Annotated in this window: 117 protein-coding genes, 3 tRNA genes, 1 other RNA gene and 1 other annotated feature (2 of these 122 running past the window's edge); of the genes, 38 read left to right on the top strand and 83 right to left on the bottom strand. The window is 41.8% G+C overall.

Going from position 1 to position 115,343, the window contains the following annotated elements; all coding sequences use genetic code 11:
- The 3 genes from GQY27_RS08215 to GQY27_RS08205 form a co-directional block, all read right to left on the bottom strand.
- A protein-coding gene (locus tag GQY27_RS08215) for a response regulator (RefSeq protein WP_160033104.1) crosses the window boundary here: on the bottom strand, nucleotides 1-1,533 show its 5' portion. The gene continues 102 nt to the left of window position 1, outside the view; 1,533 of the gene's 1,635 nt are visible here — the first part of the coding sequence; the start codon lies at nucleotides 1,531-1,533; the stop codon falls past the left edge of the window.
- Nucleotides 1,534-1,539: 6 nt separating this feature from the next.
- Nucleotides 1,540-3,273, bottom strand: coding sequence for a sensor histidine kinase (locus GQY27_RS08210; protein WP_160033102.1), 1,734 nt, complete (start codon nucleotides 3,271-3,273; stop codon nucleotides 1,540-1,542).
- A 337-nt stretch (nucleotides 3,274-3,610) separates the two neighbouring features.
- On the bottom strand, nucleotides 3,611-4,801 hold the full coding sequence (locus GQY27_RS08205) for an ornithine--oxo-acid transaminase (RefSeq protein ID WP_160033100.1): 1,191 nt from the start codon (nucleotides 4,799-4,801) through the stop codon (nucleotides 3,611-3,613).
- A gap of 175 nt (nucleotides 4,802-4,976) precedes the next feature.
- On the opposite strand from GQY27_RS08205, the gene GQY27_RS08200 reads away from it, so the two are divergent.
- Nucleotides 4,977-6,398 carry a hypothetical protein gene (locus tag GQY27_RS08200; protein WP_160033098.1) on the top strand — a complete coding sequence of 474 codons (1,422 nt, stop codon included), beginning with the start codon at nucleotides 4,977-4,979 and terminating at the stop codon, nucleotides 6,396-6,398.
- A gap of 164 nt (nucleotides 6,399-6,562) precedes the next feature.
- On the opposite strand, the gene GQY27_RS08195 is transcribed toward GQY27_RS08200, so the two are convergent.
- From GQY27_RS08195 to GQY27_RS08180, 4 genes are all read right to left on the bottom strand, one after another.
- Nucleotides 6,563-10,315 (bottom strand): alpha-L-arabinofuranosidase family protein, encoded by a 3,753-nt coding sequence (locus GQY27_RS08195; protein ID WP_160033096.1) that lies wholly within the window; start codon nucleotides 10,313-10,315, stop codon nucleotides 6,563-6,565.
- A gap of 233 nt (nucleotides 10,316-10,548) precedes the next feature.
- On the bottom strand, nucleotides 10,549-10,746 hold the full coding sequence (locus tag GQY27_RS08190; protein ID WP_160033094.1) for a YwbE family protein: 198 nt from the start codon (nucleotides 10,744-10,746) through the stop codon (nucleotides 10,549-10,551).
- A gap of 39 nt (nucleotides 10,747-10,785) precedes the next feature.
- Nucleotides 10,786-11,490 carry a polysaccharide deacetylase family protein gene (locus GQY27_RS08185; RefSeq protein ID WP_442950892.1) on the bottom strand — a complete coding sequence of 235 codons (705 nt, stop codon included), beginning with the start codon at nucleotides 11,488-11,490 and terminating at the stop codon, nucleotides 10,786-10,788.
- A 236-nt stretch (nucleotides 11,491-11,726) separates the two neighbouring features.
- Nucleotides 11,727-13,733, bottom strand: coding sequence for a Na+/H+ antiporter (locus GQY27_RS08180; RefSeq protein ID WP_160033090.1), 2,007 nt, complete (start codon nucleotides 13,731-13,733; stop codon nucleotides 11,727-11,729).
- Nucleotides 13,734-13,890: 157 nt separating this feature from the next.
- On the opposite strand from GQY27_RS08180, the gene GQY27_RS08175 reads away from it, so the two are divergent.
- Nucleotides 13,891-14,190, top strand: a complete 300-nt coding sequence (locus GQY27_RS08175; protein WP_160033088.1) for a hypothetical protein — start codon at nucleotides 13,891-13,893, stop codon at nucleotides 14,188-14,190.
- A 48-nt stretch (nucleotides 14,191-14,238) separates the two neighbouring features.
- Here the strand turns inward: GQY27_RS08175 and GQY27_RS08170 are convergent, their stop codons facing one another.
- Together GQY27_RS08170 and GQY27_RS08165 are read right to left on the bottom strand one after the other, a co-directional pair.
- Entirely contained in the window at nucleotides 14,239-14,697 is a 459-nt protein-coding gene (locus GQY27_RS08170) for a MarR family winged helix-turn-helix transcriptional regulator (protein WP_160033086.1), read from the bottom strand.
- 299 nt (nucleotides 14,698-14,996) lie between these two features.
- On the bottom strand, nucleotides 14,997-16,013 hold the full coding sequence (locus tag GQY27_RS08165; protein WP_160033084.1) for a UDP-N-acetylmuramate dehydrogenase: 1,017 nt from the start codon (nucleotides 16,011-16,013) through the stop codon (nucleotides 14,997-14,999).
- Between the two features lie 230 nt (nucleotides 16,014-16,243).
- On the opposite strand from GQY27_RS08165, the gene GQY27_RS08160 reads away from it, so the two are divergent.
- The 3 genes from GQY27_RS08160 (at nucleotide 16,244) to GQY27_RS08150 (ending at nucleotide 20,138) form a co-directional block, all read left to right on the top strand.
- Nucleotides 16,244-18,067, top strand: coding sequence for a DEAD/DEAH box helicase (locus tag GQY27_RS08160; RefSeq protein WP_160033082.1), 1,824 nt, complete (start codon nucleotides 16,244-16,246; stop codon nucleotides 18,065-18,067).
- Nucleotides 18,064-19,023: a YqhG family protein gene (locus tag GQY27_RS08155; RefSeq protein WP_160033080.1), complete on the top strand. Its 960-nt coding sequence runs from the start codon at nucleotides 18,064-18,066 to the stop codon at nucleotides 19,021-19,023. Before GQY27_RS08160 ends, GQY27_RS08155 begins: the two co-directional genes overlap by 4 nt.
- A 188-nt stretch (nucleotides 19,024-19,211) precedes the next feature.
- Nucleotides 19,212-20,138, top strand: coding sequence for a hypothetical protein (locus GQY27_RS08150; RefSeq protein ID WP_160033078.1), 927 nt, complete (start codon nucleotides 19,212-19,214; stop codon nucleotides 20,136-20,138).
- A 39-nt stretch (nucleotides 20,139-20,177) separates the two neighbouring features.
- Here the strand turns inward: GQY27_RS08150 and GQY27_RS08145 are convergent, their stop codons facing one another.
- On the bottom strand, nucleotides 20,178-20,390 hold the full coding sequence (locus GQY27_RS08145) for a YqzE family protein (RefSeq protein ID WP_160033076.1): 213 nt from the start codon (nucleotides 20,388-20,390) through the stop codon (nucleotides 20,178-20,180).
- A gap of 166 nt (nucleotides 20,391-20,556) precedes the next feature.
- On the opposite strand from GQY27_RS08145, the gene GQY27_RS08140 reads away from it, so the two are divergent.
- A complete protein-coding gene (locus GQY27_RS08140; protein ID WP_160033074.1) occupies nucleotides 20,557-21,261 on the top strand; it encodes an N-acetylmuramoyl-L-alanine amidase family protein in 705 nt (234 codons plus the stop codon).
- Here the strand turns inward: GQY27_RS08140 and GQY27_RS08135 are convergent.
- The gene (locus tag GQY27_RS08135; RefSeq protein ID WP_160033072.1) at nucleotides 21,236-22,102 is read right to left on the bottom strand and encodes a divergent polysaccharide deacetylase family protein; all 867 of its coding nucleotides are present in this window, start codon (nucleotides 22,100-22,102) and stop codon (nucleotides 21,236-21,238) included. The genes GQY27_RS08140 and GQY27_RS08135 overlap by 26 nt on opposite strands.
- Nucleotides 22,103-22,295: 193 nt before the next feature.
- Here GQY27_RS08135 and GQY27_RS08130 point away from each other — a divergent pair, with 193 nt between their 5' ends.
- Nucleotides 22,296-22,661 carry a YhjD family protein gene (locus GQY27_RS08130; protein ID WP_160033070.1) on the top strand — a complete coding sequence of 122 codons (366 nt, stop codon included), beginning with the start codon at nucleotides 22,296-22,298 and terminating at the stop codon, nucleotides 22,659-22,661.
- Nucleotides 22,662-22,740: 79 nt separating this feature from the next.
- On the opposite strand, the gene GQY27_RS08125 is transcribed toward GQY27_RS08130, so the two are convergent.
- The 3 genes from GQY27_RS08125 to GQY27_RS08115 all read right to left on the bottom strand — a co-directional run bounded on the left by GQY27_RS08125 (nucleotide 22,741) and on the right by GQY27_RS08115 (nucleotide 24,092).
- Nucleotides 22,741-22,959, bottom strand: coding sequence for a hypothetical protein (locus tag GQY27_RS08125; RefSeq protein WP_160033068.1), 219 nt, complete (start codon nucleotides 22,957-22,959; stop codon nucleotides 22,741-22,743).
- A 112-nt stretch (nucleotides 22,960-23,071) separates the two neighbouring features.
- Complete coding sequence (locus GQY27_RS08120; RefSeq protein ID WP_160033066.1) at nucleotides 23,072-23,398, bottom strand: hypothetical protein; 327 nt, start codon at nucleotides 23,396-23,398, stop codon at nucleotides 23,072-23,074.
- 124 nt (nucleotides 23,399-23,522) lie between these two features.
- Nucleotides 23,523-24,092 carry a xanthine phosphoribosyltransferase gene (locus GQY27_RS08115; protein WP_160033064.1) on the bottom strand — a complete coding sequence of 190 codons (570 nt, stop codon included), beginning with the start codon at nucleotides 24,090-24,092 and terminating at the stop codon, nucleotides 23,523-23,525.
- A gap of 227 nt (nucleotides 24,093-24,319) precedes the next feature.
- On the opposite strand from GQY27_RS08115, the gene GQY27_RS08110 reads away from it, so the two are divergent.
- Nucleotides 24,320-25,369 carry a YkvI family membrane protein gene (locus GQY27_RS08110; RefSeq protein ID WP_160033062.1) on the top strand — a complete coding sequence of 350 codons (1,050 nt, stop codon included), beginning with the start codon at nucleotides 24,320-24,322 and terminating at the stop codon, nucleotides 25,367-25,369.
- Nucleotides 25,370-25,372: 3 nt separating this feature from the next.
- Here GQY27_RS08110 and GQY27_RS08105 read toward each other — a convergent pair whose 3' ends face one another.
- From GQY27_RS08105 to GQY27_RS08090, 4 genes are all read right to left on the bottom strand, one after another.
- Complete coding sequence (locus tag GQY27_RS08105; protein WP_160033060.1) at nucleotides 25,373-26,503, bottom strand: glycosyltransferase family 4 protein; 1,131 nt, start codon at nucleotides 26,501-26,503, stop codon at nucleotides 25,373-25,375.
- 197 nt (nucleotides 26,504-26,700) lie between these two features.
- Nucleotides 26,701-27,750 carry a hypothetical protein gene (locus GQY27_RS08100; RefSeq protein ID WP_160033058.1) on the bottom strand — a complete coding sequence of 350 codons (1,050 nt, stop codon included), beginning with the start codon at nucleotides 27,748-27,750 and terminating at the stop codon, nucleotides 26,701-26,703.
- A gap of 85 nt (nucleotides 27,751-27,835) precedes the next feature.
- A complete protein-coding gene (locus GQY27_RS08095) occupies nucleotides 27,836-28,642 on the bottom strand; it encodes a Cof-type HAD-IIB family hydrolase (protein WP_160033056.1) in 807 nt (268 codons plus the stop codon).
- A 24-nt stretch (nucleotides 28,643-28,666) separates the two neighbouring features.
- Complete coding sequence (locus tag GQY27_RS08090) at nucleotides 28,667-29,443, bottom strand: pseudouridine synthase (protein ID WP_160033054.1); 777 nt, start codon at nucleotides 29,441-29,443, stop codon at nucleotides 28,667-28,669.
- Nucleotides 29,444-29,730: 287 nt separating this feature from the next.
- Here GQY27_RS08090 and GQY27_RS08085 point away from each other — a divergent pair, with 287 nt between their 5' ends.
- The gene (locus GQY27_RS08085; RefSeq protein ID WP_160033052.1) at nucleotides 29,731-30,300 is read left to right on the top strand and encodes a thioredoxin family protein; all 570 of its coding nucleotides are present in this window, start codon (nucleotides 29,731-29,733) and stop codon (nucleotides 30,298-30,300) included.
- Nucleotides 30,297-30,785, top strand: a complete 489-nt coding sequence (locus GQY27_RS08080; RefSeq protein WP_160033050.1) for a PCYCGC motif-containing (lipo)protein — start codon at nucleotides 30,297-30,299, stop codon at nucleotides 30,783-30,785. Before GQY27_RS08085 ends, GQY27_RS08080 begins: the two co-directional genes overlap by 4 nt.
- A gap of 80 nt (nucleotides 30,786-30,865) precedes the next feature.
- Here the strand turns inward: GQY27_RS08080 and GQY27_RS08075 are convergent, their stop codons facing one another.
- The 3 genes from GQY27_RS08075 to GQY27_RS08065 are packed head-to-tail and all read right to left on the bottom strand — an operon-like array spanning nucleotide 30,866 to nucleotide 33,314.
- Nucleotides 30,866-31,357 (bottom strand): DUF309 domain-containing protein, encoded by a 492-nt coding sequence (locus GQY27_RS08075; protein WP_160033048.1) that lies wholly within the window; start codon nucleotides 31,355-31,357, stop codon nucleotides 30,866-30,868.
- A complete protein-coding gene (yjbM, locus tag GQY27_RS08070) occupies nucleotides 31,347-32,159 on the bottom strand; it encodes a GTP diphosphokinase (protein WP_160033046.1) in 813 nt (270 codons plus the stop codon). Before yjbM ends, GQY27_RS08075 begins: the two co-directional genes overlap by 11 nt.
- Before the next feature lie 60 nt (nucleotides 32,160-32,219).
- Nucleotides 32,220-33,314, bottom strand: a complete 1,095-nt coding sequence (locus GQY27_RS08065) for a quinone-dependent dihydroorotate dehydrogenase (protein WP_160033044.1) — start codon at nucleotides 33,312-33,314, stop codon at nucleotides 32,220-32,222.
- 314 nt (nucleotides 33,315-33,628) lie between these two features.
- Between GQY27_RS08065 and GQY27_RS21485 the strand changes: the two genes are divergently transcribed.
- Nucleotides 33,629-33,775, top strand: a complete 147-nt coding sequence (locus tag GQY27_RS21485; RefSeq protein ID WP_191798136.1) for a hypothetical protein — start codon at nucleotides 33,629-33,631, stop codon at nucleotides 33,773-33,775.
- Between the two features lie 159 nt (nucleotides 33,776-33,934).
- Here the strand turns inward: GQY27_RS21485 and GQY27_RS08060 are convergent, their stop codons facing one another.
- Both GQY27_RS08060 and GQY27_RS08055 read right to left on the bottom strand, forming a co-directional pair.
- Nucleotides 33,935-34,177, bottom strand: coding sequence for a ferredoxin (locus tag GQY27_RS08060; protein WP_160033042.1), 243 nt, complete (start codon nucleotides 34,175-34,177; stop codon nucleotides 33,935-33,937).
- A gap of 126 nt (nucleotides 34,178-34,303) precedes the next feature.
- Nucleotides 34,304-35,584 (bottom strand): DNA polymerase IV, encoded by a 1,281-nt coding sequence (locus tag GQY27_RS08055; protein WP_160033040.1) that lies wholly within the window; start codon nucleotides 35,582-35,584, stop codon nucleotides 34,304-34,306.
- Between the two features lie 225 nt (nucleotides 35,585-35,809).
- Between GQY27_RS08055 and cimA the strand changes: the two genes are divergently transcribed.
- Nucleotides 35,810-37,429, top strand: coding sequence for a citramalate synthase (cimA, locus tag GQY27_RS08050; RefSeq protein ID WP_160033038.1), 1,620 nt, complete (start codon nucleotides 35,810-35,812; stop codon nucleotides 37,427-37,429).
- Between the two features lie 56 nt (nucleotides 37,430-37,485).
- Here cimA and GQY27_RS08045 read toward each other — a convergent pair whose 3' ends face one another.
- Nucleotides 37,486-38,055 (bottom strand): TlpA family protein disulfide reductase, encoded by a 570-nt coding sequence (locus GQY27_RS08045; protein ID WP_160033036.1) that lies wholly within the window; start codon nucleotides 38,053-38,055, stop codon nucleotides 37,486-37,488.
- 174 nt (nucleotides 38,056-38,229) lie between these two features.
- Here GQY27_RS08045 and GQY27_RS08040 point away from each other — a divergent pair, with 174 nt between their 5' ends.
- The gene (locus tag GQY27_RS08040; RefSeq protein ID WP_160033034.1) at nucleotides 38,230-38,661 is read left to right on the top strand and encodes a M67 family metallopeptidase; all 432 of its coding nucleotides are present in this window, start codon (nucleotides 38,230-38,232) and stop codon (nucleotides 38,659-38,661) included.
- Here the strand turns inward: GQY27_RS08040 and GQY27_RS08035 are convergent.
- Together GQY27_RS08035 and GQY27_RS08030 are read right to left on the bottom strand one after the other, a co-directional pair.
- Entirely contained in the window at nucleotides 38,647-39,384 is a 738-nt protein-coding gene (locus GQY27_RS08035; protein WP_160033032.1) for an exonuclease domain-containing protein, read from the bottom strand. The two genes, GQY27_RS08040 and GQY27_RS08035, sit on opposite strands and share 15 nt — an antisense overlap.
- Complete coding sequence (locus GQY27_RS08030; RefSeq protein WP_236570530.1) at nucleotides 39,381-40,427, bottom strand: DUF294 nucleotidyltransferase-like domain-containing protein; 1,047 nt, start codon at nucleotides 40,425-40,427, stop codon at nucleotides 39,381-39,383. The genes GQY27_RS08035 and GQY27_RS08030 overlap by 4 nt, the downstream gene beginning before the upstream one ends.
- A gap of 298 nt (nucleotides 40,428-40,725) precedes the next feature.
- Between GQY27_RS08030 and GQY27_RS08025 the strand changes: the two genes are divergently transcribed.
- Nucleotides 40,726-41,154, top strand: a complete 429-nt coding sequence (locus GQY27_RS08025; protein WP_160033028.1) for a MerR family transcriptional regulator — start codon at nucleotides 40,726-40,728, stop codon at nucleotides 41,152-41,154.
- Between the two features lie 28 nt (nucleotides 41,155-41,182).
- The gene (locus GQY27_RS08020; protein ID WP_160033026.1) at nucleotides 41,183-41,857 is read left to right on the top strand and encodes a zinc metallopeptidase; all 675 of its coding nucleotides are present in this window, start codon (nucleotides 41,183-41,185) and stop codon (nucleotides 41,855-41,857) included.
- 22 nt (nucleotides 41,858-41,879) lie between these two features.
- Here GQY27_RS08020 and gltC read toward each other — a convergent pair whose 3' ends face one another.
- Nucleotides 41,880-42,791: a glutamate biosynthesis transcriptional regulator GltC gene (gene gltC, locus GQY27_RS08015; RefSeq protein WP_160033024.1), complete on the bottom strand. Its 912-nt coding sequence runs from the start codon at nucleotides 42,789-42,791 to the stop codon at nucleotides 41,880-41,882.
- 88 nt (nucleotides 42,792-42,879) lie between these two features.
- Entirely contained in the window at nucleotides 42,880-43,500 is a 621-nt protein-coding gene (locus GQY27_RS08010) for a rhomboid family intramembrane serine protease (protein WP_160033022.1), read from the bottom strand.
- 101 nt (nucleotides 43,501-43,601) lie between these two features.
- Between GQY27_RS08010 and tpx the strand changes: the two genes are divergently transcribed.
- The gene (tpx, locus tag GQY27_RS08005; RefSeq protein ID WP_160033020.1) at nucleotides 43,602-44,120 is read left to right on the top strand and encodes a thiol peroxidase; all 519 of its coding nucleotides are present in this window, start codon (nucleotides 43,602-43,604) and stop codon (nucleotides 44,118-44,120) included.
- A 53-nt stretch (nucleotides 44,121-44,173) separates the two neighbouring features.
- On the opposite strand, the gene GQY27_RS08000 is transcribed toward tpx, so the two are convergent.
- The 3 genes from GQY27_RS08000 to GQY27_RS07990 form a co-directional block, all read right to left on the bottom strand.
- Nucleotides 44,174-44,569, bottom strand: coding sequence for a DUF1499 domain-containing protein (locus GQY27_RS08000; protein WP_160033018.1), 396 nt, complete (start codon nucleotides 44,567-44,569; stop codon nucleotides 44,174-44,176).
- A 232-nt stretch (nucleotides 44,570-44,801) separates the two neighbouring features.
- Nucleotides 44,802-44,992: non-coding RNA, 6S RNA (gene ssrS / locus GQY27_RS07995), on the bottom strand.
- Between the two features lie 71 nt (nucleotides 44,993-45,063).
- Nucleotides 45,064-45,840, bottom strand: a complete 777-nt coding sequence (locus GQY27_RS07990; RefSeq protein ID WP_160033016.1) for a YesL family protein — start codon at nucleotides 45,838-45,840, stop codon at nucleotides 45,064-45,066.
- Nucleotides 45,841-46,262: 422 nt separating this feature from the next.
- Between GQY27_RS07990 and GQY27_RS21910 the strand changes: the two genes are divergently transcribed.
- Nucleotides 46,263-46,388 (top strand): hypothetical protein, encoded by a 126-nt coding sequence (locus GQY27_RS21910; RefSeq protein ID WP_268893023.1) that lies wholly within the window; start codon nucleotides 46,263-46,265, stop codon nucleotides 46,386-46,388.
- 47 nt (nucleotides 46,389-46,435) lie between these two features.
- On the opposite strand, the gene cshA is transcribed toward GQY27_RS21910, so the two are convergent.
- Nucleotides 46,436-48,037, bottom strand: a complete 1,602-nt coding sequence (cshA, locus tag GQY27_RS07985) for a degradosome RNA helicase CshA (RefSeq protein WP_160033015.1) — start codon at nucleotides 48,035-48,037, stop codon at nucleotides 46,436-46,438.
- Nucleotides 48,038-48,360: 323 nt separating this feature from the next.
- Between cshA and GQY27_RS07980 the strand changes: the two genes are divergently transcribed.
- From GQY27_RS07980 to GQY27_RS07970, 3 genes are all read left to right on the top strand, one after another.
- Nucleotides 48,361-49,182, top strand: a complete 822-nt coding sequence (locus tag GQY27_RS07980; protein WP_160033014.1) for a YitT family protein — start codon at nucleotides 48,361-48,363, stop codon at nucleotides 49,180-49,182.
- A 187-nt stretch (nucleotides 49,183-49,369) separates the two neighbouring features.
- Nucleotides 49,370-49,558: a hypothetical protein gene (locus GQY27_RS07975; RefSeq protein ID WP_201450707.1), complete on the top strand. Its 189-nt coding sequence runs from the start codon at nucleotides 49,370-49,372 to the stop codon at nucleotides 49,556-49,558.
- Nucleotides 49,559-49,705: 147 nt separating this feature from the next.
- Entirely contained in the window at nucleotides 49,706-51,067 is a 1,362-nt protein-coding gene (locus tag GQY27_RS07970) for an MATE family efflux transporter (RefSeq protein ID WP_160033012.1), read from the top strand.
- Between the two features lie 80 nt (nucleotides 51,068-51,147).
- Here the strand turns inward: GQY27_RS07970 and pfkA are convergent, their stop codons facing one another.
- The 3 genes from pfkA to GQY27_RS07955 form a co-directional block, all read right to left on the bottom strand.
- Complete coding sequence (gene pfkA, locus GQY27_RS07965) at nucleotides 51,148-52,119, bottom strand: 6-phosphofructokinase (RefSeq protein ID WP_160033011.1); 972 nt, start codon at nucleotides 52,117-52,119, stop codon at nucleotides 51,148-51,150.
- Between the two features lie 15 nt (nucleotides 52,120-52,134).
- Nucleotides 52,135-53,169, bottom strand: coding sequence for a tetraprenyl-beta-curcumene synthase family protein (locus GQY27_RS07960; protein ID WP_160033175.1), 1,035 nt, complete (start codon nucleotides 53,167-53,169; stop codon nucleotides 52,135-52,137).
- A gap of 335 nt (nucleotides 53,170-53,504) precedes the next feature.
- Complete coding sequence (locus tag GQY27_RS07955) at nucleotides 53,505-53,702, bottom strand: cold shock domain-containing protein (RefSeq protein WP_160033010.1); 198 nt, start codon at nucleotides 53,700-53,702, stop codon at nucleotides 53,505-53,507.
- Between the two features lie 163 nt (nucleotides 53,703-53,865).
- Between GQY27_RS07955 and GQY27_RS07950 the strand changes: the two genes are divergently transcribed.
- The 4 genes from GQY27_RS07950 to GQY27_RS07935 all read left to right on the top strand — a co-directional run bounded on the left by GQY27_RS07950 (nucleotide 53,866) and on the right by GQY27_RS07935 (nucleotide 57,446).
- On the top strand, nucleotides 53,866-54,099 hold the full coding sequence (locus GQY27_RS07950) for a hypothetical protein (RefSeq protein ID WP_160033009.1): 234 nt from the start codon (nucleotides 53,866-53,868) through the stop codon (nucleotides 54,097-54,099).
- A gap of 5 nt (nucleotides 54,100-54,104) precedes the next feature.
- Entirely contained in the window at nucleotides 54,105-54,287 is a 183-nt protein-coding gene (locus GQY27_RS07945) for a hypothetical protein (protein ID WP_160033008.1), read from the top strand.
- 225 nt (nucleotides 54,288-54,512) lie between these two features.
- Nucleotides 54,513-56,303: an oligoendopeptidase F gene (pepF, locus tag GQY27_RS07940; RefSeq protein ID WP_160033173.1), complete on the top strand. Its 1,791-nt coding sequence runs from the start codon at nucleotides 54,513-54,515 to the stop codon at nucleotides 56,301-56,303.
- Nucleotides 56,304-56,408: 105 nt separating this feature from the next.
- A complete protein-coding gene (locus GQY27_RS07935) occupies nucleotides 56,409-57,446 on the top strand; it encodes a M42 family metallopeptidase (protein WP_160033007.1) in 1,038 nt (345 codons plus the stop codon).
- A 252-nt stretch (nucleotides 57,447-57,698) separates the two neighbouring features.
- Here GQY27_RS07935 and GQY27_RS07930 read toward each other — a convergent pair whose 3' ends face one another.
- The 10 genes from GQY27_RS07930 to hemE all read right to left on the bottom strand — a co-directional run bounded on the left by GQY27_RS07930 (nucleotide 57,699) and on the right by hemE (nucleotide 67,421).
- A complete protein-coding gene (locus tag GQY27_RS07930) occupies nucleotides 57,699-58,046 on the bottom strand; it encodes a hypothetical protein (RefSeq protein WP_160033006.1) in 348 nt (115 codons plus the stop codon).
- On the bottom strand, nucleotides 58,027-58,635 hold the full coding sequence (locus tag GQY27_RS07925) for a hypothetical protein (RefSeq protein WP_160033005.1): 609 nt from the start codon (nucleotides 58,633-58,635) through the stop codon (nucleotides 58,027-58,029). The genes GQY27_RS07930 and GQY27_RS07925 overlap by 20 nt, the downstream gene beginning before the upstream one ends.
- Nucleotides 58,636-58,680: 45 nt before the next feature.
- On the bottom strand, nucleotides 58,681-60,618 hold the full coding sequence (locus GQY27_RS07920; RefSeq protein WP_160033003.1) for an ABC-F family ATP-binding cassette domain-containing protein: 1,938 nt from the start codon (nucleotides 60,616-60,618) through the stop codon (nucleotides 58,681-58,683).
- Nucleotides 60,619-60,672: 54 nt separating this feature from the next.
- Nucleotides 60,673-61,260 carry a TetR/AcrR family transcriptional regulator gene (locus tag GQY27_RS07915; protein WP_160033001.1) on the bottom strand — a complete coding sequence of 196 codons (588 nt, stop codon included), beginning with the start codon at nucleotides 61,258-61,260 and terminating at the stop codon, nucleotides 60,673-60,675.
- 29 nt (nucleotides 61,261-61,289) lie between these two features.
- Complete coding sequence (locus GQY27_RS07910; protein WP_160032999.1) at nucleotides 61,290-62,099, bottom strand: DUF92 domain-containing protein; 810 nt, start codon at nucleotides 62,097-62,099, stop codon at nucleotides 61,290-61,292.
- 183 nt (nucleotides 62,100-62,282) lie between these two features.
- Nucleotides 62,283-62,906, bottom strand: coding sequence for a fumarylacetoacetate hydrolase family protein (locus GQY27_RS07905; RefSeq protein WP_160032997.1), 624 nt, complete (start codon nucleotides 62,904-62,906; stop codon nucleotides 62,283-62,285).
- A 24-nt stretch (nucleotides 62,907-62,930) separates the two neighbouring features.
- Complete coding sequence (locus GQY27_RS07900; protein ID WP_160032995.1) at nucleotides 62,931-63,695, bottom strand: glycerophosphodiester phosphodiesterase; 765 nt, start codon at nucleotides 63,693-63,695, stop codon at nucleotides 62,931-62,933.
- A 29-nt stretch (nucleotides 63,696-63,724) separates the two neighbouring features.
- Nucleotides 63,725-65,173, bottom strand: a complete 1,449-nt coding sequence (locus GQY27_RS07895; protein ID WP_160032993.1) for a CapA family protein — start codon at nucleotides 65,171-65,173, stop codon at nucleotides 63,725-63,727.
- A gap of 211 nt (nucleotides 65,174-65,384) precedes the next feature.
- Nucleotides 65,385-66,332, bottom strand: a complete 948-nt coding sequence (gene hemH / locus GQY27_RS07890; protein WP_442950888.1) for a ferrochelatase — start codon at nucleotides 66,330-66,332, stop codon at nucleotides 65,385-65,387.
- 27 nt (nucleotides 66,333-66,359) lie between these two features.
- A complete protein-coding gene (hemE, locus tag GQY27_RS07885; RefSeq protein ID WP_160032992.1) occupies nucleotides 66,360-67,421 on the bottom strand; it encodes a uroporphyrinogen decarboxylase in 1,062 nt (353 codons plus the stop codon).
- Nucleotides 67,422-67,672: 251 nt separating this feature from the next.
- Between hemE and GQY27_RS07880 the strand changes: the two genes are divergently transcribed.
- Nucleotides 67,673-68,881: an MFS transporter gene (locus tag GQY27_RS07880; protein ID WP_160032991.1), complete on the top strand. Its 1,209-nt coding sequence runs from the start codon at nucleotides 67,673-67,675 to the stop codon at nucleotides 68,879-68,881.
- A gap of 244 nt (nucleotides 68,882-69,125) precedes the next feature.
- Nucleotides 69,126-70,040, top strand: a complete 915-nt coding sequence (locus GQY27_RS07875; protein WP_160032990.1) for an ArsR/SmtB family transcription factor — start codon at nucleotides 69,126-69,128, stop codon at nucleotides 70,038-70,040.
- A 74-nt stretch (nucleotides 70,041-70,114) separates the two neighbouring features.
- Here the strand turns inward: GQY27_RS07875 and GQY27_RS07870 are convergent, their stop codons facing one another.
- Nucleotides 70,115-70,768, bottom strand: coding sequence for an O-methyltransferase (locus GQY27_RS07870; RefSeq protein WP_201450703.1), 654 nt, complete (start codon nucleotides 70,766-70,768; stop codon nucleotides 70,115-70,117).
- A gap of 221 nt (nucleotides 70,769-70,989) precedes the next feature.
- Between GQY27_RS07870 and GQY27_RS07865 the strand changes: the two genes are divergently transcribed.
- Both GQY27_RS07865 and GQY27_RS07860 read left to right on the top strand, forming a co-directional pair.
- Entirely contained in the window at nucleotides 70,990-72,135 is a 1,146-nt protein-coding gene (locus tag GQY27_RS07865; RefSeq protein WP_160032988.1) for a THUMP domain-containing class I SAM-dependent RNA methyltransferase, read from the top strand.
- A gap of 186 nt (nucleotides 72,136-72,321) precedes the next feature.
- Nucleotides 72,322-74,319: an LTA synthase family protein gene (locus tag GQY27_RS07860; protein ID WP_236570529.1), complete on the top strand. Its 1,998-nt coding sequence runs from the start codon at nucleotides 72,322-72,324 to the stop codon at nucleotides 74,317-74,319.
- A 90-nt stretch (nucleotides 74,320-74,409) separates the two neighbouring features.
- On the opposite strand, the gene GQY27_RS07855 is transcribed toward GQY27_RS07860, so the two are convergent.
- The 13 genes from GQY27_RS07855 to GQY27_RS07800 all read right to left on the bottom strand — a co-directional run bounded on the left by GQY27_RS07855 (nucleotide 74,410) and on the right by GQY27_RS07800 (nucleotide 81,454).
- On the bottom strand, nucleotides 74,410-74,676 hold the full coding sequence (locus tag GQY27_RS07855) for a hypothetical protein (protein WP_160032987.1): 267 nt from the start codon (nucleotides 74,674-74,676) through the stop codon (nucleotides 74,410-74,412).
- Between the two features lie 81 nt (nucleotides 74,677-74,757).
- Entirely contained in the window at nucleotides 74,758-74,982 is a 225-nt protein-coding gene (locus GQY27_RS07850; RefSeq protein ID WP_160032986.1) for a YuzB family protein, read from the bottom strand.
- A 28-nt stretch (nucleotides 74,983-75,010) separates the two neighbouring features.
- Nucleotides 75,011-75,313, bottom strand: a complete 303-nt coding sequence (locus tag GQY27_RS07845) for an iron-sulfur cluster assembly accessory protein (RefSeq protein ID WP_160032985.1) — start codon at nucleotides 75,311-75,313, stop codon at nucleotides 75,011-75,013.
- Between the two features lie 137 nt (nucleotides 75,314-75,450).
- Nucleotides 75,451-75,714 (bottom strand): hypothetical protein, encoded by a 264-nt coding sequence (locus tag GQY27_RS07840; RefSeq protein ID WP_160032984.1) that lies wholly within the window; start codon nucleotides 75,712-75,714, stop codon nucleotides 75,451-75,453.
- Between the two features lie 97 nt (nucleotides 75,715-75,811).
- Nucleotides 75,812-76,711 carry a M14 family metallopeptidase gene (locus GQY27_RS07835; RefSeq protein ID WP_160032983.1) on the bottom strand — a complete coding sequence of 300 codons (900 nt, stop codon included), beginning with the start codon at nucleotides 76,709-76,711 and terminating at the stop codon, nucleotides 75,812-75,814.
- Nucleotides 76,712-76,892: 181 nt separating this feature from the next.
- On the bottom strand, nucleotides 76,893-77,702 hold the full coding sequence (racE, locus tag GQY27_RS07830; RefSeq protein ID WP_160033167.1) for a glutamate racemase: 810 nt from the start codon (nucleotides 77,700-77,702) through the stop codon (nucleotides 76,893-76,895).
- A gap of 254 nt (nucleotides 77,703-77,956) precedes the next feature.
- On the bottom strand, nucleotides 77,957-78,313 hold the full coding sequence (locus GQY27_RS07825) for a YtxH domain-containing protein (protein ID WP_160032982.1): 357 nt from the start codon (nucleotides 78,311-78,313) through the stop codon (nucleotides 77,957-77,959).
- 7 nt (nucleotides 78,314-78,320) lie between these two features.
- The gene (locus GQY27_RS07820; protein ID WP_160032981.1) at nucleotides 78,321-78,782 is read right to left on the bottom strand and encodes a DUF948 domain-containing protein; all 462 of its coding nucleotides are present in this window, start codon (nucleotides 78,780-78,782) and stop codon (nucleotides 78,321-78,323) included.
- A 107-nt stretch (nucleotides 78,783-78,889) separates the two neighbouring features.
- On the bottom strand, nucleotides 78,890-79,813 hold the full coding sequence (locus tag GQY27_RS07815) for a DUF4261 domain-containing protein (protein WP_160032980.1): 924 nt from the start codon (nucleotides 79,811-79,813) through the stop codon (nucleotides 78,890-78,892).
- A gap of 64 nt (nucleotides 79,814-79,877) precedes the next feature.
- Complete coding sequence (locus GQY27_RS07810; protein WP_160032979.1) at nucleotides 79,878-80,321, bottom strand: DUF86 domain-containing protein; 444 nt, start codon at nucleotides 80,319-80,321, stop codon at nucleotides 79,878-79,880.
- Nucleotides 80,322-80,326: 5 nt separating this feature from the next.
- On the bottom strand, nucleotides 80,327-80,455 hold the full coding sequence (locus GQY27_RS21905; protein ID WP_263621304.1) for a hypothetical protein: 129 nt from the start codon (nucleotides 80,453-80,455) through the stop codon (nucleotides 80,327-80,329).
- Nucleotides 80,456-80,492: 37 nt separating this feature from the next.
- Complete coding sequence (locus tag GQY27_RS07805; protein WP_160032978.1) at nucleotides 80,493-80,780, bottom strand: Dabb family protein; 288 nt, start codon at nucleotides 80,778-80,780, stop codon at nucleotides 80,493-80,495.
- A gap of 173 nt (nucleotides 80,781-80,953) precedes the next feature.
- Nucleotides 80,954-81,454 carry a phage holin family protein gene (locus GQY27_RS07800; RefSeq protein ID WP_236570528.1) on the bottom strand — a complete coding sequence of 167 codons (501 nt, stop codon included), beginning with the start codon at nucleotides 81,452-81,454 and terminating at the stop codon, nucleotides 80,954-80,956.
- A 337-nt stretch (nucleotides 81,455-81,791) separates the two neighbouring features.
- Between GQY27_RS07800 and GQY27_RS07795 the strand changes: the two genes are divergently transcribed.
- Nucleotides 81,792-82,382, top strand: coding sequence for a helix-turn-helix domain-containing protein (locus GQY27_RS07795; protein WP_160032977.1), 591 nt, complete (start codon nucleotides 81,792-81,794; stop codon nucleotides 82,380-82,382).
- 137 nt (nucleotides 82,383-82,519) lie between these two features.
- On the opposite strand, the gene GQY27_RS07790 is transcribed toward GQY27_RS07795, so the two are convergent.
- The 5 genes from GQY27_RS07790 to GQY27_RS07770 form a co-directional block, all read right to left on the bottom strand.
- Nucleotides 82,520-83,671 (bottom strand): sn-glycerol-1-phosphate dehydrogenase, encoded by a 1,152-nt coding sequence (locus GQY27_RS07790; RefSeq protein ID WP_160032976.1) that lies wholly within the window; start codon nucleotides 83,669-83,671, stop codon nucleotides 82,520-82,522.
- Nucleotides 83,672-83,851: 180 nt separating this feature from the next.
- Nucleotides 83,852-85,150, bottom strand: coding sequence for an alpha-glucosidase/alpha-galactosidase (locus GQY27_RS07785; protein WP_160032975.1), 1,299 nt, complete (start codon nucleotides 85,148-85,150; stop codon nucleotides 83,852-83,854).
- Between the two features lie 307 nt (nucleotides 85,151-85,457).
- Nucleotides 85,458-85,541, bottom strand: a tRNA-Leu gene (locus GQY27_RS07780).
- A gap of 145 nt (nucleotides 85,542-85,686) precedes the next feature.
- Nucleotides 85,687-86,829, bottom strand: coding sequence for a 5-methyltetrahydropteroyltriglutamate--homocysteine S-methyltransferase (locus tag GQY27_RS07775; protein ID WP_160032974.1), 1,143 nt, complete (start codon nucleotides 86,827-86,829; stop codon nucleotides 85,687-85,689).
- Between the two features lie 103 nt (nucleotides 86,830-86,932).
- The gene (locus GQY27_RS07770) at nucleotides 86,933-87,850 is read right to left on the bottom strand and encodes a LysR family transcriptional regulator (protein ID WP_160032973.1); all 918 of its coding nucleotides are present in this window, start codon (nucleotides 87,848-87,850) and stop codon (nucleotides 86,933-86,935) included.
- Between the two features lie 151 nt (nucleotides 87,851-88,001).
- On the opposite strand from GQY27_RS07770, the gene GQY27_RS07765 reads away from it, so the two are divergent.
- Nucleotides 88,002-88,928, top strand: a complete 927-nt coding sequence (locus GQY27_RS07765; RefSeq protein ID WP_160032972.1) for a S66 peptidase family protein — start codon at nucleotides 88,002-88,004, stop codon at nucleotides 88,926-88,928.
- A gap of 96 nt (nucleotides 88,929-89,024) precedes the next feature.
- Nucleotides 89,025-89,384 (top strand): hypothetical protein, encoded by a 360-nt coding sequence (locus GQY27_RS07760; RefSeq protein ID WP_160032971.1) that lies wholly within the window; start codon nucleotides 89,025-89,027, stop codon nucleotides 89,382-89,384.
- A 21-nt stretch (nucleotides 89,385-89,405) separates the two neighbouring features.
- Here the strand turns inward: GQY27_RS07760 and GQY27_RS07755 are convergent, their stop codons facing one another.
- From GQY27_RS07755 to tyrS, 3 genes are all read right to left on the bottom strand, one after another.
- The gene (locus tag GQY27_RS07755; RefSeq protein WP_201450702.1) at nucleotides 89,406-90,635 is read right to left on the bottom strand and encodes an AGE family epimerase/isomerase; all 1,230 of its coding nucleotides are present in this window, start codon (nucleotides 90,633-90,635) and stop codon (nucleotides 89,406-89,408) included.
- A gap of 244 nt (nucleotides 90,636-90,879) precedes the next feature.
- Nucleotides 90,880-90,952: transfer RNA gene (locus GQY27_RS07750), tRNA-Lys, on the bottom strand.
- Nucleotides 90,953-91,188: 236 nt separating this feature from the next.
- Complete coding sequence (tyrS, locus tag GQY27_RS07745) at nucleotides 91,189-92,448, bottom strand: tyrosine--tRNA ligase (protein ID WP_160032970.1); 1,260 nt, start codon at nucleotides 92,446-92,448, stop codon at nucleotides 91,189-91,191.
- 97 nt (nucleotides 92,449-92,545) lie between these two features.
- Nucleotides 92,546-92,779: a binding site (T-box leader), on the bottom strand.
- A 179-nt stretch (nucleotides 92,780-92,958) separates the two neighbouring features.
- On the opposite strand from tyrS, the gene GQY27_RS07740 reads away from it, so the two are divergent.
- Entirely contained in the window at nucleotides 92,959-94,419 is a 1,461-nt protein-coding gene (locus tag GQY27_RS07740) for an MFS transporter (protein WP_160032969.1), read from the top strand.
- Between the two features lie 92 nt (nucleotides 94,420-94,511).
- Here GQY27_RS07740 and GQY27_RS07735 read toward each other — a convergent pair whose 3' ends face one another.
- Nucleotides 94,512-94,844: a glycoside hydrolase family 88 protein gene (locus GQY27_RS07735; protein ID WP_160032968.1), complete on the bottom strand. Its 333-nt coding sequence runs from the start codon at nucleotides 94,842-94,844 to the stop codon at nucleotides 94,512-94,514.
- A gap of 12 nt (nucleotides 94,845-94,856) precedes the next feature.
- Nucleotides 94,857-95,771 (bottom strand): pectinesterase family protein, encoded by a 915-nt coding sequence (locus GQY27_RS07730; protein ID WP_160032967.1) that lies wholly within the window; start codon nucleotides 95,769-95,771, stop codon nucleotides 94,857-94,859.
- Between the two features lie 127 nt (nucleotides 95,772-95,898).
- Between GQY27_RS07730 and GQY27_RS07725 the strand changes: the two genes are divergently transcribed.
- Nucleotides 95,899-96,750 (top strand): helix-turn-helix transcriptional regulator, encoded by an 852-nt coding sequence (locus GQY27_RS07725; protein WP_160032966.1) that lies wholly within the window; start codon nucleotides 95,899-95,901, stop codon nucleotides 96,748-96,750.
- A 5-nt stretch (nucleotides 96,751-96,755) separates the two neighbouring features.
- Here the strand turns inward: GQY27_RS07725 and GQY27_RS07720 are convergent, their stop codons facing one another.
- From GQY27_RS07720 to GQY27_RS07710, 3 genes are all read right to left on the bottom strand, one after another.
- Nucleotides 96,756-98,342 (bottom strand): glycoside hydrolase family 28 protein, encoded by a 1,587-nt coding sequence (locus GQY27_RS07720; RefSeq protein WP_160032965.1) that lies wholly within the window; start codon nucleotides 98,340-98,342, stop codon nucleotides 96,756-96,758.
- 52 nt (nucleotides 98,343-98,394) lie between these two features.
- A complete protein-coding gene (locus tag GQY27_RS21900) occupies nucleotides 98,395-98,538 on the bottom strand; it encodes a beta-xylosidase family glycoside hydrolase (RefSeq protein WP_160032964.1) in 144 nt (47 codons plus the stop codon).
- A gap of 149 nt (nucleotides 98,539-98,687) precedes the next feature.
- Nucleotides 98,688-99,776, bottom strand: a complete 1,089-nt coding sequence (locus GQY27_RS07710; RefSeq protein ID WP_160032963.1) for an alpha/beta hydrolase family protein — start codon at nucleotides 99,774-99,776, stop codon at nucleotides 98,688-98,690.
- A 325-nt stretch (nucleotides 99,777-100,101) separates the two neighbouring features.
- Between GQY27_RS07710 and GQY27_RS07705 the strand changes: the two genes are divergently transcribed.
- The 3 genes from GQY27_RS07705 to GQY27_RS07695 all read left to right on the top strand — a co-directional run bounded on the left by GQY27_RS07705 (nucleotide 100,102) and on the right by GQY27_RS07695 (nucleotide 105,476).
- Nucleotides 100,102-101,667, top strand: a complete 1,566-nt coding sequence (locus GQY27_RS07705; protein ID WP_442950887.1) for an MGH1-like glycoside hydrolase domain-containing protein — start codon at nucleotides 100,102-100,104, stop codon at nucleotides 101,665-101,667.
- Between the two features lie 326 nt (nucleotides 101,668-101,993).
- Nucleotides 101,994-103,880 (top strand): sugar-binding protein, encoded by a 1,887-nt coding sequence (locus GQY27_RS07700; RefSeq protein ID WP_236570527.1) that lies wholly within the window; start codon nucleotides 101,994-101,996, stop codon nucleotides 103,878-103,880.
- 177 nt (nucleotides 103,881-104,057) lie between these two features.
- A complete protein-coding gene (locus GQY27_RS07695) occupies nucleotides 104,058-105,476 on the top strand; it encodes a family 43 glycosylhydrolase (RefSeq protein WP_160032962.1) in 1,419 nt (472 codons plus the stop codon).
- 52 nt (nucleotides 105,477-105,528) lie between these two features.
- Here GQY27_RS07695 and GQY27_RS07690 read toward each other — a convergent pair whose 3' ends face one another.
- The 3 genes from GQY27_RS07690 to GQY27_RS07680 all read right to left on the bottom strand — a co-directional run bounded on the left by GQY27_RS07690 (nucleotide 105,529) and on the right by GQY27_RS07680 (nucleotide 107,134).
- Nucleotides 105,529-106,344, bottom strand: a complete 816-nt coding sequence (locus GQY27_RS07690) for a M15 family metallopeptidase (RefSeq protein ID WP_160032961.1) — start codon at nucleotides 106,342-106,344, stop codon at nucleotides 105,529-105,531.
- Nucleotides 106,345-106,404: 60 nt separating this feature from the next.
- Nucleotides 106,405-106,581, bottom strand: a complete 177-nt coding sequence (locus tag GQY27_RS07685; protein WP_160032960.1) for a phage holin family protein — start codon at nucleotides 106,579-106,581, stop codon at nucleotides 106,405-106,407.
- A gap of 480 nt (nucleotides 106,582-107,061) precedes the next feature.
- Nucleotides 107,062-107,134 (bottom strand) — tRNA-Ala (locus GQY27_RS07680).
- Nucleotides 107,135-107,312: 178 nt separating this feature from the next.
- Here GQY27_RS07680 and GQY27_RS22160 point away from each other — a divergent pair.
- Nucleotides 107,313-107,522, top strand: a complete 210-nt coding sequence (locus GQY27_RS22160) for a DUF6199 family natural product biosynthesis protein (protein WP_527250286.1) — start codon at nucleotides 107,313-107,315, stop codon at nucleotides 107,520-107,522.
- Between the two features lie 22 nt (nucleotides 107,523-107,544).
- On the opposite strand, the gene GQY27_RS07675 is transcribed toward GQY27_RS22160, so the two are convergent.
- From GQY27_RS07675 to nrdR, 3 genes are read right to left on the bottom strand one after another with little or no spacing between them, the layout of a single operon-like run.
- Nucleotides 107,545-107,775 carry a hypothetical protein gene (locus tag GQY27_RS07675; RefSeq protein ID WP_160032959.1) on the bottom strand — a complete coding sequence of 77 codons (231 nt, stop codon included), beginning with the start codon at nucleotides 107,773-107,775 and terminating at the stop codon, nucleotides 107,545-107,547.
- A 28-nt stretch (nucleotides 107,776-107,803) separates the two neighbouring features.
- Nucleotides 107,804-108,940, bottom strand: a complete 1,137-nt coding sequence (locus tag GQY27_RS07670; RefSeq protein WP_160032958.1) for a DUF2264 domain-containing protein — start codon at nucleotides 108,938-108,940, stop codon at nucleotides 107,804-107,806.
- Between the two features lie 33 nt (nucleotides 108,941-108,973).
- A complete protein-coding gene (nrdR, locus tag GQY27_RS07665; RefSeq protein WP_160032957.1) occupies nucleotides 108,974-109,441 on the bottom strand; it encodes a transcriptional regulator NrdR in 468 nt (155 codons plus the stop codon).
- A gap of 116 nt (nucleotides 109,442-109,557) precedes the next feature.
- Between nrdR and GQY27_RS07660 the strand changes: the two genes are divergently transcribed.
- The gene (locus GQY27_RS07660; protein WP_160032956.1) at nucleotides 109,558-109,782 is read left to right on the top strand and encodes an alpha/beta-type small acid-soluble spore protein; all 225 of its coding nucleotides are present in this window, start codon (nucleotides 109,558-109,560) and stop codon (nucleotides 109,780-109,782) included.
- A gap of 88 nt (nucleotides 109,783-109,870) precedes the next feature.
- Here GQY27_RS07660 and GQY27_RS07655 read toward each other — a convergent pair whose 3' ends face one another.
- From GQY27_RS07655 to polA, 5 genes are all read right to left on the bottom strand, one after another.
- The gene (locus tag GQY27_RS07655) at nucleotides 109,871-110,434 is read right to left on the bottom strand and encodes a lytic transglycosylase domain-containing protein (RefSeq protein WP_160032955.1); all 564 of its coding nucleotides are present in this window, start codon (nucleotides 110,432-110,434) and stop codon (nucleotides 109,871-109,873) included.
- Nucleotides 110,431-111,027, bottom strand: a complete 597-nt coding sequence (coaE, locus tag GQY27_RS07650; protein ID WP_160032954.1) for a dephospho-CoA kinase — start codon at nucleotides 111,025-111,027, stop codon at nucleotides 110,431-110,433. The genes GQY27_RS07655 and coaE overlap by 4 nt, the downstream gene beginning before the upstream one ends.
- 14 nt (nucleotides 111,028-111,041) lie before the next feature.
- Nucleotides 111,042-111,779 carry a manganese efflux pump gene (locus GQY27_RS07645; protein ID WP_236570526.1) on the bottom strand — a complete coding sequence of 246 codons (738 nt, stop codon included), beginning with the start codon at nucleotides 111,777-111,779 and terminating at the stop codon, nucleotides 111,042-111,044.
- Between the two features lie 156 nt (nucleotides 111,780-111,935).
- Nucleotides 111,936-112,766, bottom strand: a complete 831-nt coding sequence (mutM, locus tag GQY27_RS07640) for a DNA-formamidopyrimidine glycosylase (protein ID WP_160032953.1) — start codon at nucleotides 112,764-112,766, stop codon at nucleotides 111,936-111,938.
- A 65-nt stretch (nucleotides 112,767-112,831) separates the two neighbouring features.
- Nucleotides 112,832-115,343, bottom strand: the 3' portion of a protein-coding gene (polA, locus tag GQY27_RS07635) for a DNA polymerase I (protein WP_160032952.1). 146 nt of this gene lie beyond the right edge of the window; 2,512 of the gene's 2,658 nt are visible here — the last part of the coding sequence; the start codon falls outside the window, past its right edge; its stop codon occupies nucleotides 112,832-112,834.

Genomic DNA, 115,343 nt, shown 5'->3' with positions numbered 1-115,343 from the left:
TATTTTTTTATTCGTATGTTTAAGCAGATATAAAGCTCGTTCAAGCCTTGTACGAATCAAATATTCACTGAGGCTCTCTCCTGTCTCGGCTTTGAAAATCTTCGATAAGTACACGGGATGAAGAAATACTCGATCAGCCAGCATTTTGACCGTTAACTCAATTCCTTCTTCTTGCAGTATCATATCTTTTACCTGACTTACAATATGGCTTTTCGGTTCTGCAGGAACAGATACTGCCTGTTGAAACTTATAAAGTATTTGCTCTGTGTAATCTTTTAACAGCGGCGGATAGTGAATCATTCGTTCCACCAAATGAGGTTCAAGACCCTTTGCATTCAATTCACTGATCCGAAGTCCCGTTTGATGGGTGATATAGAGAAAAGAATTGATAATTGCTAGATAAATCTCATACATGTGCTCACGTGAGACCGGATTTTTTTCGATAATGGCAAACGCTTCATCTAAACGCTGTGAAGCTGCTTCCCACGATTTTCGTTCTAAAAGTTGCTGCAGCATCGGTGGTCTGTACAATACTTCAAAAGCAGCTTTTGATGATGGAGATTCTATACTTACATTTTCTCCTTCGATAAATACTACACCTGACTCCATCTGACGGTCCGCTAAATAAACAGAGTTTAAAGCGCGTCTGTAGGTTTCACTGATATCCTGTGGAAACATACATGGACGACTTACGATGACATGCACCTCTCCTCGCAAATATGCCAATACACTGGAACGAAAATTCTCAATATAGGGCCGAAGATGTTTCGGTTGTAAAAACTCCGATCCCCCACTTTCTAGATCATGTTGATCTTTCGACTGTAACAAGATCAATAGACAATGGTGAGGTGTTCTCCCTTGCCAGACATCATATGTTTCTCCAAAAATTTCTTCGGCCATATTACCAATTGCATACTCCATAAGCACTCTTGTTTTTTCATCATGTTCCATAAAACCTTTATGTAAATGAACAAGGATCATCGTTGTCATAGAAGAATAGAAAAGCTTAATCTCATAATCATGTAGAAGTTGGATCATTCTCTCGGTCTCGATCTGATCACCCATAAGAAGTTGACGGAGTAAATTTTCTCTAAGGAGCGTATAGTCTGATTTACGCTTATATAACAACTGTTGATACTTTGTAGCTTGTTTTCCTTCTTCGTCAATGGACTGAACGACCTGCTTCACGCTTTTTATAAAATCATCATCATCTACAGGTTTGATAATATAATCCGATGCACCTAATTGAATCGCTTTTTTCGCATATTCAAACTCACCATATCCCGTTAGCAGAATTGAACGCAGACTCGGGTACAGTACACTTGCTTTTTCGATCAGTTCAAGTCCATTCATACCGGGCATTCTTATATCTGTTATCAAAATATCGACGGGGTGAGCAGCAAGCAGCTCAAGGGCATTTCCTGCTGAATCACTCCTATATACTTCGCTGATTCCCAGCTCATCCCAAGGGATTGTTGCTTCCAAACTTTCTGTCACATAGGTCTCATCATCTACAAGCAAAACATTAATCATACATGATCATCCCTTCCTTATATTATCTATATAAATCGTTGCTTTCAGGCCGCCCATAGGAGATCTTTCAAAGGTTAAATTGCTTCTTTCCCCATACCGCAGCTGCACTCTTTGATTCACATTCCATAGTCCGCAGCCGCTGTGTTCGTCCATAGGTCTGGCAAGTTGGTCTTGTAGTAACTTCATTGCCTCATCATTCATTCCCAGTCCATCATCTTCGACCTCAAGGCATAGACGCCCCTCATCTTCAAATCCGGATACGCGAATAAAAGACGCATCTGCTGACCTCTCAATTCCATGAATAACTGCATTTTCGATCAGCGGCTGAAGGACAAGCGGGGGAACCAGTAGTTCCATCATTTCTTCTGGTATTTCCATCACATAATCCAAACGGCTCATTCTCATCTTTTGAATCTTTAAATAAGAAATGACAAAAGCAATCTCTTCTTTCAAAGGAACGAGGTCCTTTTCTTGACGTGTCGTGTAACGATAATATCGGGAAAGGTTATGGGACATCGCAACCACTGCATCTGTTTTTCCAAGCTTCGCCATACTCGTAATATATGAAAAACAATTATAGAAAAAATGAGGATTAATTTGAGACTGCAGCTGTTTGAGCCTTGCTTCGCGCACTTGGATCTGCTCTAGGTATACGTGTTCGAACAGCTCTTGGATCTGTATAACCATAGAGTTAAAACGCTCTGATAAAAAGCTGAATTCATTCCGTCCTTTTGGCTTAAGCCGGACAGAATAGTCCCCAATCTTTAAACGCTGAAAGCCGTGCATTAAATCTCTGACTGGAATCTGCACTTGTACATATAACAAGTAAGCTGCCAAAAAACTCATAAATAAAAGGCAGGCAACCGCTCCATAAAACAACCGATTCGAGTTCTTAATGGGAGCGAGCACATCGGTCAGCGGAATATAATCAATTAAATACCAGCCTGTTGCGGGCGATATCACCGTGTGAACACTATAGACTTCCTCTCCAAGCTCAATCGTGCGGTAATCCACATCTTTTATTTCGGTAAAATCCAGCTGTTTCAATAGTTCCTTACTCCGGTCAATATCCGCTGTGCGGTTATAAATGGTGCCTGTCCCAGGTATATAATAAAAAGGATCTCTCCTTCCATTACTTTTGAACTTGTCCAACATATCCTGAATATTAGTACTGTCGAATTCAAGCTTGATAATACTTCTCGCATTTCCCACTACATCTCTAGCTGAATATGGAGATGCTGTATACCAGGAAAAGAGGTAACGATCTTCATTTCCTGTTGTCACTTTTTGTACCTGCCAGCCAGGTAAATTGGCATTATCCAGCTCCTTATTATCGTATGTTCTCGAATCATTTTCGGTAATCATACGTTTCATAGAAGATGAATATAAGCTCAAACTGCTTCTCCAATTCGAAGAACTCTCCTGAATACTTAGCTTATTCTGGATTCTTTTCACATGGTTAATAAGATCCAAATTTAGATATTCACTCTCCAAATCCTGTTGTTCAAAGCTCTCAATATCCGGATCATGGATTAATATAATAGGCCAGGAGGATAATTCCTCGATGCTTGTATTCACTTGACTTTGAAAAAAAGCAAGTTGATTACTACTAGATCGATTGAGTTCACTCACAACGACGTTTGTTGTCATTTTGTTCGAGTAACTGTATAACAGCACAACAGGAATTAGCATAATTACAATGAGAAGTACCATTTTCGTAAACAAGTGATATCGAACCATAGCCGTGTAATCCACCCCAAATCTAAAGATATATATCATAAATAATGACGAATGACTGAAATAATAATCGAAAAATGTCGGACGAACTAATTGTAAGCGTTTGATATGGAAAAAGTAAAACTTTTTCTGTTTCTCATGCAAAAAAAAGGCAGACTTTCACGTCTACCCAAAAATATTACTATAAAATCCACACTATATTATGACATCTTTCGAGAACGAATGGATCCCGTCTCCTCGACATTCACCGCACTGATCGATGACATACTTTTATGCATTTCGTTATATTGCGCAAGCGGGTAACAAAATGACGATTTCTGTTAGTTTACCATTGTCTGTATTACGTAAACACCTGCTCCAATTGTGTTATTGCCCATTCTAGTTCCTGGTCAGAGATAATGAGCGGGGGAGCCAATCGAATCACATTTTCATGTGTTTCTTTGCACAGCAGTCCTAGCTGCATTAACTTCTCGCAGTACGGCCGTGCTGAACCTTTGGTTTCGATGCCAATAAATAAACCGCGCCCGCGAATGGTTACAATTTCTTGAGAATGGATGGCTTGTAACCTCTTCAGCATCTTCATGCCGAGGTCAAGAGAGCGATCTGCAAGCTTTTCATCTTCAATCACAGCTAGTGCTGCTATGGCTACACTGCTTGCCAGTGGATTCCCCCCAAAAGTTGAGCCGTGAGATCCTGGTTCAAATAGTCCGAGAATATCATCATTTGCAGCAACCGCAGATACGGGCAGCACCCCTCCCCCGAGTGCTTTTCCCATAATGTAGATATCCGGAACTACCTTCTCCCAATCACATGCAAACCGCTTACCTGTTCTGCCGAATCCAGTCTGTATTTCATCGGCTAAGAGAAGTACCTTCTCTTGATCGCAAATCTCTCTTGCTTCTCGCAGGTAACCTTCCCTTGGTATGACAATTCCAGCCTCACCCTGAATAGGCTCTACTAAAAAAGCTGCCGTATTCCGTGTGATTGCAACCTTCAGTGCATCAATGTCTCCATAAGGAATAATGGTGAACCCGGGAGTAAAAGGACCAAACTCTCTTTTATAATCCGGTTCTGATGAGAAAGATGTAATGGTTGTTGTTCTTCCATGAAAATTCCCTTCGCAAACAATGATTTCTGCTTGATCAGGACCCACTCCCTTAACACGGTAGGCCCAGCGCCTTGCCGCTTTCACCGCAGTCTCCACTGCTTCTGCACCTGTATTCATGGGCAGCATTTTATTTTTCCCTGTCAGCTTCGTAAGTACTTCCATTAGTTCAGCAAGAGGCGTATTATAAAAGGCCCTTGAAGTAAGCGTCACCTCGTCTGCCTGTCGTTTGAGCGCTTCAATAATACGAGGATGTCGATGCCCTTGATTCAAAGCAGAGTACCCGCTGAGCATATCCATATAACGCCGTCCCTCTTGGTCCTCAACCCACACCCCCTCCGCCTTATGAATAACAATCGGAAGTGGATGATAATTATGGGCGCCAAGCCTTTCGGTCTGAGACATGATATCTGTTGAAGATTTCATCTATTTCGCCTCCCTTGTGCTGTTACAATCGGGGTTCTCTATTTAATGTATGCAGTGCAAAGGAATCATGATGTTTTCAGGAATGCCTGCTCCATACAAACGAACACCCAGAAAAAATGCAGCATAGAATACCGCAGAAAGCAAACACTCGGCAGAGTGAGAGGGATGAAAATTTATGGTGATTCAATTACTTCCGCTTCACTACGTTTATTTAGCTTTTATCGTGTTTATCATGGGGCTGCTCATTCGTAGAAGAGATACCACCGTCGTTTGCGTCCTTGGAATTATTTCTCTAGGCTTTCTTGCGTCGGATCACTTTCATGATTCTATATCTGGCATTTTTGGTAGTTTCATCTACGCAGCGAAAGAGCTGATCAGCACCATATTTATTATTTCTATCGTTGTCGCAATGAGCAGAGTGCTTGTTCGCACTGGCATTAACGAAATAATGATCGCCCCTTTTACAAAGCTCATGCGTACGCCAACGATGGCTTTTTGGGGCATCGGACTCATTATGCTATTCGTATCTTTATTCTTCTGGCCTTCCCCTGGTGTTGCACTTATTGGGGCAGTGATGCTGCCTGTTGCCATTCGAGTCGGCCTGCCGGCTATTGGGGCTGCCATGGCAATGAATCTTTTTGGTCACGGTATCGCTTTATCCGGAGATTATATTATTCAGGGTGCACCTAAGCTGACTGCCGATGCTGCCGGCCTCCCTGTATCTAGTGTACTTGAAGCCAGCATACCGCTTGTCATCACAATGGGGCTCGTCTCTACCGTAACGGCCTATATACTGCTTCGCAGGGATATGAAAAGAGGTGCGTTCCAATCTACTGGGACAGCATCTCCTTCTACAGATAAAGAGACGAAAAATTCAGTGTCCACAGATCAGGCTCATCTAGAAGATCTTGCGATTCCTCTTCGTACCAAACAAATCATTGCAACACTCATCCCTTTTTTCTTCGCCCTTGATGTTGCTGGTATGTATATATTTAAACTCCAAGGCGGCGATGCCACTGCTCTTATTGGCGGGACTGCCGTAATCATTCTCATTGGTGTAACGATTATTGCCCACCGCAATAAAGGACTCGAAGAAACTACTGAATATCTGATTGAAGGATTTCAATTTGGATTCCGTGTGTTTGGTCCTGTCATCCCCATTGCTGCTTTCTTTTATCTAGGAGATGCCGCACTCACTGAATTGTTCCAAAATCCGCTACCCGAATCGTCTCACGGCATTGTAAATGATCTTGGTGTTGCCTTAGCACATCTGGTTCCACTTAATGAAACCATTGGTGCAATCATTATGACGCTCGTTGGTGCCATTACAGGAATGGACGGTTCCGGTTTTTCTGGTATTTCACTCGTCGGTTCGATCGCACAAATGTTCTCTGCTTCTATCGATTCAGCTCCTCTGCTCACAGCACTTGGACAGATTGCAGGCATCTGGGTGGGAGGAGGAACGCTGATTCCTTGGGCTCTTATTCCAGCCGCAGCCATTTGTAACGTGAGTCCATTTGAACTTGCCAAACGAAATCTTATCCCTGTCCTAACAGGGCTTACTGTAACGACGATCGTAGCCATTTTATTAATGTAAGTACAAAAATAAATAAGGACTGCAGGCAAACTAGTTTAGGCTAATTTGTCTACAGTCCAAGAGGCTCCTATATGAAGTCTCTTTCACATTGTTATATCATCTTCCATCCTGTCAGGAGTGCAAAGGCTTCCTACAAGATGAAGAACTTATAGATAAAACCTAGTCTAGATCGACATCACCAGCAAGCTCACAGAATTCGCAGGAAGCTGAAGTACAACGCTATCTCCTTGGAGTTCTATGTTTTGCTCTTGCGGTGTAATTTTCTCATCATTTTTCTTATTTACATTCGGAACATGAAGCAGACTTTCTTCTCCGCTTAGCGTTACCAGTGTTGCATTTGGCTGAACGGTTAGATTTTGCAAGTTAATCCGTGTCGCCTTATCGACACCATCTGCATTCACCAATTTCACATATACATGCTGTGCATCTCTCGTAACCGAATGGAATACCTCCCGGTTATATGCTTCGAGCTTGTAATCCAGCGTTTTACTAGTGAAGTCTCCGTCTGTATAAGAGCAAATTAGATTCTTTCCATTCTCTCCGCCGTAATTCACGGTAATCACATAATCCTTCTCGTTTTCCAGTGGTTCATAATTTGCCGCTCTGAGGTTCCCAGCTGCTGTACTCGACGAATAATCACCCAGTGTATACCCTTCGATTCCTTGTTTGTACACTTTCACTCCTGTGGCCTCTCCGCCGTAATTAATCGCATACTCGATGACATCTTTTTTCTCAGGAGAGATATCCGTCAGTCCTACACCAATATAGAATCCATCCTCACCCTTCATCCGGCTTGCTTCTACCTGCACCTTGTAGTTGATCCACTCATCATTCATCAGGTACAACCCGTTTAGGCCACTCTTCTGCGCCTTCAAAAGTAATCCTTTGCCAGGCATCGATGTATAGCCTTCCGATCCAGGAATGAGACTCCATGCTTCACTCGGTCCCTCTTGTTCCCGAAAATCTTCCTCAAAAAGAACACGGCCGTCCTTGTTCGAAATGACAACCACTTTCTTCACAAGAATATCGGCATTGCCAGCAGCGATTTCGATTCCTCCGTGCGGAATGAGTTCCACCGGCTTACCTTTGCTGTAGGTACCAAACGATGTGCGAAGCACCTCTTCACCTACACTCTTAGCAAACATCTGCTGAACATAATAGTTCGGAGTAAACCACACTGTCTCATCATCAAACCAGATGCAGTCCGGGGTCCAGCGGTACGTACCATCTGTCAGCACCTTATTAAACAGCGGCGCATAGGCTGCCAGGCGGACAACATCTGCATTGTTTTCAAAACTGGTCATGATCGCAGCTTCGGCGATAGCCCCTGCCAGTGTATTTTTATCCGTGGAGGCATATTCCCCTACAAATACCTTGGATGTCTTTTTAAAGTCTATGCTTCCATCCGCGTTGTAGGCACGGTCATAGTAATTGTAACGATCGGCATTATTCAGTAGATATTCATTCGATCTATAGTAGTGCTCATCTGCAATGGTATCCATGTAATCCTTCTGATTCTCATACCAGGTTACCGTCTCCTCAATTACCCCTTTGCCATCTGCAAAAGCCACCTGGGCTGAGCCGGTAAGGTTCCCACTAAGGAATTTCCATCCTTGCTGGTATGCATCATCATCTGCCTGTGCACCAACCGTAGAAATAATATGAAGTTCATGATCGGGATAGTTTCGTTCCATATATTCATCAATTGAAGCTTTAAACACTTCAAAGTTAGCGAAAAATTCATTTCCCCAGTTCTCATTTCCTACGCCCAGGTAGCGAAGATCAAATGGCTCCGGATGTCCCATGCTGCTGCGTACTTGTGCCCACTGGTTATGCTCCATATCTGTACTTAGGGCAAAGTCGATCAGATCTGTAAAGTTCTTAATATAATACTCCCTCAAAGCTCCGCCTGCCGGATGCGCATAGTCAGAACGTGCCTGACACAGAACACCGCATGCCATAACCGGAACCGGAAGAGCATTCAAATCCTCCGCCAATTGGAAGTATTCCATATAGCCAAGCCCCATCGTCATCATATAACCCCACACATTATAGTTCTCTTTTCTTAGCTCAACTGGGCCTACAGAGTCCTTCCAGTCATAGACATTCTCCCATATAAAAGATCCTTCGGAGATACAGCCGCCAGGAAAACGTAAAAATGTTGGATGCAGGTCAGCAAGCGCTTGAATTAGATCTTTTCTCAGTCGGTAATTTGGATTTCCTGTATAGTTCGCGTGTGCTGAAGCGGATATCCCTTTCTCCCCTGGATCTGCTCCCCACACATCTTGCGGCGTAAGTGACACCATATCGATAGAAATATCACCTTCAAAGGTAAGAACCAGCTGACCAAGAGCCGTTCCCGTACCTGTAAGAACAATGCTCTCTTGATCCTGCTCACCGTATTTTCTCCATGTGCCCCCGCCTTCTACTTGCAGTGTGATCGGTTCACTGATCGGTTTATTATCAGCATCTTGCAATTGAACGGTTATATAACCAGGAGCATCTGCTTTTGCCCAAATGGTAAAGTTATAGTCTTCTCCCTGCTTAATCGACATCGCACAATGGTGATTGGAATCCGAAAATCCACGGTTGCAAATCGTTGCTCCATTTTGAACCGTTACATAATAAGCGTTCACTTCTGGATCACTGGCTCCAAAGTATTCATTTAATCCGCCTTTATTTTGCGGGTTCATCAGATGGGTGTCTCCAGACCACGCAAACAAAGGATCACGATTTCGGCCTGTAGAACAGCCACATTCCCCTGATTCAGGTGAGTACGTATCGAAGGCAAAAGATTCAAACGAACGATTCTGTACCAGCTCTGCGTAAATTCCGCCATCCGCCGCGTTATTAATATCCTCATAAAAGAGACCATACATCACTTCACTGATATCTGCTACTTTTTGATCTCCGTGTATCGTTACTGTATAGGGTGGAAGATGCCCCGGTACAACCGAAATCTCAAAATGTTTGCTCAGCGTACTTTCTCCTTTACTTAATACCGCGCGGAGTGTGATTTCCTCAGCAGATGTAATGGACTGAACTTTACCTGTATGAGATAGAGATTCCGGATTACTTGAGTTCCAGCTGACTTGTACTTTACCGCCTAGTAAACTAGCAGGGAGTGTTATGTCTTTTGTAACAATCTTCGTTGGAAAAGACAAATATTTATCTCCTGCAAGTTTTACAATCTCTTCATCGGTCAATGACTCACACATGACTTCAATCACTTCATCGATCGTCAGACCATCCCGATAAATCCGAAAATCAGATAGCGAACCCGTAAAGTCCACATCGGCTGCATACTGAGAACGTCCAATATAATTTTGGCTGTAATTCGAAGATTTGGTAAACGTATCGAACCAGCTGCGCAGCTTAGCATACGTTCCACTGGAAGTTTGACTGATGGAACCGTCTGCGACTTTTTCTCCGTTCACATAGACAACCGGACCAGCACTGCTCAGTTTACCACCCTCTGTACCTGTCACCGAAAATGCAATATGCATCCATTCACCGGCAGTAAATCCCCGACCTGGGTCTACGACCAGATCATCTCCAGCATATAGAGTCCCTCTAAGCTGACGGGTCAAAAAGGCATAAGGCCCTTGTTCACCTTTACCAAAGTCAAAAATTCGTTCCCAAACGTTCGAACCTTTACCAAGATTAACCCATGCTGTCACAGTCAGACCTGTGTTATCGCTTACATCTGCTAGTAAATTAGATGGAAGCTGTATATAAGAAGTTCCATTTGCTCCACCTGGAAATTGAGCTGCAGATCTGCCTGCGATACGTGTAATTTCAGGTTTCAACGTGCCCATAGCTTCGCCATCATGTCCATTTCCTGAGCTGTCTTCACCAAGGTGTGCTGCATTATCGAACTTATAGTGTGCAATGAGTTTTTCATTAAAATTGCTCATTCTTCTGCCTCCTATGTAGATAATCGTTTGATTTGAATAAATGTAAATCGATTTATAAATATATAAATGAATCACTTACAGGTTATAGTACTCACTTTCTACTTAATTTTCAACATAAAAGTAAAAACAATCTAGTTATTGAAACAATTCGTGAGGCGAAGCGCTTAATAAAAGCCAAAAAAGGACTCCTACATGCGGAGTCCTTCTCATCTTTTTGATTGCTACACTATCTTTTACTTTTGTAGAATATGCTTTACTCTGCCTACCTTACCGTTTTCAAGACGAACCTTGATGCCATGCGGATGTGACGGAGTATTGGTTAAAATATCTTTGACCATTCCCCTCGTTAATTTCCCTGTTCTTTGATCCTGTTTAAGTACAATATCAACTTCAATTCCTGCGCGGATATCGGCTCTGCTGTTTCCATTCATCTCTTTATTTCTCCCCTTCTCTTCTAGCCATCCCATGATTTAAGGTAATTCCATGACTTCCTTTTCCTTCGTCTTCAGCAGCTGTGATACTGTCACAAACTGATACCCTTGCTTTTTCAGTTCGGGTAATATTCGCTCTAGTGCTTTTATTGTCTGACTCTGTCCATGTACATTATCATGAAAAAGAACGATATCCCCATTACGGGCATTGCGAAGTACTTTATTAATAATACGCTGTTTTCCTGGTCTGCTCCAGTCCTCTGTATCCTGATGCCAAGACCACAACACAATTGTATATCCCCTTTTTTTAGCACTGTCTAGCACAATGTCGTTATATACACCGCCCGGCGGGCGAAAAAGGGTTGGTTTGGGTCCACCCGCTTCCTCAATTAAACGATCTGTGTCTTCCAGTTCTTTCATATAATCTTCTTTATTTTTAATTTTATCTGCAAAAGTATGAAAATAGGTGTGATTTCCCACTTCATGACCTTCTTCAATCTCCTTGCGAATAAGATGAGCTTTCTTTTTTGATTGCTGGCCCACTACAAAAAAGGTAGCTTTCGCGTCATATTTTTTAAGCAGATCTAAAATTTGTACCGTTTCCAGCTCATCTGGTCCGTCATCAAAGGTAAGAGCAATCTGTTTTTTAGAAATAGGAGCTTCCCATACAATATCGCCTCTTTTTTCATAATACGTTCTGTCCTTTACTATGGGCTGAATAGCTTTTGCCTCGGAGGCGATCATCGAACATACAAGTATAGCGGATGCTAGTGCAATGCACCATTTTCTTATTGTCATATCATCCTCACCTTACATTTGTCTTGTGTACATAACTGCTCCGTAGTATCCCACAAGCGCTCAGGAAATATATAATTTTCTGTTTTGTAAAAAAATACATCCATCATGAGTTTCAACTTAAAAAGAGTTATCCCATCACCAGTGCGGCAACAGGACAACTCTTTTAATTAAACTGATTTTCTTTATTCTTCACTGAGAAGATTAGATTCTAAACTGTTTATATAATGACGTAAAGAAGCAGCTGTGTTCCGTTGGATTCCGCCCGTTTCAAACAACTCTTGAACGGCATTCCTTTGTTCCTGAATCGCTTTAATTTGCAGCTCCAATTTCTTCTCATTAAATGCATTATCATCAAGTTCGGTAGCACCTGCACGAAGCATGAATAAGATCCGTTCATAATGAGAAATAATCGTCAGTGATGCAGCTCTGTTTTCATCGTTCATTTGATTTCGGATCGCTGTGATCGCACTCTCACAGGTCTGAATACGAAGGTTCCGAGATGCATTGACTCTTTCTCTCATTGGGTTGCTTGGATCCAGCTGTTTCTTCATAAAGACTCTTCCGATCGTTCGCCCAATACTGCGTAAAGAAGACCAAATCTGTGATTTCATTCGGCTGGACATGACAATTTCACGTCGATCCAGAACTTTTAAATAGAATATCCCCAGTTCTTCATTGACTTCTCCTGTTTTCAGAAGGTGCTCAATTTCTTTTCGCTCTGCATGAATGGCTTTCATTCGAATGGACATTTCTTGTTTTTGATAATGGCTTCCCCATTTTTTCTTATCGTCTTGAGCCGAATAGCGGTTCAAGTATTTGTTGAGGTCCGCGATCACCGACAACACGGCCGCTTTATTGTCATCATTCATCTCGGCTTTAATTACTTGGATGGAACGATCAAATATTTTGGTTAACGCACGAATTTGAGCGACATCTGCGCCGGTTTCCTCTTCTTTATCTGCAATAAGCGGAAGTGTGACACTCGCTGTAATCAGGGTAAGCAGAATCACCCCAGCAGATATAAAGAGGATGAGATCTCGTTCAGGAAACGGGGATCCATCCATCAGCACAAAGGGAATGGAAAAGGCACCGGCTAACGTCACAGCTCCGCGTACACCAGATAAGGTTGTTAAAATAATATGTTTCAAAAGCGGTTTTTCCTGCTTATTCGTTTTCCATGCTGTCGTCTCAAATGCATAAATCCATAGAAAACGCAGAACAAACAGCATCAGCGTAATGATGAAAATATAGGTCATAATCTGCACATGATTGAATGCATTATTATCCCAAATCTTACTGATTACATTCGGCAGCTGTAAGCCGAGAATAACAAAGACAAGTCCATTTAGTATATATACAATTACAGACCAAGTGCTTTCTGCCACAATTTGCATTTTGGGCTGAATCGTATCCGCCCGATCTCGGTCAATAGCATGGATAATTCCACCTGCGACCACCGCTAAAATCCCTGATAAACCAAGTTCTTCAGCTACGAGGTAAATAATAAATGGCGTAATAATTTGAATCAGCATATGAACGGTTACGTCTTCCATGCCTAGTCTTCGAAGCAACACTCCGATTTTACGAATGAGAAAAGACATCACTGCCCCAAGGAGCAGTCCGCCGGCCGCAATAATTACAAAACTAATAGAAGCATCTGCTAAAGAAAATACACCCGTTACCGTCGCAGCAAGCGCAAATTTAAAAGCGACAAGACCGGAAGCATCGTTCATAAGCGCTTCACCTTCAAGCGTCCGCAATATACTCTTTGGCAGATGAACACGCTCAGCCATGGCTCCTACCGCTACAGCATCCGTTGGAGATAATATGGCCGCAAGCGCAAACGCTGCGGGAAGCGGTATGCTTGGAATCAGCATATGAATACCATAACCTGCGACAAGTACGGTTAAAAAGACGAGTCCTAGTGCAAGCAGCAAAATTGGAGTACGAAGACTCCACAGTTCATCTCGCGGTGTTTTACGTCCATCATTATAGAGCAGCGGAGCGATGAACAGCACAAAAAAAAGTTCTGGATTTAAATCGAGGTGAATCCCGAAAGGAACAACTTCAAAGACCACTCCAAGCGCAATTTGGATAAGCGGTACCGGAATAAATGGAACAAACCGGTTAATTACGTTGGATAAGCCAATAATTATGAGCATAATAAGTATGGTTATAAAAAGCTCCATATCTCTTCATCAATTCCTCTCTTGCTTCTTTCCTATGAGCTTTATATTCTGATAAATACAGCACGGTTTTTTCCGTATCCTGTTCGCTTCTATCTCATTTATGAGGTAAAATATAAGAATAGATCGTCTAAACGTAATGAAGCAAAGGATGAATAACATGGCTTTTGGCATTACACGAAGTGAACTGAGTGAGTGGAAAGAAAAAGTGAGAGAAGGTCAAATTGCTTATCTGACTCATTACTGGATTGACCCCCGTTTTCCTGGTATAACCAGCGTTACAAAGGTAGGTTGCTCTGATCTTAAGCGATTACAGCGCTGGTGCAAAAAGCATGAACTTAATCCCAAATATATTCATCATCGAGAACCATTCCCGCACTTTGATCTTCTGGGGTCAAGGCAAAAAGAAATTCTATTACAAGAAAAGCGATATGACCATATTCAAAGATTCAAATTATAAAAAAGACCAAACTCAAGGCAGCCCTAGGCTTCAAGAGTCTGGTTCTTTTTATGTAAGAGCAGCAAGGATTCGTTCTTCGATTCTTTTAACGATATCCAGAAAAGGTACTCTCTCCTCTTTTGATAGAAGCCCTAGAATCTCTTTATTCATACGTTCGCGATTTTCACGCAGCTTATCTGCAACGTGCTGCCCTTCCTCCGTTAGGTATAACCACACGATTCGTCTGTCTTCCTCACTTCGAGCCCGGATAATGTATCCTTCTGCTTCCAATTGGTTAAGTATGACCGTGGTTGCCCCCGAAGTAAGCTGGAGCCGCTTTACAATATCAACCGCCATGAGACGTTCACGAGATAACATATATATGATTCGTATCTTTGTGGGGTTTAGCTTGTGATTAAGTTCTTTTTGCTGTTCTGCATATATTTTATGTTTAAACCGAATAAACGCCATTAAAAACTGGTCAAACATTTCTAGTTCTTCTGCCTGCAGCTCATTGTTATTTACCACCCGAATTTCTCACCTTTCTGATAATAGAAAATAAATAATTCAATCATAGTCTATACTCTCAGATATAGAAATTCTTATCATCACATTCAGCGCCTAAACGAACAAAATCAGCTTTCTTTGCCCAAAAATAGCTATTTATTATGTTAACTTTATCATAAACTTATGAATCATACAAAAAACCAGGTCAAGATTCCTAATATGAACCGTACCCTATTGTTAGGTGTATCTAACAATAGGGTACAGTTCAACAAAAGGAACCAGACCTGGTTTTTTAATTATCATGGACTAACTATATAATCTTATTTCTTTTCTACAATAATGAGTTCTTCTTCTGGGATAAAATCAAATGCTTCATTCACTGATTTTTTCACTTGTTCAACCAAATGTACGATATCTTCTGCTTTTGCATTCCCTTGATTTACAATCATATTTCCATGCCAAGATGAAATAGATGCACCCCCGTGCACCGTCCCTCTCATGTTCAGCCGATCGACCACTTTACCCATTGGTTCACCAAAATCATAGTTGTTTTTGAAAACAGATCCGCAAGAAGGATAATCAAAATGGAACTTACTTCCGCGATCCTGAATTACGCTTTTGAACGATTCAGGAACCTCTGCTCCATGATCCTGTGCCCAAGTCTCGGCCATAGCAGTGTAGTATTTATAGAAATTAGGCAAGACAGATGGGTTTTGGTATTCTACGATTTGCTCTAGTCTTCCCACTTCACGTATGCCCTGCTCAAGCGCGTTAAAGTCAGGATGGTGTAAGTATGCGCCCACAATAATCCAATCATTATTCATAAAGATCGAATTTTTGTAACTATACCCGCATCCATCTACGTGAATGCTCTGCACTTTGAATTCCGGGTCTTTCAAATCAATATAAAAGGCAGTATCAAGAATGTCACAAATTTGTCTGTTATAATATTTCGCGTTCATATAGATTCCTGCGCCCACTGTACCCGGAAGCAGGAAACAAAAATCAAAGTCAGCTGTTCCTGAAGCAAGACCAATAAGCGATAGATGCGACATCGGCATACCAGCAGAAACAAACCAGCCCTTCTCATCAATATGGGTTTCTTTCAATTCTTTAAGACTGATAAAGATCATATCTTCTTTTGGTTCATCCGGAAAAAGGATGTTCGATCCCATGCCAAACCAAAATGGTTTTAATTCTTTTTCTTTTGCAAATTCTAGTACAGAAGTTAATTCCTCTATTGTGGCAGGCGCAGCTAGATATTTAGCTTTGCCTCCGATCTCATAAGTAGAATAAGCTGATAAATCTGCATTACATTGTATGAATTGTTTATTCACCCTGTGTCCCTCCTACTGCTGTACAAAACAAAATCGCTTCATGATGCCTAACCATTATATACAATTATATTGTATGTAGCCATTATGTATACGCGCCTATGGTAAGTCAAATAAATTTCATGACCTTTATTCTATCGCTTCTATCGTTAAATACGGACTCAGTTATGAATCTCTTCGCTTTCGTCCATACTATGAAGACTTAAGAGACGACAGGGGAGGCAATAACACCAGTGAATAGAAAAATATCACCTGACCGCGCGAGCTTTCAGCCGGAACCACTGCCCGTTCCAATTCACTTTGATCAAAATTGGCTTAATGAACTTACAAATAGACTAGACAAAGGCGGACCATGGGGCGACTATCGTCTTTTTCAGCTTGCCGTAGAGGCTGAAGAAAGAGGACTCATACCAAGTTTTGATGATATGCAGTGCTTAAAACATATCCCTGAGCTTACACCGCTGCCGCATCAGATTGACACTGCTCGCAGAGTGCTCTTTGAAATGTCGGGGCGTGCCATTCTTGCAGATGAAGTAGGTCTTGGGAAAACGATTGAAGCGGGCCTTATTTTAAAAGAATATTTAATTCGCGGTCTCGTATCTAAAGTCCTTATTCTTGTCCCTGCATCACTTGTTCTGCAATGGGTAAGAGAACTCAATTCTAAGTTTGGCATACCGGCGGTCGCACAGAAAAAAGCGTACTCCTGGCAAAATGATATTGTTGTCGCTTCCATGGATACAGCCAAGCGCGACCCCCATCAGGAAATACTCATGAGTACTGACTACGATATGATTATCGTCGATGAAGCCCATAAATTAAAAAATAAAAAAACTTCTAATTATCAATTTATGCTGAAACTTCGTAAAAAGTATTGTCTATTGTTAACTGCAACGCCGGTCCAAAATGATTTAAGTGAGTTATTCAATCTCATTACACTTTTAAAACCAGGACAACTAGGACGTCAAGGCGACTTTGCCGCTAATTTTGTCGTTGACAAACGAATGGCGAAAAATGAGGATCAGCTGAAGGATGAGCTGGCTAAAGTTATGATTCGTAATCGCAGAGGCGAAGGGCCTGTTCAATTTACGAAACGTAAAGTTACGAATATTAATCTCACCCTCTCACCGGAAGAGCAAGCTCTTTATGATGGAGTTACCGCTTTCGTAAAAGACCAGTTTCACTCAGCGGGAGGTAATATGACCAGTATGTTCTCGATGGTAACTTTACAACGTGAAGTATGCAGCAGTCGTGATGCTGTATTCGTTACTCTTGTAAATCTATCTAAGAAACTGGCCCCAGATTCCCCGTGGCGTGACCGAATTTGGGATCTTGTTGCCAATATTAAAGCGATCAAAGCGAATACGAAAGCAGAGAAAACGATGGAGCTTATTCGTGAAATGAATGAGAAAGTGATTGTTTTCACTGAATACCGAGCTACTCAGGAGTATTTGCTTAACTATTTCCGCGACCGCGGTCTAACAGCGGTACCTTACCGGGGTGGTATGAACCGGGGTAAAAAAGACTGGATGATGGATCTATTTCGCGGAAGGGTTCAAGTTATGATCGCTACAGAAGCCGGCGGTGAGGGAATTAATCTGCAGTTTTGTCATAACATGATCAACTTTGATCTGCCTTGGAATCCGATGCGAGTTGAACAGCGGATTGGGCGGGTTCACCGGCTCGGTCAGCAACATGACGTGAATATATATAATTTAGCAACGCGCGGCACCATTGAAGAGCATATCTTGCACCTCTTACATGAAAAAATTAATATGTTTGAGATGGTCATCGGCGGACTTGACGTCATCCTTGAACGGCTTGAGAAACAAGAATCTATTGAGAAAAGTCTCACGAAAATCATACTTGAATCTTCAAGTGAAGACGAAATCAATGAAAAAATGAATGCCCTGTCTCATAACATTCATTCGCTCAAAGAAGAGGTCAAACAACATCCTAACGCGTCTTTTGTTAAAGATGCCGTAGGCAGCGTTCTGGATCCAATGAAGCAGCAAGCTCGTTCTTCCGCCAAAAGCCGCAAAAGGGGGAGCTCTTTATGACGATGTCTAAAGACGAGGTACAGTCTTATGTTATGACATATCTTGAAGCAATGGATTGCCAAGTGATTGAGAAGTCTCCTGCTCATGTTACCGTGAAATTATCAGTAGAAGCAGATAAAGCACTCACCAATCGTCCTTATTACTGGGGATTTGTAGACCGGACAGGCACTCCTGCGGAGACGATGTCTTTTACTTTTATTTTTGACCAAGAAGCACATGAAAAGGCTGAACAAATACAGAAGCAGCAAGCCAGTTTAGAATCGGCTGCGGAACTCGGTACAACGGGAGCCAATCAAGACACCGTGCTGGGACGCTACTTTGGAAACGTTCCTTCCCTCCCTGTTCTTGGCCCGGGGCGAGTACTTCGTGAACAGATCGTCTATGGAAGCCCGCGTCTTAAGCAAATTTTCACGGCTTCTCGTGAAGGTGGAGCTTACGTTAACTTGTTTGAGCTCCCTTCTAAAAGGCAGGCCAGCGGTTCCATTCCAAAAGCTTACGAGCCATGGCTTAGTGTCTGCTTTAAAGTTGAACTATCTTGCGATCTCAAACGAGAGGAACTTCATTTTCTAGGCATTTCACTGCTGACCGGCAGAATTGCAGAAGACTTTGGCCTCGTACTGGATAAAAGAGAACTCAGTCCAAGGCTCCCCGATAATATGCATGTTCAGGGAGGGCGAATTCCTCTCAAGCAAGCAGCTGAGTCACTGGAAAAACATATCCAGGGTAAACTTCGGTTACTTGATTACAGCTGGGCAGATGCTGCAAAGAACCGCTTAGAAGAAGAACTAGCTGTCCTGGATACTTATTATGAAGATTTACTCAAAGAACAACCGGATGAAGAACAGAAACTCCCTATTCAGGAACAATATAACCGCAGGCGCAGCGAAATGAAATGGCAGTATGAACCTAAAATTAACGTAAGTACAATTAGCTGTGGAATTATGCATCTAAGGTAAAGGGTGAAAGCTGTTTCCTCAATCTTCGGCACAGGAAAAGGAAACATCACTTTTTTCGTCAAAACTAGTGCGTGTCTTTCTTAAAGTCCACTCCAGTAAACAGCACCTTTCTCGTTCTTTCCTCGGTAAAATGTAGATAAGAACAGCAGGTGCCGTTTTATGCTTGCAGAAAAGAAGGTGTCCTTTCCTTGAAACGAAAAAAATATATGCTGAGCCTGTTGTGTGCCTTATTGTTTTCTTTCGCTTGCCATACTCCATCCTATGCTGGTCAAAGCTCTATTTATCATCTTAATACCGCTCCTGCCCCCGTCTTTCAGGTTGCAGAGCATACCATAAAAGAGCTTTCACAAACGAGCGAATTTGCTGACTTTATTAACTCAAGTCTTCATATTATGCCGCTTGGTCCCGGAACGCACAGTTTTCTTGTGCATGTTTATCAAGGAAAAGAGATCGTAGGATACCTCATCATTACAGCAGAACAATCATCTATAGAAGAAACGAAGGCTTCAGAGATCAAATATCTAGTCACTGAATATGGGGTAGGAACTTCCTCCGTTTTCGATCCCGAATTGTTATATTCTCTGGGTCATCTTTCTCGCCAAGAACAGAGTTCGGTACATTCAAGTCTTTATGTAATGGAGTATACAGGGGGATTACCCTATTGGGTGATAGAAAAAGAAGCGAAAAAGACCTATGTAGACGCCAGTAATGGCGATGTGCTTCCTGACAACCCTGAAAGGCTCGCTAAGCCGCTTATTGTAGATGACCGTTCCGATTCAATTGGGACTAGCCATACCATTCAAAAAATACAACAAACCTCTCCCCTGTTTGATTCTTCGGAGAATTTGAAGTGGCGGGTTTCAAACTCGTTACCTATCGCATCTGACCTTCTGCTTCTAAGAGAGTTAGATACGTCAAAACAGCTCATCTTTCGTTCTTCTGATTTCAATATGTGGTTCAGCGGACCACTTTCCATCTCAGGATATACAACATGGACCAGTCCTGGTGCAACTAAAGTCTCTTACGTTCGTATTGGCACAGATCAATCCCTGATTAGGTATATTCCCGTGAACAGACTGATTGAAAATGGAGAATTTTATGAAAACATAAAATAAGCCCTATCCCTTCATGTATTTGGAATAAGGCTTTTGAACTCAAGAATCAGATGCTGTATTCTGATTCTTTTTTTTGTGATCTTGTTTCTTATCTCTTGCCCACATGGAAACTCCAAGCGGAAGCATCCCAAACCATTTTGTCTGCCAAGGTTCTTTTCTCTTTCTTTGGGATTTACGCTCCTCTTTCGGCTTTTCCATATAATCAACCACTTGCTCGGTTATATATCTAATTAAATCATTTCCTTTAGCCATGTTCATTCACTCCCTTATAACCTGAAGTTCTTATTCTTAGTGTGTACGGAAACGAAATAAATAAACATTTCTATTTTTACAACTGAATGAAACATTGAAATTTGTACAGCCTATGGTAAAGAGTTTGAAATGAGAAGCAATATACGGGAAGGAAGGTTTAGTTTAGATGCCCAGACGAATTATAATGTGTTTTTCTGTACTTTTTCTTTTCCTTATCGGATCTGTGAACGGAGCAGCAACGCCTGCTGTCTTACAAAAGGATGATGATCACGTATCGCATGCTGCATTTCGTCACCCCGTTATCATTATTGATGCAGGACATGGGGGGATTGACGGAGGAACGTCTGCTGATGATTTACTTGAAAAAAACATTAATCTTGCGATCTCTCAAAAAATGTATTTAATGCTCAAATCAAAAGGTTATGCTGTCGTACTGAATCGAAATGGAGATTACGCACTCAGCGATGACAATACTTGGCTTAAAAGCCGTTCAAGACATTTAAAAGACTTGGCACAACGAAAAGCACTGAGTGAAGAGCTTCCTTCCGAGATTATTGTCAGTATTCATATCAACTGGAGCAAAAAGGAAAAATCACACGGTCCAGTCGTCCTTCATCAGCGGGAAGGGAAAAGTTATATGCTTGCTGAATCGATTCAAAGTTCACTGAATACGATGTATCAGACGGATCGCCAGGTAGAATGGGGTAAACCTTTTTATTTACTCAATTATGTAAAGAAACCAGCCGTTATCGTTGAGGCCGGTTTCATCAGTAACTTACAAGATCGGGAGATGCTTCGCTCAAGCCGTGGACAAAAGAAAATAGCCGAAGCTATCAGTGCAGGCATTATTTATTATTTGTCGGTACTGTAGGATTTGGATTCCAGTTCCATACTTGTTTCACCATATCACTGATGCTGATTAGTTCGACCTTCCCCGTTAATCGGGGAAGGGCATCTCTGATTATGCCTGCCGTCATAAGCCCTGGCACTCCGACATGCCCAATCGTTACACAGATATCTTGTTGCTTTAACTTCTCTTCAGCAAGTCTCATCTGCCTTGATATATGGCTAATGGTGTAATTATCATCCAGAAAGATATCATTTTCTACGGGCGGCATGCCCCTTTCTGCGGCAAGTTCGGCCACAACCGAATGAGGATCGGTTTTACTATCCACAAAAAAGAGTCCTCTTTCTTTACATACATCCAGCACAATGGACATGATGCGCCGATCCGAAGTGACTTTAGATCCCATATGATTGTTCATCGCAACTGCATAAGGAACCTCATCAATGGCTGCATTCACTCTTTTGCGAATCTCTTCATCGGACAAATCCGTCGTAATTGCGCCCGGACCTAACCATTCTTTTTTTCCTTTACGTGGTTCCATAGGCATATGAACAAGCACATCAATGCCCTTTTGATGAGCAAGTTCTGCATCTTTTTTCGTTGTCGGCAAGAAAGGCATGATCGCCACATTTATTGTTGTCGGCATATTCAGCATTTCATCCGTACCTTTCATCCCATTACCAAGGTCATCAATGATGATAACCATTTTCTTCACAGGCTCAGCATGAACCGGAACCGCTCCTATCGTGGCAGATATCATTATATTTAACGCTATACACCATACGATTAAACCGAGACTCCCCCACCGAAAAGAAGTCAGCACTTTTTTCTTAAGTTGTCTTCGTTTTTGTTTTCGAGTTGCCATGTTTCCCCCTCCTTCTGATGTGAAATTTTTCTTATTATTGAGGATATATACATTATTGGTTTAGATCCAAAAAAATATGTGGAGTTTTATAGAAATCTAATTTCTTATATTTAGTAAATGATTCATTGATTAATTTGCTGAAGACAGCATAAAATAAGAACATAAGTTCTTATGACGGGAAGGGGAGATTCACTTGAAGGCAGACGCATCATATGAAGAACAAAACCTGATTTACAGCTATTTGCAGTTATTGCTCGTTGACCGCATTTTTTGCCGCGATCTGCAGGTATTAACAAACCATCCGGTCCTTCGAACTCCGATTCTTTATAGAGAAGTGCTGTCCAGTGGAATAGAGCGTGTCACTTTACTATTGTCAGAAATACAAATGGAGTTTGCCCGAAAGGATATACGGATTACGAATATCAGATCGAATAAGGAAGGATTATGGGCAGATGCCAAAATAAGAGGAGAAGAAATGCGCGTTGTTTTTCCCTTATCTCAGTATAAAAACGAATTATACTCAAGAATGAGAGTTTACCTTGGTGGGATAAATACATAAATATAATAAAAAAACCGTTCTCTCTCTTATGCCCTTTCTATGAAAAAGGATAAGAATAAGAACGGGGGTATCGTGCAAGTTATATGTCTGTAGGACTCTGTCTTGGCTCACTTTCCAGCTGAATCAGATAATTCCGATCTAATTTTACAATACGCCGATTGCGTTTCCGAACCATAATTTGTTCATCACTCCAAGCCACGATGATACCCACCACATCGTTAACTTCCAAATTGTCTCTTACGACACGAACACGTTCACCCGACTCACGGAGTTCATTTAATCGTTCATCTGTTATCATTATTAATCCCCCTCCTTACAGCTGCTGCGTTCTTCGCAGCTTGTCTCTTCTAACATGCAAAAAAAGACCTAAATGCATGCATTTAGGTCTTTAAGGCTAATCACTAGAAAAATCAACGTGAAGCATGCTCTTTACTGTCGTTCTTCTCGAACCAGAAATCAAGCACCTTCGCCGACATCACACGCTGTTCAACATATTCGACCTGGTGAGGTGTAAATTCATCTTTCCATGAGAAGGACAATTCTTCACACAGGTTTACAATAGTGAGAAGTTCAGACCAAGCAACATACCTTTTATACCAGAAGAACTGTGGATGTTCAAGCATATAGGGATAAAGGTCATCAAACTCCGTATGCTTACAATCAAGGGCACGCTCAAAATGAACTTTGGACTGCGCTAACTTATCAAGGAAATACTGTTCGTTTGGTTCTTTCCCCATGGGTGTTGCCTCCTCTCCCTAACCTATTTATATTATAATCCATACGAAACGCGATGCAAAGGCATTTAAACAAAATTAGGCAATCGGCATATAAATCAAAAAAGAAAATGAGGTTTACAAAAGATTAAACAAAGTGGACTTTGCCATCAGACAGCGACTTGATCTTCGCAAGTGATTCTACTCTAACCCCTTGTTCACGAAGGGTGCTCGCACCCGATTGGAAACACTTCTCAACCACAACTCCAAATCCGACGAGTTCTGCTCCAGAGCGCTCGATAATTTTAATGACACCCTTGGCTGCATCCCCATTTGCGATAATATCATCGATAAATAGAACCCGATCCTCTGGACCAAGAAACTCGCGCGATACCATAATATCCGTTACAATCCCCTTCGTAAACGAAGGTACACGCTCACAATATGCATCCGGGTCGGCCAGCAATGTTTTCTTTCTTCTAGCAAAAACAAGAGGCACCCCCATTTCCACAGCAGCAGCAAAAGCAACCGGAATTCCTGATGATTCAACGGTAACGATACGTGTGACTCCATCTTCACTAAATTTTGCCGCAAACTCCCGGCCCATCTGCATGGTTAGTGCAGGATCAATCTGGTGATTCAGTAATGCATCAAGCTTCAGAACCTGATCTGAAATAACAACGCCCTGTTCTCTGATTTTTTGTTTTAGTACTTCCAATGTTATGACCTCCCAGCCCATCCTATGACGTAAAAGTATCATAAAATATGGGTGGCTTTCAATATGAAAGTTTATTTCTTCCATTGGTATGTAACTATATCTACCTTACACTTTCCTAATCTTACTCTTTGTCATGTCCAGATGGACAAGAGCATACCTTGTACGAGTAGTTATTTTTTAGGACGACTATAAGCTGTTGTTATACAGATCGGACAAGGAGGATACGCATGAGACAGGGTTTCAAGGTCTTACAGGTTGCATTCACTTATATTGGCACAATTGTCGGAGCTGGCTTTGCCACAGGCCAAGAAATCTTACACTTTTTTACGGAGTATGGAAAATGGGCCAGTCTTACCATTGTCTTGTCGAGCCTGCTATTTGTATGGCTGGGTACGAAAATGATGCTGATCGCGCATGATACCGGAGCGAATTCATATGAGGATTTAAACGCGGAGCTTTTTGGCAAAAAAGCAGGGAAATGGATTAGTTTTTTTACTTTATTTGTACTAATCGGGGTCAATAGTGTAATCCTTGCAGGTGCAGGTTCTGTCTTCGTAGAAAATCTTCATCTATCCTATCAAACAGGTCTTCTCATCACCCTCATCGGTACTTATATACTGCTTGGAAGAGGAATTAAAGCTATTTTGCAATTGAATAGTATCATTGTACCTTTCATGCTTCTGTTATCGCTCATGATTCTCATCAATACGATTCATCATCCATCAGCTTTTAATTTCATCCGCTTGGAATACGACCGCAGCATGTTTGCCACTTGGTTGTCTCCGCTATTGTATACGTCCTTTAACCTAGCTATGGCTCAAGCTATACTTGTCCCTCTTGGCAGTCAGCTAAAAGACAGGAATGTTATTAAGTATGGAGGAATCATTGGAGGAATTGGGATTGGCTGCATGCTAATGACGGCCCACTTCGCGATCTCCGCCTATATGCCTGGAATTCGGCAATTCGAGATTCCAATGGGGAGTATTGCCTTCGCTTTGGGAGCCGCCATACAGATCATCTATGTTATTCTTATCTTCATGGAAATTTTCAGTACGTTTGTTGCCGATATTTATGGAATTACACTGCAAGTGCGTCAGCATATCCAAGTGTCGCCAAAACTTCTCACCTTGTTCATCATGACAACTTGTTATTTAGTAAGCCAGTTTGGATTCAGTTCCTTGCTATCCATCTTATATCCCGTTTACGGGCTGCTTGCGATCGTCTGGGTTTTTCATCTAATCAAAAGCCCGCTCGGTTCCTTTCGCAGCAAATCGTAACTCTTAACTGCATACTTCATACTGTAAATACAGCTTCTTGAGCAAATGAACAGAACGGCTGAGCGAGTATTCTGATTTTGCCTTCTCACTTGCCGTACGGGCCAGTTCATATCGGTACGCTGGATCAAGAATGACTTTTTCCAGTGCATCAGCAAGCGCAACAGGGTTGTTCTCGGGAACAAGCAGTCCATTTACTCCATCTTCGATTTGTTCTGCAATCCCTCCGATATCCGTCCCAACTAGTGCAAGTGAGCTTAGTGCTGCTTCTGCAAATACCGAACCGAATGCTTCTGCTCTCGAGGGAAGAACAAAGATATCAAAGAACGGCATAAACTCCTCGGGATGAAGCGTGTACCCATAAAATATCGTTTCGTTATATATGCCAAGCTCCTGTGCCAACTTCTCAAGCTCGGAACGGATCGGACCATCCCCAATAATATGAAGGACATAGTCATGCCCTTTCTTTTTGAGCTCATAACAAGCCCTCAGCAGCGTATCAATTCCTTTTGCTGGGACAAGGCGGCATACAGTGACAAGCTGAGACACTTCATTTTCATGAGGGACAGGCTTAAAACGCTTCTCATCAAATCCATTAGGAATAATATCAATCTTCTCAGGATGCTGTATATAAGGTCTCAAATAGTCTTTAAATGATTCAGAAACCGTAAGGAGACAATCCGCTTTAGCTTCTAATTCTTTATAGAGCGAAGTCAGAAACTGATGTTCCAATCCCCCCTCTTTAATTCTTCCGTTGAGTATGAGTTCTCTCTCGTAACTTGAGTGAATGGTTTGAATAAGAGGAACCTCAGGAAATGCTTCTTTCATGGCAAGTCCGGCAATGGGATGATGTGCATGAATAAGATCATAAGATTTATGTAGCCGGAGCTTCACCCACCATAAGTAATCACGGTATGTTTGAATGTATTTGGTGACCACAGGACTGTCCTGATAAAGAGTCCAATCAAACGTATCAAATACAACTTCCTCACTGCCTTTATTCCGAATCCGTTTTGGCAAGGAGAACAATTCCATCTCCCATCTTGGGCTGCTAAAACGTTCTTGCATATAAGGAATCATGGAGGATACCCCGCCCGGCTGTTCAGGAGGGAAAAATAATGCTTGGAGCAATCGCATATATTAGAGCCCCTTTCTCGTAGTCATCTTATCAAGTAATTCTTTCATCATGATATCTTAGCTTATGTAAATTAGTAAAGAAGGTACCCCATTCTTTTCATAAAAACAGAGGAGAGCTAAGTGTCCGTTTCCTTGTATATACATAAGAAAAAGGCACCCCGAGAAGGATACCTTTTAACTTATAGCTTTATTTATTTTTAGTCTTCATCCGAAGTCAGCAGCATTTCATCAATAACGACATTTCGATATAACATGGTAATGTGCAGCTGTTTTATATCGACCTCTTTTTCAATTTCTTTGGAAAGGACCAGGACAAGGTCATGTCGCTGTTCTTCCGAAGGTTCTATATAGAAATCCATATATCCCGAAACTACTGCTTCACTTATATCTACGGTAGCAGAAGCGACAGGTAATCCCCCGTGCTCCTGAAGAAATAGATCGTAAGATACAATCTCCTGATCGTGACGAATCATTCTCACGTAGCAGGATTCTTCTGCTTCCTCTTCATCCTGATCTAAGATAGATTGCAGTTCTAGTCCATCCTCATCCCAATCGGGACCATCTGCCTCATCTGATGCAGTGTAAGAGGTATGATCTTGTCTAACGAGTTCAAGGATGGTAATCATTTTATCTTTATATTTCATCTCAATGGTAATGGTATCAATCTCCCCATCATCCACCTCGGCAACTAAAAGTTCTTCCGCGGATTCAAGTTCCTCCTCCAGCGGTTCCTTCAGCCATTCTACTTTTCCTTGGATATCTGTACCATACTGCTTTAGAACCGCATGAGCTATCGTCTGTCCCTTCCCATTTTGCAGTTCAAAGGAAGACACGAATCGTCCGGCAGAGATCAACTCAATCTGCATTTCACCGCTCTCATCTTCATATAGGAAAAGAGGCGATGGCTCAGGAATAATAGACTCTGATGCAGGCGGCGGTGTATCTTCCTCGTAACCTTCCTCATCTTCAAGGACGCTTTCCACCTCGCCCCAGGTTAACAAAATATCAATATGTTCGGCATCTACCGCATCACGATATTGCAGTAAATATTGCTCGATATAAGTAACAATCTCTTCTTTGGCCTTCAAGGGGACGCTTTTGGCATCCAGCTGAACACTACCTGCAAGCCGATGGCCTTCCCGGAAGACAAGAATAAGCGTGCCGGCATACCTGTCTTCAATTAAAATATCTTGAACTTCTCCATTTGCTGTTCGCAAATCGGGCCGCAGCCGAATATGATAGCTCATCTTATGTTAACCTCCTGTAGACCATTTCACTCTTGCTTGAAGAGTATCTGATATCCATAGTAGTACCCTCGGACAAGGAAGAATATTACTTAACGCCGATTACAAATTTTTCGAGGGCATGATGAACTCCATCTTCGTTATTAGACAGGGTAACTTCGTCAGCGGCTGCCTTTACATCAACAGGAGAATTATCCATCGCGATGCCCTTACCTGCAAATGTTAGCATCGTAATATCATTATAGTAGTTTCCCATAGCCAGAACATTCTCCCGAGCAATTCCCTTGCTCGCTGCGAGACGTCTCAGTGCCTCTCCTTTAGAAGCATCCTTATGCATAAGATCCAGGAAGAAATCGCCGCTGCGGACCATATAAAATGGGCTGTTCCAAGTGTTCCATTCTTTTTCAAGCTCATTCATCGTTTCAAGATCGCCAAAAGCCGAGAATTTCACAACCGGTTCACTTAATTCTGACCAGTGCGGCAAGTTCATAGGTTCAAGAAAAACTTCATCATACATACTGCGCATTTTCGGGGTCATTTGATCTGCTTTATCAATATACAAACCAAACGCCGTATTGACATCAAAATGAATGCCATGCTCTCTGCAATAATCTACATAAGGCTGCAGTCCCTCTGCATCCATTGGGAACTGGTCGATAACTTCCTGCGTTTTTAGGTCAACGGTAACGGCTCCGTTATGTGTGATCACATATCCGCTGAGTCCCATTTTTTCCATAATCGGCATCGTACTTACCGGTCCTCTGCCGGTGCAAAGCACCAGCTCAGCCCCGAGGCTGACCGCTGCCTTAATGCTATCTTTATTCTCTTGCGATAATTCATGGTTATCATGTAGGAGAGTTCCATCTACGTCTAGTGCAATCAGTTTATAATTCATATGCTAACCATCCTTATTTCTTTATTATTTTGTTATTTCTGTCTCGGTGAGAATGTTCAGTTCTTCCTCCGTTAGTTCACGATAAGATCCAATCGGAAGTAGTGAATCTAACTGCAAAGCTCCCATAGAGATGCGCTTCAAATATAAGACTTTCGACTGGACTGCTTCAAACATCCGCTTCACTTGATGGAATTTCCCTTCATGAATCGTAACCAGCACGCGAGAGGTAGTTCCCTCTTTATCAAGATCGACAGAGATAATCTCTAGAACTGCCGGTTTCGTTGTGTATCCATCATCCAGGGTTACGCCCTGCTGAAAAGCATGGATTTCTTTCTCTCCGATCTCCCCTGAGACAATGGCTTCATATGTTTTGGGTACATGCTTCTTCGGAGACAATAAATTATGTGAGAGTTGTCCATCATTCGTGAGAATCAGCAGCCCTTCGGTATCCTTGTCTAAACGTCCCACCGGAAAAGGCTGGAACAATGCGTATTCCGGATCGAGAAGATCAATTACTGTTTCTTCCCTTACATCCTCTGTAGCTGATATCACCCCTGGCGGCTTATGAAGCATTAAATAAATGAACTCTCTGTACTTCACCGTTTCACCGTCAATTTCAATCATATCTTTATAAGGATCGACTTGCATCCCGCTGTCCTTGATCCGCTTTCCGTTCACCGTAACATAGCCATTCTTTACTGCTTTCTTAATTTCCGAACGAGTGCCATATCCCATATGACTTAAAATTTTATCTATGCGCAACTTTTTCACCGTTTTCTTTTGATTGATTTGCTGACTCATACTAAAATCCACCTCCATCCTTCCGGATCTGATTTTTCAAATAAGACTTCACAAATTGTTCATATTACTTAAAATACAAAGATTACATACGGTCTGTAGAGCGTAAAGGCAGTTGTAACGCTATAAGATTACGATCATGCAGTTCTGTTATTAGAATATCTGCCCGCAGTCTGTATCTTATTTAATAAATCCATCCCCGTATTCCTGTTCCACTACAATGCGTAATGTTGTATAATGAAGGGCATTAAACCAGTTCCATAATTTATCATATTGACGGGGGATGAACAATGAGTTCTAAAACACAAACCAAAACGAAGACAGGCTATACCGGTAAGAAAAACAAAAAATCGAACACTGCTATTATTGCCTTTATTGCTGCATTTGTCATACTGATCGGCGCACTTATCACCATGAATATGATCAATAACAAAGATATTAACGAAGTATACGGGCTTCCTCAGTCGAAGCTGAGTGCCTCAACAATCGAAATATTAGATGACCCAAATTATCAGAATATCATCCTTCCAGAAGAACTCAAAGGGAAAATTGATAACAAAGAGGACTTTTTCGTATATTTCTTTGCTTCTGATTGTCCTCACTGCCGTGCAACGACTCCAAAACTCATGCCGATTGCCGGCGATTTAGGTATCGATCTTCCCCAGTTTAATCTAAGGGAGTTTGACAGCGGCTGGAGAGAATACAATATTGAATTCACACCAACCCTTGTTTATTTTGAGAAAGGTGTACAGAAAGAGCGTCTTGTTGGCGGTATTCAAGAAGAAGGTACGAATACCGGTTATACGGAAGAAGATATCAGAACCTTCTTTTCGAAATATAAAGGAGAGGCTGCAAATTGAAAACCAAATGGTATGGAACCCTCTTCGCCGGTCTAATCTTCGGCAGCCTTGCTCTAAGTGCCTGTGGGCAAAAAGAAGCAGGACACGACCACACCATGCATGGCAAAGAAAGCGAACAGTATGAGGCAAGTGCCTCTCTCACTGAAATGCCTGAATTCCTCACAAAATATACGGATAACACACAAGCGACCTATGCTCTTGTTGGACAAGTTAAAGAGAAGCTGAAAATGCTCAACTGTTACTGTGGATGTATGGATTATGAATCAGCTCATGATTCCCTTTACCGCTGCTTTATCGCTCTAGAAGAGAACGGTAAAGTGACTTGGACCGATCACGGAGCCCAGTGCGGTATTTGTCTAGAAGAACTACGAGATACCGTAGAACTCAGTGCAGCAGGGAAATCGATAGAGGAAATCCAAACCTTTATTGATGATAAATATGCTCCCGAAGGTGCTCCTTCTTCTAGCGAAGTACATCCCGGTTAATCCTGCCAAAAGCAAATATATAATCATATAAACCCCCGATTTCTTTCACTTTCTCAGTGAAGAGTCGGGGGTTTATATGATTAGGATGTGAATCCGTTTTTACCCATTGCTTTCATTCGTTCCTCGTACACTTTCCCCCGTGTCGGGCTTCTCCGCTGAGGTATACTCGGTTTTAATTCCTTCGATCTCTGGTATACCGCTTCTTCGAGTTCATCATCCCATATCACGATTGTATAATCCTGATAAGGTACTGGAATCTGGTCCGAATGCTGCAGTTTCTCAAGGGCATCACGGCAAGATGAGAGAAGGAGTCCAAGTTCTATACCCAGGAACTGCTCGGGATACGGTTCAAGAATCTGAATCGCGCTGGTAAGCATTAACTGTGCACCGCGCAGATTCTGATTCCGATAATGATACATCCCTACGGCGACTTGCAACAATCCTTTATATACTGGCTCACGATCCTCAGCAAGCCACAATTCCTCAAGTACTTCATGACACTCAAAATAGTCCTGATCCCGGTTAAAATAGACCAGATAATCGACATAGAGGGGATGGTATTTAGAACTCATCAGTTTCACTGCTTTTTCTTGCGTTATTAAGCAGCTCCTTTACTTCTCCGGATAAATGCTTAATCGCCTCGATATCGTGTGCCTGCCAGTACGTATTAAATTTCTCTTGTGCATCAATTGCCTCATCCACAAGATGATAGAAGTATAACTGATGAATGATGGCGAGTGTCTTGGAAATGATACTGGACTCATCTTCAAACGTTTTTTGTGCTTCCAAAATCTCAAGCCGTATTGCAGACATCTCATTGTCCAGGATAAAGGCGGCTTCAGACGTTTTCTTCAGTCGTTCTCTGACCATGTCAGGCAGGTTGTCTCTAAATTTGTAGTTCAAGGAATGCTCAATGGTTGCCCAAAAATTCATCGCTAGGGTTCGAATCTGGATCTCAGCAAGCACATGCTTTTGACCAAGCGCTGTCTGGACAGGATACTCAATAATCATATGGAAACTACGATAACCGCTTTCCTTGAAATTGGTAATGTAGTCCTTTTCATAAAGAACTTTCAAATCCTTCCGTTCCCGAATATACTCGGCCACTCTGCGAATATCCTCCACAAATTGGCACATAATCCGAATACCTGCTATATCCTCAATCCCAGTTTCAATTTCATTCATGGGCACGGAAAGCCGTTTGGCTTTATCCAAGATACTTGAAATTTTCTTGACGCGACCGGTTACGAATTCGATAGGTGCATACTCTTCACGTTTTTTAAGTTCTGCCCGCATTGTTTTAAACTTAACCTTAAGTTCCTCTACGGCCTGTTCGTAAGGAAGCAAAAATGTCCCCCAGTCTCTTCCGTCCATTGCCTATGCCTCCTGTCTTATGCTCATACCTAAAGCTTAATTCATTATAGTACCAGCCACTTATCTATGATCTGCTCCGACCGCTTCGGAAATGTGACGATAGCCATCCTTACGAAGCAGTTCCCTGAGTCCTTCATGAAGACGTTGATTAATCTCAGGACCTTCATAAATAAGTGCGGTATAAATCTCAACCAAGCTTGCTCCCGCTTTAATTTTGTCGTAAGCATCTTTCGCTGTAAAAATGCCTCCCGATCCGATTATAGGGAGCTTCCCATTCGTTTGACGGTAAACCTGGCTAATGATTTCTGTTGAACGATCACGAAGTGGCTTACCACTCAGTCCACCTGTTTCTTTCGCATTCTCATGAGTCAATCCTTCGCGGCTTATTGTTGTATTCGTAGCTATGATACCCGAAACACCGCTTTTTGAAATCGTATCCACCATATATTTCAATTCAACCTCAGTTACATCCGGTGCAATCTTAACTAAAACAGGCTTCTTTACACCTGATTTCTGAGATTCTTTCTTCATCTGATCCATAACCGCGGCAAGCAAGTCACTAAGTTCGCTTCCGTGCTGCAAGCTGCGCAGATCCGGTGTATTTGGGGAACTGATATTTACAACAAAAAAGTCAGCATGCGAATACAACTTTTCGATACACTTGCGATAATCTAATGGAGCATCCTCATTCGCAGTGATCTTGTTTTTTCCAATATTAATGCCAACCGGTATGGGTCGTTCCTTTATCCCAGATAAAACCGTTGCCATGGCTGCTACACCTTGGTTATTAAAGCCCATTCGGTTAATAAGTGCTTCATCTTGAGGAAGTCTGAACAGTCTAGGCTGTTCATTTCCTGGTTGTGGTTCTGGCGTTACAGTTCCCACTTCCATGAAACCAAATCCAATGGAAGAAAATCCAGGAACAGCTTCCCCATTCTTATCCAGTCCTGCAGCAAGACCTATAGGCGTTGGAAAATGGAGACCGAATAAATCGGTGGCTAGATCCGCTGTTTCACGTACACGATACATGGAGCGAAGCAAACTCACCCCTCCTGGTATTCGGCCTGCTTTGTTTAGACTGCCTATTACAAGATGGTGTGCTTTTTCAGCGTCCATTGCGAAGAAAAAAGGTTTTCCGAAATTACGATACAGCAAATCATCCACTCCGTTTACTAGATCTATTTATGGGAGCTTACAAATGTATCAAAACATGGTTGCTATATCTAGCTATATCGTATGTAAACTTACAACATATAGTATGAATACAGCTTGCTTTTTGATATCACCAGCTTCCCCTCTACTCTCCAGTTTAGCGTTTTTTGTTGCAAAAGAAAAGGGATAGCGACCCAACTCCTGCCCTTTTACGAAGATCTAGATAGATATAATACTTTGATAATTTATCCCAGTTTGAATACAATAGAGAAAGCTTATGATAAAACCTAACTTTTGTCGTGAAAGGAGCATCTGACATGTCTCAAAAGAGGAAGAAACCAAGCTTGCAGCAAAAGAAAGAGGAAGTAAATCGGAAAGCCTTATTCTGGACTGCTCTAAGCGTTTTGCTCCTAATTATCTTAATTGCGGTCTTCGTCATTATCGGCGAATCAACAAACCCTTAATGCAGCAGTAATACGTTTATCCGGATTCGTTCGGCCGTGGACAAGCCTCGCTTAAGTTCCGTCCTCGGCCTGTGCCGGAAAGTACACACACACCGCTTTTTTTCATAAAAAAACGCCCGGCACCGAAACTCGGCACCAAGGCGTCTGAAATGGATGAAATTAACCTTCCATGTTAAATGGTGTATCTGCAACTTTAATGGAATCGGTAGGGCATCCATCACAAGCATCTTGCATATCTTCATGAAGATCTTCTGGGATTTCAACGTTACCGTGGTTCGCATCCCCGCTATAAATCACTTCTGCAAGACCTTCATCATCGTAATCGTAAATATCAGGTGCTGTGGCACCACAAGCACCGCAAGCGATACATGTATCTTTTTCTACCCAAGTATACTTAGCCATTTTTTCTCTGCCTCCTATATTTAAACACAACAAACAGTAGGTTTTACCTATACTAACAAATAGTTTAATACAAACTGATAACAAACACAAATCATTTTGAACTGTACTTAGGACATTGTCAAGTCCCTATTCTGGAAGAGAAAGATTATCCTTTTGTAATGATGTTCCACGCGATTTATAGTTACGGATCAGTGTCGATGGATCGTCTCCAAGCATCCCCGCAGTTACCACCGCATTTTCTCCAAATTTATCTCTTAATGTGTCCATTACCTTAATAAGAGATTCTTTCTTCGGCTGTTCTTGATAATCGAAAAGATCCAGCTGCACTACAGATTCACTCTTCGGAATTAGATTTTGAAGCGTAATCCCAAGCAGCCTAATCGGTTTCCCTGCACCAAACTGCCGGTAAAATAAATTTACAGCCTCTTTATAAATATCCTTGTCGAAGTCAGTAGGTGCCTGCAGCGCATGGGACCGAGTAATGGTTCTCATATCAGGTGTGCGAATGGTAAGCTGTATCCCGCCGGCCATCATTCCTTGTCTTCTCAAACGCCGTCCCACTTGGTCACTGATATTCAGCAGTACCCGGTTAATGTCGCTTTCATTCGAAATATCTTCAGGTAGCGTTGTGGTATGACCGATTGACTTATTCGGCTCACGATTAGCGAGTACTGGTGTATGACTGATTCCATTCGCTGCTTGCTTCATCCATGTCCCAAGCACGCCAAAATAATCTTTTAACATTTGTTCATCTGCATTCGCAAGCTGCCCAATAGTCATAATGTTAAGTTTTCGCAGTTTCTCTGCTGTTTTTTGTCCAATCCCAAACAATTCCGCGCATGGCTTACTCCATAGTATTTTTTCAACATCCCGCAACCGAAGAACGGTAATACCGTTTGGCTTTTTCATATCTGAGCCCATTTTTGCCAGCAGTTTATTAGGAGCAATTCCTATAGAACAAGGAATCCCCAGTTCTTCATTAATTCTTCTTTGAATTTCTTCTGCAATCTGGATCGGCGTGCCGAATTGTTTTGATCCCGTAATATCTAAATAACATTCATCAATAGAAGTGGCCTCTAGTTCCGGCGTATATTCATAGGCGATCTTCATAAATGCCTTGGAGTATTTACGATATAGGTGAAAGTCCGGTGTAATAACGATAAGTTCAGGGCATTTTCGAAGTCCCTGATTTACAACCATTCCTGTACTGATTCCTAGTTTACGTGCTTCGTAAGAACAGGTGACGATAACACCTTTCCGCTTTTCACTGCTGCCCGCAACGGCTGTTGGTTTTCCTGCATATAGATCAGGTCTTTCCGCAGCATGAACGGAGCAATAAAAAGCATTCATATCTACATGTAAAATGACGCGGCCCTTCACTGGATAATAATCCTTTACGTTCTCCATGCGGATACCTTCTTTACTCTTTACTCACTAAAAAATAGATATAAATTCAATTCATCAAAACTTTATTTTACCGTTAATATCTCCTTAAGTATACCGGAATACGTCTAAAATAAATGGATTCATCTACAATAATTACAAAATAACATCTTACTTTCTAGGTAAGAACTGATATAATAGTAAAATTATAAAGTTAAGGGTGACTTCTTAAAAGGGGGATAACATATCATGTCTAAGTCCATCTCTATCTTTGATACTACACTTCGCGATGGCACACAAGGTGAAGGAATCAGTTTATCTGTAGACGACAAATTACATATTGCGAGGAAGCTTGATTACCTTGGAGTACAGTATATTGAAGGCGGCATTCCAGGCAGTAACACGAAAGACATTGAATTCTTCAAGCGAGTTCAGGAACTCGGGCTTTCTGCAAAAATCGTAGCCTTTGGCAGTACACGCCGCAAGGGCAGTGTTGCTGCAGAAGATGCGAATTTAAATCGTATTATTGAATCAGGTGCAGATGCAGCTACGCTCGTGGGCAAGTCTTGGGATTTTCATGTGCATACTGCACTCCAAACGACACTGGAAGAGAACTTAGAAATGATTTATGACTCCATCCGTTACCTGAAACAAAGCGGACTAGAGGTCATTTTTGATGCAGAACATTTTTTTGACGGCTATAAAAATAATGCGGCGTATGCCGTTTCTGTCATGAAAAAGGCATATGAAGCCGGCGCAGACTGGCTTGTAATGTGTGATACGAACGGGGGAACGATGCCGCATGAAGTACATGAGGTGGTCTCGTCCCTGACAGAGCAACTGCCAAATGCAAACTTTGGCATCCATACCCACAATGACTGTGAGCTGGCTGTAGCCAATACACTGGCAGCCATCAATAGCGGGGCAAGACAAGTCCAAGGGACAATCAATGGCTACGGAGAACGTTGTGGTAACGCGAATCTGTGCTCCGTCATTCCTAATTTGCAGCTTAAATTCGGTTATGAATGCGTTGAAGAAGAAAAACTTGCACAATTAACCAATGTCGCTAGATATATTAGTGAGATTGCCAATGTGAATATGCCGGTGAATCAGCCGTATGTAGGTAATGCAGCTTTTGCACATAAAGGCGGCATTCACGTATCAGCCATCATGCGTGATTCTCGTACTTATGAACATATTGTTCCCGAACAAGTCGGTAACAAACAAAGAATACTCGTATCTGAGCTCGCAGGACAGAGCAACATTGTTTCCAAGGCCAAAGACATGGGAATTGAATTTGATCCAACCAGTGAACAGACAAAGAACGTAATTAACAAAATTAAAGATCTCGAACATCAAGGCTATCAGTTTGAAGGAGCAGATGCTTCTCTTGAACTCCTCATTCGGGAAGCAAACGGTGAAATGCAAGAGCTGTTTACCTTTGAGTCTTTTAAGATGTTGGTTGAGAAAAATGTTGGTAAACCCGTTGTATCCGAAGCCTTTGTCAAAATCAACGTTGGTGGACGCAGTCACTATACTGCTGCAGAAGGTAATGGTCCGCTGAATGCACTGGATAATGCACTTCGTAAAGCACTCATTACTTATTATCCATCTTTAAAAAACATGCATTTATCCGATTATAAAGTTAGAGTCCTTGACGATAAAGATACGACAGCTGCCAAAGTTAGGGTTCTTATCGAATCCAAAAACTTCACTGATTCCTGGAACACCGTAGGGGTTTCTGAGAATATTATTGAAGCGAGCTGGGAAGCACTCGTACACAGTTTCCGGTATGCTCTTCTCGAGGAAGATCCCTCCGAATTCATTGAACCCGATGCTTTGCCGCACCAAGGATTAGTAAACCATTAAGCGCCGATCTTATCTATGCAAAAGAGGCTGCAGATCTCATCATCTGCAGCCTCTTTTTATTTTTTCACAAGTGCCTCAACTTTCTTCTCTAGTTCTTCTTCTGTCAGAATGCCCAGAATAATTTCTTGAATCACGCCGTTTTTATCAATCAGAACGTTCGTCGGAAATGCCATTCCTTTATATAAATCATAAACTGTTCCATCTTCATCCGTTAGGATTGGAAATTGAAGTTTAAACGTGTCAACAAATTGTTTGGCATCTTTTACTGTATCATATTTCGTTACATTAACTCCGTATACATCAAGCTCATCTTTGTAGTTTTTCGCAAGCAAATTTAACGAGGCAGCTTCCATCTTACAAGGATCACACCATGAAGCCCAAAAATTAATCAGGAGTGCTTTTTCTCTTGTCCCGCCTACTCTATAAGTTTCTTCTTTATTCTCTAGCCCCTTTAACTCAAAAGGTGGAGCAAGCAGTCCTGCTTTCGCCCCCGTTTCTGTAGGAAGAGGTTTGTCCGGTTGGAATACATTTTGAATGGACAGACCTCCTTCTTTATTACTCGTTTGCCAAAAAGCAAAACCGATCAGCAGTAGAATCCCAGCCCATATATACAAGTTACGTTTCATTTGCCCATCCTTTTTCCATGTTATAGACTATATATGCTTTCATTATTGATTTCCTATTGATCTCATTTTATCCCTAATTTTGGTTCATTATATCACAAAAAACTCCTTTTCTAAAAAGGAGCTGCATGTTTCCTATCTCAATCTTATCTCAAAAAGAAGAAGGAGCCTCTTAACATGATCATCCGAATGACGGCTGAAACTTATGAACAAATAAAAAAACACTTCCATACATCCCGGCCTTTTGAAGGATGCGGTTTACTACTAGGAACTTCGTCAATTGACGATTCAGTTGACATCCATTCCATAATACCTGTCAAAAACGTAGCAGCAGAACCCAATCATCACTTTGAACTTGAACCCGAAGTGTGGGTCCATCATCTGCTGACATCTCCTGATTTAATAGGTCTATATCACACGCATCCTATTTCCGCTCCACTTCCCTCAGCTGAGGATCTTCAGAACTTGCAGTCATACGGACAATTGATGAGGATCTATCTTATTGCAGGAATCGATCCCAACGAGCAGCAATTAGAAGTTAAAGCTTACGAGGTCATAAAGCAAGAACATGGATACAGGCTTAGGCATGTCGCACTATGCGTGACTTAGGTGATGATAAAGATCAGATAAGGTTACCACATTCATTTTTGAAATATCATCGAGATAGGCTCCCCATAAACGGGCTGTCATCATCGCATCTTCTAATGCATGGTGTCTCCCCTTAATTTCAATATTTCTTGATTGAAGGAGTTCATCAAGTCCATAACCAGATCGCTGCGGTTCAAGCCATCTCGCCAGCATCATGGTATCAATAACGCGGTGGCTTAGTCTCACTTTTGAGGTTTTCCATAAAGCTGCATTCAGAAAAGATTTGTCATGTGCACTCGCATGAGCTACAAGAACCCGCCCGCCTACAAAAGACATAAAATCATGCAGTCCATTCAAAAGCTGAGGAGCATCCTGGGTCATTTCGCTTGTAATTCCAGTAAGCTCAGCAATGTGCTCCGGAATACGGTTCTTCGTTTTAACAAGAGTATAAAACTGCTCCTCTTCTATTATTCCCCCCCCGATAACCCGCACAGCACCAAAAGACAAAATCTCATCTCCATGCTGGGGCGCAAAACCTGTCGTCTCTAAATCAAATACAACGGCGTCAAGTTCATGAAGCGGTGTTCGCAAGGTCTCAGGCCGTCGATTTTCTCTCATGAGAGACCGTAAAAAAGCCATGTGCTGTGCCGTAGGAGTCCCCATCATAGAAGCGATTGCAGATGGTATTCCGCCTTGTCTGAACGAGTTCCAAAAACCGTTATTTCCCCTGCTTGGCTCTTTCATAGACGGCCCCTCTCGACAAACCGAAGTTGTCTTTGCAGATTCCGGTGAATTTTCTTCACAGCAGACAGTCCTATTCTCAGTTTATATAACGTGTCTTTATCTCTTAACTGATCTTGATCAATATATCCGCTGCTTGATAGCACACTATGATCTTCCTTCATCTGAGCGCTTCTTCTTAAATGCAGTGCAATCAAGAATGCTTTCTCACATGGTTCAATAAGGCTGGACGGAGCTGCTTCGAGAGTCGAAAGTTTCTTTAAGCGCTGAAGTGTATTTGTCTCTTTCAGACCGTTCTGTAAAGCGAAATAGCGCCCGCTGTTCACAAGCGGAATATACATACCGTATTTCACATCAAATCCTCCAGCATGCTCCCCAAAACGTTCCTTCACGACTTGGCCAAGGATATTTAAAGTAGCCTTATGCCTTACCGTGTTACGTAATACAGCCGCAGCCAGATCAGGCGTGGATTCAAATAGGAAAGAATAATATTTCTGAAACTGATGGGATAACGTGAGATCCCCCGCAACATGCCTCATATCAGCAGCAATAATATAGTAGCGTACCGGTTCCCATTGTAAGTCATTCGACCATTCACTAAGCTGCTCTCTCCAGGAAGAGAGCGTTCTCGCCCATAACGCTTCAGAACACATTACTTTTCCTTCACATTTAGCATAACCTGCTGACTCCAGCATATTACTTAGTCTTATACCAAACTCTTTGAAAAAACGTTCTTTGTCTGGATGCTCTTTGTCACTAATAATAAGTCCGTTATCCTGATCGCTCCATAGCGTAGCTTCTCTTCTTCCAGAACTTCCAAATACAACGAAAGCATAAGGAACGGGGGCCAGGCCATACCCCTCCTTCCACATTTCTTTTTCTGTAAGCTCGATCGCTTTTGTCGCGATGGCATCATGCAAATCATTAACGCGTCGATACCAATCCAGTATACTTATTTGATCTATCTCATTCTGTAATTCCTCTTGTCTCTTCATGCGAGCTTGCTTTAGTGTAAAGGCGGAATCCACATCTTCCAGGTTATCCATATCTCCTGCCCCCTGTCCTTTTCGCATAGGTCCATCATTTTTATAAATCGAAACATATATGTCATATAAATTAACAACCAATAAGAAATTAATTATCATCAAGATTATAATCATTACCATATTATTATTACAATGTATATATTTTTATGAAATCGTTACCACTTTCGTTTATTTTTTTGACTAATATGAGAGCAAGTGTATATAAGGACCTAAAAAGTGTAACGTTTGACTGTACGGTTCTTCTTCATGTATCATATTGTTTATTGAATAGGGAAAGGTGAGTGTTCTCGATGGGGATATGAAACTGTATCGAATCGGTGAATTGTCGAAAGCTGCCGGTGTCAGTGAACGTACGATTGACTATTACACGAAGCTTGGGCTAATCACGCCAGAGCAACGTACACAAAAAAACTATAGATTATACACTCATGAAACCTTGTCTCGTCTCGAACGTATTATCCAGATGAAACTAGAGAAGTATAGTCTCGAAGAGATTAAACAGTCTTTAGAAAAATGGAGCTCCGTTTCCTCAAATGAGCAGGTTACAAGCAAACTTAACAGTCTGGAAATTCATGTACAGCAGCTTGAACGAGAAATGAACGAACTGAAACCACTCCTTCAAGACATGAAACCAACCCATCAGCGCAAAGTCGTTGCAGGGTTATTAACGAAAAGTGCGGCTTGTATGGAAGCACTGAAAATTTTGCTTGAAAGCTCCATGATGTAGTTATTTATAATAATATGGAGGTAAGTTTATGGGATTTCTGTATGTTCTAATTATTGTTGCATTTATATTGTCACTTTGGGCCCAGTTCCGAGTAAAAGGTACTTTTAACAAATGGGCTAAAGTGGAAAACACAACAGGAATGACGGGCTATGATGTTGCAAGACGCATGCTCGATCTAAATGGACTTCATGATGTACCGATTGAGCCTGTGCGTGGAGCTCTTTCTGACCACTATGACCCGATTCACCGTGTGGTTCGTCTGTCAGAGCCAGTATATTACGAAAGATCCATTTCAGCCGTTTCTGTTGCATCTCACGAGGTGGGTCACGCGATTCAGCATAAAGAACATTATCCAATGCTCGTATTGCGTCACAGAATTTTCCCAGTCGTGAACTTTGCATCCGGTATTGCACCATTTCTTATTTTGGGTGGATTTTTCTTTAATGCACTTAATTTAATTGGTCTTGGTATCATTTTCTTCTCGGTAACGGTAGCTTTTCAATTGATTACCCTTCCTGTTGAATTTAATGCCAGTAACCGTGCTCGCGACATTATTGTACAAGAAGGCTTTATTCAGAGGGAAGAAGAACGTGGTGTTGGTAAAGTTCTTAATGCCGCAGCCCTGACTTATGTAGCAGCTGCTCTTATCTCTCTACTTGAGCTTATTAGATACATTGCGATCTTCACAAGTAACCGTGAATAGTAAATATATAAGAACCCCAGTCTTAATTGACTGGGGTTTTGTTATTTTCTAAGCCAAAGTAATCAAGTAAAAATGACCGGAAAGACTGCGCAACCAGAGGCAACTTCTCATCATTTCGATGAATCAGTCCGATAGAACGAGTTACTCTCGGGCTTGATAATCTTACTCTAGCAGGTTGAAGCGGGTTAGTTTGAAATAAAGCCATTTCCGGAAGAACACTCACACCCATTCCAGCTGCTACAAGACCGCGTATAGCATCTGTCTCTTCACCTTCAAATGCAATCCTCGGAGTAAATCCTGCTTCTAAACAAGCATGCCATACGATCGGCCTTAGAGAATAACCTTTGCTAAATAAGATAAACTTATCTTCCTTTAATTGTTCCAATCGAATGGTTTCTTCTCCAGCAAGCGGGTGGTTTTGTGGTAAAATGGCATACAACTCTTCTGTAAGAACGACATCCCCGCCGATCTGCTCATGTTTTTCAGGAAAAGGAGAAATAAACGCTAGATCTACTTCTGAAGATAATACATCTCTAATCAATGTTGGGTACATACCTTGTTTAAACTTAAATTTCACATTAGGATAGCGCTTTCTAAACTCCGAAACGACAGAAGGAATAAGGTGAATACCAAGACTATGCGGGAAACCAATACGAATTTCCCCTTTTTCTGGGTCCGAAAATTCATGTACCTCACCAACAGCCCGATCCAAGTCCTTAAGAATTCCCTCTACTCTTTTACAGAATAATTGTCCCACAGGAGTAAGTTGCAAATTTCTTCCCTTGTGCATAAACAAGTCGACTCCGAGTTCCTCTTCAAGATGATGAATCTGGCGACTTACTGCGGATTGAGCTACATGAAGCTCTTCCGCAGCTTGAGTCACGTGTTCTTTCTGTGCAACCTTTAAAAAGTACTGCAACTGTCGTAGTTCCACTCGTTTAATCGCTCCAATCTACTAAAACCATCCAAGTATACCAAGGATGCTCTTCTTGACTCTACTGTATCATGCAAGCACGAATGAATCAACGATGCTTCTGTTTAAATAATCTAATTAGTAACCCGTATATGAAAAAGCCAGCAATCAGCCCGCCAAAATGAGCAACTAAATTAATATTCGCTACACCCAAAGAAAAAATAATACCGAATCCTAAAATGGTATACATCACTTTCCTTGAGGCTTCATCCATCTTGTTGCGCTGGAAAATAGCTATATATAAAAATGCACCATAGACACCATAGATTGCACCTGATGCTCCCACCGCATACGTGGGTGACGACAGGTTATTATAATAACCCTGTGTGATCAAATTACCAATAAAACCACTTGCTACGTATAAAAAAGCATATTTCCACCAACCGAGTAATCTTTCCAGCGGCGGTGCAAATACCAGTAAGGCAAAACAATTAAAGAACAAATGACTAAATCCAGAATGAAGGAACATAGAAGCGAACAAGCGCCATACTTCCTCATTCAATGGAGGGATATTAGCTAATGCTCCAAACTTTAATAAGGTATATGGATTCTCCGATCCGCCATTAAAGACTAATACCATAAACATAATGACGTTAGCTGCAAGCAGTAACGTAGTTACCGGATAGTACTTTATGTACCCTTTCCAGTTTTCATAACGTAAAAAAATCATAACTACACCCTTTCTTAAATGCCCTGCATTGGACATAAACTTGCTAATACGATTATAATAGATAAGTATGAAGATAACCAATTTTAAGGAGGTACACATAGATGTCCCAAGAACGTAGTGGCGTAGCCACATTTAAAGGTAGTCCCCTTACACTGATCGGACCTGAACTGAAAGCGGGAGATCAAGCTCCCAACTTTACACTAAACAAAGACTTGCTTACTGAAGTAAATCTTTCGGACTATGCTGGCAAAGTCAAACTGATTAGCGTCGTTCCTTCCCTTGATACGGGTGTGTGCGATGCACAAACTCGCCGTTTCAATGAAGAGGCTGCTTCTCTTGGAGAGAATGTAGTTATCTTAACAGTAAGCGCAGATCTACCTTTTGCTCAAGCTCGTTGGTGCGGTGCAGCAGGCGTAGATAAAGTGGTAACCCTTTCGGATTACAAAACGAACTCCTTTGGCCAAGCATATGGTGTTCTCATTAAAGAATTCGCACTTGATATGCGTTCTATTTTTGTAATTGATGCAAACGACAAAATTACATATGTAGAGTATCTGGCAGAAATGACAGAGCCGCCTAACTTTGAAGCAGCAATTCAAGCAGTAAAAGAACTTTTGTAATACCTGTCACACAAAAAAAGCGAACGAGGACTTGTCCTTGCTCGCTTTTTATTTTATTCTCCGGTCACTTTATACCTGGAGAGCTTCTTATCAATAATATCAAAAAGTTGAAGTATAATCCGATAGTTCGCTCCAAGATCACCTAATGAACCTTTTGAAGCAGAATAAATATCAACCGCCGTACGGACAGGTGTCACTTGAATTAAAGTCACCGTAATATCTAATGTACGGCCAAATGTAGTGCGTTTCTCCATCGTAATTTCACCAACAGAAGGTACCTCGTGAAGTACTTTGTAGCCAGGAATCTTCTTCATTAGAGAGGAAATTTCATCCCATGCTTTGTCTCTAGACAAGTTATAGTAACGTGTTTTCATTTTGGGATCCTTAGCTCGATCGCTTGTTCCTTCCATACTGCGGATAATACCGACAAGTGTTCTTTTGAGTGACAAGACTCTTCCCCCTTTATATATAGCCGTCCCTTTTTTCTGTAATCTAGTGTAACATTCTCTATTACAGAACAAAAGTGAGCAGAAACAACCTATGTAATTATAATAAAATCCATTCGTAATTAGAACGGGAAGACTAATGAGCTGCTGTCTATTCGCCATGTCTAATAAAACTAAAAAAAACATCTCAAAGCACCCTTACAGAGTACGTGGAGATGTTTCTTAAATCCTGAAAAGGATTCCCGCAAATGCCGTCCGATTATATTGTCTTCTGAACCTGCGATAGCAGGTGGGTGATCTCAGAGCTGGTTATGAAGTCCCCATGTCATATAGACAGGGCGTTTCAGCCGCACCTCGTTTGATCTCCCGAGACATAGTCATTGGTTCAAAAACAACGAATAACCGATACGAACACCGCAGGATGTAGAAACAATTATAGCGCTATTCCATGTAAATGTAAATAAGAAAACAGAATATGCTAATCATCACGACTCTTCTTATTTCAATTCTGTGCGGGACTCAGAGGATGGTTCTTCAAGAGTTCCCTCTTCATCTGCCTGATCTGCTTGCATTTTCTCTATTTGTTCCTGCATTTTGGTGAAAGTAGCGTAGAAATTAAAGAAAGCAAACCATGCAATGATGCTGCCAATAAAGAAAAAGAACAATGCTGGATACTGTGCACCAATATAAGTTACTAATCCCGCTCCAAGCAGAGTTGAGAATACGCGGAAGGGACGGATTAACGTAATGAGCACAGCATTCTTAATGATGAGTCCAATCGACATGTGATAATGGACCACCATCGAAAAGAAGTTAAACATAGAAACACCAAGTAATAGTAATAGAATCAGCATAATAATACCAATTAACTGCAAATTCTTAAATTGTGTCATGTATACGGTATAATCCAAATACATTACAACAAATAGAATAGTATAGAAAATACCACCTAACATACTTTGCTTAAAGTTATCTTTGTAACCGGCAAAAAAGGTTTTGAATACAGGGACATCAGCATCCCCCATGACCCATTTACGAACTACACCAAATAAGGCTGCTGTCGCAGGAAAGAATGTAAACGGTGCCACGACTGCGATGGCCCAGTTCATTTGCAGCGATTCATTCGTCATTCCTTGCCCCAAAACGAGAATCTTCACAATCGTAAAGAAAAAGAATGGTGAAGCACAGAGTACCCATAACAGGTTAGCCCCTGCAAATCTAGTGATCCATTCCGTAAGGCGATAAATGCCTCCCATTGCTCCCTTAAACTCCAAATTTTTCTCCTCCTTACACACAGGAAAAATTTCAATTATTCCGAAATTCAACCCCATGTATCATCTTAGATGCGGATTCCCGAATCCGAGTAGTGCTTTATATTATGTATGAATACAAGGCAAACGCAGCTCTGTTAGCAAAGAATATCCATTCATAATGTAAATTGACCGCTCCAGAAAATCCAGAGTTATTCGTGATCTCTACTAGTAACTATACCGCATAACTATAATGAAAAGCTAGCATCTCAGGCAAATACGAGCCTTTCCATTTATAAAAAAATGTATATTTTACTGAAATTTAAAGGTATAAGCCTATTTATTATACCTTTAGGCATATATCTAGTCATATTTCTTAATTCATCCATAGGATAAAGTGTAGTAGCAGAGCAAAGCAAGCTTCTGATCGTAGGGAGGTGAAAGCGATGTCTTACGGCTATGGCCCTGTTGTTGGTGGATGTGGTACTGGTGGTTTTGAATGGTTCTCCACAGGTACGATTCTCGTTCTATTCATCCTGCTTGTCATTATTTCTAAAACCTTTTTCTGTTAAATAACAGAAAAGACGAAGCATCATATGCTTCGTCTTCTTTTTGTATCTTATTCAAATGAAGAATCTTCACGACGAGGTCTACGCTCACCGCTATTGTTGCTGCTACCAGTAGTGCTGTTATTGTTGCTGTATGAACGCGGTTTACTGCGATCGCGATCGCGGTCACGATTATATCCGCCTTCTTTACGTCCACCACTGCTGTATCCGCCTCGGTTGCTGCTGCTTCCACTACCGCTACCACTGCGGTTGTATCCACCACTACGATTACCACCGTAGCTGCCAGAAGGCTTACGTCCACTAGAACGAACATCTGGTTTACGACGTTTAGCACGAATCGGATCCTCAGGTGTAAGTTCAACTGCTGCATCTTTCTTGTCTCCTGTAAGGAGTTTAAGAGCTGCAGACAAGAGTTGTACAGAGTCGTACTGCTCGAGCATTTGAATCGCAATTCCTTTGTACTCGTTCAGTTCGCCATCTTGTACAATATCAAGAAGACGCTCTGCTGTTACGCGTTGTTTACCTTCAATTGCTTCTGCAAGTGTAGGAAGCGGTTTACGCGGAATACGGTGACGAGTTACACGCTCGATGAAGTGCAGATGATCAATCTCACGCGGAGTCACGAAAGAGTAAGCTGCACCTTCTTTACCTGCACGGCCTGTACGACCAATACGGTGAACATAGCTCTCAGGATCTTGCGGAAGGTCAAAGTTAATTACATGCGTTACACCAGAAACGTCAAGTCCCCGAGCTGCTACGTCTGTAGCTACGAGTACATCAATGCTTCCATCACGGAATTTACGCATTACAGCATCACGTTGATTTTGAGAAAGGTCACCATGAAGACCATCTGCAGAGTATCCACGTTTTTGCAAGGCTTCTGCAAGCTCATCTACACGGCGTTTCGTACGGCCGAATACGATAGCAAGCTCAGGAGATTCCATGTCAAGCAAACGGCTCAATGCGTCAAATTTTTGACGTTCAGGTACTTCGATATAAGATTGCTCAATAAGCGGTGCGCTTACTTGTTTAGGAATAACAGATACGTGCTCTGGGTTATTCAAGAATTGTTGTGCGAGCTTTTGGATGTTAGTAGGCATTGTAGCCGAGAACAACATCGTTTGACGCTCCTTCGGAACTTGTTTCAGGATCGATTGAATATCTTCCATGAAACCCATATCGAGCATTTCATCTGCTTCGTCAAGGACAACAGTTTGTACATCTTCAAGTTTGATTGTTTTACGGTTGATGTGGTCAAGCAAACGACCTGGTGTACCGATAATCACTTGTGGTTTCTTTTTCAAAGCGCGAATTTGGCGAACAATATCTTGACCGCCGTAGATTGGAAGAGTGCGGATTCCTTTGAAACGAGAAAGTTTCTCGATTTCTTCTGCTACCTGAATGGCAAGTTCACGTGTAGGAGCCATAATCAGTGCACGAATTTTTTCGTCAGTTTTTTCGATTTTGCTGATGAGTGGAATACCAAATGCAGCAGTTTTACCTGTACCTGTTTGTGCTTGTCCAATCAAATCTCTTCCGCCAAGTGCTAATGGGATCGATTTAGATTGAATGGGTGTCGCTTCTTCGAATCCTAGTTCTGTAATAGCTTGTAGAACCTTAGGTTCCAAATTAAATTCTGAGAAAGTTGTCAAATTTTTTCAAACTCCTTTTATATGGTGGACATGTGGACAAATCCACTTCGTTTATCTGTATTCTTAAGTAGCGTTACATTTATTGGCTGTTGGATCATGCGAAGTTTTCTGCACGATTTCACCTTTTTCAATAATTCAGAGAATACTTTCTCTCTATTATTGACTAAACTACATATGATGTTTTAATTGAAACTTGCTGAAAACAAAACATGCTTTTTCCGAAAAAAGCGACCTACTCAAGAACATCTAAACAATATTATATCACAAAACGATTTACAATTACCAGCTAGCATTATAATATGAATTATTGTTGAGGTGAGAAAGTGTTTAAATTACTTACAAAATCCGCTCTTGTTTTTATAGGCGGTGCCATTATTGCAGCAGGCTTCAATCTTTTTCTAATCCCTCATGAGCTTCTAAGTGGGGGTATTTCTGGTGTATCCATGCTGATCGGATATTTCACCAGTCTAAATTTTAATTTCATGTACTTTGCTTTTAACATTCCACTCCTTGTTGCCGGTTGGTTCATGCTCGGTAGAAGGTTTATCACTTTTAGCATTGTGAATGTTATAGCGACAACGTGGATGCTAAATTTAGTACCTGTAACTGCCGTTGCAGTAGACCCCCTCCTCTCTTCTGTATTTGGCGGGGTACTGATTGGGGTAGGAACTGGCCTTGCATACCGGGCAGGAGGATCATCTGGAGGACTGGATATCGTTGCTTCCATTATCACCCGGTATCGAGATTTTCCAATCGGAACGATTATGGCGTGTATGAACGGGATTATCATTATGCTTGCCGGATATTTGAATGATGACTGGAATATAGCCTTAATCTCTGTACTATCCATTTACATTACAGGCAAAATTATAGACCTTATTCATATCGGGCATGTGAAAGTGACTTTATTTATCGTTACCAATGAGACAGAGATCATGCTAAAAAAATTGTTGCCAAGGCAGCGAGGAGTCACCAAAATCAAAACACAAGGTGCCTTCACTGATCATGAAAAAGATATGCTGATGACGGTAACGACGAAATATGAACTCGATGAAATTAAACAGATTATCAAGGATACCGATCCCAAGGCGTTTGTTAACATTGTAGAAACTGTAGGGATTATGGGTTCTTTTAGGAAGAATTAGGGTGTTTGTCAAGTGTAATATTTAAGGTCCTTGTGGTATACTATGAATGCATACGTGTTATTGCAACCCATGTTCTCAAGAGCTTATCTTGTCTATCCGTAATCTCACCAAGCACACGGCTTTTCCAGGCAATGAATGATTCTTTGCTGAATGATTCTAAGTGAGGAAAGGGTGATTATTTGTGGAAATGGAAAGGGTAAAACTGTCTGATATCGTCTCAAAATGGTTTCCAGAAATGCTCCCCACTCTAAGGCAACATGAACTCAATTCGTTAATTGTGCTTCGGGATGGATTCGGAATTTTGGAACCAGAGGATGCTATGGAAATTATTCAGTACAGTATTTGTGAACAGCAAGACAATATGTATTTACAATAAAACCGCACGCCGCCGCTATCGCCGTTTCTAGGCATAGCGGTTTTTTTGTTTTATTAAATTACTCTGTTCATTCTCCGGCACTTCTATTAAAATATTTCTTTGTGTGCATTCACAAATCATATATAAACATTTAAATGGAGATTAGACATGAATCAGACATTTACAACTTCACAAAAATGGAAGCAATTTCTTATCATTTTGCTCCCCATCCTGATTACGCAGATTTCGTTATCGGCAATCACTTTTTTTGACACCAATATGTCAGGCCACTACAGCCCGCAAGATTTAGCAGGTGTAGCGATTGGAGCTAGTCTCTGGGTGCCCATCCAAACTGGGCTCAGCGGTATTCTTATGGGAATTACACCGATTGTATCTCAGTTGATTGGCAGCGGTCGCAAGAGTGAGGTGCGTTTCAATGTGATACAGGCACTTTATTTTGCTGTTACCATCGCGATTCTTATTCTTCTTGTGGGAAGTGTCGTCATTGGCCCTGTTTTGGAATTTATGAGCCTTGAAGATCGGGTTCAATCGGTTGCTTATTATTTTCTATGCGCCATTTCATTCGGGGTTATCCCGCTCTTCGGATATACCGTACTTCGTAACTTTATGGATTCTCTTGGCCAAACAAGAATAACGATGATCATAACGCTCATTTCCTTGCCAATCAATATCTTGCTAAATTATCTACTGATATTTGGTCAACTTGGCTTCCCTCGTCTAGGCGGGGTTGGAGCAGGTGTTGCTTCCGCATGTACTTACTGGATTATATTCTTCATATCGATCGTTGTCGTGCATCGTATACACCCTTTTGCCGAGTATGGTATCTTCCGGAAGTGGCATGGTCTTTCTATTCGTAAATGGAAAGAGCTTTTGACAATAGGTATACCCATTGGATTTGCGATATTTTTTGAGACCTCTGTATTCTCAGCTGTTACCCTACTTATGAGCAGATTTGATACAGCAACCATTGCAGCACATCAAGCTGCCCTAAACTTTGCATCTACCTTATACATGATTCCTCTTAGTATCAGTATGGCACTCACGATTCTGGTCGGTTTTGAAGTTGGAGCAAGACGATTACAGGATGCCAAGAAATACAGCATCATTGGAATCGGCAGTGCTGTAACGTTATCATTACTCACTGCTGTGGTGCTTATTGTCTTTGGTAAGCAGGTTGCTGGTATATACTCTGCCGACCCTATGGTCATTAATCTGATTCAGCATTTTTTAGTATATGCTATTTTCTTCCAAATTTCAGATGCAGTAGCCACACCCGTACAAGGTTCATTACGAGGATACAAGGATGTTTCCCCTGCTTTTATCATCACTTTTATTGCTTTTTGGGTAATTGGACTGCCAGTCGGGTTTATAACCGCTACTTACACTACGCTTGGACCTTATGGCTATTGGATCGGATTAATTGTCGGTCTTGGCTTCGGCGCACTCGCTTTGCTGTGGCGTCTTGTAAGAATACAACGAAAATACAATCAAATATTAACAAGCAAGTAAAAAAAAGCTGCTCAGTGTACCTAAACGGTATTCACAGAGCAGCTTTTTGGTTAATTTATATTTTAATTAATTTATATAGGTTATTGTGAAAGGCGAAGTGCAAGATCATACAATTCCATATTAATTGATTTTTTCGTATTAACTACAAGGTCAATGTCTGTAAGAGTCAACTGATTATTAATAATTCCACAAGCTTTATCGGATTCACCTTCAATCAGTTTACGAACAGCAAAATCACCTAGACGGCTGGCTAAGTTACGATCGAACGGAGTTGGCGTACCACCACGCTGAATGTGACCCAGGACGGTTACTCGCGGCTCATAAGCTGGGCAGCGCTCCATAATTTCTTTAGCCACGTCTTCTCCCTTGCCGACACCTTCTGCCACAACAATGATACTATGACGTTTTCCGTGTTCAAAGTTTGATCTCATTCGATTTGCCACTTCGTCCATATCAAATGGAACTTCTGGAACAAGAATAGTCTCAGCACCAGATGCTAATCCTGCATGAAGTGCGATATCACCACAGTGGCGACCCATAACCTCTACGATAGAAGAACGTTCATGAGAAGACATCGTGTCACGAAGTTTGTTAATGGCATCCACAACAATACTTGTTGCTGTGTCAAAACCAATCGTGTAATCCGTATAAGAGATATCATTGTCGATCGTACCAGGGAGAGCCATCGTATTAATTCCGAGTTTACTTAGTTTGTTAGCCCCGTGATAAGATCCATCCCCACCAATAACGACAAGACCATCGATTCCGTGCTCTCTTAAAATGTCCGCACCTTTTTGTTGACCTTCTGGGGTCATGAATTCTTTACAACGTGCAGATTGAAGCACGGTTCCTCCGCGCTGAATAATATCTCCAACACTGCGAAGATCCATTTGACGTATATCGTTATTCAGAAGACCTTGATACCCACGTTGAATCCCAAATACTTCAAGCCCATAGAAAAGTGCACTACGTACCACGGCACGAACAGCCGCGTTCATACCTTGAGAGTCTCCCCCACTAGTTAACACTGCTATTTTTTTGACTGCTGACATTATGATTTCCTCCTCTTATTTCTCATACATATGTTTACGGATCCATTTGGTATTGACCAAGAAAAAGCGTCTAGTTAACGGGCTATTTCTTAGTAACCTTTTGGAAACGGAACGAACCTCCTGCTGCTCGCTGACCTTAGGATCAGTCAAGTATAGTGCAAGCAGTCCTTCAATAATCATCTGGTGAAAAGAGCTTGCAGGAATGTGCGAAACGTCATTACGAGCCTCATCAACAATATAGGCGATACGTTCGATCATTTCATTCTCGCTTTCGTAATAGTTACAAAAGTTAAGATCCCCACCCTGCCTGTCTTCCTCCTGATCGATTAAGTAATCGAGCATGATGTGTAGTCCTGTCACATGCGGGAAATAGGATGCATGAATAGAGGAAGCTTCAACATCATCTAGATGTGGGTCTGTAGCAGCAAGGAAAAGCATGAATACCCCTAGTGTTGAACCCGTAGCTGCTGCAAACTCATTCCATTGTAATTCCGGCGTGCGCTGCTTATGAAGTTCCCACCAATCGAGTAAAGCTTGTTCACGAAGTTCAGGCTTAATATGCTTGTACACTTGTAAGTCAACGTAGAGTCCTACCAAATCCTGAACATAAGATTTAACAGCCGAATATCCGTGCAACCTCTTTAAGCAGGATTGACAAGTAGATACAAGACTATGCAAATATCCACCATCTTCTTGTTCCTTACGAAGTGCATAATAATTTACTAATTTCGCGTCAGGATTAACCGCGTCAAGCATCGATTTATGTAGCAGCCTAAAATCTTCGGCATCCATGGAAGTGCTTCGATCGCATAAATTATCCAAATAATCACTGATCGTTTGGTACGATACGATGAGCGGAATAAGGATTTCCTTCATCGACAAATTGGCAGCTGCATAAACAGCGCCTCCTTCGCAGTGAAACTGTTTGCTTGCAATACTGGCTAGTGCCTGTGTTCTAAGCTCCGGGTCTGGAATCTCTTCTGCTCTCATTTTAATTCGACTAAGTTCTTGTCTTACACCGGGGAAAATATGTCTGTATACCCGGTTCATTAGTCCAATGGGCCCCCGTGGAACATTACGATTACTTTGTTTTTGGTTAATCAAATGACGGTGCCTCCACTTTGTTCTTTACATATTCATACCTGTTCAAACCAATACCCATTATAATATGACATGCCATTTTGTACAAATAATCTAAGTCACTTATTTATATTATCGGACTTTAGCCCTCTACCCATTTTTTATCATATTTATATTATAGCATGTGTGAATATAATCACACGAACAGTCAAAAAAAGCGCAGCTCCCCAAATCGGGAAAACTGCGCTTTCAATACATGGTTCAAACAAACTTGTATAAGAAATCCGATAAGTACGGAAAAATTCTTACAGTTTGATTACGTTAGCTGCTTGAGGACCACGGTTTCCATCAGTAATTTCGAATTCTACCGCTTGACCTTCTTCTAGAGTTTTGAATCCGTCTCCTTGAATAGCGGAGAAGTGAACGAATACATCGTCGCCGCCTTCAACTTGAAGAAAACCATAACCTTTTTCTGCATTAAACCATTTAACTGTACCTTTCAAATGAACAACCTCCTAAAAATACCGCCATCTATGGCGAATGTCTATATTATACTGCATAAGTTTTTACAATGCAATTCCTGTTTTGATCAAACCTATAAAATAATTTGCTTCTGGAACTCGGGTAAGGTATCATTTTACCAAAACCGCAAATGGAGAAATGCACATGATTAAAAAACATCAAATATACAAAAAAGACAAATGGAATATGATGACTGTAGAGGTACAAGGTCGTTATATAGTGCTTCGTGAAATCTCTGATCAATGGGGAGAAGATACTCATACATTTATGAGCAGACCTGCTCTTATGCAGTGGGCAAAGAATCGATTCCCTAAAGAAGACTTTGTAGACAGAGAAGAAGAATGGGCTGAAATTATGGCTGCTTTCAAAGAGGTATAGAATATATGGATGTTAGCAGTAACATACTTATTTTTATTGTTTCTGCCTTCCTGCTCGGCGTTGTTGTTATTGTGAAAAAAGACTCGCTTCCACAAAGACTTCGCAGACCGCTTGCTATTATTTCTATTCTATTGATTGCGTTTGCCTTCTTCCTTATTATGTACAGTTTGTTGACAATGGGGAGCTAACCGCTCACCTGGTACCCTGGCGGTTACTTCCTTTTCAAATATTTCATTACCGGAACGGTCATACTATGCATCAGTGCCTTACATTAAGGAGGAACCGCTTTGTATGCCCGAAAGACATTGCTCTTAGTGCTTGCAGTCAGTTTCATGTTTGCAAATGGTGCCGTTCATGCACAAGCTGACCGTTCCGGCCCGTCTTTATTTAATGATCATCAAAGGAGGATGAATATGAGTAAAGTAGTGAAACGAAGTGAAGTACCTTTAGAAGATCAGTGGAACCTGCAAGATTTATTTGAGAATCAAGCTGCATGGGATAAAGAATATGAAGAGGTTAAAACCTTGACCAAAAAAGCAGCAGAATTCCAAGGCAAACTGAGTCAAGCGGAAGCTGTAAAATCCTGTTTTGAACTCGAAGATGATATTTCCCTCAAAACAGAACGTTTGTATGTTTACGCTCATATGCATCATGATGAAGATACGGCAAATCCTACATATCAAGCACTTTCTCAAAAGGCGAAAAAGTTGAGTGTGCAGATCAGCGAATCTTTATCTTTTGTAACTCCGGAAATTCTCGCTTTACCGGATCAGGAACTCGATGCTTTTATCGAAAATCCTATTCTTAAGCCTTACCAATTCACGTTAGTAGAGATGAAACGCGAAAAAGCACATGTTCTATCCAAAGCGGAAGAAGCTTTACTTGCTCAAGTTGGCAACTTGTCTCAAGCTCCGCAGACGATTTTTGGCATGCTGAATAATGCCGATCTCAAATTCCCGAAAATTAAGGATGAGCATGGAAACGAAGTTGAACTGACTCACGGCAGCTATATTCAGTTTCTGGAGAATCCAAATCGTGAAGTGCGTGAGAGAGCATTCAAAGCGGTCTACAGCACTTACGCGAAAAATAAAAATACAATCGCTGCTACGCTTAGCGCGAGTGTAAATAAAAACATTTTTTATTCAACCGTTCGTAAATATCCTTCTGTTATGGAAATGTCCCTCTATGGTGACAACATTCCAACCGAAGTGTATACGAACCTCGTTGATACCATCCATGAAAGCTTGCCGCTGCTTCAGCGTTATATGAAACTGCGCAAAAAGTTGCTCGGAGTAGATGAACTGCATATGTATGATCTCTTCGCTCCTCTCGTCGATGAATACAAAATGGATATCTCCTACGATGAAGCGAAAAAGACTGTTAAAGAAAGTTTGAAGCCTCTTGGTGAGAAGTACCTGGATGCTCTTCAGGAAGGTTTCAATGACCGCTGGATTGATGTATACGAAAATGAAAACAAACGCACAGGAGCATACAGCTGGGGCGCTTACGGCACACATCCTTATGTACTCCTGAATCATAAAGATAACTTGAACAGCATGTTCACGTTAACTCATGAGATGGGTCACGCTCTTCACTCTTATTTCTCAGACCATGCACAGAAATATAGAGACGCGCAATACACCATTTTCTTGGCTGAAGTTGCGTCTACAACGAACGAAGCTCTGCTGATGGATTATATGCTTAAAAAATCAACAGATCCAAAAGAGAAGTTGTATCTGCTCACCTATTATGCAGATCAGTTCCGTACAACCGTATTCCGCCAAACGATGTTTGCTGAATTCGAGAAGATCATTCATGAGCGTGCAGAACAAGGAGAATCTTTAACACCTCAGCTTCTCTCCGAAATCTACTATGAACTGAACAAAAAGTATCATGGAGATGATATGGTAGTTGATCAGGATATTGAGATGGAATGGGCTCGTATCCCACATTTCTACAACAGCTTCTACGTTTATAAATATGCTACCGGATTCTCTGCAGCGACCAGCTTCTCCAAACAGATTTTGGAAGAAGGTCAACCTGCCGTAGATCGTTACCTTGGTTTCCTGCAAAGCGGTGGAAGTGACTACTCTATCAATATCCTGAAAAAAGCGGGGGTTGATATGTCTTCTCCAGAACCGATTCGCGAGGCTATGGCCGTATTCGAAGAGGTAATTACCCAAATGGAACAACTTACGAAATAAAATGTTGTACTTAGAATCCCTTGCCGCCACCGGTAAGGGATTCTCCATGATTTACAGCAATTTCAAGCAGGGCCAGATAATACACAGGATAAGGGAGATGGAACGATGAGCATTCAAATCAACGAGGAATACACTTTACAATTACTTGATACATTACTTAACACTCCTAGCCCGAGCGGGTTTACTCATCACATTATGAAAGTCATCGAAACAGAAGCGTCGAGACTGGGATTTTCATATGAACGTAATGCAAAAGGCGGCGCCATTATCACGCTTCCAGGTGAGGACAACAGCAGAACGATCGCGTTAAGTGCTCATGTCGATACCTTGGGTGCCATGGTTCGTTCCATTACCTCTAATGGAACTCTAAAATTAACATCCATCGGTGGATTCATGATGAATTCGATCGAAAATGAGTACTGCATCATTCATACTCGTAGCGGTAAATCCTACACGGGTACAATTATGTCTACGGCCCCATCCGTTCACGTCTATGCAGGTGCCAGAGAATTCAAACGAGAAGAAAATCATATGGAAATTCGAATTGATGAGATGGTAGAAACAAAACAAGATGTTTTGGATTTAGGAATCGGAGTAGGCGATTTCATTTCTTTTAACCCACGTGCCGAGTTTACTGCCAGCGGGTATATCAAATCTCGCCATCTGGATGACAAAGCAAGTGTCTCTGCTCTCTTTGCCTTACTAGAATCTGCTAAGAGTAATCAATGGATGCCTAAACATCAAGTTAAACTGTTAATCAGCAATTATGAGGAAGTTGGTCACGGTACTGCTTATATTCCAAGTGATATTGATGAAATGATTGCTGTGGATATGGGCTGTATTGGAGACGATCTATCTTGTAAAGAAACCGACGTATCCATCTGCGCAAAAGATTCTTCGGGACCCTATGATTATGAAATGACATCCCGGCTGATTGAACTAGCAAAAGCTTCTGACATCGACTACGCTGTCGATATCTATCCTTTCTATGGTTCGGATGCTACAGCTGCACTACGCGGCGGTAACAATATTCGTGCGGCTTTGATCGGACCTGGTGTACATGCTTCCCATGCTATGGAACGTACGCACAAAAAAGCAGTAATGAATACAGCTAGACTGTTAGCTGCATACATCACTGCTTAAATTTCTATTGATTGAAAAAGCATAAATCCTGATAGAATAAAGGATTGAACTTAATACTCTCCTTCAACAATAGACCCCTCACGGGGTCTTATTTTATTATTATAAGGTAATGAGTTCATACTCTTGAAGATATCCCTTTGAATCGGCATTAGCTGCTCTTGACGTATCACCGATATGTTCTCCGAAATACATTTCACCACCACCGCTGAAAGAGCTTTATATATTCAACCTCAATAGTAATGTCAAAAATCCTTAAGCTTCTTCTACCGCTCTCTTTCGCTTATTCTCCCAATCCATAAGTTCACTGAGTAGTTTCTGCTTTGTGGAATCGAGTTTTATTAAAACTCTGCCCACCTCTCCCATACCTTTGCTAACACGATCCTCTGCATCATGGATTTTATTTTGTACCAACCAGTCACTAAAAAATCCATCAAGGAAATAATCCGCAAAAGTAAGCATACCTCGAATTTCAAAATCACTATCCAGAATTACATTGACATCACGAAGCTCTTCCTGAAATTTACGAAGATGGAACTGAGCCTCATGAACATGATCTTCTGCATCTCCAATTCGGTTATGTTTAATATGTGTGGAGATCATTCCTCCACCAAGCGTAGGTTCCCCAATTTCCCGCTGATTTTAAAGATTCCGCAGCCTCATCAAGACTATCGAGTACTCGATTACCTGCACCCAGTGCTTCATCGATCTCTTTCAGTTGTCCCTTGATCTTGACCTCATTTTCCAGACAATTCTGAATAAAATCATCTGAGTCTGCCAAGCTTTTCTGTTTATCAGCCATAAGTTCGTCGTATTCTTGTTTCCAGTGCTGCCACTCATACAAAGCTGCAATCTCGCTTCTCACCTCAGACAGCTGTCTGCGAATATCCTCAAGAGCCCGGGATGCTTCGTCATACAATGCTTTGCTCTCTAAAAGTTCATTCTCCTCTTTCTCCAGCTTCTCTTCTTTTCTTCCTACCAAACTGTAAAATAAAGAAGACAAAGAAGTCTTAAGGAGCTGATCTACGTCCTTTTGTTCTGCACGCAGATGTTCTTTACGAACATAAAGGAGTTCTTCTCCCCTCTTTTCAAGCTCTTGCAGGTTTTCTTCCCGGGAAGTCCATTTGTGAAGCAATCTGCCTTTTTCCTTCAATAGTGCAAGACGTTCATTCATTTCCTCATACACAGACATTCTCTCCCTTCTGGTACTTCCAAGACTTACGACGATCCATATTACTTACTTCTTGTTCTGTTCAATCTGCTCTGCTAGTTCGTTTAAATAAGTCCATCTTTCCATTAAATGTTCCAGCTCTAACTCCGCCTCTGTCTGTTGCTTCATTAATTCTTGGAGTCTTGATGCATCTGCAAAAGCTTCTTCCATCTGAGAAGTAAGATCTGCTATCTTCTGCTCAGCAGATTCGATCATTGTATCAATCTGCTCATATTCCCGCTGTTCTTTAAAACTAAATTTCAGTTTCGTTTTTGGCGTATCTTCAGACTTTACAGATGCAGCTGAAGAATCTTTTTTCTCCACACTTGATTCTTTCTTATTCATTTCTTTCCCTGGCTCTTGCCCGTTCTTAACAAGCCACTCTGCGTACTCAGAGTAATCTCCTACATGTACTCTCACCTGACCTTCGCCTTCAAAGGCAAGCACTTTATCAATTGTACGATCAAGGAAATATCGATCATGCGATACGACAAAAACAACGCCAGGGAAATCTTCCAGGTAGGTTTCGAGAACACTAAGGGTACTGATATCCAGATCATTCGTAGGCTCATCTAGAAGAAGTACGTTCGGTGCAGACATAAGGACTCTTAGCAAATACAGACGGCGCTTTTCTCCCCCAGACAAACGGGAAATATACGTCCACTGCGCTGCAGGAGGAAATAAGAATCGTTCGAGCATCTGAGCCGCAGTAATGGTTTCTCCATCTCCTGTGCGAATCACTTCTGCTTCTTCTTTGATATATTCGATAACCCTTAGGTTCTCGTCCATTTCTTGATGTTCTTGTGTAAAGTAACCCAGTTTAACAGTAGGTCCTACTACAATCTCACCAGAATCTGGCTGAATTCGGCCTGCAATCATATTGAGCAGTGTTGATTTACCACTGCCGTTTGGACCTACAATACCTACACGGTCACCAGGAACTGCAATATAACTTAGATCATCTACCAAGGTGCGATCTTCGATTTTTTTAGACAGATGTTCTATTTCTAGAATCTTCTTGCCGAGTCTAGCAGAAGCCACTGACATTTCCAGATCCCCTGAGCGATGAAGAATGTCCTGATCTTTCAATTTTTCAAATCGGTCAATTCTCGCTTTTTGTTTTGTCGTCCGTGCTTTCGCGCCTCGGCGAATCCAGGCAAGTTCGCTGCGTAATAAATTTTGCCGTTTTTGCTCTGAAGACGCTTCTCTCTCTTCACGTTCTGCTTTCAGTTCTAGAAATTTAGTGTAGTTAGCTTCATACCGGAAAAGACGTCCATGATCAAGTTCAATCATCACATTCGCTACTCGGTCCAAAAAATAACGATCATGCGTGATCATAAGAAGCGCACCGCGGCGTTTTTGTAAATATTGTTCCAGCCAAACGACAGAATCATTATCAATATGGTTTGTAGGCTCATCCAGTATAAGAAGATCCGATGGATGAATGAGTGCAGCAGCAAGCGCTACCCTTTTTCGCTGTCCACCCGATAAACTGCCCATTTTTGCATCGAACTGCTGAATGCCCAGTTTAGAGAGAATGGTCTTAGCTTCACTCTCTAGCTGCCATACATCATGGGCTTCCATCTTTTCACTAATTGAAGTTAGCTTTTGCAGCAGCATTTCATCACTTGGCTTTAGTTCTAGCAGTTCCATAATTTCCATATAGCTGCGAACGGTCTGCATCTCGGGTGAGTCGCCTTGAAATACTTGCTGTAGCACCGTGATATCGGGGTCATAATCCGGATTCTGATCTAACATCTCAATCCGTACATGATTACCGATCGCTACATTCCCTTCGTCTGCTTGTTCCTTACCTGCAATTACGCGAAGAAATGTGGATTTACCTGTACCATTTACTCCCACAATACCGATTTTATCTTGATCGTTCATACCAAACGACGCATCTTTGAAAAGAATCTTTTCTCCATAGCTTTTGGAAATATGTTCAACTGTCATTATATTCATTATGAAATTTCCCTACTTTACTTCAGTTTAGATACATCTTATTAGTGTTTTTTATTAGGTGAAGTACGAACTTGCAAGCTCTTTACCACAACCATTGATGAATAAGTTGCTAGCAAAATTCACTCTTTTCTCCAGTTCCTCTGCCCCAAAATTTGGTTTGACCAATATATCCATCTTATGCCGGTCTAAAATACCAATATAAGATACAGCATACAGTTCCGGATCTGGTAATCCACCCTCTGCGAGCATTTCTTGCACAATATACATATACTCCTGTAAAAAACGTTTCATATACTCTATGAGCTCAGGATCATTATTCGGCGTCATAAAGAACAGCTTTGTGTGCTGCCGCCGCTCATAATAGTATGTTAAATGATTCCGCGCGAAAACAATTAATTTATCTTGCATGTTCATAGAAGAGTCTTTTAAAATAGCTTTGGCTGACTGAAGAAAACGATCGCAATCTCTGCGAGTCACTGCTGTAAAAAGAGCTTCTTTATTTTTAAAATATAAATAAATAGTTCCTTTGGCAATGCCAGCCTCATCGGCAATTTCGGACATTTTAGTTTCGTAAAAACCTTTCATCCCAAATAGATGATAACCCGCGTCCAAGATCGCTTCTTGTTTGTCTATTGGATCCATACTTATCACCACCCTGTAAATCTAATCATTTAAAATATAAAGTGCCCCAAAATACCTGCCAGAGCTCCGCCGAACAAGGAACTTAATAAATTCACAAGGTCATTGCTCATCCAGCCTAAACCACGGCTTTTTATCGTCCTAACACCGCAGTGCTCATGCACTTCTACTTCTTTACCGCATACCCTACAGCAATACATTCGCTGCACCGTCGCTCCTAACAGAGAATCAAGATAAGCTCCAGCAAAACCAGAGATAAGCCCAATTAGTGCATATGCTAATAAGGAATCCGGCATCTCTTGCCCTGTGACTTGTAAGAAAAGGGAAGCTCCCACACCAATAAGAAGCGCCCCTGACATCGATGCGAGATTACCCGTCCATGTCACTCCCCCAGAAGCACCGAGAGCTACTGGTTGCATTGTAATGACCGATCTCGGTCTTCTACGGCTAAGACTTCCAATTTCCGTAGCCCACGTATCCGCTGTAACCGTTGCCATGATCCCTATGAAAACATACATCCACACGGGATGCGGAAAAAGAGCATATAGAATGACTGCTATCATCCCAAGTCCGCCATTGGCAAATACTTGAGCAGCATCCCGGTTTCCGCTCTTTGCATAGGATGCTTCTAATTCACGCTTCTCACGTTTCTTATATCTCGAGAGCAGGGTCGAAGTAATAAAAAATAGCAGCAATGTGCCGAACCAGAATAAATTGCCTGCTCCATAGTATACTGCACCCATCACAACAGCTGCAGCAAAACCCGAACCTGTCAGTGACTTCTTTCTATAGGCAGCACCAGCCACAAGGAGTGCAAATAAAGTGCCCCATATATAATCCATATGTGTCAGTTCTCCTGTACATCTATTTTATATTTCAATAGTATAACACGCGGATCCATGCCGAGTCAGTCCAGCTAATGAATCAGACAATATAAAAAACACGCAATCGCAACCAGCTGATTCAGGATAGTCGCAAAAGCGTGTCCTTATTTAGTTCCTTTTTGTCATTTGTCATACATCTAATTACTTAATCGTAATACTGCCCATATCTTCACCAGCAAAGTTTAGTTTTAGCATATCTCCCGACTTGACTGGTCCTACGCCTGCAGGCGTTCCTGTAAATATAAGATCTCCTTCGCCAAGTCCATAATGCAGTGCTACATAATCTACGATTTCCTGAAGACTAAAGATCATGTCCTGAATATTGCCCCGCTGCACTTCCTCATCATTCTTATTTAGCGTAAAATCAGATGCCATAAGAGCGTCTATTCCTTCAAAAGGTTTAAACTCACTGATGGGAGCAGAACCAAGGAAACCTTTCGCTGCTGTCCAAGGGTGACCCTTGCTTTTTAGTTTAGACTGTACATCTCGCAGGGTAAAATCAATGCCAAAAGCGTAGGAGTCCACTACTTGATTTATAACTTCTCCAGGACAAACTTCTTTTCCTATTTTGATGACAAGTTCTGCTTCATAATGGATTTCACCGCGTCCTTCGGGTAGTGCGAGAGTCTGTCCATTCATCATTACAAGTGCATGAGATGGTTTCATAAAAATCATTGGTTCTTCTGGAACAGCATTCCCTAGTTCTTCCGCATGAAGCCGGTAATTTCGCCCCACACAATATACATTTCGAATTGTTTTTTGCATATCTCTTCTCTCCTCTTGTCATGTCTACTTGGATGAATTAGATTTAAATAATTTCGATAACTTCCTGGAGTTCGCTTTGTTCCACAATTCAGGCCGATTCGTGCACAGCATAATACTCGGGTCCAGCGCTGCAATATTACGCATGATACGCGATGAATCAATCGTCCATGCCATGACTGTAATATTTTTGCTATTCATCTCCTTTATAAGCGACTTCGTGACATAAGGAAATCCAATGGATAGAAAATGACATCCTAGTTCTTCTAGTTGCCTTGAAAGGTCTGCAGGAGATGCATTAATAATTAGCCCTGTTGGAAGATCAGGATGAATTCGTTTTACCTGCTGTAATGCCTTCTTCTCAAACGAGGTAATGACATAATCGCGAGGTTTCCATGCGTTTTGCAGTTTTTCAATAACGGTAGCTGCCAAATCCGGATACATATTACCAACTGTTTTCAGTTCAATATTAAGCTTCACTTTCCCCTTGGTAAGTTTAAGTACTTCCATAAGCGTAGGAATACGTTCCCCCGCAAACTTTTTTGATTTCCAGCTTCCCGCATCCAGTTTCTTTAGTTCAGCAAGGGTATGATCACTAATATTGCCACTGCCATTCGTTGTTCGTTCTAGACGGAAGTCATGGATGACCACAGGAACTCCATCGCGAGAGAGCTGCACATCAAGCTCAATCCAGGAAACCTGCTTTTGCTCCATAGCCAGTTTGAAAGCAGCCATTGTATTCTCAGGAGCAAGGGAAGAATACCCGCGATGCGCTACACATGGATTGTCCATCTAACTTCACCCTCTTTGCAGGAACGATTTTATTTTGTGGATGAAACGGTCCCATCTTCGCTTATTTTAGCTCCAAATGATCTATTCTGAATCTCACGCAGCAGTGCTGCTCCCTTTTTCTTGTCCATGGGAACGGGCTGAGCAAGCTCCGCATGATAAGGTAATACTTTGATACCGCATTTCCCGTCTTTTTGACATGTTGCCTCAAAGATCGCCGTTTTCCATGTTTCCGCAGTAGCTGATCTTGAAAAAATAAAATTACCCGTGCTATAGGCGATCCATTTCCCTTTATAGGACTCTAATCCTTGAAGGACATGGGGATGACCGCCAATCACAAGATCTGCGCCTGCATCAATAAATTCATAACCTAATTTTTTTTGATTCTCATCAGGGGTTGTATGCCGCTCTTTTCCCCAATGAGCCATGACAATGACGAGATCTGCCTTTTTATGTGCTTGCTTTATGGCTTTTACCGCTTCCGTGCTATTATATGCGTCCGCCACACCAGGTTTCCCTGCTTCTGCCCGCCAACTTGCTTCAGGAATAACTCTTGTAAAACCTAATAATGCAATTTTGATTCCATTTTTCTCGAAATAAACGGGGCTATAGGCTTCCTTTCGATTCAGGCCAGCACCCACATAGCTGAGTTTATTGCTTTTTAGATGTGTAAGTGTATCCGTTAGGCCCTTTACTCCTTGGTCCAATATATGATTATTGGCCAGGTTTACGACATCCACACCCGCTTCAGCCAGTGATTTGAGCGCTTTTGGAGAGGATTTATATACAAAGCTTTTATCCTGAGCTGCTACGCCGCCTGTAGTGACAGGTGTCTCCAAATTAATAAAGGTAAGATCGTCATTTGTAAACAAAGAGCCCAAGTGTTGATAAGGATAGTCGAACCCTTTTTTTAATAATAAATCCTCTACTTTACCTGAGAATTGAACATCCCCTGCAAAGTGGATCGTAATTGACTCTTTAGCAGATGTATTTAATAATTCTTCTTTCTTTGCTGCTTCTTTGGTCTCATCTGACTTATTTGATTCATCATCAAGTTTCAGATCAGGTTCGTTTATCAAGTCTTGCTCTTCTTGTGTTGTAGACTCCGGTTCCAGCTTCTGTCCCTCGCCTTGGGACGGACCTGGAGCTTGTTCTTCACTGCCCTGCTGTTGATCATCTACTTCTTGTTCCTTATCATTAGCTGCCTCTTGTTCCATATCATCAGCTATATCCTGCTCCGTATCATGAGTAAACTGCTCGTTACTCTCTGGAGCTAAATTTGATACATCTGATTGATCCACCATATCAGCTTGATCCTGGTTATTGTTTAAGATCCACGGCATATTACCTGTCCTAATCGCAATCATACAACCTGCAACCAGTAAAACTAACACCATATTAATGGTTATCCATTTTCGAGTTCTTTTACGTTGTTTTTTCTTCTTAGCTGCTTTACTTCTTTCTGTTCTTGAGGGTAGCATACAATCTCCTTCTCCTATAATTGACTAGTAAAGAAATCTTACAAGTCTATGAAACGAATCTATTATACCATTTAAAGGATATTGGGTGTGAATTCATAGAGACGAAGAAATGTATAAGCAAACAAAATAACCGCAAAGCGATCTCGTATAGAGAGAAGCCTTGCAGTTATTTCTATGAAAATGTAAATCGCACGTTATATTAGATTGCTAATTAAGCATTCCACTTTTCGTCAGCACGTCTAATAATAACATCACTGAGTGCTTCCATATAAAGCGGGTCACTATTCAGCGAATCGATGCGCATGAGTCGCATATCCAGTTCTTTAGCGACTGCTTTTGCTTCAATATCCAGATCATACAGTACTTCTAGATGATCGGATACAAAACCAATAGGTGCGACAAGTACATCCTCAACCTCTTCTTTGCTAAGTTCCTGCAGTGTATCAAGAATATCCGGTCCAAGCCACGGCGTTGCTGTACGACCTGCACTTTGCCACGTGAACTGCCATCGATCTACCCCGGCTTGTTTTGCTACGACTTTGGAAGTCTCAAGCAGCTGTTCTGGATAAGGGTCACCCATCTCTACGATTTTTGACGGCAAACTATGAGCACTGAACAATACCTGAACATGTTTACGGATCGCTCCGGCCTCTTCAAAATCATTCAACTTAGCAACCACTAGCATGGTAAGTGCCTCTATGAGCTTTGGATGTAAATGATAGGACTCAATAAAACTCATGTCGATCCCATGTTCCTCTGCTTTTGCTTCAGCTCTCTTGTTGTAAGAACCAACACTCATTGTAGAGTAATGAGGAGCGAGAACAATTCCAATAGCTTTCTTAATACCGTCTGCTGCCATCGCATCTACTCCATCTTCGATAAATGGGCTCGCATGCTTCAAACCTTGATAACAACGATACTCTGTCCCTGCGGTTCTAGCATCCTTTTTCAAAGTCTGCTCTAATGATTCCACTTGCTTGTTCGTATTCTCGCGAAGCGGAAAAACTCCTCCAACAATCGCTTCATATCGTTCGGTAAGTTCAGAGAGTTGTTCTTCCGTTGGCTTATTTCCGCGTCTAATATGTGTATAATATGCTTCAATATCCTCCATACTTTGAGGAGTGCCGTATGACATGACAAGTACACCTATTTGATTCATTATCTCATCCATCCCTTGTCGTCTTATTTAAAATACAGTTGACTTCTGTGCACGAATAGCTTGCTCTGAATATTCATGGACAAAATCCGTAAGTTCTTTCAATTTCTCAATCGAAGCCTCTGGAAATAAACCATGCCCCAGATTGAATATAAAGCCAGGAGACTGAATGCCTTGATCAATTATATCTTTGGCATATTCCTTGATCGTGTCTATTGGGGCAGTCAGCACATAAGGATCCAGATTGCCTTGTACGGCAAATTTCTCACCGAGTCGTAAGCGACCTTCGGTAATAGAGACTCTCCAGTCAAGTCCAATAATATTAGCTTTGACCTCATGCAGTGTAGGAAGCAGCTCACCTGAACTTACGCCTGGGAAGTAAATTTTAGGTACCTTTAGATCCGACAGTTCATCAAAGATACGAGTAATGGTAGGCAGTACATAATATTTGAAGTCTTGCGGGGCAAGCGCTCCTACCCAGCTGTCAAACACCTGAAAAGCTTTTCCTCCATTTTCAATCTGATGACGAACATAAGTAATGACCATATCTCCAAGTTTGTCCATTAATGTAAACCAAAGAGCGGGCTCGCTGTACATCATCTCTTTCGTTCGTATGTAACTCTTCGACGGACGACCTTCGATTAAATAGCTTGCTATTGTAAAAGGTGCCCCTGCAAAAGTAATAAGCGGAACCTGAAGTTCATGGTCTAATATTCTGATTGTCTCCATGATGTGAGATAGATCCTTATCGACATCAATGGGTTTAAGACGTTCAATATCAGCTGCTGAGCGAATTGGATTATCGATGACAGGTCCAATATCTTTGACGATATCAAAGTCAACACCAAGAGAAGCTACCGGATTCATAATGTCAGAATATAGAATCGCTGCATCCACACCCAGCTTGCGTATGGGTAACATTGTCACCTCAGCTGCAAGCTCAGGCTGTTTACAAATCTCCAAAAGTGTGTATTTTTCTTTTATCTTCCGATATTCAGGGTCATAGCGCCCCGCTTGTCTCATGTACCATACAGGCAACCGATCTACCTGTCTTTTGAAGCTGGCTTCTATAAACGTATTATTGTATGCCATTTTGGGGCCTCCCCTATTGTAAAGTATTTACTTCATTATGCCCTTTTTATGAGTGGGTAACAAGGATAGCAAAGCGAACATCCCTTGACAATTAGATGAAGCTTTTCAGGCTAATATGAAAGACATCTGAAGAAGTTGTAAAGTATTTCTGTCATTAAACGGCTTAACCGATAACTAAAATTTAGTGTGCTATACTAAAGTAATGGAAAGACTCAACTTAAGAAACGGCAGAAAGGAAGTGAACTGGCGCCTTGAAATCATGGAAAGTCAATCTCATTGTGCTCTGGTTCGGACAGTTTCTCGTTAACGCAGGCATGACGATGGTAACTCCGTTTTTGTCCCTTTACCTCGCTCAAGACCTCGGTGTAACGGGTGAACGAGAAATCGGACTATGGGCAGGTTTTATTTTTGCTGCTAACTTTTTAACATCCTTTATCTTTCAGCCTCTGTGGGGGAAACTCGCAGATAAATATGGCAGAAAAATCATGTTGCTTCGCTCCGGATTCGGAATGGCGATTGTAATTGCCCTTATGGGACTCGCTACGAGCCCCTGGCATCTGTTGTTCCTTCGCTTATTAAACGGTACAATATCCGGCTTTAATCCCGCTGCTGTAGCACTCATCTCTGGAACGACACCGAAGAAACAAATGGGTTTTGCCATGGGAACGGTTCAATCAGGACAAGTTGCAGGTACGATTCTTGGACCTCTCATTGGCGGTATTCTAGCCGATCTGGTAGGGTTTAGACCTATTTTTTACATTACGGGTTCGCTTATTTTTGTGGCATCTATGCTGGCACTCTTTTTGGTCAGAGAAAAATTCGATCGGGAAGAAGCTTCGCATCTGCCCCAGCAGTCCGTTTTGGAAGGTTTACGTGAACTGACAAAAGCGCCTCAGTTACCTGCGTTATTTGCCGTTACTTTTCTCCTACAGTTTGCAATGGTAAGTCCCATGTCACTCTTGCCGCTGTATGTACTTAAGCTCCATGGTACAGCAGAGAATCTTGCTTTTTTTGCAGGAGTGGTCAGTGCAGTAGCAGGAATTTCGAATATGATTACTTCTCCTCTACTTGGTAAGCTGAGCGACAAGGTTGGATCCCATCGTATCTTGACTTTCGCACTGATTGGAGCCGCCTTGACTCTGATTCCTCAAGCTTTCGTCCATAGTGTATGGCAGCTTGTCGCGATCCGGTTCCTTATGGGTGTATTTATGGGAGGACTGCTTCCGAGCGTCAACTCTCTAATTCGCAAGTATACCCCTGACGGAATGGAAAGCCGGGCCTTTGGATTCAACAGCAGTACACTGGCGTTAGGAAATATGATTGGTGCAGTAGTCGGAGGGTTCTTATCCGGTTTTATTGGAATTGAAGGTCTCTTTATTATTTCAGGGGTGCTTCTTCTCGTTAATGTGGTTTGGGTACGGACAAAACTCTATTCACGAAAATCTATTAGATCACAATAACCATCGTTATATCGATCTCGTTGATTTTGTTTGTAAAAAAGGATTTTCTTCAAGCGGCTAAGTGAGGCTTGATAAGAAAATCCTTTTTTATTTTATACTTCAACTAGCGTATGATATAAGGATACATATGATCACATATCATAGAAACCTTAGCATAGTATCCTTGGACTTTTTATAATATAATTAATCCATCTATTCCAAATATATACTTAAACATCAATTGACCGAAGGAGACTTCACTTTCATGATCATTAATACCAATGAATTATATCTACCTGTATATGAGGCACTTGCAAGTGATGTGAGACTGCGAATGATCGAGCTGCTGTCACACCAAGATATGAACGTAAAAGAACTAGCACAAGCTCTAAACTTAAGCAGTGCGATCATGACGATGCATGTGAAGAAGCTAGAGAAAGCAGGAATTATTACATCCAGTCTTGTTTCGGGTCAAAACGGGACTAAAAAAATGTGCAAGCTGACTACGGAAGGTATTGAAATCGTCTTTCCTCAAAAAGAAAGAACACGCCGCAGATTCCACGAATACATCGTATCCATAGGTCATTATAGTGATTTTGTTGTTGAGCCAACCTGCGGTCTTGCAACAACCACAAAAGTGATTGGTATGTTTGACGAACCCCGATATTTTCTAGATGCGGAAAGAGTAAATGCAAAAATTTTATGGTTTACCAAAGGTTATGTAGAGTATCGAACTGCAAATTTCATTTTAAAAAGCGAAGAACCTACGGAACTTGAGATTTCCTTTGAGATTTCTTCCGAAGCCCCTTCAGCTAATGATAATTGGCCTTCTGATATCTCTTTCTTCTTCAATGGAATACGGCTTGGTATTTGGACGAGCCCTGGAGATTTTGGCGGATCACGCGGCAAATTCACACCCGATTGGTGGTGGGATGAGATTAACCAATATGGACTGTATAAGGTACTTCGTGTAAACAATGACGGCACCTTTATCGATGGACACAAAATCTCAGATATTACACTAGACGATGTTGATATTCGATCAAAGCAGTGGACATTTCGAATTGCCGTGGAAGAAGATGCCGAGCATATCGGAGGAGCTACTTTATTTGGAACAGGGTTCGGCAACTACAATCAGGACTTGGTGTTCAAACTATACTATGAAAAAGCAGACGTATAAACAGCAGCACCCCCGGGCTCATGGATTTGCGGGAGTGCTGCTATTTTTAATTTCGTATGAACTTTTAGACGAATCTATTTCACGATCGCCAGAGCAAGTCCATCATAAGCAGGAAGCATGGTACTCATCAGGCGTTCATCAGTCGCAATGCTTTCATTAAATTTACGAACGGCCTTAACGGAAGGCCCATTTTTCTCTGTGTTCAGCGTTCTGCCGCGCAAGAAACAATTATCACCCGCAATGATCGCTCCCGGATTTGCCAGCTGAATTGCGTATTCAAGATATACCGGATAGTTTTCTTTATCTGCATCAATAAAAAAGAAATCAAATTTCTCCCCTTCTTTTTTGAGCTCTTCGAGACTGTCTGCTGCAGGTCCAATCTTGTATTCCACTTTCTCCCCATATCCTGCTTTTGTCAGATGGGCATGTGCAAGTGCCGCATATTCTTCCTTAAGTTCCAGAGATGTAAGTTTCCCATCTTCAGACATTCCTCGGGATAAACAAATGCCGCTGTAACCACCCAAAGCTCCAATTTCGAGCACTTTTTTGGCTCCTGATGTTTGTACGAGAAACGTCAATAATCGGCCATAGGCAGGGGCAACAGATACCTCTGGCATTCCTTTTTCCTTAATTGTCTGGATGACTTCAGCCAAGAGCGGATCTTCCTTATATAAATCATTTACATAATCATCTGGATGAATATTCACTTCACTCAATTCCTCCTTCATTCTACTTTCCTTATGGACATAATTGTTCTATAATAAATGTTTGTTTTATATACCCTTGTTTTTGTCTACTCTAGACGAAAGACGAAAGGTGCGTATATCATTGTACTGGTCCTGATTCAATCAGGCAAGAACACACTCAAATATAAGAAAATATAAGAAAGGTAATCCTGCCGCTTCTTTCATAAGCAGCAGTGATGACCAAGATGGAGTTGACGTTTTTTATGCAACCTTTGCAATTAATTGCAACGACCCCAATGGGGACAGAAGCCGTCGTTTCAAGAGAATTGAAACTGCTCGGCTATACCGACGTAACCACCCAGAATGGACGGGTGATGTTCTCCGGTGATTTTATTGATATTGCCAGATGTAATCTTTGGCTGCGCAGTGCTGACCGGATCCTGATTAAAATGGGCGAATTCAAAGCTACTACGTTTGATGAACTATTTGAAGGAACAAAAGCGCTGCCTTGGCAAGACTGGATTCCTGCGGATGGTGAATTTCCAGTCCAAGGACGTTCCCATAAATCGCAATTATCCAGTGTTCCCGCTTGCCAAGGGATCGTCAAGAAAGCCATTGTAGAAAAATTAAAGCAGACTCATCATACGGAATGGTTTCCGGAAGATGGCCCGCGTCTCGTCATCGAGGTCCATTTGCTCAATGATATCGCTATGCTGACGATCGATACCAGCGGAGCCGGTCTCCATAAACGTGGTTACCGTAAACTCGTCACCGAGGCTCCACTTAAAGAGACACTCGCAGCCGCTCTTATTCAACTAAGCAGATGGGGCCCGCATCGCCCGTTTTATGACCCGTTCTGCGGTTCTGGAACCCTGCTGGTTGAAGCTGCAATGATTGGGTGGAACATTGCTCCTGGTCTGCGCCGCTCGTTCAGTGCTGAGCACTGGCCGATTATCCCTGCTGAAGTGTGGAACCAAGCACGGGAAGAAGCCTTTGACCTCGTAAAAGACGACGTACCGTTGCAAATCGCAGGCAGTGATATTGACCCGCAAGCTATTGAAGTTGCAGAAGCGGCAGTCAGAAGCGCCGGTTTTGCAAAAGAAATTAAGCTTGATGTTCTTCCTGTTTCCCGTGTACGCCTAAAAGGCGATTATGGCTGTCTGATTACAAACCCACCTTACGGGGAACGGATTGGTGAGCAAACGGAAATTGAAAGACTGATCTACTCCTTAGGGAGAGTTGCGGCAGAAGTGCCAACATGGTCTTTCTTTGCCATTACCTCCACTACATCATTCGAAAAACATTTCAATCAAAAAGCAGACAAACGCAGAAAATTGTACAATGGTCGAATTGAAACTCAATTTTATCAATTTTTGGGTCCATTGCCGCCAAGACCCGATCGGTCGTAAAATACACAAAGAGGGAGTAAACGTAATGTTTACCCTCTTTTTTTATTTTCCCCTTAGTAAGTCGTTATTACAAAGCGATATCTTCTCCTTTGTAGACCTTGATGTTTATTACTCTGGTTTAAGGCGATATAATAAGACAGGAAATTCAACATCTCAATTTGAAAAAGCTTACTTGGAGGGTACCTATTGCCTAACATCTCAAACCCCATACTCATCTCACATCCAAAAAAGTTCACCTGGCTCAGAAGTTATCTACCTTATCTTCTATTTCTGATCATCATGATTCTAAAACTCAGATATTTCCATGATGAACTGAACGCAAGAGATATAGATATGAGCCGAACGGATTATGTCATCGCCGCTGGTTCCTTACTCATCGTTTCATTTTGGGTATTGTGGCTGCCTGTACGGATTCGGATCTTTACTTTGTCGTTATTAAACCTCCTTCTAACGGGAATCATCTTTGCAGATCTTGTCTATTATCGTTATTTCGGTGATTTTATTACCGTCCCGGTATTGCTGCAGACCGGACAAGTCGGCTCACTCGGAGATAGTATTCGTTCTCTAATCTATAGCAGTGATCTATGGTTCTTTATAGATCTTATCTTGTTAGCCATAGGCGGGCTGCTTTATGTAATACATTTATATCGAAAAGGCAGAAAAAATCGCAGTTCTCTCTATTCTGTACAAAAACAAAAAACGAATCAGCAAGTTTCTTTGCGTAGCAGATTTGTAAGCGGAGTACTCGCTCTCGTTCTAGGCACAGTACTCACAGTCGGACCTATTCAGCATTCCAGCAAAACTTGGGCTGCGGGACTTTTTGAAGGAAACTGGTGGAACATGACTCTTTATAATGTCACCGGTCTGCTTGCTTTCCATGGCTACGATGTTTATCGCTACAACAAAGAACGTATGAATAGTCAGGCACCGGTCTCTCATGAACAACTGGAAGAAACCATTGCTTATTTTTCTAAAAAACAAGAAGAAGCAAGAAAAGCCATCCGGGCCGAGACTTTTGGGAAATATAAAGGAAAAAATGTAATCATTGTTCAAGTGGAAGCTTTCATGAACTTTGTAATTGGTAAAGAAATTGGCGGAGAAGAAATCACACCTCACTTTAACAACTTAATGAAGGAGAGTCTTTATTTCAAAAATTTCTATCATCAAACTGGCCAAGGAAGAACTTCAGACGCCGATTTTGTGACAAATATATCGCTGCATCCTCTCCCTACGGGTTCTGTTTTTGTTAGATACCCGGATCACGAATACGACGCTCTCTCATCGATCCTGGGCATCGAAGGATACCATACAGCCGCTTATCATGCCTATGAGAGCAGTTTCTGGAATCGGTATATGATGTATAAAAACATGGGGTACGATGAATTTAAGAACCGCAATAACTATATTATGGACGAAGCTGTAGGCTGGTCGCTTGGTGATAAGTCTTTTTTCAAACAATCTGTCGATTATATAACGGAAGAGCGATTGAAAAATCCGGCTCCGTTCTATTCTTTTATGACTACACTGACCAGTCACCATCCTTATGGCTTGCCTGCTTCTCTGCGAGAACTAAACACCGATTCTCTTGGGAAAAGTATGATGGGGAATTACTTACAATCCATTCATTATGTAGATGCAGCGCTAGGAGAACTTGTGGAACAATTAAAGAAAGAAGGACTGTGGGATGACACCCTGTTTGTCGTCTATGGAGACCATGATAATTCCATCAAGGAAAAAGCAGATTATGAAACATTTCTTGGTACATCACTCAGCGACCTTGAGATGCATCAAATTATGAACCAGGTTCCCTTGCTCATGCACCTTCCAGATGGAGACCAAGCCGGGATTTATCTTGAACCTGCTGGACAAATAGATATAGCCCCAACTGTTCTGCATCTGCTCGGCATCTCTACCGAAGATAATTACCTTATGGGATCGGACTTACTAAGTACCTCCAAACGGATGACTGTACTTCGTACCGGCGCTTTCGCAAACAGTGATCTTGTATATATTCCTTCGGAGGATCGTCAGTTCGAAAATGGATCATGTTATGAATTGCCCGCAGGTAAACAGACCGATATCGAAGCGTGCAAACCATCTTACGAAAAAAGCAAATTAGAATTATCCATATCAGACCAGCTTATCACACACAACTTAATTCATAAGCTTCGTGCTAAAGAGTGATGTTTCTACACACCAAAAAACCTGTTCGCACTTCGTGCGGACAGGTTTTTTTGGGTGTGCAGGGTGATAAAGCCGCTACTCACTGAATATTTACTTCTTGCTCACATTCAGGGATGAAAGACGTTCTTTCTCTTCTGAGAGAATCTCCTGTGCAAATTCCACTCCGCTATATGTGGTTTGCTGCTCAGCTGCTCTCACCGCATTCTCGGTACGAACCAATCGATTCTGTGCCTGCTGTACGAGCTCTTCTGTAGGCTGAGATACCGCCGCAGTTACTGCATGGTGCAGTTTCTTGACGGAACTCGAAGCCTGGGCAACCAAAGTGGAAGATTGCAAACTGGAATGATCGTGCTTCATTGTTAAAAACCACTCTCCTTCTCTCAAAATCCTGCTGCAATCTTAGCATGGTTTGAAAGTAGGTTGGTTATGCAGTGGTCTTTATTTTTTTATAAATGGAGCTGCTTTCGCAAGCACTTCATCTTCGGTAGGGGCACTGATATATCGTCCATTGATATACACAAATGCACGTTTACCGCAAGGACCGCAGTAAGATTTACATCCGATCTTAATATCAGCATCAGGAGCCATCTTCTGTAGTTTTGGAACCATACTTTTCAGCTTGATGTGCTTACATTTCTCACATACTCTAATATCGTTAGCCATTTATTCCCCTTCTTCTTTCACCAAAGGCTTAATGATTAATATTGTTCCCTTGTGAAGGGTCTGTAATTACAAAACCTTCTCTTGGAAAATAAAGGTAGTCCACTTTAATATTTTCAAGCATTGGTTTTCCTTTTTCAAGCAAAACATCAATTTCTTTATCTGTGGAAACAAGTTCATCATTTTCTTTTTGTGTATCAAAATCAATACCATAATGCACGTGATCGCCATGATCCAGCGTAATCAGAACGCGTACCAATTTCCCTTCATTCTCAGGTAAGTCCAGTTCGCGTTTCAATACTTTTGCAGCGTTACGAGTGATCTTTACTTTCATGTATATTCATCTCCTAGAATCTATAAATAGTGATCAGTGCTTCAGGCATTAAATGTGAAGATGATAAGCCTGTCCATTGACAATACAATATATTTTAATCAAGAACAGCTTAAATCGCAAGGAATAACCTCTCATTTTTACCGATTACTTAGATCACTAGGAGCATTAATTGAATATTTACGCTCTGCTCTTGTCACGAACCAGTTCATCAGCAGCATCGTCACACCGATATCATCAATGGGCATGAACGGCAGCACATCTGGCAGAACCCAGTACAAAAGAGCAGGAACAAGAAATAACATTTTATCAAACATCGACACCTTAGAAGAAGTGAGCAATGCAGGTAAACGTCTAAAAACATGGGACCATCTGTTTAATGAAAATAATCTTCTCCATTTCATTGTCATGTACTCCTTCCTTAGTTCAGAATATGATTATCATAGCATAATGAAGGCATACGGAGGGCATGTATCATTTCCCTCCTGCGCCTTCTTCATCCTATTCACCGTTTTGTTTTGCACTCACGAGCGTCATCGCGGTCACCATAATCCGCTCCACTTCCTGAGCAATCGTATCGTACTGTGATACGGGCAGCGGATTCACACCAAGTCCTGTTTCCACCGTAAATCCTGGTCTTCTGAACTCAAGAATAAACCAGTCTTTATATCCTGCATCACTTCCGAAAAGTTTCACCGCTTTGTACCCGGCAGCATCAGCCAGCTGCACAGCCCAGTTCTCACTATAAACTGGTTCCGCATTACGATAATTCCAGTATACTTCTTGACCCTGGCTGTGAAGAGCAATAACCGCATCAAACTTTCTTTCTTTTGTGAAGCTTGCCAAAGCAACAGATTCAGGTTCAGACAAAGGGCTCTCTCCCCCAAAATCTCTTGGACCGGGCCTAGTTTTCTCTCGCCGGCTTGCCTCCTCCTGCCAAAAGGCGGGAAACTGATCGTTTAAATCTACACCGCGAATGTTGGCTTTCCAGTTAGAAAAATCAGTCTCTCCCCCATTTAACTCCAGTAATTCTTGCTTCCAAGGATGGTCTTCCTGAGGTCCACTGAGTACGAGTTCAATCCCATCTGGGTTTAACATAGGTAGTACCCACAATGTAATTTCTTCAAACCAAAGTTCCGGCGAATGACCATGAAATGTCGATCTTTCATTCAATGCTTTAATATAATTTTTCACAAAAAACATCAGACACGGAACATTTAGCCATTCATTTGCATGCATCCCTGCATTAACATGTAGGTGGGTTTCCCCCTTCCCTATGGCAATATAGGGGATATCTTTCCCCATCACGCTTTTTCCGATTACACCGTATCTTATCCCAGGATTGCCCGAGCAGATTTCTTCCAGGTCATTTACTAATTCCTGATATCCATACCGTTCCATCCTTATCCCTCCTATGAGAAAACGAAAACGTATGTTACCGCAGTATATGCATATGTCTTTGTCCACCGTGAAAATCATCTATATCAAAGTCAAGATCACAAACCACAAAAAAAGCAACCTAAGCCCGCAAAAAATATCAGACTAGAGGTTGCTTTTTTATACGAATGAAATGAAGTTATCGTTACAGCATTTTGGATACTTGCCATACAACAGGAGTATTCTTAATCTGTTCCCCAAGCCATGAACGGGCTATGCTTTGGAACATCTCTGGATCTCCGCTGCAGAAAAACTGGTGAACGGGCGTATCCTCTATCGTAGCAAGCTTCCGTTTATCATATAAAATCGTGCTGGTTTCTCTCGCAGTTTCATCTGCTGAGCTAATCAGCTTCACGCCCGGTCCCATCACTTCTTTGATACAATCCGTCAAAAATGGATAATGCGTACATCCCAGAATGAGTGTATCTATAGGTAATTCCTTCATTCGTGATAGTGAAGTTTCTACCGTGTTTTTGGCATGTTCCGAACGAAAATCCCCTTGCTCCACAAGTGGAACGAGTGCAGGACAAGCTAAGCTTTCCACATGAACATAAGGAGATAACTGTTTCAATGCTTCGGTGTAAGCCCCGCTGTTAATCGTACCTACCGTGCCAATGACACCAATATTCGCTGTTTTTGTAGCGCTAATCGCTGCACGAGCCCCAGGATGAATGACACCAATAACCGGAATATCTACTTTTTTCTTAATATGCTCAAGGGCAGCAGCTGTAGCTGTATTACATGCAATCACAATCACTTTTGGGTCAAACTGAACCAAAAAATCAACAATCTGTTCTGTAAAATGTATTACTTCTTCGGACGTACGGGGTCCGTATGGTGTACGGGCAGTGTCTCCAAAATAAATCACTTTTTCCCGAGGGAGTTGTCGCATAATTTCTTTGGCAACGGTCAATCCTCCAACACCAGAGTCTAATATAGCAATAGCTTGTTGCACGAACACACCGCTTCCTTCTTCAATAATTTCCCTTCTTTTCACCTTTACATTATGATTCACTTGGCAAAAAGGTACCTACATCTTACTCCATTTCACACAAGCCTTCAACAATTCCACAGTACAAAAAGGCCTGACTTCTTCCTACAGTAATGAACCGCAGGAAGAAGTCACAGACCTTTTTTCAGCTACGCAGCTTAATCATGAATTCTTATGGAATCCTAAGTTATAACTAATGTATATAACTAAGTTATAAATTACTTACTCTCATTAATTTTATTAATTTCGGCTAGAATAGATTCCTCTAAATTAGCTTCTTCTTCCTCGCTGCTGAGGGATGATACCGTTACGAACACCGGTTTTGTTTTACCGATTGAACGGAATTCTTGAATGATTCCTTCTGTCTTCTCCACAACTTTAGCAGAAAACTGAGAACTTTGATCCGTGATTTTAGTTGCCAGGTCTTGACTTCTTTCTGTAACCAGCTTTGCACCATCTGAAATATCTTGACGCAGTTCTGTTCCTGCTTTAGGCGCGAAGAGCAGCGCAGTAATTGAACCTGCAATACTTCCAATTAATGTTCCCCATAGCAAACCTTTGTTTTTCTCATTCATGACAAGCTCACTCCTTCTCACCCTGGGTCGGATCACCGGACGCTTTGGAGAAACGCTGCCAGGCAGACCATAAGGTCAGTCCGGCATCAAGAGAACGAAACAATGGACTCATACGCTGCTGATTCTCTTCATGAGCATGCTGTACATGCTGCATAACAGAATGGGTAATGGCAGAGCTGATGTTATCAACCTGCTGCGTCGTCGATTTAATCACCGTTCCCGCTGCTTCCATGGATTCCATAAAAGAAGCTGACTTACGGAGATGCTCCTGCATCATGAGCACCGTATGATCCGTTCTTTGAAGCAGCTGAACTGCCTCCACGGTTAATAAACGCGCTCGTTCTTCCATCTGTAAGGCGGTGCCTTGTAACTGCTTAATGAGTCTTCGCAGATTCATAAGCACCGCAATCATGAAGGCGGAGAGGATAACAAACACTCCCGCAGCAACAGCCACACTCCATTCCATCATATTCCTTCCTCCTGCTATCCGGGCGAATGCCCATCTCTTGTTACCGCATTATAAGCAGGAGGAGCTTGACTTGACACACTTACGGAGAATTATTTATTCAAAACCACTTACGGCTCGATTTGACCAGCGTAATAGGGAGCCCCTGGATCGAGATCAATAACATACCTTCTAGGCGATACAATCGATTCCTGATGCTCACACCGCCAGCGCTGGGAATCCGCTGTACCCAGTAACTGACCGTCGAGAATAACATCTCCTTGATCAAATAGATAATAAGCTGCACCAAACAGCGTTTGTGCTACTTTGTCGGGATCGAGACCCGAGAAGTGACACTGAAAATCCGGAACACCAAGTGAAGAAAGCCCCACCGTATCCATCACGAGTTCTCGGCGAGCCTCCGTTCCGCCCGCTTGATACAAACGAACATTCATCGCACCGTAGAGATGATCTCCATTCTGCAAAGCCTGCGTATAGGCACCAGGTTCAACAACCTTGTCACTGCCATAGAAGTAAAGCGCGTCACAAGGGGCAACCTCAAGTACAGCACGGAGTGCCTGCTGAAAGAGCTGTAACCGTTCTTTGTGAGGCAGTGCTGCTGTAAACAAGTCATGAATTCGAAGCTGGTATTTACACTCACCAATAACACCTATAGCTTCTTTCCAGTGCCATGACTGCTCTAATGATCCTTTAAATCGATTTTTGTCTGTGATTTCTTGGACCGGTAAAATACAAGTCTGTGCAGGAACCGTGCCATCCTCAAATGGTACCATGAACTCTGTATGCATAATGAGTAGAGGTTCCTGCTCTTCTGTCTCGGAAACTCCGCTTGACGAAGGTGAAGTTCCCAAAGGGACTGCCGCTCCATCTTTTAAACGTTTCTTAAGCACGCGGGCATTCCCGGTTATTCGCCGCATCACTTCCATTAATTTTTCCTCACGAAATACAGGACGTTCTTTAAACAATAGCTCGACCATATATACTGGGTGAAACCCTGAATTCTGTTTTTGATCTGTATTTTGTGAAACTGACATGACGATTCCTCCTGAAGAAAGGTACTGCTTTTACTAACGTTAATAATTCTTGGATACCTTTTTATTAGCTTCTGGCTTTCTGAAACGGTCCAAGTTCAAGCTCAAGATATGCACGAACCTGCTCTCCAAAACGGTCCAATACAGCAGGTAGCTGTACTGTCATCTCATGAAGACTTGTCCGATCCCAGGCATAATAATCCTGAACGAGCGGTTTACGAAGAGATACAAGCTTCATAAATAAACGGTAACTCTCTTCGTCAAAAGCTCCTGCTTCATGAACAATTTCAACAATATCTTCATAACTGCTCGCATCGCGAAGAATAAAACCATCAATGAGGTAACTTCCAATGTCTGTCACCGTCTCTATAGCCAGATGAAGTGCTCTTTCCTGAACCATGCCGTAAAGCAGGCTTCCATCCCAATTAGAAGAAACTTCCCTAAGTGCAGCTGTAATTTCAGGAACACTGTTAAGGCGCAAATTGATTTGATCTATATTTACGTAGTACATCGAAGTCACATCCGTTTCGTATGTTGTCGGTTACGTTTGTTTTTCCGCTTTAACCAGATGAGCATGACAGGACATGCGATTAAAATGACGATCAGTATAAACATGGTTTCCATTACATCTTTTAAATCGCCCACTTGTAAGTTCCCTCTCTCTACTTGTTAAGATATGGTCTTACACTTCGTAATCCACTGCAACAGCAGAGTCTTTGACTTCACTCATATGTTTGATAATTTCTTGGTGAACAGGATGAACTTGATAAGCCTCTAGATCCTCTAGGGAATCAACTACTGCCGTTAGGGATATGTCAAAAGAACGCTCTGTTTTTAGGACATCTACGCCAATTTCCAAAGATCTTACAAATTCTATCTTTCCATCCATGCTGCGAAGAATTTCAGCCGTACGCTGAATTCCTTCCTCTGAACGATCTTTTAGTTTGAAGAATACAATGTGTTTAATCATATATATCGGCTCCTTTGTGTATAAATAGTTCTTATATATCAGTTGTTTAGATACGTTACAAAAAATATATCATAAACAAGCGAACATTGGAAAATTATCAGCCTCGTTTCTCTAAAGAGAATAAAAAAAGGCTCCATCTACGAAGAGATAGTCCTTTAACAAGTCTTCGATATTTACTTTTTGGAGTCTTTTTCCGATTCTGCTTCTCTATCTTTATCTGCTAAATCTTGCACAGTGTTCGTCTTTCTCGTCATCTCTTCATTCGATTCTTTTTCTTTCTTTTCTTCTTCATCTGACTGCGATTTCAAAACACAAATAACTTTTTTTAAGATTTTCGGGAGAGGAAAACCAATACGAGAATAATTTTCAGTGATCGAGATCAGTTCATTGGCCAAATAAAAATAAATGGCTCCTCCTTTTATCATATCCGTATTCATCAACAGATCTAATTGATTGGCAATGAGAATTACAAGCAGGATTAACCCTTTACGACACAGTCCCCAATGACCGATTTCACTGTTCAGTTTATTTCCTGTTCTGATTGCAGCTACTACACCTGTTATATAGTCTACGGCCATAGCAATACACAAGAAAATCAAGACTTCAGACCAGCCCCCAAACGCATACGTAAACAACATTCCTACGAAACCTACATTAATCAGTGCTGGGTTCACTTTCAGCCCCCCTTCTTTCCTCCTTCCTATTAATCTATGAAAATAGATAAAATTTGACAGTGCTTTCAACTACTTAGTATAGAACAAGAAAATAAATATGGTTTTTACGAAAGATAAAATTAGTATTTTAGACCTATTTTTTATGGGTGAAATAAAAAAAACGCATAAAAACATCCTATAAAATAGATATAATATACATTATATGGATCGAAAAATAGTGCATTATTCACCTAACAAGGACTTATCACATATAAAAAGGTCATGTATACGCTGTTAACAGTATACTTGAAAGTGAACATTACTTGTTGTAGTATTTGATTAAAAAATCGGAGGAAATATGCCTAAACAACAAGATCAACACTCAATCCAGGCCTGGTCTCTGATCAACCGCAAATATCTAGGAAAAGGCGTCCGCGTTAAGCGTTTCCGCAGACCGACTCGCTGTCAAGTCCGCAATCGAATTTTGCTTGCTGTTCTCATGGCTAATGACATTAAATTGTCTCAATTAGCAGAAGATTTATCCATATCTTCCCGCAGTGTAAGCGCATGGGTATATGAAGGTCGTATTCCTGGAAATACCAATCTCGAAAAGGTATGTCAGTTGCTTGGTTATCCGCGCCACATTTTGTTCAATGAAGAAGTAATTCGTACAAGTCCTGTCATTTGTCAGCCCGAAGCTTCTCGGTTTATGAAACGGACAGTGACCCGTTCACCTGTGAGCAATCGCATTCTTACGGGGCTCTGTATGGTACATGATTTGTCCGTAACGGACGTAAGTCACTGGATCGGCGTACATCCAGGAACCTTCCGCAAATGGCTTCATCAAGGAACGTTGCCTTCACCGGCATTCCAAGAGCAGGCAGAGCAATTTTTTAAAATTCCAAAATCCATTTTATTTGCGGATGCCATATTAAAACAAAATTCATAGACTGAATACATAAGGATGTTCCAAGGCAGATCATGCAATACTCTGGCTTGGAACATCCTTTTTTAATAATTGTACGCACAATTTGTACCACATTCCTTAAAAAATTAGGGTCTGCATTACAGATGTTCAATCATTTATTACATATTAGGAACCACTTTCTCATTTCGATACGTCAAGCCCGTATATCGGGGTCTCAAGGTGTGAGCGCTAGCCATTGCCTCTTTAAATTCAGCTTCTGATACATCCATGTCTGCAAGTGTTGCTGGCCCTCCCACTTTGCTAAGCCAACCCTGCATCTGCTCTCTTTGCGGCAAATCTTTATACGCACCGAAGGCAGAGACATTCTCTGCTTGATATAAATCGCGGTAGATATCAGTTAGCAGCGCAGAAGCTACCCCTACCTTTGCTCCATGAAGAATAGGTTGTCTTCCCTGCTCCATAAATTTCATTTCGAGACGATGAGAAATATGATGTTCTCCTCCTGATGCTGGGCGAGAGTGATCAATCATTAGCATCGAAATCCCAGATACAATAAGGGCATCCATCAAGATCGATACGCCTTTCTCGCTCCCTTTTGCAATATCATCCACATGAAGAACACACCGATGTAGAGCTTCCTCTGTCAATTGATAAGCGAGCGGGCAAAATGGTTCTTTGCCGAGATCGCGCGACACTTTCCAATCTGCAAGTGAAGTAAATTTACCCAGCATATCACCAAAACCAGCGGCCGTCAGTACCTGGGGAGCCGCAGACAAAACTTCTAGATCCACAAAAATAGCACGGGGTGCTGTCGCCTGATACGTTTGTTTCACCCCTCGGATAACCAGGGGCGCTCCTGCAGAAGTAAATCCATCTACGGAAGCTGCGGACGGAACAGAAATGAACGGAATCTTCATTTTAAAGCATACGATCCTTACCAGATCATGAATAGTACCGGATCCTACGGCAAGAACCGCCTCACTGCTATGGGAGAGAGCCAGAAGCAGCTCTACAATAAATGCTTCGTCAGCAATGACATCTCCTGCCTTATTAGGGTTAAAAAGTACTTCACTTACGGTAAGGCCGGCATCTCCAAGAAGAGCAGTAACTTTTCTTCCCGCAGCCTCTCCTGTATTTTCATCGTAAACGACACTGACCTGTTTATAACCTTGACTCACCACATAGGGTGCAATCTTATTCAGCGCCCCTTTTTCCATAAAAATCTGAATATTCACTTTATAATGTGCTGAGCCACATTCACAATAACTCGCCTCTTCATTCCATCTTTCTATACGTTCATTCATATCCATGACTATAAACGCCTCCTGTAAGATGAATTCACTCTCCAGTGTGTAATATGTACGTACAAATTGTCAACTGAAAAGACTGCTCTAACACGGCTAAATGTCTGAACAGTCTTGTTTTTCTTCCCATACTTTTCTAAATACCAGATTTGTTATCTCGTTTATTCCTATCTGGCTAAGAATGACTTATTTATATCTAGGAAGCCAATCTCCATGAGCCTCTATTAACTCATCGCACATACTTATGATATCATCCATCGAAAGCTCTGCTGCTGTGTGCGGGTCGAGCATGGCTGCATGATAAATATGTTCTTTCTTGCCTGTCATCGCAGCTTCAATGGTAAGTAGCTGTGTATTAATATTCGTCAGGTTAAGCGCTGCACACTGCGGAGGCAGATCGCCAACATACGTTGGACTTATTCCACTCCGATCCACGAGACAAGGTACTTCTACACAAGCTTCTTTCGGAAGATTGGTAATAAGACCGTGGTTCATTACATTGCCGCCGATTTTATATGGATTACCGGTTTCAATTGCTTCTAAAATGTAGGAAGCATATTCATGAGTACGCTGGTGTTTCAGTTCCGCATTATTTACGATCTCATCCCGCATACGTTCCCAGCCTGCAATTTGTTCTACACACCTACGCGGGTACTCGTCAAGCGGGATTTGGAATCTTTCAATGAGTTCCGGATAATTCTTTTTAATAAAGTAAGGGTGGTATTCCGCATTGTGCTCTGATGATTCTGTGATGTAATATCCAAACTTCAGCATCATCTCGTATCGAACCATATCTCCATGAGATTCCTTCTGTTTCTCTGCTGCTCTTCGCTTAATCTCGGGGTATAAATCCTCCCCATCCCGCGTTACTTCCAGAAGCCATGCCATATGATTAATTCCCGCGATCTTTGCCTGTACTCCCGTTTGATCTATACCAAGGTGTGCAAACATATGAGGTACACAGACCTGCACACTATGACATAATCCTACTGTTTTAATTCCTCCGTATGTATTCATTACATTCGTAAGCACAGCCATTGGATTCGTGTAATTCAAAAATAAGGCATCAGGACATACTTCCCGCATATCTGCAGCAATATCCATCATTACTGGAATCGTACGCAGATTACGGAATATGCCGCCGATGCCAACGGTATCGGCAATCGTTTGACGAAGACCATACTTCTTTGGAATTTCAAAATCGGTAATCGTGCAAGGATCATACCCGCCAACTTGAATCGCATTAATCACATATTTAGCACCTCTCAGTGCTTCCTTACGATCGGTGTAGGCCGTAACCCTACATGTGCTACCAACGCTTTTTTTCAAATTAGTCAGCATTTTCTCCGAGTCCGTCAGTCGCTCTAGATTAATATCAAATAAAGCTAATTCAAAACCTTGCAAAGCAGGGGTCATCATACAGTCACCTAACACATTTTTAGCAAACACGATGCTTCCTGCCCCGATAAATGTAATTTTGTCCACTTTTTCATTCCTCCTTAGCTGCAATTAAAAAATATTCACTTGTTAGGATGTAACGTATGACTCACTGTCGTTTAAAGCTTAGTTTCACCTGTATTACAGTGTTTTCTAATGTATTCTTCGTTTTTTTGTTACGCTTTCAATATAAAACAAGAAGAGAGAAATGAATATGGAGAAACACAAGACATATATGGACGTTTGTTGCATTATTAAAAAGAGCCACAAGAACACAGGAGTAGAAACAGGTGCAATAAAAAAAGCTCGTCACTAGTTGCTGCAAGAGCAAAGTGACGAGCCTTCTTAAGTAGGATGCGGCCGAGAGGACTCGAACCTCCACGGGGGTTAGCCCACACGGACCTGAACCGTGCGCGTCTGCCAATTCCGCCACGGCCGCATAATTTACTATATTCCTGTATTATAATGGTAGTTTTTAAGATTAGCAAGTGTAAGTGAAAATAGAAAAAAATCCCTCTTAAATGCCAATGTCTTTCTAAGAAAGCTCATTTCCGAGTAGCATCAGAGGGATAATAACATGCGGCTTATTGCCAGATTTGCTCTGCGATTTCTTTAATAAAAGCAAGTTTGTTCCATTGTTGTTCTTCTGTTAGGATATTTCCTTCTTCTGTCGAAGCAAATCCGCACTGAGGACTAAGGCAAATTCGATTAATATCAACATACTCCGTTGCTTCTTCAATACGTTTGATAATTTCTTCCTTGCTCTCCAGCTCCCCAATCTTAGATGAGAATAGACCAAGTACCACTTGTTGATCTTCTTTCAAAAAACGAAGAGGTTTGAAATCTCCCGCACGGTCCGTATCAAACTCAAGGTAGTAACCTGAAATGTTATCAATTCCAAGCAAAGTTTCAGCGATCGGTTCATATCCGCCTGAAGAGGCCCATGTGGAATGATAATTACCACGGCATACATGTGTTGTAACGATAAGATCAGATGGCAAAGAGGATACTGCCAGCTCATTGAGCCTTGCATACAGCTTAGCCGTGTCAGCAACGTTCACGCCTGCTTGCTGTTTTGCTTCTAGATAGTTTTTATCACACAGCATTCCCCATGTGCAGTCATCAAGCTGAATACTGCGGCAACCTGCTTCATAAAAGGCAAGAATGGCATCATAATAAGCTTTAGCAATGTCTTTTACAAGTTCTTCTTCACTGCTGTAGAACTGATCTATAGCAGCTTTATTCTCTGGACGATAAAGCTCAGAGAGGAACTGTGCCGGTGCAGGAATCGTTTGACGAGCTACCACATCATCGCCTGCTGCTTCTTTCAAGAACTGATAATGAGCAACAAATGGATGAGAAGAAGAAAATCCGATTTTACCCACAAGACGTGCTGTTTCTCCTCTTGTAGTTTCCCCTTGGAATGGATAGCCCTTAACATCGCTTGCTTTCTCTACTCCATCGAGTCCCCACATGAAATCAAGATGCCACCAAGAACGGCGGAATTCTCCGTCTGTTACTGCCTTTAAGCCCACTTCTTTTTGTTTTTCAACGAGGCGAATAATCTCCTGATCTTCCACTTTGGTTAATTCTGCCTCAGTGATTTCTCCTGCTAGAAATTTAGCTCTTGCTTGTTTTAACACTTCGGGGCGTAAGAAGCTTCCAACCACATCAAAACGATAGGGAGTAACATTTCTCACTGTACCTGCTTTTGTAATTTGGCTCATATTACTGATCTCCTTTAATTGGTATTTCATAAGTTCGTAATAGAAAGATACCATGAAAGATCAGTTATAGCGTAACTTCAATAAACTATAGCTGGTTATAACTTTAGACTATATCAAACTTTTGTGTCGCTTCCTGCAAGGCTTCTACATAGGCTAGTGCTAGCTTTGAAAGCATCGCATTTTTATGAGAGATCCAGCCTACATTTATAGTCTCATGATAATCCAGCGGTACAGGGATAATGTCATGGCCATTTAGATCCGCACTCAAAACCCCGGTTGAAATCGTGTACCCGTTCAAACCAATCAAAAGATTAAATAATGTCGCTCTGTCATTTACTCGAATGCTTTTTTTATGTGATAACGTACTTAAAATTTCCTCTGAGAAATGAAACGAATTATACTCCCCTTGTTCAAATGACAGATAAGGATACTCTTCTAAATCCTCAATGGTAACCTTCGATTGCCGTGCAAGCGGATTCTGCACACTGACAAAGATGTGTGGCTTCGCTGTGAACAAACTATGAAAATGCAGGTTCGCTGCGTCGAGCAATTTACTCATCACCTTACTATTAAATTCATTTAAATAAAGAATTCCAATTTCACTGCGCAGCGTTTTTACATCTTCGATGATTTCATGTGTCTTGGTTTCTCTGAGTGCAAGTTCATATTCCTCCTGCCCATACTGCTGAACCAGCTTAACAAAAGCATTCACAGCAAAAGCGTAGTGCTGCGTGGATACGGCAAAATGTTGCGGCGAAGGTTTAGCGTTCATATACCGACTCTCAAGAAGTTCTGCTTGTTCAGCGACCTGTCTTGCATATCCCATAAATTCAACGCCTTCCATTGAAAGCGAGATCCCTTTATTGGTACGTTCGAAAATAGTAATGCCGATATCTTCTTCCAGATCTCGAATTGCCTTGGATAAACTCGGCTGTGATATAAAAAGTCGTTTAGCTGCTTCGTTCATCGAACCTCGATTGGCTACCTCAATAACATATTTAAGTTGGGTAAGTGTCGCCATACCATCCCTCTTTCTCAGGTGAAAATTTCTATCCTCATTATACCAGTAGTAAGATTCGTTTTTATCGCTAATTTCGGTATGTTTTACTATGTATCAACATATTCAATAAGTATTTAGGTTCGTAATTATCTGTAAATGGGGTGAAGTATCTATGGCTATTGCACCGCCGATTCTGCGTAGAGGAGATACCGTTGGAATTGTCACACTAGGGAGTCCGCTAAACCGTGCAACAATTGATGCGCGAATTGCGGTTTTGAGATCTACAGGGCTGAACACGATCGTGGGTGAACATGTATATGAGCAAGATGGCTTTCTAGCGGGTACAGATGAAGACCGAGCGGCAGATCTAATGGCAATGTTTCAAAATGATGAGGTCAGATTGATTCTTCCCACTCGGGGAGGAACGGGGGTCGCAGGAATCCTTCCTTATCTTGATTTTGATATCATACGTAACAACCCGAAACTGATATCAGGATACAGCGATATTACCATTCTGCTGAACGCTCTTTATCAATATGCTGATCTGATTACACTTCAAAGCTTAATGTTAATTGACTTCACTCTCCAGACCCCTGCTTATAACTTTGAACAGTTCTTCACAGCCACTTCCATTCCTACCCCTACTCGCCGTATCTCTAACCCTCCAAGTATTCCAATGATAAGCCGCATCCCGGGAAATGTGACAGGTCCGCTTGTCGGAGGAAATCTCACTTCTTTTGTTGATACACTCGGTACCCCTTATGAGATTGATATCAGGAACAAAATTCTCGTACTGGAAGAGACGCATGAGCCAACGAATACGGTATATCGTTATTTAAATCATCTTCAGCTGGCGGGTAAACTCGAAGAGTGCGCGGGGATCATTATGGGTGAATGTACAGGTTGCCTGGAAGCTTACGGTGTATCCTATCAGCAACTGATTGAAGACGTGATTGTACCCTTAGGTAAACCCTTAATGACGAATGTAACAACAGCACATGGTATTTACAAAGCCGCACTTCCTATTGGAGCCGTTGTAAATCTGAATACAGCAGCCAATCAGCTGACTGTCGTCGAGCCAACTGTCATTATTTCCTAACCTGCATCCAACCTATATGATATACTCTCTTATAAGAAATCTCCTTCAAGTCATGAATTATCCATTAATACAAAAGAAAGGAGAACCAGAGAGAAGATGGAACCCTTTGAACTCATTGCCACACTTGCGGTTATTTTATCTTGTATCCTGCTGCTTATCGTAATGAAAGTAAAACGCCAAATTAAAGAAATTCAGCTTGAACTTGATCTTATCAGGAATCAAACAGCTCGAGCGGATTTTACTCCCTACTCCTCTGTTTCTGATCGGAATCAAGGTCAAGCTGCCTCTTTTAACACGACATCTGAAGAAATAAAGGGGACTGCAATTGATAAACAGCTTCAATTCATGATCCAAAAAGGTCAGAAAATAGCTGCTATCAAAAAACTCAGAGAAGCGAAAAATATGGATCTTATGACTGCTAAATTGTACGTAGACAAATTAGAAGAACAGATGTAGCTTTAATTCTTTACATTACGCTTACATCTTTAGTTTGGATTTCATTGCTGCGCCTCCAAATGCGAGCATAGCAGTCATGGCATTTGTAACCGGATGGTAATCCGCCTTAGGTGATGGACTTTTCAAGGTACTATACAAAGCGTTCCGACGATCAAGCTGCTCATACCATCCCCCATGCTCATGATCGACAAAATGCGTAAAGCAGTAGTCAAATAAAGAAATATAAAACTCTTTATATTCCGCTGAGTCCGTTCTCGCTGCAAATAAAGCAGCAGCTCCTAGAGCCTCTGTCTGTACCCAGTACAGTTTATCATTATCAATAACGGACTTGTTATCGGGAGAAATGGCGTATACAATGCCTCCATATTTTCGATCCACTCCCTTATTTGTTGCATGCCTAAAAAGAGCTTCTGCTCTTGGAAACAGCCACTCTTCTGGCTGATGTCGATCTAGCAGTTGCAACAGTTTACTCCACTCTATCGAGTGTCCAACCACAAATCCATAGGGACGGAATTCATTTTTTGTATTTCCTTTTTCATAATTCCAGTCAATCTTCCAGTTCTCATCGTAGTGCTCCCATAACATTTCTGTACCGGACTGAGGAAGCAACTTAAACATCACCGAATGTGCTAATGTTCTAGCTCGTTCATCATATTTACCGTCCCCTGTGGCTTCAAAAGCTGCCATCATTGCTTCACACAGATGCATGTTTGCATTCTGTCCGCGATAGGAAGACGTTAGCGACCAATCTGCCGTTATTTCATCCACATAAAGTCCGTCTTCCTCACGCCAAAAGTGTTCTTCAAGTATTTCGTATATATACTCTATCATCGGTTTTGCTTCGACAATATCCGCCTTATAAGCAGAAGCAGCAGCTAAAAGAGCAAAAGCATGTCCATATGCCATTTTCCTGTTATCCTCTACTCTGTGCCCTTTCACTTTCCAATAATATCCGCCATATTCTTTATCACGATGTATTTCTTCTAAGTAGTTTAAACCACGCTTCGCCAAATCACGGTATTTATTCGACCCCGTTAAAATAGCTGCAGAACTATAAATGTAAATTAAACGAGCTGTACCTACGAGCGGTCTGATCTCGGAATCGGACACCGTTCCATCATCCATATAAGTGTTAAAATAACCTCCTCCTATTTCGTCTTCTGTATGCTCAGCATAAAAATCAACGGTATCTAAAATATGTTTCTCAAGGAAAGTAAGTTCCATAAATTGATTTCCATGAATGACTGTCATGACAACACCACCTATCCGTATTTATTGTAAAGCAGATAAATTCGTTCTCTATCTCCTTTACCCTAAATTCAGCTAGATCCTTCACCTTATCACCTAGTCATTAGAAGGAAATAAGGAATGTTCGCAAGTATAAAATGAGCACTGAATACATATAAAAATAAAAAAAGACTGTAGATAAACTAGTAATTTAAACTAGTTTATCTACAGTCTGAGACGACGAATACTCGGCCATCTTTAAGTAGGATGGGTTCTGAGGGACTCGAACCCTCGACCTATTGATTAAGAGTCAACTGCTCTACCAACTGAGCTAAGAACCCATGATGTTTTCATGTAAAATCAATCAATGTGTCTATATTAACATATGAAATTTAATTTTGCAATATTAATCTATTATTTTCTTACCTAGATCATAAATTGAATCGGCAGATCTACCTAGTTAGATGTTATAAAACCGCGGAACACGTAAAAGTGTCCCGCAGTTTATGATTGTAATGAAAATGAACTAGTTACCTAGTGCAGAAATGCTGCAGCCTTGCTGTGGTTTAACTGTCTACTAAGACATTTTCACCAAGCTGTAGTTTTTCTTACCTTTACGGATAATGATAAACCGACCGCCAATGGCTTCACTTGCTGTCACTTCAAAGTTCACATCCGTAACTCGCTCACCATTCATCGAAATTGCACCTTTTGTAATATCTTCGCGCGCTTGACGCTTAGATGGTTCAATTCCCAGATCAACAAGCCAGTCTACGATATTTTTCGATTCATTCGTTGCTTCAAAGGTTGGCATTTCTTTAAACCCTTGCTCAATTTCATCTGCCGTAAGGGATTTAATATCGCCGCTAAAGAGTGCTGCTGTAATACGAAGCGCTTGCTCAAGCATTTCTTCGCCGTGTACAAATCTTGTCATTTCTTCAGCAAGCTTCTTCTGAGCTGCCCGCTTGTGCGGTTCTGTCTGTACTTTTTCAGCCAGCTCGTCAATTTCTTCTTTGGATAGGAAGGTAAAGTACTTCAAGTATTTCACAACATCGCGATCATCCGTATTAGCCCAGAATTGGTAGAACTCAAATGGAGTTGTTTTCTTCGGATCGAGCCAGATCGAACCACCCGCTGATTTACCGAATTTCGTTCCATCTGCTTTCAGCATCAGGGGAATTGTTAGACCGAACGCTTTTGCTTCTGCTCCTTCTTTTTTCCGAATTAGATCCAGACCACTTGTAATGTTACCCCACTGGTCTGAACCGCCGATTTGCAGCTGAACATCTTCGTTTTGGTACAAATGCAAGAAGTCCAGAGACTGCAGAATTTGGTAAGAAAACTCGGTAAAGGAAATCCCACTTTCGAGTCTGCTTGCTACAACATCCTTAGCAAGCATGGAATTGAGGCTAAAGTTCTTACCATAGTCGCGCAAGAATTCAATGACATTAATCTTATGGGTCCAGTCATAGTTATTAACCATGCGGATTTGGTTATCGCCTTCTGTAATAAACAGTTTTTTCATTTGATTCGTGAGTGCATCCACGTTCGCTTGTACTTCTTCGAGTGTTTGCAGTGAACGTTCTGATTGACGCCCACTTGGATCTCCAATGGTTCCCGTAGCCCCACCGATCAGAATCACCGGACGATGCCCGGCTAGTTGGAATCGTTTGAGTACCATGAAGGGAATCAAGTGACCAATATGCATACTATCGCCGGTTGGATCTACACCGCAGTACAGAGATATTGACTTTTGGTTCGTTAATTCTCTAAGACCTTCCGCATCCGTTTGTTGATTAATGGCGTCACGCCATTCCAGTTCATCAATAATATTCACAGTGATAACACTCCTTTAGGTTCGTAAGTTTTCTTATAATTAGAGATAGACCAGCACGGCAAATATAAAAAAAAATCGTCCCTATGTCTATTGTAGACATAGGGACGATTGAACAACCGTGGTACCACCCAGATTGCATATAATGAACACCACACATCATGTGTGCCATTTATGCCGCTTTTATCACGAGGTATCGTTCGCCACTTCCGCTCGGCATTACCCGAGATACTCCAGAGTGTAATTCGCGATCTTAGTGTGTACCGGGTTCCATCAACCCCCGGCTTTCTAGAACAGGGACTAAGCTGCTACTGGGCTCTTTCAACGTATATCATATATAAGATTATTGACAGTATAGAGAAATAATTTTTTGATGTCAACCTTTGAAGTTGGGGTGTAAATCGATAGTTTTCACAATAACGTTATAATTTACTTTGTCATCCCATTTTTTATCGTCCATGAGAATGTTAGAATGAATTTATATGTTCAAAATTTGCATTAGGAGCAAAAGAATTGCGTACACATCCAATTAATTTTCTGCGTATTACAGGCCTATTAGACGGTTTTTCATTTTTATTCTTGTTATGTATCGCCATGCCAATGAAGTATGCCCTTGGCATCGATGCAGCAGTCTCGGTCATGGGTAGTATTCACGGTGCTGTCTTCTGCCTATATGCTCTTGCGATCCTTTATGCTGCTATTCGGGTCGATTGGAGCTTATGGTGGTCAGCTGCAGCATTCATTGTCGCTTTTATTCCGTTTGGCAATTTTGTATTTGATTTTAAGCTGAAGAAAGCTGTAACTAAATACAAGATGAAACCTTTTAATCCTGCCCTGATTGTATATAGTATTGTGTTCTTCTCTTTTATCGATTTATTTGCACAACTGCCCGTTATGAGCACATTTGCAGCTTCCGTTGGGGCAAGCACATTTATTGTAGGCTTTGTGGTAGGACTATATTCATTAACCAATACGGCGGGCAATGTCTTATCTGGTATTCTGACCGATAAGATCGGACCTTTCAAGTTGCTTATGGCCGGTTTAGTATTAACAAGCTGTACATTGCTGTTATATTATTTTGTCGAATCACCTGCGTTTCTGATCATTGTACGTATTTTTCATGGTTTTGTGGCTGGACTCATTGTTCCTGCTGCGTTCACCTTCTCCGCAAATACAACGATCAATAATGAACAAGGTAAAAAAGTTGCATTCACCGGTACTTTTGTAGGGCTAGCTGCGATTATCGGACCTGCTTTCAGCGGAATTATGGCAAGTAAAACCTCAGTACCTTTCGTTTTTACTTGTATAGCCGTACTGGGATTAATTTTAACCGTATTATCTGCTATCTTTCTTCGTAAATATAAAGTGTCTAAGACAGAAAAAGAGGTTAACGTCCACACATCTGCTGGATCGTTCTTTAATATAGGGGTCATAAAAGCCTATTGCGGAGCATTTTTCTTGATGTTCTCTCAAGGCGTAATTGCTTATTTACTACCCCTGCATGTTCAAACGCTTGGATATGATTCGAGATTAAGCGGCACGCTGCTTAGTACGTTCGGGATTATTGCTGTTCTAATGTTTGTACTTCCTACGAATCGTATTTTCGATCGTGTTGCTCCATCGGTAACGATGGCACTTGGAATGGGCCTGCTTGGAATTAGTCAAATGCTGATTAGCCAATCAACAACGACACTCGCCCTTTACATCGTACTCGGTTTATACGGAATCGGCTTTGCACTCTTGTTCCCATCCATTAATACCATGCTCATTAGAGCTACCACAGCGGAACTGCGAGGCAAAGCTTACGGTTACTTTTACGCCTTCTTCTCTCTAGGTGTAGTCGCTGGGTCTTCCGTATTAGGATGGCTGTCTCTCAGTATTATCGGAGGTTTTTTATTTACGGGAGTGATCCTATTGCTTACTTCTGTAACCATTGCCTTTCACAAAAATAAAGATCAGGTACTGAATCATTAAGAAATTGCATTTTCCTTTACTCGTGAATACAAAAGAAGACAGGATCACTGGAACTTTACCTCAAGTAAATTCCATGATCCTGTCTTTTATTTTCATAAACAACCTGATTCTTCACCGATGCACGACCTACAGAATCCCATATACCGATAGAGCTGAAGCTGCATCTTACCGTTATTGATTTGATCCAAATTGTAATCCTGCTCCCGGTAAGTACGGATATTCCCATCGTTCTCTACATAACGGTCCATATTCGTCCGTATATATTCCAACAGGTCGTTCTCTCCCGTATGCATGTAAACATCATGGATTCCTTTCAACAAGCAACCTTGTTCGTAGTGCCAACGATCAGAAACCCAGGTACAATGAATCAACATCGGATAGTTCTTGATCCACTGTGTCACGAGCCGCATCGCGAGATTATCCATTCGCCTCCCCTCCTACACCCTTGCGGAACGCTTTGCTGGCTGCCACTGATCTAGACCTCCCAAGACAAAATCAGGTGTGAGTTCGCTTGCTTCTTCCTTGCTTATGAGCTGCGCCCAGGTCACCCGCTCCATGTCATTTGCGCCGAGCCCATAAGATCCATATTCTGAATATCTGGATGTTTTTTCTTTCTCCAGATCACCCCAATTATGCCAACCTGAAGGATGAACGGACGCATCCATATTTGTTCGGACCCAGGTAACCTTCGCATAAGGTCTCCATGGTCTCCCCAAATACACCTTCTCTACCCCAGCGTCTCCTGTAACCTTGCAATCAAGAAAAATGTATCCGTGCTCCTCGTTCTCCGGTGTGGATGCAGCGGTAATGTACCCGCCTTTTCGTTTACAGTGGATATGACAATGATCAAATACTGCTGTTGCTGGCCCAAAAATAAAATCGACATCTCCCTCAATATAACATTGGTCATAATATTGTCTTCCAGGGCCCGTATACAGCGTATCTTGATCCCCCAAAAACTGCACATTTCTGAACAAAGCCCGATCCGCATCTACAAATGCGGCAACCGCCTGACCCGTTCCTGGACCTGAACTGTTTACAATCGTCATATTCTCCATCATGAAGTCAGGCGCATAAATAAACAGACTGGCACTTCGAAAAGTACCGATTGGACTTCCATCATCCCCTAGGGTATGTGCATTATCATCGTAAGTAAGAATGGTGTTTTTCAGATCTTTTCCTAGTAAAGTGATAGGCGGCAAATTTTTATGGATAACGATTTTTTCTTTATAGATTCCTGGCTCGACTTGAATCACCACAGGTTCATTCCCCACCGAATCCACAGCCTCCTGTACCGTTACAAAGTCTCCTGTTCCTTGCTGGGAAACAACAATGATCTGCTTATTATCCATGATTTGATCAACCTCTCCTCTCTATTGTTAACGTTTACATTATTGTGTATAATCATTCTAATTTACGAGTGAATAATCCGGGTTATTTATCATTCTTCTACTTATTCTCCTAGGGAGGGATTTCCTCATGAGTGATCGTACCGAACCAAAACATATCATCGGCGAACACGCCTTTTCGATTCAATTGATGAAAAAAAGCGGGGTTTCCGCAATGAAGCGACCTCATAGCCATCCTTATTATGAGCTCTACTATTTACTCGATGGGGAAAGAGTATATTTTATGAATGGTTCCGTCTATACTGCCCGAAAGGGTGATATGATGGTCGTCAATCCAGATGACTTTCATTCCACAGCAAGTTCGGATGTACCAGAATTCGAGCGTGTACTTGTCAGTTTCTCACATCAATTCTTTACAGAGGGTAATCCTCGTACTGGAGTGGAGCTTCCCTTTCGTGAATCCCTTCTTATAAGATTTACCTTGAAGGAACAACCTTTCATTGAACACCTTTTGCGGCAAATGCTAAAGGAATGCAGGGAGCAGCCCCTTCACTATGTAGCTTATGTTCGTTCATTACTTACGGAGCTGCTGATCCATCTCGATCGCCATCTTCATAGTGACCAGACTAAGAAAGTCATGATCGAAGACAGAAATCCCATGCATGCCAAGGTATCCGAAATTGCTAACTATATGAATGAACATTATGCACAGCCGCTCACACTCGAGCAGCTCGCACGGCAGTTTTATATTAGTCCTTCTTATCTAAGCCGAATCTTTTCCAAGTTAACAGGATTCCATTTCAAAGAATATTTACAAGTCGTTCGCATCCGCGAAGCTCAGAAAAGACTTGCTGAAACACGTGATAAAGTACAGTCGATTGCAGAGCAAACGGGATTTGAGCATATCAATCATTTTAATAAGACTTTCAAAAAATTGACGGGCACCTCTCCCCTGCGCTACCGAAAACAACACAGCAAATAAAAAGTTTAATAGGAGAGTCTTTTGATTTCTTCTTGTAAAACACCTTGCCCCGTTATAATCTGCATGGTTTCAGCAGTGGAACGCCGGAGGGTAATATCTGAAGTATTGGCTCCAAAAACAGAAATTTGGCGATCTCCTCCCTCATGAGACTCTCCTTTCACTCCCGCCGCTGACACAGAACGACATTGATGAAGTTCAATCAAAGGTCCATGATCGGTGTACAATTGTACATCCCTAATCTGAAAATGCTGCGCATGGGCAAGCTTTATTCCGCTGCGGCACTTGAAAATCGAACTCGATATGTCCATATTTGAAAGCGGCATTTCTGAAAGGCCCCCCGCATAAACAGCCGACTCAGCACCGAGACAAACAATGCCCTCCATTCGGATATTTCGGAAAATAGGCGTTTCATCGGATATAGGATATTTGTCATCCGCCCAGATGCCGGAGCCTTCATTTCCGTTGTAGAACATATTCATAGATATGGCATCTCCAGCGATCTCTCTCATCCGAATATTCTGGATAAGGATATCCTCAACAATGCCTCCTCTACCGCGTGCGCTTTTAAATCGAATTCCTATATCCGTACCGATAAATGTACAGTCTGTGATATGAACGCGGCGGACACCGCCGGACATCTCACTACCAATCACAACGCCCCCATGACCATGATAGACAACACAGCCTCGAATAGTGATATCCTCGCAAGGAATTCCCAAGTCTCTGCCCGGTTTATCTTTACCCGACTTAAAACAAATCGCATCATCACCTACATCAAACATACAATTCTCGACCAAAGCCAAAGAACAGGAATCAAGATCCAGTCCATCTCCATTCTGAGCATACCAAGGATTACGAACCGTAATAGAGCGAATGGTCAGATGCTTGGAAGCCCATGGATGAAGACACCAGGCTGCCGAATTCTGAAAGGTAGCTGCTTCGAGCAAAATACGATTACATTTCCGCAGACTTAGGAGCGCCGGACGCAAGTAGTCTCTAGCAACCTCATACGACTGCTTATCTTTACATCCTTCCTGATCTAGCCGATCTACCAGGGTTCTGCCGTTCATTGCACCTATGGAAGGCCACCAAACCTCCCCTTCACTGTCTACAACTCCACCGTTACTTATCAGCTGTTCCCATTCCCGTGCATTCAGCTTCATCTTTTTGACAGGACGCCAGACCTCTCCGCCCCCATCAAATATCCCTTGTCCGGTAATCGCTATATCTTCTAGTCCCTCCCCGTCCAGTGGTGATTGACATCGATAAGTCGCCAGTCCCTCAAACGTTGAATAAACAAGCGGGTAGTCGTCTCTACACTGACTGAAGCTAATTAGTGCTCCTGCCTCGGCATGCAGATTGATTCTGCTCTTCAGTACGATAGGTCCTGTACTCCATACCCCTGGAGGAATAACTACTTTTCCACCCCCGGCCTGATGACATGCTTCAATCGTTAACCGAAATGCTTCCGTATTGTCCGTTACACCATCACCTGCAGCTCCGAAATCTGTAATCATAAATGTCCGATCCGGTATAGTAGGCAGTTCAATATTTTGGTTCACACTTGACCATGCTTCAGTCATCTTTTCCATAAGTTCTTTCGCTCCTTTTTTTCGCTCGATTTCAATCTAGAGTCCTTGTTTGTTACTCTGTCAGGGCAATATATTCAAACCAGTCAAAATCCGCTGCATTGTCGCTGTTCTTTCCCTCACTGCTTGCATACATACCTATATAAGCTCCCGTATGAATGTGTTCAACAGATATACCTACGTTTTGAATCGCTTTCATTATAAAGTAAGAAAATTACCAAATCTCTCTGTTCGCTTGTTCAAATCGATTAAAGTTATCTTTATTTGTCCTCTTTTGTTTTCTATTGACTAACTCTTGTAATCTAATCAGTCACTGGGAAGCGATTACACATTTTCGTTTTCCGAATATCAAACTCCGTTCTCGTTCTCCATTCCAAACTGTTCTACCATCCAGTCATAGGCAATGTGACCGCTGATTTCATGACCGCCAGTAAAAAAGTCGGCAGCGAGCTTCTCCTTTACCCCGGCTGTTTCATAAATTTGTTCGAGAATGGTGTATGCCCGTTTAGCCCCTGCTAAAGGAAATACCTGATCCTCGCTCCCTGCTTCGATTAGCAGTGGTCTAGGAGCAATTAGACCGATCAGATCCGCCATCCTTGCCTCTCGTAAGATACCTGGAATGTAATTATCGAGACAATGATTTCTTGATAAAATGCTGTCTTCAAACGTATTGGCATATCCACTAATGACAGCTGCGCCAATACGTTCATCGAGCGCTGATACCAAAGAAGCAATCATGCCCCCACCGGAGATCCCCATACATCCTATACGCTTTACATCTGCCTCTTCTCTGAGCTCTATGTAATCGAGCGCACGCATCGTTTCATAGACGCGGTAACCAGCAAGTGTCTCTCCTGCCATCAGCAGAGCCAAGGCAAGACGCTGACAGGAACTTTTTTTCGGATCATCTGTAAGGTCTTCTGTGAGCCTGCGGTCTCCAAAGCCAAGCAGCTCAGGAGCAATAACAATAAATCCACGCCTAACCCATTCGAGTGCAAAGTCCTTGTGTAACCCGGGCGATCCTGTTCGCTCCGCACTATCTGCTTCCAGCCCCACAATCTCACGACTTCCATATCCATGTCCATGTAACGCGAGCACTACGGGCCGAGGTTCGTGCCTAGACTCAAGGGGGGACAGAATATACATGGGCATGCGGAGCCCTTCATAAGTAGTAATCTCTATCCGTTCGCGGATATGGTCTGGACGTTCCGTTCGTTCCAACAATACAGGAGCTAGAGATGCGGGATATTCCGGGAATTTACCCAGAAGCAGTATTAAACGTTCTGTTAGTGTTTTTCTCCATAGTCCCCACTCTTTTTCTGATGTAAATGCGCTCTCCGGCTGTATCTTCTGACTATACTGAGCAAAATAATGACCTGGATTCCACTTTTCTGTTTCCTCTCTATTAGGTAATGACGCTCCTCCATGATTCCGCATAAATTTGTTATCCCCTCTCTACTTGGATGGTTGCCCTTTTACAACCTATTCTCTGCTTGTCCTTAGAACACCTCTTATACACTGCTCCCATTTCTACACATTCAAGTGATTTCCAGCTTTGAAATATAGCCGCCAATCAAGTATGGTTAACTTACTCAAATGTAAATAAATTACACATTTCATTTAGCTTAGACCCTCTATTTATTTATGGAACTCTATGAATCGATAAATTATGGATGTACAAGGAGAGCTAATATGATCGAAGTTATGCTAAATCGATTGAGTTCAGGATCGAGTATTTGCAGAGAAACCTGAAGACCAGAAGTTGTTAGAATCATGGATCGTGTCCGGTGTGAAATTTGCAGCATCGGCCGGACATCTGGAGGACACCTATTATTCAGCACTGCAGAAACTACTCGTTTGTATCAAACCTATGGGAGGAGACAAGCTCATTTTGCAGGAAGGAGGCAACTATCTTGGATGCTGGCTGGAGAGCACAGGAACGATTAACGCTGAGCTGTTGTCACGCCTTATTCCAGCAGTATCAGAAACGACCTATCTTACTTTTGCTGCTGAACAAAGAGAAGATGGACTCCTCCCCTATAAGCTAACAGAAAAAGGGCCCTCCTTCCGCCAAATTCAGCTGGTTACACCCCTGGCTAGAAGTGTATGGAACCATGATCGGCTGCATGGCAAGAACAAAAGCTTTCTACAGACAATGTATAAAGCTATGTCTCGCTATGATGAATGGATTACAAAATACCGCAATACCCGAGGAACCGGGTGTGTGGAGGCGTTTAGTACCTTTGACACTGGGCATGACCTCTCACCTCGCTTCTGGCATGTTCCCGATACTCCTTATAAGAATGATGCTGCAAGTTATCATCCCGATTCACCGATCCTTCCCTTACTCGCGCCGGATTTAACCGCAAATATATATTGCCAGCGAAAGTATTTATCCCTAATAGCCGAGGAACTTGGTGAATCAGGAGCAGGCTGGAAAGCAAAAGCTGAGACTAGCCTCGAATGTCTATTTCATTACTGTTATGACGAAGAGGATATGTTCTTCTATGACCGGGATCGAAATGATGAACTTGTTAAAGTCCAGTCCGATGTGCTGCTTCAAGTAATGGCGTGTGAGGTAGGGAATCGTGAACTATTCGATAAAATACTGCGCAGATATTTGCTGAATACAAGCAAGTTTTTCGCTAAATACCCGTTTACCTCTCTAGCGATGGATGATCCGCGTTTTGATCCATTTTCTACATACAACACTTGGGGTGGTTCTTCTAATTTCCTCAGCCTGATTCGTGCCCCCCATGCCTTTGAGTATCATCACCGTTATGTTGAATTGACATGGGTGCAGTACCCGATCCTATCGGCACTTTCGAGAGCAAAGCGATTTGGGCAAACCTTAAGTCCGTGGACAGGAGAAGAAGGTTTTGCTGAATCATATTCTCCTTCTATCCTCTGTCTTCTAGATTATGTAGAACGTCTATGCGGTATTATGCCCATAGGTTCTGATGAACTCTGGTTTACTGGTCTTCTTCCGGTCGATATGGACCACGGCGAGGAAGTTGCAGAAGAGACCGCCTATAGCAGGACCATAAATGGGCTGCATTATGAATTAGTGAACACGCAAGAGCATGTAACAATTTATCAAGGCGGCGTCCTTTATATTCAAGCACCATCAGGAATTCGCCTAATTACTGATCGCAGTGGACACCTAAAAGGAGTCATTGGTATGAGCGTTCGTACGGTAGAGGGGGAGATTTTTTATCAAGGGAAGTCTATTTCTCTGCGAATTAAAGGAAATGAAATGCAGTGCTATAACGATGGAAACTTAAAAACAGAGAGGGATATCGGAATCATCTATCCGACGTACCGCTAATGAGGCAGGTAAGCAACATATGATGAATCAGTTTCTTCCCTATAACATAATGAAGAAAAACTGAACCAGCTTTGAATCATAACTGAGTCCAGGGAAACATCTTTTTGACCTAAGATTTAAATCATGCTGTGAGGCAATTCTCTTCGAAATATCTCACCTTTACACATAACAAACATCATGTTAATACCATGTTGACATTTTCTATAATTAACGTTAAATTCTCTCAGAAACGAACATTAAATATAAAGCAAAAGGATGTGGTTATTATAGGTAAGATAAAAAGTAAGAAATCAGTCTAATGATTACATTTAAAAGGAGGAGAACTTTTGAAGAATGGTATAAGGCTACTGCTTCATCCCATTATGAAAACGTTGACTGTTGGATCCTTGGTATTTATGTTATCACTCGGCTCATTACCTGATATCTCTGCAGCTGCAGTTAAGGCTGAACCTGCATTCACACAGAATGACGTTCTCGTAACAAAATCCGTAAATAAGGAGGCTCCCGTGAAAACAGATCCTGGCAAAATATCTGTGGGTACGAATGGTCTGGATTCTAAAGGAAGAATGGTGGCTCAATTCGGTTCCCCCGTCATTGACGGAAAGATTGATCCGATATGGAATAAAGCACATTCTGTATCACCTAAACATGTATCCGCTAACATTGATACTTCCGCTACATTTAAAGCATTATGGGATGACCGTGCGTTATACATTCTAGCAGAAGTCAAAGATAAGAATCTGTCTGTTCAATCTGGAACCCCTCACATGCAAGATTCGGTGGAAGTATTTCTCGACGAGAACAATGACAAAACGACAGACTATGGCGCAGAAGATTTGCATATCCGCGTCAATTATGAGAATGCGCTATCCGTGGATAACGGAGATCCAAATCTGTACTATACAGCAGCAAAAAAAGTGAAGGACGGTTATGTAATTGAAACAAGAATTGCGCTGAAGACAAAACCAGAAAACGGAAAAGTACTTGGGATTGAATTACAAATTAACGATGCGGTAGGAACGGAGCGTATAGGTTCCTTAAATTTGTTTGATGCAACAGGAACTGCCTGGAATGATCCATCGAAATTCGGGGAAATTCTCCTTACTGGAAAGGCAAAAAAAGATGTCAGCGGATTAAATCCATATGATCTTTTTAGCTTAGTTAAAAACGCACTACAGCTTGATTTCAAGCTTTATAAGAATGCAAATTTGGTAACCGATGCTCTTACTAACGTTGTGACTGAAAGCGTACTCAATGGTCAAAAGATTACCCAAGAACAAATTGACAGTCAGTATGCTGCAATTACAAGTGCAATCAGCAAGCTTGAGATGACGGAAGAAGCCGCGAATGAGAAATACTTCAAGCCGCTTCCAAATGCTTATCGAGCCGAAAACACCAAGTCAGGAAAAATTGAAAGCATCCATTACAAAACGCCGAATGTAAAGGACGGTATGGACGATAAAAAATTAAATGTTTATCTTCCTTATGGTTATGATGCTTCCGCTGCAGATAAGAAATACAATGTTCTCTATTTGATGCATGGCGGCGGTGAGAACGAGGATCTCCTCTTCGGTGGTCCTGGGCAGAGCAAAGAATTGAAGAAAATCTTAGATAATATGATTGCCTTAGGGGATATTGAACCTCTTATCGTGGTGACGCCTACCTTTAATGACGGTAAGAATGACGTTGCGCTATTCAATGAGGAGCTGATCGACACTATTGTTCCTTTAGTGGAGAAAAAGTACAATACCTATGCCAAATCAGGAAGTTTAGAAGATTTGAAAAATTCTCGGGAGCACCGAGCATTCGGCGGTTTCTCTATGGGGTCGGTCACGACATGGTATACCTTCATCCATGCTCTAGACTATTTCAAATATTATATACCGTTAAGTGGTGACAGCTGGGTCATTGAACAGCGCGGAGGCGGTCTTCAACCGGAGAAAACAGCAGAGTACCTTGCCAATGTGGCAAAAAAATCTGGATATAAGCCGCAGGACTATTACATCTTCAGTGCCACGGGTAAGCTTGATATCGCATACCCGAATTTGAAGCCTCAAATTGATGCGATGAAAAAATTAACGGATGTCTTCGTTTATTCATCGGATACAAAGAAAGGGAATTTTTACTTCATGGCAGCCGATAGCGGCACGCATGCTTGGAACTGGCAGAACCAGTATATTTATAATATTTTGCCAGACCTATTTAGTAATTAGACAATCATTGTCGATTTCATAAGATTTCATACAGGATTCTTATAACAGCTCAGGATTCATTATCCTGAGCTGTAACAAATAATCAAGAAGAGTTACATATTGATTGATTCGTCGATCATACCCTTATCTTTTAAATTCAACTTCAAATATTAGCATGCATAGAGGAGCGGAACGCTTATGATAAAACAAGGGGTAAATCCTTATTTACCTTCATGGGAATATGTCCCTGATGGAGAACCTCATTTATTTCAGGATAGAGTCTATGTATACGGTTCGCATGACCGCTTTAACGGGCATGCCTTCTGTCTAAACGATTATGTTTGTTGGTCGGCACCCGCTGATCATTTGACGGACTGGAGGTATGAAGGTGTCATATACGAAAAAACGAACGATCCGCTAAATCAAGACGGACAAATGTGTCTCTACGCACCTGACGTCACCCTTGGTCCGGACGGACGTTATTATTTGTACTATGTTCTGGATAAAGTGTCTGTTGTCTCCGTTGCAGTCTGCGATACGCCTGCAGGCAAGTACGAGTTCTACGGATACGTACGATACGCAGATGGGACACTTTTAGGCGAGCGCGGGGGTGACCAGCCGCAATTTGATCCAGCTGTCTTATTGGAAGAGGACCAAGTTTATCTATATACCGGATTTTGCGCCAAAGGCGATCGAACGCGTAAAGGTGCTATGGCCACTGTGATCGGACCGGATATGCTAACGATTAAGGAAGAACCCGTTATCATTGTGCCAAGTGAGCCCTTTAGCGAAGGTACTGGCTTTGAAGGGCATGAATTTTTTGAAGCACCTTCCATCAGGAAGCGAGGCGATATGTACTATGTAGTTTATTCCTCGGTTGTCATGCATGAATTGTGCTATGCGACTAGTCACCATCCGACCAAAGACTTTACGTATCGCGGCGTTATCGTTAGCAACAACGACCTGCATATCGACACCTACAAGCCAGCAGATAAGCCTACGTATTATGGAGGCAACAACCATGGCGGTATGGTAGAAGTGAATGAACAATGGTACATATTCTACCACCGACACACGAACGGGACAAGTTTTAGCCGCCAAGGCTGTTTCGAACCGATTTCCTTCCTCGAAGACGGTACTATACCGCAAGTCGAGATTACAACAAGCGGTCCGAACTGCGGTCCACTTATCGGCCAAGGTGAATATCCGACGTACTTGGCCTGCAATCTATTCACAAACATCGATGAACAATATACTGGCTCTTTTGGTGCTTGGATGGACGGTCGTTTCCCAAAGATTACTCAAGACGGTAAAGACGGAGATGAAGAAATCGGTTATATCGCCAATATGCAGGATTCTGCTGTTGCCGGATTCAAGTACTTCCACTGCGAGGGAATAAAACGTGTCAAGATCAAGACTCGCGGTTATGCCCGCGGAAGTTTTGAAGTAAGGACGGATTGGAACGGTCCTTCACTCGGATCTATTCCTATCGATTTCACAAATATATGGACGACTTATACAGCCGAAATTGCCATTCCTGACGGAGATCATGCCTTGTATTTCCAATACAAAGGAATGGGAAATGCCAGTCTGGCATCATTTACTTTGGAATCTTAAAACTCTAAAAAGCCCGAGGATACCATACCCCGGGCTTTAATACAATTTCATCTTACTTTGATTCGTTTTTGTGTTCCCCTTTGTTGATCTGGGCAACGTGATCAAGAAAAGCTTTTTCAAGCATCCCCGCATTCTTCATCATCTGAGCAATAGTAGAAAAATCATACCCCTTATCATTAATAGAAGTAATTAAGTTCTTTTGCTTCATGTCAGATAAAAGTTTATCTGCCCAAGCGGGCACAGCGTGTCTCTTTTCGAGCAACTTGAGCTTTTCATCCAATGCTGTGAATTGTGCCTCTGCAGCTTTCTTGAACTCATCGAATTTCTTTTCCAGTTGTTCATACATACGCTCCTCCTCCTCCTTATCATCTAAAGCATTTATTTGGGATATGGCCTTTGAAATCTGTGTGCTGCTCGGTCGCTTTCCGGATCTAAGATCAGCCAAAAATAAACCAAAGGTCATCTCAAAGTGTGGATCGTCTTTGAAAGATTTCCAATCTCCACCCCATGCAAAACCAAGCGATTTTGCTTCTGTAACCACTTCTACCCAATCCGCAATTCCGTCACTATCTCCATCATATTTCATATTGTATCCGCCTTTGATCAAGACAAAATCAATCGCCAAACTAAAGTTGTGATAAGACTGTCCACCGCGTGCGTTCGTTACGATAGCGCCGGGAGTAGTTCTCCCTTGGGCATAAAGCGCGTTTTGTTCTTCTGTAGTTCTAAATCCTTGGGTTATCCTGATCTCGACTCCTCGTTTATAACATCGCTCGATAAGCTTCAAAGTGGCAAGACGGACAGCTTCATTTTGTATCTGACTGATAATAGGAGCAGACTTTGCTTGGACTTCAGCTAGCGTAGACAATTAGAATCCCCTCCCCTCTTCGTAAGTTAGTTCCCTTGGTGAGCTCCCTGTATGGTTTCTTTACAAATGGATGACCATGTAAGCAGCAAATGCACCAATAGAAACTCCTTGTGTGAGTGACTCAGGACTCCAACCAGGCATCCATACGGTTCGTACTACTGCAAATAAAGTCACTCGATATACAATAGTCCTGCTCGTCACTTTCGGTGTTCGTTTTAGGGTAAAGCCCACTGTCATTCATTCCTCGCTTCTGCTCGGAAGGCTTTTGTTACCTGTCCATCCCAGCCAAATATCACTAATCACAGCTAACGCTGTGATTAAGGTTGTAAACACGTTTCAGTCCACCTTTCCTTCCCCTTCTCTCTAAATAAAAGTGCTTTCGGATCACAATAGACAAAAAAACACGCTCTCCTATTGAGGCGTGCTTCTTTATAGATCATTTTCTGTTATAATTTCTTTAAGAGAGACTTGGCCGCAAGAGTATCGTTATCACTCTTGATCTGTACCGCCTTGTACTTCCTAACATGCAGTTTGCTCGGCGACAAAATTGGTTCATTCTTATATGAGAATAACCCGACACAAGAAAATGTCCCCATAAATGCCGGCAATATTTCAATGCAGCTATGGTACCAAAAGGGCGCCCCTATGTTTATTCGTCCCCAATATTTTAAGCCATAAAAAAAGAAAAAACCCTTATGTATCAAGGGTTTTTGTGTATGGAGCCTAGGGGGATCGAACCCCTGACCTCATCGCTGCCAGCGATGCGCTCTCCCAGCTGAGCTAAGGCCCCTTAATTATGTAGTTGATATGAATTCAACATTTGTGTCTGCAGTAACTTTCCGACTTAGTTATTATACACTTAAGTACGCATCCTCGCAAGTATTTTTATTGAAATTCAGACTCAAAAATAGAATAAATTAGAACTTAATTCCCTGCTATAGCGTAATTACTTAAAAGGAGCTGATCTGATGTTCGTTTTTTATTTTCTAATGAGTGTTTGTGTAATAGCACTTGGAATTTTCGCTATGAAGCGTCCTGATTCTTGGTTATTCAAAAGACTAGGTTATGACAGAGAACCCAGTGATATGTGGCTTTCCTATGTTAAGTTCGCTGGAATCATCAGCATAATCATGGGGGTAATCATTATTATATTAGGTACGCAACACCTTTTTCAGTGACACTTTCAACTTACTGCTGGGCTCAATGATGACTAGGATTCATTCGCTCAAATGATAATGCAGTCACAGACAACAATCGAGATAACATTACTGCAACTACAACATAAACAATTTCAATTAAATTTTGGTATAAATATGAATCCAATTGAACATAAGAGAAGATTATATATTTACCTGCTATAAAAAAAAGGATAAAGAGTAAAGCAAACAAGAAAATATTCCACAGCTTTTCTGCAATTTGCATCTTACTCATCTTCTTCACCACTCCTCCAACTATGTAGTTAGAATACTGAATGATCCAGCGAAAAGGACTGCCCGTTCCATGCTCTCTTCTGTGTCCAGGGTGCGTCTCGCATTGCCCAAAATGGATGATCACTTGAAAGTCCCAGCGGCAAGAACAAGGTACTACATAGATATAAACTTCCTGTAGAAATATAACCTTCCGCTAGATCTGGTTGATTGCCGCAAAATCCAATCCGAAGCCATCCATTCTCATCAAATGTACCTTCTCCAGCAAGTGTTCTCTGCAGTACTGCAGTAAGCGCACAGCGTACACTTCCACCATCTAGCTCCTCAGGAAGCGTTTCCATCAGTGCAAGCTGAGATAATAGCTGAAAAGCGCCAAAACGGTATGCAAGCGAACGACCTACTGGAGGAAATGTTCCTTCTGGTGAAATCATACGTTCAAGCACTGCACCATATCTCCGTGCTCGGGGAAGTACAAACTCGTAAGCCGAGTCCCAATCCGGATACATCCCTTTGAATGTAAGGTGGATATCAATAAGCATAGGCTGAATGACAAAACTGTTATAGTAGTCCCAGTGAAAATGAGGACCATCTCCGTAGGTTCCATCCCCTAGATACCAATGCTCATGCTGTTTGAGAGCGTAATCGACTCTCATCACATCAAAGTCCTCTTCTCCCATTATATACAAGGCTGCCTCAACCATAGCAGAGAATAACAGCCAGTTCGAGGGAACTGCTTTGATACGGCGAGTCTTCTTTAAGCACTCAATAAGTTGCTGCTTTACTCTCGGTTCGAGCTGTCCGTAAAGTTCCTGAGGAGCTCTCACAATCGCATGGGATAAAAAAGCTGCATCTACCAGCGGCTGACCACCTTCTGTAAAATTCATAAAATCTGGTGAATTCGGATCCGTTCCGGCATCAATCGCTTGTCTAGCCATCGATGCATATTTATCTCTTAGAACTTCTTCTTCTCCATCCTGCTTACGTTCTAGCCATGGAGCTATTCCAGCAAGCAATCTGCCAAGTGCTTCGAGATGAGCATAGGTTTCCCTACCCGCTAAGGGAGAATCCACAGGCATGAGTTCCTTTAACTTCCGGTTCGATAAAGTTTCCAATACAGGATCTGCTATACGAAACATCGATTCAAGCCATAACTTGCGACTATTTATCATGAAAGTGAATTCTCCTTTATTATAAAGGTATCTTTACTCTTCGTAGGGTTCTTTGGATAATAACGTTTTTAGTTCTTTCATAAACATATTAATATCTTTGAACTGCCTATATACTGAAGCAAAACGCACATAAGCAACTTCATCTACGGGATACAGCTGTTCCATCACAAGCTCTCCAATGTCTCTGCTCTCTACTTCAGCAACTGCTGTATTCCGTAAAGAAGACTCTACGATAGACGCAATATGATCCAGCTGTTCAACAGATACAGGACGTTTCTCACAAGCCCTTATCAATCCTCTAAGCAGTTTTTCTCTGCTAAACTCTTCTCTGCTTCCATCTTTTTTGATAACGATCAGCGGTGTCTCCTCAATCGTCTCAAAAGTGGTAAACCTGCGGTTACATTGTTCACATTCACGACGTCTGCGAATGGACTTGTTCTCATTAGCGGGCCGAGAATCCAGTACTTTCGTACCTTCGTACGCGCAATACGGACATTTCACGAACATCACTCCTTTTATTGTATATACTTTCCAACTATTTTTCTTATAAAAAGTGTAATGAAAATCACATTTCCGAGACATAATACTTTTACCAACTCGCAAGGAGGTGAAAGGCAATGGCACAAGGTAACAACGGAAACTCAAACCAACTAGTTGTATCTAGCGCTTCTGGTGCTCTTGAGCAAATGAAGTATGAGATCGCTCAAGAACTAGGTATCAGTATCCCACAAGATGGATACCAAGGTAACATGACTTCCTACGAGAACGGTTCAATCGGTGGTTACATCACAAAACGTCTTGTAACAATCGGTGAACAACAACTCGCTGGTCAATTTCAATAATTAGTAATTATAAAGTGCTGGACAGGTTGGCCAATAGGCTGGCCTGTCCAGCATTTATTCGTATTTTAGCGGTACAAATAATAAGAAATCAAAATTCCTTATAAATGTCTTTATACTGATTATAATAATAAATAACTCGCTGAACATAATGCCGGGTTTCTCCTACCGGAATTTCATTAATGGTATCTAGTTTCCCATCCCATAAGCCTTTTTTAATCCAACTGCCTACATTCCCTTGTCCTGCGTTATAAGCTGCGATCGCTGCGATCGGATTACCGTCAAAATGATCGGATAAATAATCAAGATACCAAGTACCAATTTCTATATTTGCCTCAGGTTCATGCTTCAGTTCATCCAACGTAACGTTCTTTTTCTGTTTTTTCTCCAGCACCCAGTTCGCTGTGTCTGGCATCAGTTGCATTAAACCAATGGCTCCCTTTTTCGATTCACGGCTCAGTTTAAAATTGGACTCCACTCGAATAATGGAGGCTACGAGAAATGGGTCCACATCATAAGCTTCTGCTTGTGTACGAATTTCATCTTTATAATGAATGGGATAAAACCAAGACATCCAATTGGTATTAAAAAATAGAAGAAATAAAAAGGAAACAAGTATAACAAGCAGTACTCTTTTTTTACGAAGCCATCTCATGATAGACCCGTGTCACGCCAAAAGGCCAAAATTTGCTTCTTCGTTTCTTCAAAATCCCCGCTGTTATCTATAATAATATCTGCCTTTTGTTTCTTCTCTTCTATATCCATCTGTGCTTTTAGGCGAAGAATTGCCTGATCCTTGTCCAATCCATCTCTCGTCATTAACCGCTCTAATTGAACTTCTCTTGGTACATATACCAGCATGATCTGATCATACCCATCTTCAAGTCCTGACTCGTAAAGAAGAGGAATATCAGCAACAACAAGACGGTCTGGAAACTGCTCTTCGAATTTATGCTTACGGTCTCTCATCTCCTGACGAATGGCAGGATGGGTAATTTGATTTAATGCTTGAAGCTGATCTGGATGATTAAAAACTAGCTCACCGAGCTTCTTACGGTTCAGTGATCCATCTTCTTGCAGAACAACTTGTCCGAAATGTTTTGCGACAGCAGCAAGCACAGGGTGCCCGGGAAGCATGACTTCCCGAGCGATCTGATCTGCATCAATTAAAATCGCTCCAAGGCTTACAAGAAGCTTGGAAACACTGCTTTTACCTGACGCAATTCCGCCTGTTAATCCAATATTCATGTATTCACCTCAAATTAAATCAGCTTCAATATTCCCATAATAATTAACATAATGGCAGGCAGGGCTGTCAGAGACTGTACAAAACTTGAGTTTGCAAAACGAAAACCTGCCTTTAAACCAAAGACGAGAAACAAACCGCTGAAAAAAGCGATCATTACTGAGGTTAATAAAGGTGGTAAACCAAGCAGTGCAGCACCGAGCCCAGCGCCAAAGGCGTCTAAAGATAATGCAATCCCAAGCCACATCGCTTCATAACCCGAAATACTTCCTGAATCGTCCATATCTGCAGCAGAAGGTTTCTTTAATATTTGGATTACAAGACCAAACTTTTGAATCTCCAATAAAAAAACGGTTGTTTTTGATTCCGATTCGGACGTTCCATCCTCAGCCACCCTATTCTTTCCCGTTTCCTGAGATAAAAGGGAAGTATCTGAAGATAAGTTCGCTTTTTCTTTCCATGGATCCGTCTCCGAATCTGCAGATTTGGACCTGAATGACTGAATGAGTGACCAGGTTCCCATAGCAATGAGAATCCCTGCTCCAATCCATGATGCTACACTCGGAGATACGAAAGCGGATAATAAAACTCCAATTTGCATCGAAACTCCAATCACAAGACCAGAGCAGATGGAGATAATTGCGATCGATAGCCAAGGAATTTTCATTTTGCGAAGTCCGTATGTAATGCCTATACCAAAGCCATCCAGACTAAGCGCAAAAGCAAGCAAAAATAACGTCAATAAATGAGGCACCCTTCATTCCTCCCCTAACTAGGCCGCAAAGCTGCTTCTTAGCAGAAAGCAGGCTAATGCCTAAAACTGCGTTGCCCTAGCAGTATATGGGAACCGGGTTAAAAGGGTGCCTATTCATAAAGCCTCGCTTACCTGAAGCTTGTTTATATCCATTCGCTACACAAAAACCTGACATCTTGGGCAGGTATGAGTCCCGCGTCCACCTACCACAGTCTTGACAATCATTGTTCCACAATGTTCACAAGGCTGATTTTGACGGCCGTATATTTTGAACTGATGCTGAAACATGCCCATTTCACCTTGGCCGTTGACATAAGATTTAATGGTAGATCCGCCAGCTTGTACCGCTTCAAGAAGTGTATCAATAATAGACTGATGTAGGAGCTCAAACTGCTCGTCAGTCAGCGTATTCGCGGGTTGTTCTGGATGGATCCCTGCCCTAAAAAGCGACTCATCAACATAAATATTCCCAATCCCTACGACATATTCCTGATTAAGCAGCGCAGTCTTGATCTTGGTTGATCGTTTCCCAATCACTTTACGAAAAGCTTCCAGTGTAAAGGATTCATCTAGCGGCTCTAGCCCAAGCTTCATCAGCGGTTTATTCGTAAGGTCTTCTCCCGTGCGGAACAGATGCATGGTTCCAAATTGTCTAACGTCCTTGTAACGAAGCTCTGTTCCATCAGAGAAGTGAAATACAACGTGAGTATGTTTCTCTAGGGGCTCTTCTTCGGAATATAAGCCATAACGTCCTTCCATCCGGAGATGGGAAACAAGTACAAGTCCATCCAGTATGATTCTCAAAAATTTACCTCTACGCTCCACACCTTGAATGGTGTGTCCGACAAGTTCCATAGCAAATGCATCAATATCATCTGGCCGCTGAATGATTCGCGGTAAATGAACGGTAACACGATCTATATATTTTCCTACGATTAACGAATTTAATGTTCTTTTGACTGTTTCTACTTCCGGAAGTTCCGGCATGATGTCTTCACCTCATCCTCCATTATAGCGGATTTTAAGGCACTCTTATACCCTTTTCCTCGGATTTACTTGGCCTCATACCAGTTTCTACCGAAGCTGACTTCTGCTTTAAGTGGAACGGCTAATTTCAAAGCTTTCCCCATCACTTCAGGTACTAATTCCTTCATTATTTCTAATTCCTCTTCCGGTACTTCAAATACCAATTCATCGTGTACCTGCAACAGCATACGGCTTTTCAGATTTTTCTCCGTAAGTGCTGCATCCATGTGCACCATAGCCAGCTTGATAATATCAGCAGCAGTTCCTTGAATCGGCGTATTCATCGCTGTACGTTCTGCAAAAGAGCGAAGATTAAAGTTGCTTGCATTAATTTCTGGTAAATAACGGCGGCGTCCAAGAAGTGTCGTTACATACCCATCTTGTTTAGCCTGTTTCACAATATCGTCCATGAATTTACGAACACCTTTGAACACATCAAAATACTGCTCAATAAACTGTGATGCTTCTTTTCTTGTGATGTTCAAATTCTGAGACAGACCGTAATCGCTAATTCCATATACGATTCCGAAGTTAACAGCTTTTGCGGATCTTCGCATATTGCTGTCTACCGCTGATTCCTCTACTCCAAATACATCCATTGCCGTTTTGGTATGAATATCCATATCATGTACAAAAGCTTCTTTTAGATTATCGTCATCCGAGATGTGAGCAAGCACACGAAGTTCAATCTGAGAATAATCGGCAGCGAGAATGTACCAATTCTCTTCAGAAGGAACAAACACTTTGCGGATCTTACGTCCTTCTTCGAGACGAATCGGAATGTTCTGCAGGTTTGGAAACTGACTGCTGAGTCTGCCGGTGGCAGCAATCGTTTGTCGATAGTACGTATGCACTTTTCCTGTTTTATCCGAAATTTCTTTCAGTAATCCTTCTACATACGTCGATTGCAGTTTCGCAATGGAGCGGTACTCTAAGATGTGCTGAACAATTTCATGATACGGAGCGAGTTTCTCTAGTACTTCTGCATCTGTTGAGTAACCTGTCTTTGTTTTTTTAATAACCGGTAATCCCAATTTATCAAAAAGAATTTCGCCTAGTTGTTTTGGCGAGTTCAGATTAAATTCAGTTCCCGCAATCTCATAAATATTCGCAACTAAAGAAGCTATTGTCTGTTCAAATTCAGATCCAAGCGCTTTAAGCTCATCTACATTTGCTTTGATTCCCTGCTTCTCCATGTCAGCAAGGATGCGTGACAAAGGCATTTCTAGATCATAGAAAAGTTCATGCATCCCTGTCTCTTCCAAATCCTTCTGCTGTATAGGAATCAGACGGGAGATTGTCTCTGCTTTGCGGCATAAATACTCGCATACCACTTTCTCTTCGGGAAGTTTATATTTAGCCCCTTTACCAAACACTTCATCATCTGACTGCAGGCGAGCCAGACCATATTTCGATGCGACTCCCCATAGCGTTTGGTTTGAATCTGTGGGATCGAGCAGATAACCTGCAAGATGCACATCAAAATTAGCACCTGCAAACGGCAACCCATTTGCATGCAGTACAAGATCTACTCTATGCAAATCATATCCCTGTTTCGGGTACGCCGCATTGCCAAGCCACTCTCTTACCCCTGCGCATGCTTCCGTAGAGAGCATCTCTGGAGAAATAAAATAATATTTTTCGCAATCAGTTAGTACAATCCCAATCAAAGTAGCGTGATGAGGGTTATCACCTCGTGATTCGACATGAACGATCTTGATACGAGGAAGTAACGGCAGCAAGTCTGCTATGTTTTCTTCCGTTACAATAACAGTCTCAATCTCTTCTTCTTCCGGTGTATTCTCATCTGCATCTGCCTGTTTAACAGTAAAAGCAAGTCGCTCTAACAATGATTTGAATTCCAGTTTCGCAAGTGCCGGAGCAGCAGACTCTTCCTGAATACCTCCGAAAACCATGTCATCCCAAGTTTTCTCCAGCGGTACTTCACGGTAAATAGTAGCCAGCCGTTTACTGAGCCGTGCATCTTCTGCATGCGTCTCTATTTTTTCTTTCATTTTCCCTTTGAGTTCCGAAGTATTGTTCAGCACCTCTTCAACTGAACCAAACTGATGAAGCAACTTCAGTGCTGTTTTTTCTCCCACTCCAGGAACACCAGGGATATTATCAGAAGGATCCCCCATCAATCCTTTAAGGTCAATAATCTGCAGCGGAGAAAGACCGTAGCGTTCTTCAATTTCTTTTGGACCGTAATTTTCAATTTCAGATACGCCTTTACGAGTAAGTGCAATATTTACGTTCTCCGATGCCAGCTGTAACATATCCTTGTCACCCGTAACCACAAGAACTTCGCGGCCCGCTTCATCGGCACGTTTTGTGAGCGTTCCAATGATATCGTCCGCTTCGTAGCCAGATAGTTCAAACTGAGCAATACCGAATGCGGTAAGCAGTTCTTTCAGTACAGGGAATTGTTCCGATAATTCAGGCGGTGTTTTTTGGCGTCCGCCCTTATATTCTTCATAACCTTCATGGCGGAACGTTACTTTCCCTGCATCAAAAGCCACCATCATATGTGTCGGC

The sequence above is a fragment of the Paenibacillus sp. An7 genome (assembly GCF_009870785.1).
Taxonomy (GTDB): Bacteria; Bacillota; Bacilli; order Paenibacillales; family Paenibacillaceae; genus Paenibacillus.
Note: the sequence above shows the minus strand (reverse complement) of the source record. Positions and strands in the feature narration are given on the sequence as shown.

Bases quoted from the DNA above. Each gene is read 5' to 3' on its own strand.
- GQY27_RS07870 (WP_201450703.1), bottom strand. From the start codon at position 70,768: ATGAAGGAGGAATTGAGTGAAGTGAATATTCATCCAGATGATTATGTA.
- GQY27_RS07855 (WP_160032987.1), bottom strand. From the start codon at position 74,676: ATGAAGCACGATCATTCCAGTTTGCAATCTTCCACTTTGGTTGCCCAG.
- GQY27_RS08120 (WP_160033066.1), bottom strand. From the start codon at position 23,398: ATGGGGAAAGAACCAAACGAACAGTATTTCCTTGATAAGTTAGCGCAG.
- pepF (WP_160033173.1), top strand. From the start codon at position 54,513: ATGAGTAAAGTAGTGAAACGAAGTGAAGTACCTTTAGAAGATCAGTGG.
- GQY27_RS07875 (WP_160032990.1), top strand. From the start codon at position 69,126: ATGATCATTAATACCAATGAATTATATCTACCTGTATATGAGGCACTT.
- coaE (WP_160032954.1), bottom strand. From the start codon at position 111,027: ATGAATATTGGATTAACAGGCGGAATTGCGTCAGGTAAAAGCAGTGTT.
- GQY27_RS08190 (WP_160033094.1), bottom strand. From the start codon at position 10,746: ATGAATGGAAACAGCAGAGCCGATATCCGCGCAGGAATTGAAGTTGAT.
- GQY27_RS08025 (WP_160033028.1), top strand. From the start codon at position 40,726: ATGAAACTGTATCGAATCGGTGAATTGTCGAAAGCTGCCGGTGTCAGT.
- GQY27_RS07840 (WP_160032984.1), bottom strand. From the start codon at position 75,714: ATGAAATGGAGAAGATTATTTTCATTAAACAGATGGTCCCATGTTTTT.
- GQY27_RS08195 (WP_160033096.1), bottom strand. From the start codon at position 10,315: ATGAGCAATTTTAATGAAAAACTCATTGCACACTATAAGTTCGATAAT.
- GQY27_RS08010 (WP_160033022.1), bottom strand. From the start codon at position 43,500: ATGATTTTTTTACGTTATGAAAACTGGAAAGGGTACATAAAGTACTAT.
- hemE (WP_160032992.1), bottom strand. From the start codon at position 67,421: ATGGCATACAATAATACGTTTATAGAAGCCAGCTTCAAAAGACAGGTA.
- GQY27_RS07675 (WP_160032959.1), bottom strand. From the start codon at position 107,775: ATGAGTAAGATGCAAATTGCAGAAAAGCTGTGGAATATTTTCTTGTTT.
- GQY27_RS07655 (WP_160032955.1), bottom strand. From the start codon at position 110,434: ATGAGATGGCTTCGTAAAAAAAGAGTACTGCTTGTTATACTTGTTTCC.
- GQY27_RS07925 (WP_160033005.1), bottom strand. From the start codon at position 58,635: ATGTCTGTGTATGAGGAAATGAATGAACGTCTTGCACTATTGAAGGAA.
- GQY27_RS07915 (WP_160033001.1), bottom strand. From the start codon at position 61,260: ATGGATCCAATAGACAAACAAGAAGCGATCTTGGACGCGGGTTATCAT.
- GQY27_RS07945 (WP_160033008.1), top strand. From the start codon at position 54,105: ATGGATGTTAGCAGTAACATACTTATTTTTATTGTTTCTGCCTTCCTG.
- GQY27_RS08110 (WP_160033062.1), top strand. From the start codon at position 24,320: ATGAGACAGGGTTTCAAGGTCTTACAGGTTGCATTCACTTATATTGGC.
- GQY27_RS07910 (WP_160032999.1), bottom strand. From the start codon at position 62,099: ATGGATTATATATGGGGCACTTTATTTGCACTCCTTGTGGCTGGTGCT.
- cimA (WP_160033038.1), top strand. From the start codon at position 35,810: ATGTCTAAGTCCATCTCTATCTTTGATACTACACTTCGCGATGGCACA.
- GQY27_RS07895 (WP_160032993.1), bottom strand. From the start codon at position 65,173: ATGCTACCCTCAAGAACAGAAAGAAGTAAAGCAGCTAAGAAGAAAAAA.
- GQY27_RS22160 (WP_527250286.1), top strand. From the start codon at position 107,313: ATGTTCGTTTTTTATTTTCTAATGAGTGTTTGTGTAATAGCACTTGGA.
- GQY27_RS08210 (WP_160033102.1), bottom strand. From the start codon at position 3,273: ATGGTTCGATATCACTTGTTTACGAAAATGGTACTTCTCATTGTAATT.
- GQY27_RS07795 (WP_160032977.1), top strand. From the start codon at position 81,792: ATGCCTAAACAACAAGATCAACACTCAATCCAGGCCTGGTCTCTGATC.
- GQY27_RS08185 (WP_442950892.1), bottom strand. From the start codon at position 11,490: ATGATCGCCTCCGAGGCAAAAGCTATTCAGCCCATAGTAAAGGACAGA.
- GQY27_RS21485 (WP_191798136.1), top strand. From the start codon at position 33,629: ATGTCTCAAAAGAGGAAGAAACCAAGCTTGCAGCAAAAGAAAGAGGAA.
- GQY27_RS07805 (WP_160032978.1), bottom strand. From the start codon at position 80,780: ATGATTAAACACATTGTATTCTTCAAACTAAAAGATCGTTCAGAGGAA.
- GQY27_RS08135 (WP_160033072.1), bottom strand. From the start codon at position 22,102: ATGGCAACTCGAAAACAAAAACGAAGACAACTTAAGAAAAAAGTGCTG.
- GQY27_RS07930 (WP_160033006.1), bottom strand. From the start codon at position 58,046: ATGATCTCCACACATATTAAACATAACCGAATTGGAGATGCAGAAGAT.
- GQY27_RS07820 (WP_160032981.1), bottom strand. From the start codon at position 78,782: ATGATGGAATGGAGTGTGGCTGTTGCTGCGGGAGTGTTTGTTATCCTC.
- GQY27_RS07695 (WP_160032962.1), top strand. From the start codon at position 104,058: ATGATAAAACAAGGGGTAAATCCTTATTTACCTTCATGGGAATATGTC.
- GQY27_RS07835 (WP_160032983.1), bottom strand. From the start codon at position 76,711: ATGGAACGGTATGGATATCAGGAATTAGTAAATGACCTGGAAGAAATC.
- GQY27_RS21900 (WP_160032964.1), bottom strand. From the start codon at position 98,538: ATGAAAGCGATTCAAAACGTAGGTATATCTGTTGAACACATTCATACG.
- GQY27_RS07765 (WP_160032972.1), top strand. From the start codon at position 88,002: ATGGCTATTGCACCGCCGATTCTGCGTAGAGGAGATACCGTTGGAATT.
- GQY27_RS21910 (WP_268893023.1), top strand. From the start codon at position 46,263: ATGTCTTACGGCTATGGCCCTGTTGTTGGTGGATGTGGTACTGGTGGT.
- GQY27_RS07755 (WP_201450702.1), bottom strand. From the start codon at position 90,635: ATGACAGTCATTCATGGAAATCAATTTATGGAACTTACTTTCCTTGAG.
- GQY27_RS07960 (WP_160033175.1), bottom strand. From the start codon at position 53,169: ATGAACCGGGTATACAGACATATTTTCCCCGGTGTAAGACAAGAACTT.
- GQY27_RS08045 (WP_160033036.1), bottom strand. From the start codon at position 38,055: ATGAAACGTAACTTGTATATATGGGCTGGGATTCTACTGCTGATCGGT.
- GQY27_RS08180 (WP_160033090.1), bottom strand. From the start codon at position 13,733: ATGGAGCTTTTTATAACCATACTTATTATGCTCATAATTATTGGCTTA.
- GQY27_RS07730 (WP_160032967.1), bottom strand. From the start codon at position 95,771: ATGGATAATAAGCAGATCATTGTTGTTTCCCAGCAAGGAACAGGAGAC.
- GQY27_RS08200 (WP_160033098.1), top strand. From the start codon at position 4,977: ATGGTGATTCAATTACTTCCGCTTCACTACGTTTATTTAGCTTTTATC.
- GQY27_RS07670 (WP_160032958.1), bottom strand. From the start codon at position 108,940: ATGATAAATAGTCGCAAGTTATGGCTTGAATCGATGTTTCGTATAGCA.
- GQY27_RS08125 (WP_160033068.1), bottom strand. From the start codon at position 22,959: ATGATAACAGATGAACGATTAAATGAACTCCGTGAGTCGGGTGAACGT.
- GQY27_RS07770 (WP_160032973.1), bottom strand. From the start codon at position 87,850: ATGGCGACACTTACCCAACTTAAATATGTTATTGAGGTAGCCAATCGA.
- GQY27_RS08085 (WP_160033052.1), top strand. From the start codon at position 29,731: ATGAGTTCTAAAACACAAACCAAAACGAAGACAGGCTATACCGGTAAG.
- GQY27_RS07905 (WP_160032997.1), bottom strand. From the start codon at position 62,906: ATGCAAAAAACAATTCGAAATGTATATTGTGTGGGGCGAAATTACCGG.
- GQY27_RS07735 (WP_160032968.1), bottom strand. From the start codon at position 94,844: ATGGATAATCTCGCGATGCGGCTCGTGACACAGTGGATCAAGAACTAT.
- GQY27_RS08155 (WP_160033080.1), top strand. From the start codon at position 18,064: ATGACGATGTCTAAAGACGAGGTACAGTCTTATGTTATGACATATCTT.
- GQY27_RS07970 (WP_160033012.1), top strand. From the start codon at position 49,706: ATGAATCAGACATTTACAACTTCACAAAAATGGAAGCAATTTCTTATC.
- GQY27_RS08205 (WP_160033100.1), bottom strand. From the start codon at position 4,801: ATGAAATCTTCAACAGATATCATGTCTCAGACCGAAAGGCTTGGCGCC.
- GQY27_RS07685 (WP_160032960.1), bottom strand. From the start codon at position 106,581: ATGACAGTGGGCTTTACCCTAAAACGAACACCGAAAGTGACGAGCAGG.
- GQY27_RS07790 (WP_160032976.1), bottom strand. From the start codon at position 83,671: ATGGATATGAATGAACGTATAGAAAGATGGAATGAAGAGGCGAGTTAT.
- GQY27_RS08020 (WP_160033026.1), top strand. From the start codon at position 41,183: ATGGGATTTCTGTATGTTCTAATTATTGTTGCATTTATATTGTCACTT.
- GQY27_RS07920 (WP_160033003.1), bottom strand. From the start codon at position 60,618: ATGAATATAATGACAGTTGAACATATTTCCAAAAGCTATGGAGAAAAG.
- GQY27_RS08105 (WP_160033060.1), bottom strand. From the start codon at position 26,503: ATGCGATTGCTCCAAGCATTATTTTTCCCTCCTGAACAGCCGGGCGGG.
- GQY27_RS07825 (WP_160032982.1), bottom strand. From the start codon at position 78,313: ATGAATGAGAAAAACAAAGGTTTGCTATGGGGAACATTAATTGGAAGT.
- GQY27_RS08060 (WP_160033042.1), bottom strand. From the start codon at position 34,177: ATGGCTAAGTATACTTGGGTAGAAAAAGATACATGTATCGCTTGCGGT.
- mutM (WP_160032953.1), bottom strand. From the start codon at position 112,766: ATGCCGGAACTTCCGGAAGTAGAAACAGTCAAAAGAACATTAAATTCG.
- GQY27_RS08030 (WP_236570530.1), bottom strand. From the start codon at position 40,427: ATGGATAACCTGGAAGATGTGGATTCCGCCTTTACACTAAAGCAAGCT.
- GQY27_RS07725 (WP_160032966.1), top strand. From the start codon at position 95,899: ATGAGTGATCGTACCGAACCAAAACATATCATCGGCGAACACGCCTTT.
- tpx (WP_160033020.1), top strand. From the start codon at position 43,602: ATGTCCCAAGAACGTAGTGGCGTAGCCACATTTAAAGGTAGTCCCCTT.
- GQY27_RS07815 (WP_160032980.1), bottom strand. From the start codon at position 79,813: ATGTCAGTTTCACAAAATACAGATCAAAAACAGAATTCAGGGTTTCAC.
- GQY27_RS08140 (WP_160033074.1), top strand. From the start codon at position 20,557: ATGCCCAGACGAATTATAATGTGTTTTTCTGTACTTTTTCTTTTCCTT.
- GQY27_RS08145 (WP_160033076.1), bottom strand. From the start codon at position 20,390: ATGGCTAAAGGAAATGATTTAATTAGATATATAACCGAGCAAGTGGTT.
- GQY27_RS08100 (WP_160033058.1), bottom strand. From the start codon at position 27,750: ATGAGCTATCATATTCGGCTGCGGCCCGATTTGCGAACAGCAAATGGA.
- hemH (WP_442950888.1), bottom strand. From the start codon at position 66,332: ATGAATCAAATAGGTGTACTTGTCATGTCATACGGCACTCCTCAAAGT.
- pfkA (WP_160033011.1), bottom strand. From the start codon at position 52,119: ATGTCAGCAGTCAAAAAAATAGCAGTGTTAACTAGTGGGGGAGACTCT.
- GQY27_RS08055 (WP_160033040.1), bottom strand. From the start codon at position 35,584: ATGGAGAACGTAAAGGATTATTATCCAGTGAAGGGCCGCGTCATTTTA.
- GQY27_RS07900 (WP_160032995.1), bottom strand. From the start codon at position 63,695: ATGGACAATCCATGTGTAGCGCATCGCGGGTATTCTTCCCTTGCTCCT.
- GQY27_RS08040 (WP_160033034.1), top strand. From the start codon at position 38,230: ATGATCATCCGAATGACGGCTGAAACTTATGAACAAATAAAAAAACAC.
- GQY27_RS07935 (WP_160033007.1), top strand. From the start codon at position 56,409: ATGAGCATTCAAATCAACGAGGAATACACTTTACAATTACTTGATACA.
- GQY27_RS07775 (WP_160032974.1), bottom strand. From the start codon at position 86,829: ATGAGCCAAATTACAAAAGCAGGTACAGTGAGAAATGTTACTCCCTAT.
- GQY27_RS08075 (WP_160033048.1), bottom strand. From the start codon at position 31,357: ATGAGTTCTAAATACCATCCCCTCTATGTCGATTATCTGGTCTATTTT.
- GQY27_RS07660 (WP_160032956.1), top strand. From the start codon at position 109,558: ATGGCACAAGGTAACAACGGAAACTCAAACCAACTAGTTGTATCTAGC.
- GQY27_RS07845 (WP_160032985.1), bottom strand. From the start codon at position 75,313: ATGAAAGTAAAGATCACTCGTAACGCTGCAAAAGTATTGAAACGCGAA.
- GQY27_RS08175 (WP_160033088.1), top strand. From the start codon at position 13,891: ATGGCTTTTGGCATTACACGAAGTGAACTGAGTGAGTGGAAAGAAAAA.
- GQY27_RS07865 (WP_160032988.1), top strand. From the start codon at position 70,990: ATGCAACCTTTGCAATTAATTGCAACGACCCCAATGGGGACAGAAGCC.
- yjbM (WP_160033046.1), bottom strand. From the start codon at position 32,159: ATGGACGGAAGAGACTGGGGGACATTTTTGCTTCCTTACGAACAGGCC.
- GQY27_RS07810 (WP_160032979.1), bottom strand. From the start codon at position 80,321: ATGTACTACGTAAATATAGATCAAATCAATTTGCGCCTTAACAGTGTT.
- GQY27_RS07760 (WP_160032971.1), top strand. From the start codon at position 89,025: ATGGAACCCTTTGAACTCATTGCCACACTTGCGGTTATTTTATCTTGT.
- GQY27_RS07850 (WP_160032986.1), bottom strand. From the start codon at position 74,982: ATGGCTAACGATATTAGAGTATGTGAGAAATGTAAGCACATCAAGCTG.
- GQY27_RS08035 (WP_160033032.1), bottom strand. From the start codon at position 39,384: ATGAAAGAGCCAAGCAGGGGAAATAACGGTTTTTGGAACTCGTTCAGA.
- GQY27_RS07975 (WP_201450707.1), top strand. From the start codon at position 49,370: ATGGAAAGGGTAAAACTGTCTGATATCGTCTCAAAATGGTTTCCAGAA.
- GQY27_RS07950 (WP_160033009.1), top strand. From the start codon at position 53,866: ATGATTAAAAAACATCAAATATACAAAAAAGACAAATGGAATATGATG.
- GQY27_RS08090 (WP_160033054.1), bottom strand. From the start codon at position 29,443: ATGAGTCAGCAAATCAATCAAAAGAAAACGGTGAAAAAGTTGCGCATA.
- GQY27_RS08095 (WP_160033056.1), bottom strand. From the start codon at position 28,642: ATGAATTATAAACTGATTGCACTAGACGTAGATGGAACTCTCCTACAT.
- GQY27_RS07710 (WP_160032963.1), bottom strand. From the start codon at position 99,776: ATGCGGAATCATGGAGGAGCGTCATTACCTAATAGAGAGGAAACAGAA.
- GQY27_RS07720 (WP_160032965.1), bottom strand. From the start codon at position 98,342: ATGGAAAAGATGACTGAAGCATGGTCAAGTGTGAACCAAAATATTGAA.